This window comes from Pseudomonas bananamidigenes (genome assembly GCF_001679645.1).
GTDB classification, from domain to species: Bacteria; Pseudomonadota; Gammaproteobacteria; order Pseudomonadales; family Pseudomonadaceae; genus Aquipseudomonas; species Aquipseudomonas bananamidigenes.
Genome location: NZ_LRUN01000057.1, coordinates 1 through 96,903, shown reverse-complemented (window position 1 = coordinate 96,903; position 96,903 = coordinate 1). Strand labels below are relative to the sequence as shown.

The 96,903-nt window shown below is 60.2% G+C and carries 79 protein-coding genes and 2 pseudogenes; 26 read left to right on the top strand and 55 right to left on the bottom strand.

Annotated elements, in window-relative coordinates; genetic code table 11:
* Positions 1-172: 172 nt before the first annotated feature.
* The 6 genes from BBF94_RS20220 to galE all read right to left on the bottom strand — a co-directional run bounded on the left by BBF94_RS20220 (position 173) and on the right by galE (position 6,371).
* A complete protein-coding gene (locus BBF94_RS20220; protein WP_065260743.1) occupies positions 173-2,251 on the bottom strand; it encodes a YjbH domain-containing protein in 2,079 nt (692 codons plus the stop codon).
* Positions 2,248-3,012 (bottom strand): capsule biosynthesis GfcC family protein, encoded by a 765-nt coding sequence (locus BBF94_RS20215; RefSeq protein ID WP_065260742.1) that lies wholly within the window; start codon positions 3,010-3,012, stop codon positions 2,248-2,250. Before BBF94_RS20215 ends, BBF94_RS20220 begins: the two co-directional genes overlap by 4 nt.
* Positions 3,009-3,674 carry a YjbF family lipoprotein gene (locus BBF94_RS20210; RefSeq protein WP_065260741.1) on the bottom strand — a complete coding sequence of 222 codons (666 nt, stop codon included), beginning with the start codon at positions 3,672-3,674 and terminating at the stop codon, positions 3,009-3,011. Before BBF94_RS20210 ends, BBF94_RS20215 begins: the two co-directional genes overlap by 4 nt.
* A 9-nt stretch (positions 3,675-3,683) precedes the next feature.
* Positions 3,684-4,799 carry a polysaccharide export protein gene (locus tag BBF94_RS20205; protein WP_141676608.1) on the bottom strand — a complete coding sequence of 372 codons (1,116 nt, stop codon included), beginning with the start codon at positions 4,797-4,799 and terminating at the stop codon, positions 3,684-3,686.
* Between the two features lie 90 nt (positions 4,800-4,889).
* Positions 4,890-5,126 carry a hypothetical protein gene (locus BBF94_RS27320; RefSeq protein WP_003226528.1) on the bottom strand — a complete coding sequence of 79 codons (237 nt, stop codon included), beginning with the start codon at positions 5,124-5,126 and terminating at the stop codon, positions 4,890-4,892.
* 228 nt (positions 5,127-5,354) lie between these two features.
* Entirely contained in the window at positions 5,355-6,371 is a 1,017-nt protein-coding gene (gene galE, locus BBF94_RS20200) for a UDP-glucose 4-epimerase GalE (protein ID WP_065260739.1), read from the bottom strand.
* Between the two features lie 382 nt (positions 6,372-6,753).
* Between galE and galU the strand changes: the two genes are divergently transcribed.
* Together galU and BBF94_RS20190 are read left to right on the top strand one after the other, a co-directional pair.
* Complete coding sequence (gene galU, locus BBF94_RS20195) at positions 6,754-7,587, top strand: UTP--glucose-1-phosphate uridylyltransferase GalU (RefSeq protein WP_065260738.1); 834 nt, start codon at positions 6,754-6,756, stop codon at positions 7,585-7,587.
* Between the two features lie 31 nt (positions 7,588-7,618).
* The gene (locus BBF94_RS20190; RefSeq protein ID WP_065260737.1) at positions 7,619-8,029 is read left to right on the top strand and encodes a mannose-1-phosphate guanylyltransferase; all 411 of its coding nucleotides are present in this window, start codon (positions 7,619-7,621) and stop codon (positions 8,027-8,029) included.
* Between the two features lie 4 nt (positions 8,030-8,033).
* On the opposite strand, the gene BBF94_RS20185 is transcribed toward BBF94_RS20190, so the two are convergent.
* Genes BBF94_RS20185 through BBF94_RS20150 form a run of 8 tightly spaced genes read right to left on the bottom strand, consistent with a single transcriptional unit; the run spans position 8,034 to position 17,516 of the window.
* Complete coding sequence (locus BBF94_RS20185; RefSeq protein WP_065260736.1) at positions 8,034-9,170, bottom strand: SGNH/GDSL hydrolase family protein; 1,137 nt, start codon at positions 9,168-9,170, stop codon at positions 8,034-8,036.
* On the bottom strand, positions 9,170-10,222 hold the full coding sequence (locus BBF94_RS20180; RefSeq protein WP_065260735.1) for an acyltransferase family protein: 1,053 nt from the start codon (positions 10,220-10,222) through the stop codon (positions 9,170-9,172). The genes BBF94_RS20185 and BBF94_RS20180 overlap by 1 nt, the downstream gene beginning before the upstream one ends.
* A gap of 12 nt (positions 10,223-10,234) precedes the next feature.
* On the bottom strand, positions 10,235-11,338 hold the full coding sequence (locus BBF94_RS20175; protein ID WP_065260734.1) for a hypothetical protein: 1,104 nt from the start codon (positions 11,336-11,338) through the stop codon (positions 10,235-10,237).
* Positions 11,329-12,561, bottom strand: coding sequence for an MATE family efflux transporter (locus tag BBF94_RS20170; protein ID WP_065260733.1), 1,233 nt, complete (start codon positions 12,559-12,561; stop codon positions 11,329-11,331). Before BBF94_RS20170 ends, BBF94_RS20175 begins: the two co-directional genes overlap by 10 nt.
* Entirely contained in the window at positions 12,558-13,670 is a 1,113-nt protein-coding gene (locus BBF94_RS20165) for a polysaccharide pyruvyl transferase family protein (protein ID WP_065260732.1), read from the bottom strand. The genes BBF94_RS20170 and BBF94_RS20165 overlap by 4 nt, the downstream gene beginning before the upstream one ends.
* A 14-nt stretch (positions 13,671-13,684) precedes the next feature.
* Positions 13,685-14,767: a glycosyltransferase gene (locus BBF94_RS20160; RefSeq protein ID WP_065260731.1), complete on the bottom strand. Its 1,083-nt coding sequence runs from the start codon at positions 14,765-14,767 to the stop codon at positions 13,685-13,687.
* Between the two features lie 41 nt (positions 14,768-14,808).
* Complete coding sequence (locus BBF94_RS20155) at positions 14,809-17,037, bottom strand: polysaccharide biosynthesis tyrosine autokinase (RefSeq protein WP_065260730.1); 2,229 nt, start codon at positions 17,035-17,037, stop codon at positions 14,809-14,811.
* Positions 17,038-17,075: 38 nt separating this feature from the next.
* Entirely contained in the window at positions 17,076-17,516 is a 441-nt protein-coding gene (locus BBF94_RS20150) for a low molecular weight protein-tyrosine-phosphatase (RefSeq protein ID WP_065260729.1), read from the bottom strand.
* A gap of 303 nt (positions 17,517-17,819) precedes the next feature.
* Between BBF94_RS20150 and BBF94_RS20145 the strand changes: the two genes are divergently transcribed.
* A complete protein-coding gene (locus BBF94_RS20145; RefSeq protein WP_065260728.1) occupies positions 17,820-18,764 on the top strand; it encodes a glycosyl hydrolase family 5 in 945 nt (314 codons plus the stop codon).
* Between the two features lie 192 nt (positions 18,765-18,956).
* Positions 18,957-19,883, top strand: a complete 927-nt coding sequence (tal, locus tag BBF94_RS20140) for a transaldolase (protein WP_065260727.1) — start codon at positions 18,957-18,959, stop codon at positions 19,881-19,883.
* 72 nt (positions 19,884-19,955) lie between these two features.
* Here the strand turns inward: tal and rssC are convergent, their stop codons facing one another.
* The 3 genes from rssC to BBF94_RS20125 all read right to left on the bottom strand — a co-directional run bounded on the left by rssC (position 19,956) and on the right by BBF94_RS20125 (position 22,583).
* The gene (rssC, locus tag BBF94_RS20135; RefSeq protein ID WP_065260726.1) at positions 19,956-20,438 is read right to left on the bottom strand and encodes an anti-sigma factor antagonist RssC; all 483 of its coding nucleotides are present in this window, start codon (positions 20,436-20,438) and stop codon (positions 19,956-19,958) included.
* On the bottom strand, positions 20,438-21,619 hold the full coding sequence (gene rssB, locus BBF94_RS20130; RefSeq protein ID WP_065260725.1) for a two-component system response regulator RssB: 1,182 nt from the start codon (positions 21,617-21,619) through the stop codon (positions 20,438-20,440). The genes rssC and rssB overlap by 1 nt, the downstream gene beginning before the upstream one ends.
* A gap of 322 nt (positions 21,620-21,941) precedes the next feature.
* Positions 21,942-22,583: an MlaA family lipoprotein gene (locus BBF94_RS20125; protein WP_404820964.1), complete on the bottom strand. Its 642-nt coding sequence runs from the start codon at positions 22,581-22,583 to the stop codon at positions 21,942-21,944.
* Between the two features lie 234 nt (positions 22,584-22,817).
* On the opposite strand from BBF94_RS20125, the gene BBF94_RS20120 reads away from it, so the two are divergent.
* Together BBF94_RS20120 and BBF94_RS20115 are read left to right on the top strand one after the other, a co-directional pair.
* Positions 22,818-23,438 carry a phosphatase gene (locus BBF94_RS20120; protein WP_065260723.1) on the top strand — a complete coding sequence of 207 codons (621 nt, stop codon included), beginning with the start codon at positions 22,818-22,820 and terminating at the stop codon, positions 23,436-23,438.
* Positions 23,439-23,546: 108 nt separating this feature from the next.
* The gene (locus tag BBF94_RS20115) at positions 23,547-23,810 is read left to right on the top strand and encodes a DUF4404 family protein (protein WP_065260722.1); all 264 of its coding nucleotides are present in this window, start codon (positions 23,547-23,549) and stop codon (positions 23,808-23,810) included.
* Between the two features lie 170 nt (positions 23,811-23,980).
* Here the strand turns inward: BBF94_RS20115 and queF are convergent.
* A pseudogene (gene queF / locus BBF94_RS20110) lies at positions 23,981-24,810 on the bottom strand (NADPH-dependent 7-cyano-7-deazaguanine reductase QueF).
* 61 nt (positions 24,811-24,871) lie between these two features.
* Positions 24,872-25,405 carry a copper-resistant cuproprotein CopI gene (gene copI / locus BBF94_RS20105; RefSeq protein ID WP_065260721.1) on the bottom strand — a complete coding sequence of 178 codons (534 nt, stop codon included), beginning with the start codon at positions 25,403-25,405 and terminating at the stop codon, positions 24,872-24,874.
* A 155-nt stretch (positions 25,406-25,560) separates the two neighbouring features.
* Between copI and BBF94_RS20100 the strand changes: the two genes are divergently transcribed.
* Together BBF94_RS20100 and BBF94_RS20095 are read left to right on the top strand one after the other, a co-directional pair.
* A complete protein-coding gene (locus BBF94_RS20100; RefSeq protein ID WP_065260720.1) occupies positions 25,561-26,241 on the top strand; it encodes a heavy metal response regulator transcription factor in 681 nt (226 codons plus the stop codon).
* Entirely contained in the window at positions 26,241-27,578 is a 1,338-nt protein-coding gene (locus tag BBF94_RS20095) for a heavy metal sensor histidine kinase (RefSeq protein WP_065260719.1), read from the top strand. The genes BBF94_RS20100 and BBF94_RS20095 overlap by 1 nt, the downstream gene beginning before the upstream one ends.
* Positions 27,579-27,701: 123 nt before the next feature.
* On the opposite strand, the gene BBF94_RS20090 is transcribed toward BBF94_RS20095, so the two are convergent.
* The 3 genes from BBF94_RS20090 to BBF94_RS20080 form a co-directional block, all read right to left on the bottom strand.
* A complete protein-coding gene (locus BBF94_RS20090) occupies positions 27,702-28,946 on the bottom strand; it encodes a lipoprotein-releasing ABC transporter permease subunit (protein ID WP_065260718.1) in 1,245 nt (414 codons plus the stop codon).
* A 63-nt stretch (positions 28,947-29,009) separates the two neighbouring features.
* Complete coding sequence (gene lolD, locus BBF94_RS20085) at positions 29,010-29,693, bottom strand: lipoprotein-releasing ABC transporter ATP-binding protein LolD (protein ID WP_176704481.1); 684 nt, start codon at positions 29,691-29,693, stop codon at positions 29,010-29,012.
* A gap of 7 nt (positions 29,694-29,700) precedes the next feature.
* Entirely contained in the window at positions 29,701-30,951 is a 1,251-nt protein-coding gene (locus BBF94_RS20080; RefSeq protein WP_065260716.1) for a lipoprotein-releasing ABC transporter permease subunit, read from the bottom strand.
* Between the two features lie 94 nt (positions 30,952-31,045).
* Here BBF94_RS20080 and BBF94_RS20075 point away from each other — a divergent pair, with 94 nt between their 5' ends.
* The gene (locus BBF94_RS20075; protein WP_065260715.1) at positions 31,046-31,627 is read left to right on the top strand and encodes a PilZ domain-containing protein; all 582 of its coding nucleotides are present in this window, start codon (positions 31,046-31,048) and stop codon (positions 31,625-31,627) included.
* A gap of 13 nt (positions 31,628-31,640) precedes the next feature.
* Positions 31,641-32,363: a glycerophosphodiester phosphodiesterase gene (locus tag BBF94_RS20070; protein ID WP_065260714.1), complete on the top strand. Its 723-nt coding sequence runs from the start codon at positions 31,641-31,643 to the stop codon at positions 32,361-32,363.
* A 42-nt stretch (positions 32,364-32,405) separates the two neighbouring features.
* Here the strand turns inward: BBF94_RS20070 and sthA are convergent, their stop codons facing one another.
* Positions 32,406-33,800, bottom strand: a complete 1,395-nt coding sequence (sthA, locus tag BBF94_RS20065; RefSeq protein WP_065260713.1) for a Si-specific NAD(P)(+) transhydrogenase — start codon at positions 33,798-33,800, stop codon at positions 32,406-32,408.
* A gap of 201 nt (positions 33,801-34,001) precedes the next feature.
* On the bottom strand, positions 34,002-35,000 hold the full coding sequence (locus BBF94_RS20060; protein ID WP_404820963.1) for an FAD:protein FMN transferase: 999 nt from the start codon (positions 34,998-35,000) through the stop codon (positions 34,002-34,004).
* Between the two features lie 122 nt (positions 35,001-35,122).
* Here BBF94_RS20060 and tcuC point away from each other — a divergent pair, with 122 nt between their 5' ends.
* Positions 35,123-36,415, top strand: coding sequence for an MFS transporter (gene tcuC / locus BBF94_RS20055; protein WP_065260712.1), 1,293 nt, complete (start codon positions 35,123-35,125; stop codon positions 36,413-36,415).
* Between the two features lie 64 nt (positions 36,416-36,479).
* Here tcuC and BBF94_RS20050 read toward each other — a convergent pair whose 3' ends face one another.
* The gene (locus BBF94_RS20050; protein WP_065260711.1) at positions 36,480-37,943 is read right to left on the bottom strand and encodes a glyceraldehyde-3-phosphate dehydrogenase; all 1,464 of its coding nucleotides are present in this window, start codon (positions 37,941-37,943) and stop codon (positions 36,480-36,482) included.
* Positions 37,944-38,297: 354 nt separating this feature from the next.
* Between BBF94_RS20050 and mfd the strand changes: the two genes are divergently transcribed.
* From mfd to BBF94_RS20035, 3 genes are read left to right on the top strand one after another with little or no spacing between them, the layout of a single operon-like run.
* The gene (gene mfd / locus BBF94_RS20045; RefSeq protein WP_065260710.1) at positions 38,298-41,747 is read left to right on the top strand and encodes a transcription-repair coupling factor; all 3,450 of its coding nucleotides are present in this window, start codon (positions 38,298-38,300) and stop codon (positions 41,745-41,747) included.
* A gap of 10 nt (positions 41,748-41,757) precedes the next feature.
* Positions 41,758-42,339 (top strand): CsiV family protein, encoded by a 582-nt coding sequence (locus tag BBF94_RS20040; RefSeq protein ID WP_065260709.1) that lies wholly within the window; start codon positions 41,758-41,760, stop codon positions 42,337-42,339.
* 11 nt (positions 42,340-42,350) lie between these two features.
* Entirely contained in the window at positions 42,351-45,041 is a 2,691-nt protein-coding gene (locus BBF94_RS20035; RefSeq protein ID WP_065260708.1) for a DEAD/DEAH box helicase, read from the top strand.
* A gap of 114 nt (positions 45,042-45,155) precedes the next feature.
* Here the strand turns inward: BBF94_RS20035 and BBF94_RS20030 are convergent, their stop codons facing one another.
* The 3 genes from BBF94_RS20030 to BBF94_RS20020 all read right to left on the bottom strand — a co-directional run bounded on the left by BBF94_RS20030 (position 45,156) and on the right by BBF94_RS20020 (position 47,782).
* Positions 45,156-45,893 carry an S-methyl-5'-thioinosine phosphorylase gene (locus tag BBF94_RS20030; protein ID WP_065260707.1) on the bottom strand — a complete coding sequence of 246 codons (738 nt, stop codon included), beginning with the start codon at positions 45,891-45,893 and terminating at the stop codon, positions 45,156-45,158.
* 12 nt (positions 45,894-45,905) lie between these two features.
* Entirely contained in the window at positions 45,906-46,904 is a 999-nt protein-coding gene (gene nagZ / locus BBF94_RS20025) for a beta-N-acetylhexosaminidase (RefSeq protein ID WP_176704482.1), read from the bottom strand.
* A 170-nt stretch (positions 46,905-47,074) separates the two neighbouring features.
* Positions 47,075-47,782, bottom strand: coding sequence for a TetR/AcrR family transcriptional regulator (locus BBF94_RS20020; RefSeq protein WP_065260705.1), 708 nt, complete (start codon positions 47,780-47,782; stop codon positions 47,075-47,077).
* 230 nt (positions 47,783-48,012) lie between these two features.
* Between BBF94_RS20020 and lexA the strand changes: the two genes are divergently transcribed.
* Together lexA and sulA are read left to right on the top strand one after the other, a co-directional pair.
* Positions 48,013-48,621: a transcriptional repressor LexA gene (gene lexA, locus BBF94_RS20015; RefSeq protein WP_065260704.1), complete on the top strand. Its 609-nt coding sequence runs from the start codon at positions 48,013-48,015 to the stop codon at positions 48,619-48,621.
* A gap of 10 nt (positions 48,622-48,631) precedes the next feature.
* Complete coding sequence (sulA, locus tag BBF94_RS20010; protein ID WP_065260703.1) at positions 48,632-49,105, top strand: SOS-induced cell division inhibitor SulA; 474 nt, start codon at positions 48,632-48,634, stop codon at positions 49,103-49,105.
* A gap of 79 nt (positions 49,106-49,184) precedes the next feature.
* Here the strand turns inward: sulA and BBF94_RS20005 are convergent, their stop codons facing one another.
* The 7 genes and pseudogenes from BBF94_RS20005 to BBF94_RS19975 all read right to left on the bottom strand — a co-directional run bounded on the left by BBF94_RS20005 (position 49,185) and on the right by BBF94_RS19975 (position 57,630).
* Positions 49,185-49,418, bottom strand: coding sequence for a hypothetical protein (locus tag BBF94_RS20005; protein WP_003226592.1), 234 nt, complete (start codon positions 49,416-49,418; stop codon positions 49,185-49,187).
* 106 nt (positions 49,419-49,524) lie between these two features.
* Positions 49,525-50,049, bottom strand: coding sequence for a DUF6586 family protein (locus BBF94_RS20000; RefSeq protein WP_065260702.1), 525 nt, complete (start codon positions 50,047-50,049; stop codon positions 49,525-49,527).
* Between the two features lie 171 nt (positions 50,050-50,220).
* Positions 50,221-52,851, bottom strand: a complete 2,631-nt coding sequence (topA, locus tag BBF94_RS19995) for a type I DNA topoisomerase (RefSeq protein WP_065260701.1) — start codon at positions 52,849-52,851, stop codon at positions 50,221-50,223.
* Positions 52,852-52,965: 114 nt separating this feature from the next.
* Positions 52,966-53,202: a DUF1653 domain-containing protein gene (locus tag BBF94_RS19990; protein ID WP_065260700.1), complete on the bottom strand. Its 237-nt coding sequence runs from the start codon at positions 53,200-53,202 to the stop codon at positions 52,966-52,968.
* A gap of 99 nt (positions 53,203-53,301) precedes the next feature.
* The gene (fadA, locus tag BBF94_RS19985) at positions 53,302-54,477 is read right to left on the bottom strand and encodes an acetyl-CoA C-acyltransferase FadA (protein WP_065260699.1); all 1,176 of its coding nucleotides are present in this window, start codon (positions 54,475-54,477) and stop codon (positions 53,302-53,304) included.
* A gap of 29 nt (positions 54,478-54,506) precedes the next feature.
* Positions 54,507-56,653, bottom strand: a pseudogene (gene fadB / locus BBF94_RS19980) (fatty acid oxidation complex subunit alpha FadB).
* Positions 56,654-57,192: 539 nt separating this feature from the next.
* Entirely contained in the window at positions 57,193-57,630 is a 438-nt protein-coding gene (locus BBF94_RS19975; protein ID WP_065260698.1) for a hypothetical protein, read from the bottom strand.
* Positions 57,631-57,733: 103 nt separating this feature from the next.
* Between BBF94_RS19975 and BBF94_RS19970 the strand changes: the two genes are divergently transcribed.
* A complete protein-coding gene (locus tag BBF94_RS19970; protein WP_065260697.1) occupies positions 57,734-58,171 on the top strand; it encodes a universal stress protein in 438 nt (145 codons plus the stop codon).
* A 67-nt stretch (positions 58,172-58,238) separates the two neighbouring features.
* Here BBF94_RS19970 and BBF94_RS19965 read toward each other — a convergent pair whose 3' ends face one another.
* Entirely contained in the window at positions 58,239-60,161 is a 1,923-nt protein-coding gene (locus BBF94_RS19965) for an ATP-binding cassette domain-containing protein (protein WP_065260696.1), read from the bottom strand.
* 213 nt (positions 60,162-60,374) lie between these two features.
* Between BBF94_RS19965 and BBF94_RS19960 the strand changes: the two genes are divergently transcribed.
* Positions 60,375-62,303 carry a transglycosylase SLT domain-containing protein gene (locus BBF94_RS19960; RefSeq protein ID WP_065260695.1) on the top strand — a complete coding sequence of 643 codons (1,929 nt, stop codon included), beginning with the start codon at positions 60,375-60,377 and terminating at the stop codon, positions 62,301-62,303.
* 93 nt (positions 62,304-62,396) lie between these two features.
* On the opposite strand, the gene BBF94_RS19955 is transcribed toward BBF94_RS19960, so the two are convergent.
* Positions 62,397-64,190 (bottom strand): ABC transporter transmembrane domain-containing protein, encoded by a 1,794-nt coding sequence (locus BBF94_RS19955; protein ID WP_176704480.1) that lies wholly within the window; start codon positions 64,188-64,190, stop codon positions 62,397-62,399.
* Positions 64,191-64,448: 258 nt separating this feature from the next.
* On the opposite strand from BBF94_RS19955, the gene BBF94_RS19950 reads away from it, so the two are divergent.
* Positions 64,449-64,628, top strand: coding sequence for a PA1571 family protein (locus BBF94_RS19950; RefSeq protein ID WP_065260694.1), 180 nt, complete (start codon positions 64,449-64,451; stop codon positions 64,626-64,628).
* A gap of 59 nt (positions 64,629-64,687) precedes the next feature.
* Here the strand turns inward: BBF94_RS19950 and pdxB are convergent, their stop codons facing one another.
* Positions 64,688-65,830 carry a 4-phosphoerythronate dehydrogenase PdxB gene (gene pdxB / locus BBF94_RS19945; RefSeq protein WP_065260693.1) on the bottom strand — a complete coding sequence of 381 codons (1,143 nt, stop codon included), beginning with the start codon at positions 65,828-65,830 and terminating at the stop codon, positions 64,688-64,690.
* Between the two features lie 160 nt (positions 65,831-65,990).
* Between pdxB and BBF94_RS19940 the strand changes: the two genes are divergently transcribed.
* Positions 65,991-67,400, top strand: coding sequence for an MATE family efflux transporter (locus tag BBF94_RS19940; protein WP_065260692.1), 1,410 nt, complete (start codon positions 65,991-65,993; stop codon positions 67,398-67,400).
* 48 nt (positions 67,401-67,448) lie between these two features.
* Here the strand turns inward: BBF94_RS19940 and tusA are convergent, their stop codons facing one another.
* Together tusA and rlmM are read right to left on the bottom strand one after the other, a co-directional pair.
* Positions 67,449-67,700, bottom strand: a complete 252-nt coding sequence (gene tusA / locus BBF94_RS19935; protein ID WP_065260691.1) for a sulfurtransferase TusA — start codon at positions 67,698-67,700, stop codon at positions 67,449-67,451.
* A 65-nt stretch (positions 67,701-67,765) separates the two neighbouring features.
* On the bottom strand, positions 67,766-68,839 hold the full coding sequence (gene rlmM, locus BBF94_RS19930; protein ID WP_065260690.1) for a 23S rRNA (cytidine(2498)-2'-O)-methyltransferase RlmM: 1,074 nt from the start codon (positions 68,837-68,839) through the stop codon (positions 67,766-67,768).
* A gap of 221 nt (positions 68,840-69,060) precedes the next feature.
* On the opposite strand from rlmM, the gene acnA reads away from it, so the two are divergent.
* Positions 69,061-71,802, top strand: coding sequence for an aconitate hydratase AcnA (gene acnA / locus BBF94_RS19925; protein ID WP_065260689.1), 2,742 nt, complete (start codon positions 69,061-69,063; stop codon positions 71,800-71,802).
* Positions 71,803-72,082: 280 nt separating this feature from the next.
* Here the strand turns inward: acnA and BBF94_RS19920 are convergent, their stop codons facing one another.
* Together BBF94_RS19920 and BBF94_RS19915 are read right to left on the bottom strand one after the other, a co-directional pair.
* Complete coding sequence (locus tag BBF94_RS19920) at positions 72,083-72,913, bottom strand: aminoglycoside phosphotransferase family protein (protein ID WP_404820962.1); 831 nt, start codon at positions 72,911-72,913, stop codon at positions 72,083-72,085.
* Positions 72,900-73,388, bottom strand: coding sequence for an SRPBCC family protein (locus BBF94_RS19915; RefSeq protein ID WP_065260688.1), 489 nt, complete (start codon positions 73,386-73,388; stop codon positions 72,900-72,902). The genes BBF94_RS19920 and BBF94_RS19915 overlap by 14 nt, the downstream gene beginning before the upstream one ends.
* A gap of 196 nt (positions 73,389-73,584) precedes the next feature.
* Between BBF94_RS19915 and BBF94_RS19910 the strand changes: the two genes are divergently transcribed.
* Positions 73,585-74,502, top strand: coding sequence for an ADP-ribosylglycohydrolase family protein (locus tag BBF94_RS19910; protein WP_065260687.1), 918 nt, complete (start codon positions 73,585-73,587; stop codon positions 74,500-74,502).
* A gap of 55 nt (positions 74,503-74,557) precedes the next feature.
* On the top strand, positions 74,558-74,962 hold the full coding sequence (locus BBF94_RS19905; RefSeq protein ID WP_065260686.1) for a lysozyme inhibitor LprI family protein: 405 nt from the start codon (positions 74,558-74,560) through the stop codon (positions 74,960-74,962).
* A gap of 103 nt (positions 74,963-75,065) precedes the next feature.
* On the opposite strand, the gene peaD is transcribed toward BBF94_RS19905, so the two are convergent.
* From peaD to peaA, 4 genes are all read right to left on the bottom strand, one after another.
* Entirely contained in the window at positions 75,066-76,187 is a 1,122-nt protein-coding gene (gene peaD, locus BBF94_RS19900) for a quinohemoprotein amine dehydrogenase subunit beta (protein WP_065260685.1), read from the bottom strand.
* A gap of 29 nt (positions 76,188-76,216) precedes the next feature.
* Positions 76,217-76,540, bottom strand: a complete 324-nt coding sequence (gene qhpC, locus BBF94_RS19895; protein WP_008016081.1) for a quinohemoprotein amine dehydrogenase subunit gamma — start codon at positions 76,538-76,540, stop codon at positions 76,217-76,219.
* Between the two features lies 1 nt (position 76,541).
* A complete protein-coding gene (gene peaB / locus BBF94_RS19890) occupies positions 76,542-77,972 on the bottom strand; it encodes a quinohemoprotein amine dehydrogenase maturation protein (protein WP_065260684.1) in 1,431 nt (476 codons plus the stop codon).
* Between the two features lie 95 nt (positions 77,973-78,067).
* On the bottom strand, positions 78,068-79,648 hold the full coding sequence (gene peaA / locus BBF94_RS19885; RefSeq protein WP_065260683.1) for a quinohemoprotein amine dehydrogenase subunit alpha: 1,581 nt from the start codon (positions 79,646-79,648) through the stop codon (positions 78,068-78,070).
* Between the two features lie 370 nt (positions 79,649-80,018).
* Between peaA and BBF94_RS19880 the strand changes: the two genes are divergently transcribed.
* Entirely contained in the window at positions 80,019-81,959 is a 1,941-nt protein-coding gene (locus tag BBF94_RS19880) for an amidohydrolase (protein WP_065260682.1), read from the top strand.
* A 266-nt stretch (positions 81,960-82,225) separates the two neighbouring features.
* Here the strand turns inward: BBF94_RS19880 and BBF94_RS19875 are convergent, their stop codons facing one another.
* Entirely contained in the window at positions 82,226-82,423 is a 198-nt protein-coding gene (locus tag BBF94_RS19875; protein WP_065260744.1) for a hypothetical protein, read from the bottom strand.
* Between the two features lie 356 nt (positions 82,424-82,779).
* Here BBF94_RS19875 and BBF94_RS19870 point away from each other — a divergent pair, with 356 nt between their 5' ends.
* On the top strand, positions 82,780-84,270 hold the full coding sequence (locus BBF94_RS19870; protein WP_065260681.1) for an aldehyde dehydrogenase family protein: 1,491 nt from the start codon (positions 82,780-82,782) through the stop codon (positions 84,268-84,270).
* A 16-nt stretch (positions 84,271-84,286) separates the two neighbouring features.
* On the opposite strand, the gene qhpG is transcribed toward BBF94_RS19870, so the two are convergent.
* The 7 genes from qhpG to BBF94_RS19835 form a co-directional block, all read right to left on the bottom strand.
* Positions 84,287-85,582 (bottom strand): flavin-dependent monooxygenase QhpG, encoded by a 1,296-nt coding sequence (qhpG, locus tag BBF94_RS19865; RefSeq protein ID WP_065260680.1) that lies wholly within the window; start codon positions 85,580-85,582, stop codon positions 84,287-84,289.
* Positions 85,579-86,256 carry a subtilisin-like serine protease QhpE gene (gene qhpE / locus BBF94_RS19860; protein ID WP_065260679.1) on the bottom strand — a complete coding sequence of 226 codons (678 nt, stop codon included), beginning with the start codon at positions 86,254-86,256 and terminating at the stop codon, positions 85,579-85,581. Before qhpE ends, qhpG begins: the two co-directional genes overlap by 4 nt.
* Positions 86,246-87,964 carry an ABC transporter ATP-binding protein gene (locus BBF94_RS19855; protein WP_065260678.1) on the bottom strand — a complete coding sequence of 573 codons (1,719 nt, stop codon included), beginning with the start codon at positions 87,962-87,964 and terminating at the stop codon, positions 86,246-86,248. Before BBF94_RS19855 ends, qhpE begins: the two co-directional genes overlap by 11 nt.
* Positions 87,964-89,868: a sigma-54-dependent Fis family transcriptional regulator gene (locus BBF94_RS19850; protein ID WP_065260677.1), complete on the bottom strand. Its 1,905-nt coding sequence runs from the start codon at positions 89,866-89,868 to the stop codon at positions 87,964-87,966. The genes BBF94_RS19855 and BBF94_RS19850 overlap by 1 nt, the downstream gene beginning before the upstream one ends.
* Before the next feature lie 117 nt (positions 89,869-89,985).
* On the bottom strand, positions 89,986-91,011 hold the full coding sequence (locus BBF94_RS19845; RefSeq protein ID WP_065260676.1) for a histone deacetylase family protein: 1,026 nt from the start codon (positions 91,009-91,011) through the stop codon (positions 89,986-89,988).
* 3 nt (positions 91,012-91,014) lie between these two features.
* Positions 91,015-92,253: a Zn-dependent hydrolase gene (locus BBF94_RS19840; protein WP_065260675.1), complete on the bottom strand. Its 1,239-nt coding sequence runs from the start codon at positions 92,251-92,253 to the stop codon at positions 91,015-91,017.
* A gap of 22 nt (positions 92,254-92,275) precedes the next feature.
* Entirely contained in the window at positions 92,276-93,586 is a 1,311-nt protein-coding gene (locus BBF94_RS19835; RefSeq protein ID WP_065260674.1) for an MFS transporter, read from the bottom strand.
* 162 nt (positions 93,587-93,748) lie between these two features.
* Here BBF94_RS19835 and BBF94_RS19830 point away from each other — a divergent pair, with 162 nt between their 5' ends.
* Entirely contained in the window at positions 93,749-94,684 is a 936-nt protein-coding gene (locus tag BBF94_RS19830) for a LysR family transcriptional regulator (protein WP_065260673.1), read from the top strand.
* Between the two features lie 143 nt (positions 94,685-94,827).
* On the opposite strand, the gene mrdA is transcribed toward BBF94_RS19830, so the two are convergent.
* The gene (mrdA, locus tag BBF94_RS19825; protein WP_065260672.1) at positions 94,828-96,720 is read right to left on the bottom strand and encodes a penicillin-binding protein 2; all 1,893 of its coding nucleotides are present in this window, start codon (positions 96,718-96,720) and stop codon (positions 94,828-94,830) included.
* Between the last annotated feature and the right edge of the window lie 183 nt (positions 96,721-96,903).

The following is a 96,903-nucleotide window of genomic DNA, read 5'->3' as shown; positions in this document are numbered from 1 at the left end:
GGGCTTGCCCGCGAAAGCGTCGGGTCGTTCAGCAACGGGCTCGGACTTGCCAATCTCCTCACCCGGAACACGTCCATTCCGTCGGTAGTGCTGGATGGATCAAGACGGCCATCCACCACAAACCAGAACGGGAGCCGAGGGGCTCCCGTTCTGGCTTCCCGGTCTCCCGGGCTTACTCGGTAATCTTCCCGAAGTTCCGATAGAACATGTCGTCTTCGCGGCTGTCGGTCATGGAGTGCAACTGGAAGCTGCGGTTGAGTCTCGCACCACCGTCACGGGTCAGTGGCGCCCAGACCAGGTTGGCCCGGCGCATGGTCGACATGCTCATCATTTCGTCGAACGGAATCGACAGATAGATGCCCTTGTCGAAACTACCTTCGCCGTATTCCGCACTGCCCGCCGTGGTGATGGTCGCCCAGGCCCCGAAACGCACGCCGTTGGAAAACTCTCGCGAGATATCCAGCGTGCCGCCAAAGTCGCCCGCCAGATAACGCCCGACGCTGACTGCCGCAAGCGTTTCGTAAGGCAGGTCGGTGTAGCCGGTGATATGGCCGGTCAGCACCGAATAGTCGCGCAAGCCGAAGCCTTGATCGAATTCGCGCTGACGCACGTAGTTCAGGTCCGCGCCGATCGCCCAGCGCTCGCCGGTCGGACGGAACAGCACCTCGCCTCCGACCCCGGCAAACATCGACTCCAGATAACCGCCGTAGACCATGCCGTACAGATCCTTGTCCAATTGTTCGGCGTGGCTGACCTGAAATAACGGCATGGTGGTGTCGGAGGTGGTCAGGTACTGGCGCAAGTCCGTACGCACACGCGGCAAGCCGCTGGGTGCATCGTATTTGAACTTGTCGAAGTTGTTCGCCAGGTTCTGGCTGAGCATGCCGCTCCACCAGGTGTTGCGGTTGAAGCGGAATTCGGCGTCGAGGTCGGCGCTGAATTGATAGAGCAAGCCGTCCGGGCCGCCGACGTTCTGTTTGAAGCCCAGGCCGGCGCCGTAGCTGAAGTGCTGCAACGGCTGGGTGTAGAGCGTCTTCTCGTTGTGCGGCATCGCCGGGTTGACCTCGGTGGTGCGGTGCAACGCCTGCAGCGGCTCCTCGTTGTTGATCACTTCGCGGAAGGTCTGGCGCGGCACGCTGGTTTCTTCCAGCGGCAGGTCGTAGCGCTTGTTCACCAGGGTGAACCAGTCGATATCGTCGTTGACGCTGTTGTCCAGCACCCGGCTCGCACGGCCCACCGCCTTGGAGGAATGGAAGTAGCGCTGCTGCTCGCCGTACACGATCAATTCGGAATCACGCTGGGCGATGCGCTCGACCCGGTAACCGGCATTCTGTTGCAGGCGCTGCGAAACGTTGGCCCAATCGACCTGATCTATCGACGTGGTCGGTGCCTTGGCCGGCAGTGGTTCCGGTGGCGGATCGAAAGTCTTGGCCGGTGCCTTGCGGCTGACGAAGTTGGTGTGGAACGTGACGCCGAACATCGCGGTGTTGCCCCGCTCCCATGCCGCGCTGACGTCGAGGGCGTCCGTCACCTTGAACACTGCGCCGAAGTTGATCGGTGAGTCCTGCTTGATCACGTTGTCCTTCGGTTCGTGCTTGTAGTCGTTGCCTTCGTATTCGAGCTTCAGGCTCAGGCGATCCCAAGGCGTCTGGTAACTCACGCCGCCGAAGAACGAGGGCTGGCCGCGAAAGTACGAACCGGCGTTGACGTCACCGGTGCCCTCAAGGGCCGGTCGGGACTTGAAGCGGTCGTCGAGATAACCGAACGGGTTGTCGATGTCGCCGCGATTGCCGATGTAACCCCAGGCAATACCGGCGCTGAAATCCAGGTTGTCGAAGCGCTTGTTGGCCACCAGGAATTCACTGGCGAACAAACCCGTACCACCCACGTCCCGGAAGCCCAAAGAAACGTCGGGGGCCCAATGGGTTTCCTCCCAGAGCCGGACTTTGACGTCGACCGCCTTGTCCTTGTAGCTCTGGTTGCCGCTCATCGACTCCGGGCCGTACGGGCGGTTGGTGATGGCGGTGTAGCGAAACGAACCTTCGAGCCAGTCCAGCGGCTGCAACGAAACGCTGTAGCGGCTGTAAGGCTCGGTGCGGTTGGCGTTGACGCTCAACTCGCCGGCCGGGGCCATGCGTGCGGTGGGCGTCTGCAACAGACCGGTGCCACCGAAGTCACCCTGGGTAATACGCGGCTCGGCATGGGCCAGGCCGCACGGCAATAACAACACAGCTGCAAAACGCAAATTCAACGAACCACCTCAGCCAACTGCGTGGCAATCAATTCGGCCAACTGCTGATTCAGTTCAGGGATGGGCGGATCCAGATCATCGTTTTTCAACGGCACCAGAATCTTGCTGCCGGCAACGGGAAACTGCCCGCTCTCACGGTTCCAGTGGGCAATGCCGACGCGCCGTGAAACGCCGTTGGGCTGGATCAGCCACAGGTAATCGGCGTCGGCATCGTCTTCCAACACATGGCAATCGCTCAGGTATTCACGCGCTTCGAGCAACGACTGATAAGGCAAACGGCACGGTTCGGCGACGGCCCCCAGCACTTCGACTTCATTGATGCGCGGCGGGTAGATCAGGCGATCACCATCGTCCAGACGAATGTTGCGGGCGAAGCCGACTTCCAGCGCCACCGGATCCAGATCGGCGATCTGGCGCCCGGTGACCGGCATCTTCTGTACGTCCTGCGCCACGCGCACGGCGAGTGCTTTGCGGCTGGGTCGATCGAACAGATCGGCCATGCGCTGCAAGATATCCAGGTCGAACAGCACGCCGACCTTGAGCCGGGTCTGCTCTTCCAGCAGCGACTGACGCAGCAATACACCCGCCAGCCAGTACCCCTCGGCATTCGGCACCGCAACGCTGATCACATCGGTCAGGCGACCACCCGGCGGCAAGTCCACCGGCCCGGGATTGGCGACATCACCGGTGACAGTGACCGCTGCCTGACTTGCACCGGCGAGCACCATCAAGCACACAGAAAGAACCCTCAGACGCTTCATGGCGCATGCCTGCGTTCAGGGGTCAGCTGCACGATCTTCACCCGTAATTGCGAGGTCAGTTGCTGCTCGCTCTGCACAATGAAACCGTCCACCGGATCGACCCAGTAACGGTTGGTCGTCCGCAGGCCGATGGCCGGGACGTCGATACGCTCATCGACACGCAGCACGGCATATTCCTTGTTGAGAATCTTCAGGGTTTCCATGGATTTGCGGGTGAAGCGGCTGTTGACGATCAGCCCGACTTCCTGGCCCTTGTAGAGATCGATCCAGCGCTGGCTGGTGTGGCCATCGGCAACGTTCTGCAGACCGTGCCTGAACGGTGAGGCATCGGACAGCCGAGTGCCGTCCAGATCACCCTCCACGCCCAGGCCGACGCTGCGCACCGCAAGACCGTCGCGCAACAAAAGCACTTGCTTGCCCGACGCGACCCAGAACTGCAGGTCCTCGCGCTCCCGCACCAGCGCCAGCACCCCGGAACCGGACGGCGTGGTCAGTTTGATCTGGGGATAATTGACCTCGGCCACCTGAGCCGGCGTCACGTCGATATCATCCGGGCCGACCACCGCCGACTTGAGGTTGGTCACCGAAGCGACCATCAGCGGATTACAGCCACACAGCAACAAGGCCGCCATCAGGCAGACGCCAACTTTCAGGATGTTCACAGGCGGGCCTTATTTGCTGTTGTTGGTGAATTCGCTCCAGTTCTTCGCAGCGGAAGCGCCCGTGCCGACAATCGATGCCGACGGCACCAACTGGCTGATCAGACGGTTCCAGCGAGTCACGTTGGCAGGCCCTACATAAACGACGTCCTGGGGGCGCACTTCGAAGTGCGTCGCGAGGACCATGGCGGTCGGCGATTCGGCCTCCAGTTGATAGATTTTCGCCGGCTCCACATCGAGGTTTTCCACCCCGCGAATGACGTACACGGCGTTGCCGTTGGCGGTGGTCTGGCTCAGGCCGCCGACCGAGCCGAGCACGTCGGACAGGTTCATCGTCGCCGTCTTGAAGCTCAGGGCGCGCGGCTGATTGACCTCGCCCATCACGTAGATGCGCTTGTTGTCGTTGTACGGCAGGTACAGTTTGTCGCCACCCTGGAGGTAGACGTTCTGCAACTCGGAATCCTGTTGATTGAGGGTATCCAGATTCAGCGGATAAACCCGCCCGTTGCGCGTCAGCAACAGCCCGGACAAGTCGGCATTGTTGGTGTCGATGCCCGCCGAACCGAGGGCTTCGACCACGCTCAGCGGGTTGGTGGAAATCGCTTGCGGACCAGCCTTGGCGACCGCGCCAGTGACCACGACTTTCTGGCTGGCAAAACGCAGCACGGCGACGTCCACTTGCGGCTCGGCGATAAAGGCCGACAGCCGTCGTTCGATATCGTCGCGCAGTTGCTGGATGGTCCGGCCTGCGGCCTGGACTTCCTTGATATACGGGTAATACAGCGTGCCATCGGAGCGCACCAGACGGCCGTTGGCGTCGATCTGTTGCTGCGCACCCGACGGAGCGGTCAGCTCGGGGTGATCCCACACGGTGATGTAGAGCACGTCGTTATTGCCGATGCGGTATTCGGCCGGCGTCGCCAGCAGCTCCTGCGGCACCGACTCACGCTTCTGGGTGGCCCGGTTCATGGAGATCAGCTTGGGCGTGATCGGAATCAGCTCGACCCGGCTGCTTTCGCTGGCGCCCTGGCGGGTGATGTCAAAGGTACTCAGGTGCTGACCGGGGGAAAACATGCAACCTTGCAAAGCGAGACTTGCCAACATTAAAAGAGAAAACCTACGAGTCATAATGGCACTACGCTATTCAAGGGCGAATCCAAAAACAAAGTCACCCGACTTTCGTCGGGCGACCCTGTACTGCTCCAACAGATACTTCAGTTAGTTGTGCGTGCCGGTTGTACCCGTGGTACCGGTAGTACCCGTTGTACCGCCGTTGGCACTTCCACCACTGTTGGACGCCGCTACGGCACTGGCAACCATTGCAGTACTGGCAGCAGGCGCTGTAGAAGCCGCGACACTGCCCGATACATTGGTTACCGCTGTAAGCGGCGCTTCAGCTGCGGATGCCCAGTTGCTCAACATCGTCAACAAGGCAATCGCCATCACTTTTTTCATATCGACTCCTTTCTAACATTGCACCGGTACTGCGGGTGTTCCGTTAGAGGTGGTTGAGTTCAAGTCGCCAATAGCGCGAACAAGAGCCGTCGTTCTTTCACAGTCATACGCAACTGATAAAAGTCGTACGGCAGGTTTATATCTACGGACTTGCAAAAGGCATTGCCAGTGTAATTTCCCGACGATATCTAACAACCTGACCGAAAATAACATTGGACTAAAAGGCCATCATTCCAGATAGCCTTTGGGGTGATTCGATTGCCAGCGCCAGCTGTCGGTGACCATGTCCTGCAAGTTGCGGGTGGCTTTCCAGCCCAGTTCCTTTTGCGCTTTGGAAGCGTCCGCCCAACTTTCGGCGATGTCGCCCGAACGCCGTGGCATCACCCGATAAGGCACGGGTTTTCCGCACGCCTGTTCGAAGGCTCGCAGCACCTGCATCACGCTGTAGCCGTCACCGGTGCCGAGGTTCCAGGTATGAATGCCGGTGCGCCCGGCGATGGCCTGCAACGCCTTCAGGTGCCCGTCCGCCAGGTCCACGACGTGGATGTAGTCGCGTACGCCCGTGCCGTCGACCGTGGGGTAATCGTCGCCGAAGATCGACAACTCCTCCAGGCTGCCGACCGCCACCTGGCTGATGTAAGGCACCAGATTATTGGGGATGCCGTTCGGGTCTTCGCCCATGTGGCCGCTGTCATGGGCGCCGATCGGGTTGAAGTAGCGCAGCAGCGCGATGCTCCAGCGCGGCTCGGCCCGGGCCAGGTCACGCAGCACGTTTTCGACGATCAGCTTGGACTGGCCGTAGGGATTGGTCGGGATGCCGGTGGGGAAATCCTCGCGGATCGGCATCTGTTCAGGTTCGCCGTACACCGTGGCCGAAGAGCTGAACACCAGACGGAAAACCCCTGCCGCCGCCATTGCCTGACACAGCGTGATGCTGCCGCTGACATTGGTTTCATAATATTCGAGCGGCTTGCGCACGCTTTCGCCCACGGCCTTGAGCCCGGCAAAATGCAACACGGCGTCAATGGCATGTTGCTGGAATATCCGGTCCAGCAATGCCCGGTCGCACACATCGCCGCGAATCATCAACGCACTTTTGCCGCAAATGGCCTCTATCGCATGCAAGGCCTTGTCGCTGCTGTTGCAAAGATTATCCAGAACGACAACTTCATGACCTGCTTCAAGCAATGCGAGTGTGGTGTGCGAGCCGATATATCCGGCGCCACCGGTTACCAGAATCTTCATAGCGCGGTCCGTAGTGGGAAAAAATGCCAACAGCGTGTCAAGCCTTGTTTATTTGATATGTGTCTTGCTTCACACAAACAAGGCGACAACAATCCAGAACAAAAACAGTTCCATCACCGGCCAACAATATTTTTAAAGGCCAAACTGTATTGCCCGGTATTTATTAGCACTCCCGCTGTTTCACCACTATCGACAGATACCGACTAAAAATAACTGTTATTTACCAGATCGACATCTAATAACATTACCCCGTTATAAATCATACAGGCATTGTCACTCACAACCTGACTCAGGTATTAAAGTACAGCTTCAACAACTTGCAACTTTAACTTATTGCAATGTCACCGTTGGCTGTAAGCCATGAATGTTCAGGAAACTTTCTATGATTCGTAAATGCTTGTTCCCCGCTGCCGGCTATGGCACGCGTTTCTTGCCGGCGACCAAAGCCATGCCCAAGGAGATGCTGCCGATCGTCAACAAACCGTTGATCGAGTATGCCGTTGAAGAGGCACGGGATGCCGGTCTGCAGCACATGGCGATCGTCACCGGCCGGGGCAAGCGTGCGCTGGAAGACCACTTCGACATCAGCTACGAACTCGAACATCAGATTCGCGGCACCGAAAAAGAGAAATTCCTCGCCGGCACCCGCGAGCTGATCGACACGTGCACCTTCTCGTACACCCGTCAGGTGGAAATGAAAGGCCTGGGCCACGCGATTCTCAGCGGGCGCCCGCTGATCGGCGACGAACCCTTCGCCGTGGTCCTGGCCGACGACCTGTGCCTGAACCTGGAAGGTGACGGCGTGCTCAGCCAGATGATCCAGCTCTACAAGAAATTCCGCTGTTCGATCGTGGCCATCCAGGAAGTCCCCCGCGACCAGACCCACAAGTACGGCGTGATCGCCGGCGAGGCGATTTCCGACGGCATCTACCGGGTCAACCACATGGTAGAAAAACCGGCACCGCAGGACGCTCCGTCCAACCTGGCGATCATCGGTCGCTACATCCTGACACCCGATATCTTCGACCTGATCGCCGACACCGAGCCTGGCAAGGGCGGGGAAATCCAGATCACCGACGCGCTGATGAAACAGGCGCAGAACGGTTGCGTGCTGGCCTACAAATTCAAGGGTCTGCGCTTTGACTGCGGTGACGCCGAGGGTTACCTGCAGGCCACCAACTTCTGCTACGACAACGTCTACCTCAAGGGCCGCTGAAAGGCGCCCGCTTATCTGCGACGAGGCAACCATGAACATTGCACAACATTCGACAGGCATTGAACGGGAGGTGGACAACCTCGGGGTGATGAGCTGGTTGTCTCGTCATCAGCCGTTGCCCAGCGCCAACGAGTCCTGGATAGGAACCATCCTGCTGGTGGAGCGGATCGGCATGTTTCCATCGTCCGGGGACATTCGCCGGCCGCTGCGAGATCCCTATCCCTTGCTCGCTCATCTGAAACGGATCTATGGCGAGCAGGCGCTGGAGGTCGACGACCGCGATGGCCTGAAGGTGATTCTCAGCGACTGGCGATTCCGTGTGCGCATCTGCTGCAACGAACCGGCGATCATCATCAATGTGGAAACCCGTTGCGTGACGCAATTGATGCCGCAAAAGACTGCGGAGCTTTTGAGTCACGTCGACGGCTTCGACAAGGACTGAGCCCCTATTCAGAGGCGGCACCGCAGGAAGTCCCGTCATTGCCGCCCGTGATCATCCGATAGAAGTAATCGGCAATCACCTTCCCTCCCGTGGCCGGTACCGGATGAATCTTGTCCGGACCGATCATCGCCGCCGCATAGCGTTTGACGTCCGTACCGAATGCGCACTGCAGATTGGCGTATCCCAGATGCTGCTCACGGGCCCAGGGCTCCAGCACCTGCGCATACGCCGACATCGGCCAGGTGCTGGAGCGCGTGGTGTCCTGGCGCATGATCAGGTTGACGCTCGCGGCCGGCTGAATCTCGCGGATCATCCCGACCAGCCCCTGGACGTTCTTCAGGTACTGCTCGGGCTTCACGCCAAACCCCTGATCGTTGCCGCCGAGCATGATCAGGTAGATGTCCGCCGGAATCTTCGACACCACCGCTTTCCATTGGGCCTGCCACTGACCATCGGCATGATAGAAGTCGCCGGACGCCGCGCCCGACGCCGCCAGTTTCGACACCCGCAAACCGGCCTGCTCGTTGCTCATCCACAGGCCGAACAGGGTTGGCACACCCTTTACCACTTCCAGCCGGAAGGACCAGTCCGTCGCGGCGGATGTACCTGACAACGGGACTTCCCGGACTCCCGCGCCGGAAAGGTTCAGCGGCTGCCAGTCCGACGAAGGCGACCAGCGATAGCGCAGTTCGCTGGATTCGCCGTTACCGAGGTACAGCAGCTTTGCCTGGGTGACGGCGGTGTTTATCGCTTCGCTCGGATGCGCATCGATCTGCAGCCATGCACCGGGCCGTCCCGTCACCGTTCGACTGTCGGGACTGGCCTGACCGAGGCCGGACACCTGCCAGTCGCCGCCGAAGTACTTTTCGCTGCTGCGGGTGTATTTGAAATGACTGCCGCCCAGGGCCGCGCCGTGGTTGAAACCGACGTATCCGGGGCCGGCGAAACCGACCTCGTCGACCAATCGTTGCACCAGTTTGTTGAGGTAATAATCCTGCCCGGCGCTGTAGCTGTCGCCGATCACCGAGACCGACAGCACCTTCCCGGCCTTGCCTTCGCGCCACTGGGCAAACCGCTGGCGAGCATCGCCGACTTCGACCACCGACGCCGCGACCGGCGCTGCGTCATCCACTGTAACCATCAAGCGCTTCCTTTAGCCGGGACCTGTGCCGCAGAGAGCTCCGTCGCCGGTTTTTTCGCCGCTGCGCGTTCACCCAGAAACAATACCGACGTGAAGTTGAAGCGGCTGAAGATCGCCGACAGCAACACCGGCCCGAGCAACCCGCACGCCACACCGCAGAACACCAGCACGCTTTCGTCCTTGATGCCCAGGCGCCCGAGCACCGAACGCGAGGTGGCGGCGAACAACACATGGAACAGGAAAATCGCGTAGGAGTAACCCCCGAGCCAGGTCAGCGCCTTCGAGCGCATGTCACTCGACAGCAGCGCGAAGCAGGACACACAGCCGACCGTCAGGCCGATCAGGCTGCGGCGATCGATGATCAGCTCGCGATCCAGTGCCGCGATGTACAACAGCGTCAGCGAAATCAGCACGAACACCACAGGGCCGACGACTTTGAACCGTTGCTTCAACGCGCTGACGTTCTCCTGACCGATCATCCCCGCCACGAAGAACGGCAACAGATAGGTCGCACCGTTGATGCCGAAAGCATCGAACTTGAACGGTGGCAGTAAAAACACCAGCGCCGAGAACCCGAACAGCAGGTACAAGCGTGTCGCCGAGCGCAGCAGACCGCGCCACTCCAGCAGGCCGACAAACATGAAAATGATGAACACCGCCTGCAGGAACCAGAAGTGGTTCACCGGCACGTAGAACGACAACAACGCATCGATCACCCCGACCTCTTTGTTCACGCCGGGTCCCACTGCCTGCAACACCGAGAACGGCACGCCGACGCAAAACAGCGGCACAATGAGCCGCCGTACCTTGCCGGTGAAGAACGCGGAAAAGTCGTTGCCGCGAATCTTGTAGATGGAATAGATGTAGCCCGAGATAAAGGTGAACAGCGGCATGCGCACGTACACCATGGAATCGGCGATCACCCGGAACGGCGAGCCGACATCGATCTTCAAACCGCCGCCCAGCGGGCCGATTACGTGGTAGAGCACCAGCAGCAGGCACGCGAGGCCGCGCAGGGTTTCGATCTCCAGGGACTTTTTCTTGCTCGACATAAAGCACCCGCCTCAATTCAGAATTCTTGATTCGACCCGCGCCGGTTTGTTCGCCCGCAGCATCAAGCCCAGACCCACGAACAACACCGGCACCACCATCGAGAAATGCCGGGCGAACGAACCGAAGTCCGGCTCGAACAAGCCCTGAACCAGCAGAAACGCCAGGGGAATCGCGATCAGTTCCTTGGGTTTGGTCTGGATCGGCGCCCCTTTGTAGTCGGTCGAGGTGATGACTTTGAACAACAGCACCGCGGTCATGATCATCAACGCCACGAAAATCACCTGACCCGGCCCGGACAGCAGGATCAACTCCACCGGAAACGACAGGCGGAAAAAGATGATCATCGAGTCCAGTGCCTGGGAGACGAAATCACTGCCACTGAGCCACGAAACGATCAGCGACTTGGAACCCTCCTCGCCCGCCGTGCGCAGTTCGTTGTTGCTGGCGCGAATCGACGACACCGGAAAACCCAGCGCCAGCTGGATCGCCATGGCCACCGCCAGGTAGAACAGGAACAACATCAGGAAGAAGGTCATGCGCGACACGTATTTCTTCATCATGCAGACACCGACCCAGGACAGCGAAAACAGGATCCAGTAGGGCCGGATCAGCACGCCGTAGATCGCCGCCGACAGGAAAAATCCGCCGCGATACTTGCGCGTCAGCGAGCTGAACAGAATGCTCAGCACCGCCACCGACACGATGATTTCCTTGGTCAGGTTCTCCAGGAAGAACGAACGCACCACGCCCCACAGACACAGGGTGCCGAAGATCGCCAGCGGCATGCGCCGGAACACCACGACCGGAATCGCCGTGAGGAAGAAATTGCAGAACATCCCGTAGGCCCAGGCGTTGGTCAGGTTGATCCCGGTGGGCCGCAGCAGGAACGCCGAACACTCGTAGGATGAGCGATCCGGCGAGAACGGGTTCCAGAAATTGCAGTTGTCGGCCCGGGCATAGGACGACCACAGGGTCATCGCATCCGGGCCGGGATCGCGCGGCACCAGCAGCGGCATGGCCACCGACAGAAACAGCCCGGTGAACAGAATCAGGAACGACAGCGAGGAATCGAGTCTCTTGCCGCGAAACTCGATGCACGGCAGTTTCAGGCCCATGACACGACAGCCTTTTTCATCCGTGTTGCGCGGGTCAGCAGCGCAATCACGCCGAGCTGCACAATGATCCCGAACACGTTGCCCCAGGCGGCGCCATAGATCGAATAATGCTTGATCAGCAGATAGCTGACCGGCACCGAAATCAGCAGACAGACCGCCGAACTGGCGAGGGAAACACGGCTGTTTTTCGACGCGATCAACCCGCCCCAGACGATGTCGCCAATGGCGCGCAGGGCGAAGGAAAAGATCAGTACGGCGAGGATTCCGTTGTCCGGACGAGGCACCGGCGCGCCGACCAGATCGAGCACGACGTTGAAGAACAGATAGATCAATACCGCCACGCCGGCCGACACCACCAATGAACGCGCAACCCATTTGTTCACGAACAATTGCCTGACCGTGAACGGCTGCTGATCGGCCTGATAACGCTTGGCGAGCAGCGGAATGCCGACCACCGCCACCACCGCGTAGGACAACGCCTGCAAGGTGTTGGCCGCCGACCAGGCGTACACGTAATTGCCAAGGCTGGCGTAGGGTTCCAGATCGATGATCAGAAAGCGTTCGGCGTACTGACTCAGGGCGATCAGGCCGGTGCCCAGATAGAACGGCAAGCCGGCTTTCCACACGGTCGCCGTCGCCAGCGTGCCCTCTTCCCGCCCGCGATGAACCTTCACCACAATCAGGTAACCGGCGACGATCACCAGCAGGTTGGCGATGACCCACAACCACAGCACGCTGGCGATCTCAGCGACCTGCCCGAGCATCATCCCGCCCACGGCCAGCAGCGCCCACAGTCCGGTCTTGATGAAGAACAGCAGCGCACCCGCCGTGGCTTTCTGCGCGGAGAACACGAACGAGTTGATCTCGAACGACAGGTGTTCGGTCAGCAGCACCAGGGTCACACAGGCGATCAATGCCGCCGTCGCTTCGACTTGCTGGAACAGCGAATAGATCAGCACCGTCAACCCTGACAACACCAGGCCGACCGTCAGATACAGCAGCAGAACCCGGTCGACCACACGTCTCGAACTGCCACCGACGCTGATCAGGCGATTGATCTCGGAGCTGAAACCGACGCTGTAGAACTTCGAGGCGATCAACGATGCGGCGACCACCACGCCGTAGAAACCCAGCGCCTCGTATCCCAGGTAACGAGTGATGGCGAGCACCAGCAGGAACTTGGCGCCCAGCGCTCCGCCCCGCAGCAACAGGCGAAATATCATCGAATGACGCCCTTGATGATCTCGTCCATGGCCACGGTTTTCGCTTCGATTTCACGACAGGTAGCGGTCAGGCGTTTTCCGAAATCCGAAAGCGCGTCCGGTGCATAGACCGTGTCGATGATGGTGTCGACATTGATGTCGCCGCCGTTGATCACCCAGTCCTCGACGCCCATGTCCTGATAGGCGCCGAAGCCTTTGCGCTCATAGCTGATGTGGTAAGCCGGCACGCCGGAAAGCAACGATTCGATCGCCCCGTGCAGGCGCACGGAAATCACCAGGTCCGGCTGATATCGGGCAATCGTGGCCTTCAATGAAAGCAGGTCTTCGGTGATGCCCAGTTCGCGGTAAAACGCGCCGTCATCGTTACCGCGCACCGCGCTTTGCACCGCACACACGACGTTGCTTTTTTCCTTCAGGCGTTGCAGCAGCACTTTCAGGTTGGCCACATAGGCGAGCTGCTTTTCCTTGCTCCATGCCGGCGGCTTGCGCAGCACCACGCACACAGTGGCCGGCGTCGAGGCGCATTGGGTGAACTTGGGCTGTTGCAGGATCTTGCCGGCCAGCGCCTGCACCGCGAGGTCCGGGGCGCGGTAGACGTTTTCACAGGCATCGAACAGCTTCGAGGAGCGGTTGTCACGCACGAACACCGCGTCGGCGCTGGCGTAATGCTCGACGATCCTGTCGCTGTCGCCATGGAACGGACCGATGCTTTGCGGCAGGTATACCGACGGAATCTTGCTGAGGATCGCCGTTTCCAGTTGCTTGGCATGGCCCAGTTTCAGCTTGATATGTTCGAAGGCGCTCTTGGAGCGCATGTAGCCGCCGCCGACGCCGACGATCAGGTCGGTTTTCTTCAGCAGATCCGCCAGCCCGGCGTAGGAGCGGTTGAGAAACATCGCCTGCTTGACCCGCCCCAGCCCCTTCGCGGCCATGACCGGCGCCTCGAAACGCGGGTGCGGCAAGTAGCTGAAGGAATCCGGATCGGAGGCCACGACATTGATCGAGGTGTCCTCGCCAAAGTTGCGCTGCACCAGCGCGATGGCCAGATCCACCAGCAGACCATCACCGGAATTGGAAGCACTGTAGCCATGCAAAATCGTTACGTTCATGAGCGGCGTTCTACTTAATAAGAGGGAGCGGAATACAGGTCGTAGGTCTGGCGGATCATCAACGCGGCGCTGAAACGCTCGCGGACGATACGCCGGCCTTCGATGCCGAGGGCCGACAGCGCCGGCTTCTGGATCTGCTTCAAGCGATCGGCCAGCGCATGGTGGTCACCGCTGGGGAACACGTAGCCGGACACGCCGTGGGTCACCACTTCCGGCAGCGACGTGCAGTCGCTGGCAATCACCGGCAAGCCCAGCGCCATGCCTTCAAGCGGCACCATGGCAAAGCCTTCCCAGCGACTCGGGACGATCAGCGCATCGGCCTGTCGGTAGAGCGCGTTGACCTCGGTGGGCGTGACCCAGGGCAGGTATTCCACACCCTCCATCGGCGGACACTCGACTGTCGCCTCGTTGACCGCACTGCCCACCACCGTCAGCTTCAAGTCGTTGCGCTGCACCTTGGCATACGCTTTGAGCAACACGTCGAAGCCTTTCTGATAATCGAGCCGACCGACAAAGAGCAGGTGAATCGGTTTCGGGTCATTGGCCTTGCGCTCGTCATCCTTTGGATGAATGCCGTTGTAGATCAGCCGCATGCGCTTGCGCTCGATGCCGAACGCTGCGGCCTTGTCCAGTTCGTACTGGCTGACGCAGATGATCACATCGGTGACTTTCTGCAGCACACGCTCGATCCACGCGTAGGCTTTCTGCTTGATCGGCGAGCTTTCCATCAGGAACGAAAAGGCGTGCGGGCAGTAGACGATTTTCGGCCGGCGCCAGGGTCGCAGAAGCACACACACGCAACGACCGATCACTCCGGAAAACGTGCTGTGCAGGTGCACGACATCGGGTTTTTCGTTGAGCATGACCTGTATCAGGCGCCAGGCAAAACGCAGCAGCGACGGCACATTTCGCCCGGTTCGGGCGAACGTGCGGATCTGCTCTGGCGCGATGCCGTGCAGTTCCTTCTCCTGATCCTGCGGCACCAGATACACCAGCTCGTAGTTTGCCTGCGCATCGTCCGGGGACGCGGAAATCGTGCGGATCACCGTCGCGACCCCACCTTTGATCGTTTCAGCCACGTGCAGAATTTTTTTCACAACCCACCCACTTTGTTGCCGATAAGGACAGTCGCTGACATTCAGGATTTGTCGGACGCGTATTCGTAGTTGTAATAGCCGTAGCTACCGTTGCCGTAGTAACTGGCCGCACGCTTCTCGACGCCGTTGAACACTGCGCCCTTCAACTCGATACCGTTCTGGGCGAAGCGGCGAATGGTCAGTTCGATCTCTTTGGCCGGGTTCACCCCGAAGCGCGCAACGATCAGGCTGATGCCCGCCTCCCGGCCGACAATCGCCGCGTCCGTCACCGCCAGCAGCGGCGGCGTGTCGATGATCACCACGTCGTAGCGTTCGCTGAGCTGCGCCAACAGCTCGCGAAAATTGGCGTGCATCAACAGCTCGGACGGATTGGGGGGCACCTGGCCGCGGCTGATGAAATGCAGGTTGTCGACTTCGACTTTGTTGATCGCCTGATCGAGGGTGCAGCGCTTGACCAGCAAGTCCGACAGGCCGTTGCTGATCGGCGTGTTCAGTGTCTTGTGCAGATGCCCCTTGCGCATGTCGGCATCGATCAGCACCACCCGCTGACCGCTCTGGGCCATGACCGCCGCAAGGTTGGAAGACACGAACGTCTTGCCGACCTGCGGGCTCGGGCCGGAAATCATGATGCGGTTGTTGGTCGAGTCCAGCGCCGCGAAATGCAGGCAGGTGCGCAGGCTGCGGATCGACTCGATGGACAGGTCCGTCGGATTGCGCAGGGCCAGCAGGTACGCCGGGGTGTCCGCCGTGACTTTGGCGCGGACTTTCCTGGTGTCTTCTTCCTGTTGCAGGGCGCTGTAGGGGATCGATGCGTAGACCGGCAAGCCGAGCTGCTCGATGGCTTCCGGCCCTTCCAGGCCTTTGCTCAGCGACCTGCGCAGCAACACCAGAGCAACACCGACGAAAGCGCCGAGGAAGGTCGCGATCAGCACGATCAGGGCTTTTTTCGGTTTGACCGGACTGGTCAGGTCAACGTCCGCCGCATCCACCAGACGCACGTTGCCCACGGCGCCGGCGCGGATGATGTCCAGCTCCTGGGACTTGTTCAGCAACTGGGTGTAGATCTGCGAAGCGACTTCGACGTCGCGGGTCAGGTTGAGCAGTTCCTGCTGCGTGGCCGGCAGGTCCCCGACCTTGCCTTCCAGCGACCGCTGTTGCTGGGTCAACTCACCGATCTGGGTCAGCAGGGCACGATAGGCCGGATGCTGTCTGGTGAACTTGCGGTCCATCTCCGCCTGCTGCATTTTCAGCTCGGAAATCCGTGTTTCGAGGGCGACGGACTGGCCGAGCACCGACTGGGTTTCCAGGGAGATGTTCACGGTCTTGCCGCGCGTCTGGTAGGCATTGAGCGCATCGCTGGCCTTGGCCAGATCGCGTTTGACCTGCGGCAACTGGCTTTGCAGGAAGGCCAGGCTCTGTGCGGCTTCGGCCGAAGTGCGTCGCACATTCTGATCCACGTACAGCGAGGCAATCTTGTTGAGAATCCTCACCGCTTCAGCGGCATCGCTGCTGGCCAGGGCCAGGCGGATGATCCCCGACTCCTTGCCCTGTTCGGATATATCCAGCGCGTCCTGATAGCCTTGAATCGTCACGATCCGGGGGTAGCGCACCACCTCGAAAAGGGTGCCCGGGTTGGCCTGCAAATGCGTGATCTGCCCTTCTACGCCATCCTGCGCGAAGGGTTCGCCGGCCACGCCTTCGATCAACAGGTTGTCGTTGTCGTCGAACAACTGGAAGTGCCGTTGTTCGCCGGTGATCAGGCTGAGTTTCTTGCCCAGCAGTTCCTTGGGCAGATCGAGCCGGGCGAACTCCAGACGTTCGCCGCCCCACGCGTAGCTGCTAAGACCGAAACGTGGCGGCGCGACGCTGGATTCGGACTCACCACGATAACGGCGAGCAAGAAAGCCACCAATCAGCGGAAAAGTGTTGGGGGTCACGTCGATGTCCAGACGCAGGTCGTCGACGGTCTTGCCGATCACTGCGCGGGATTTGATGATGCCGATTTCGGTGACCGACGGCGACTGGCCGCCCAGCATGCTGTTGAGATCGGAAAAGCCGAGCATGTCGTTCTTTTTCGGCTCGACCTGCACCAGCGCATTGGCCAGATACACCGGCGTGGCCAAAATCGCATAGGCAACGCCGGTCATCATGAATGCGCCGGTGAATGCACCGATCAACCACTTCTGATCGATCAGGCTGCCGAATATGCCGAGAAGATCAATACTGTCTTGATCGTTTTCCCGGGTGCCGATTACTGACGGTAACTGCATAAGTCTTTCTTACCATTCACTGATCTGAAGAATATTCATCAACGCGCCAAGCGTTGCGCCCATGAGCTGACAGCATCTTCAATCAATGCGTGGGCATGAATAAAAGCGGCCTGCCCCTGACGATACGGATCTTCTATTTCTCGTTCGCTCTGCCACTTGCCAAGAAGAAACACTTTTCCCCTGGCGTGGGAGGCAATCTTCAGCACTTGATTCACATGTTGTTTTTCCATGACCAGAATCAGGTCCGATTCATTGACGATGTCCGAAGTAAGCTGTCGCGCCTTGAACCCATCGGCACTGTGCCCACGCTCTTCGATCACCCGGCGGGCCGTGGCTTCCATGGACTCACCGACCCGTGCCGCCAGGCCTGCGGAGCTCACCGTGATCGATGAAGGCGTCAGCGCTTTACGCAGCAACAGTTCTGCTGTCGGACTTCGGCAAATATTGCCGACGCAGACGACAAGGATCTTTTTGAACAAGGTTTACTTTCCCGTGTAATGTCAATCGGCCAACATTTCCCGTGAAATCAAAATGAATTCACCGGACTTTCCTGCACGCGGAAACAGTTTCGCCTGTTAGTACCGGTGCATTAAGTACCACGGGCCCCAAAGTCACCCAACCAGAATTACCGGACTAAAAATAACTGTGATTTTCGGCGCCTCCTTCATGAAAAGTTTTCCGACAAAAAATAACATTCATGCACTTACCAATGCCCTCGGCGTCGGAACAAGGGTAACGAGATAACCATTGGCTAGATGTCATTTCTCATCAGGAGAGCAGACATGAAATCAGCACATCTCAAACGTCTCGGCGCCCTTTCCCTTGTGTTAATCAGTGCAGCCGCTCAGGTAGAAGCCAGCGATCTGTTCCCCGCTCTACCCCACCGAACGGTCGGCATTCAGGTCAAGGTGCAGAATTTCTCCGCATCCGATGCCGCGCAGATCAAGGCAGCAGGCTTCAGCTTTGTGCGCCTGGGCGCGTGGAGCGACAGCCTCGGCGACAAGAGCTATCAGAAACAGCTTGCCGATGCGTTCGCCGCCGCTGGCTCCGCCGGATTGCCGGTGTTGATGACGGTGCGCGCCATCAAACCGCTGTCGACCGACCCCGCCACCGCCGGCACGGCGTTTGCCAACGCGGTCACCAGCCTGGAACAGACCTACGGGTCTCAACTGGTCGCGATTGAAATCTGGAATGAACCGGATCTGAACACCTACTGGCCGACGGGCAATTTCAGCACCACGTTTGCCCCGTTCATGGGCGCGATGTGCAAGGCGCTGCAAGCCAATCCGACCAGCACACCCGTGATCGGCTTCGGCTTCGCCCGGCCGCCGAGCGCCGGTTCGGCGTCGACCGTGGCGCTGAACAACATTCTCGGCGCCTATCCCAAATGCCTGAATGCCATTTCCTACCACCCCTATGGCATGACGGCGACCCAGATAGCCAATGCGCAAACCTTCATCCAACAGAACTTCCACCTGCCGGGCGTCATCAGTGAATGGGGCGTCTCGGCACTTGCTTCCAACGGCGGCCCCGACGGACAGGCCACCAAAATCGCGGCGTTCATCGCCGATGTGAAACGGCTGCAGATTCCGCTGACGTCGATCTACGAGTGGAAAAACAATGATTCGGGCAGCGATGACCGGGAGAAGAATTTCGGCTTGCAGACCGCCAGCGGGCAGCCGAAACCGGCACAAGCGGCGGCCAGGACGCAACTGGAATCCGAGTAGATTTCTCACTCGCCAGTCAGTTGCTTTGAACCTGTGCCCGGATTTGGCATCGTATCTATCGATAACAGGCCCCGCCCATTCAAACAGCCGTTTTCAGGTTGTTGCCTGCGGGGCTATCGATACACCCACATGCCCTTGAGTGGCTGTCAGCGCTCGGGTAATGTCGTCAGACCCATAGGACAGAGCACGCTCATGACTTCCAAGCTGGAACAACTCAAACAGTTCACCACCGTGGTTGCCGACACCGGCGACTTCGAAGCGATCGCCCGGGTCAAGCCGGTCGATGCCACCACCAACCCTTCCCTGCTCCTCAAAGCCGCCGCCATCCCGGCTTATGCCGAACTGCTGAACGCCAGCGTTGGCGACTGCAAGGGCGATGTCGGCCTGGCCAGCGACCGTTTCGGCATCGCGGTGGGCAAGGAAATCCTCAAGGTGATCCCGGGCCGCATTTCCACCGAAGTGGATGCGCGCCTGTCGTTCGACAAGGACGCGATGCTCAAGCGTGCGCACCGTCTGATCGAGCTGTACGACAAGGCCGGCGTCGGTCGCGATCGCGTACTGATCAAGATCGCGTCCACCTGGGAGGGCATCCGTGCCGCTGAAGTGCTGGAGAAGGAAGGCATCCAGACCAACCTGACCCTGCTGTTCTCCTTCGCCCAGGCCGCCGCCTGCGCCGATGCCGGCGTGTTCCTGATTTCGCCGTTCGTGGGCCGCATCTACGATTGGTACAAGAAGGCCAACGGCAACGATTACACCGGTGCCGACGATCCGGGCGTGCAATCGGTGACGCGCATCTACAACTACTACAAGGCCAATGACTACAAGACCGTGGTCATGGGCGCGAGCTTCCGCAACCTGAGCCAGATCGAACAACTGGCCGGCTGCGACCGCCTGACCATCAGCCCGGACCTGATCGACAAACTGGCGGCAGATACCGGCAAGCTGGAACGCAAACTCGCTCCGGGCCATGCCGGCGAAGCACGCCTGAGCCTCAACGAGGCGCAGTTCCGCTGGCTGTCCAACGAAGACGCCATGGCCACCGAGAAACTGGCCGAAGGCATCCGTCAGTTTGCCCGTGACCAGGAAAAACTCGAGGCGTTGCTGCAAGCCAAGCTGTAATGGGCTGACAGCAAACGCAAAAAGGGCGAACCTTTGCAGGTTCGCCCTTTTTTGTGCCTGATGGCTGGGGAATCAATGCCGTTCGAGGGCGTTCACCAGATCATGGAAGGCTTCACGGTTGGAGTCGTTCAGGCCCATGAGGATCTTGTGCGCTTCCAGCACCTTGACCCGCACCACCTCCTCCGACTGATCCTGATCCGGCAGGTCATCGAGACACTCCGGGCACGGCACGGGATGGTTGACGATATTGAACACCTGCTCGAAGCCCATCGATTGCAACAGACGAGTGATGTCATCGTGTGTCGTGACCACGGTCGGCAGCAGGCCGACCTTTTGCCGCGACAGGATCGACAGCTTGGCCAGCAGCCCCAGCGTGGTGCTGTCGATGCTGCGGGTTTCGGTCAGATCGATCACGATCGCGTTGAAATTCAGCGCGGTGAAGATCTTTTCAATAGTCGCATCCAACGCCGAACACAGGGTCAGGCGAACTTCACCGACGAACTTCAGGACGAAGGTGCCATCCTGCTCGGCGAACTGGATTCTACCGGTACTCATTAAAGATTCCTGCTCAACACCAACAGGGCGATATCATCCGGCATCTCCCCTAGCGTGGCCAATCCAAAAACCTGCCGCAGTCCATCCAGGCTGCCGCCCGCCGACTTGACCCGCTGGGGCAAGGCAGCTTCTTTCTCTTTGAGTGTGGGTTCTGGCAAAAGATCCAGAATGCCATCAGACATCAGCGTCAGGCTGAATGCGGGTGGCAGCTCGAGCACATGGTCTTCGTAGGTGGCTTCATTGAACAGCCCCACGGGCAGACCGCGCCCCTCGAGATAGCGAACACTGTCAGGCGTGTACAACACAGGCAACGGCAGATGGCCGCCGATGCTATAGGTCAACAAACCGGTCTCCTCGTCGATGACTCCACCGACCATTGTGACGTGCTTGCCCAGCTTACAACTGATCAGCCCCCGGTTGATATGACCAAGGACTTCCGAAGGTTTGAATTCCGGCAGGGTGCCGTTGCGCTTGGACTCGAACAGCAAGCGCGTGGTCATGAACTTCAGCAGGACGGTGACGAACGCCGAAGAGGCGCCATGGCCTGAAACGTCCGCCAGATAGAACGCGACACGGCGTTCGTCCACCCGGAAGTAGTCGACAAAATCACCCGACAGGTACAGCGACGGGATGATCTGGTGGGCGAACTTGAATTCGTCGATGGTCCACGGGCTTTCCGGCAGCATGTTCATCTGCACCTGGCGACCGGCGTTCTGGTCTTCCTGGAGCAGATTCAGACTGGCTTCGAGCTCGCGGTTGGCCTTCTCCAGCTTCTCGCGGTAACGCTGGTTTTCCAGCAGCAGACGCGCACGATCCAGGGCCCGGCGCACGGAGTGCTCGAGCACGGCCAGATCTTCGAGAGGCTTGATCAGGTAATCCGCCGCGCCCAGGCGCAGGGCCTCGACCGCGTCATTCATCACGCCGGCACCGGAGACCACGATCACCGGTGTCTGCGGGGATCGCTCGGTAACCTGACGGATGAGTTCGAGACCGCCCATCTGCGGCATGCGCAGATCGCAGATGACGAGATCGGGCTGGTCTTGCTCGAATACCTGAAGACCCTGCTGACCGTTACTGGCCTGCAAGACGCTGAAACCACTGTCTTCCAAATAGGCCGCGAGGCTCGCGCGCACTACTTCGTCATCATCGATTATCAGCAGCGTGGCACTGGTTTTTGGCATGTGGGCAAACGGCGCCAGAATTAGGTTGGCGTAGCAGGCGGGGCAACGGCCCGGCGCAGACTACTGGATTCGCTTTCTAGCCTCTCTGCTGCACCGCTTCGGAGCGTTGGCCCCGCACACGGCTGCACCAGAGGTGCCCTTCTAAGGCGCAGACGGTACTCCCATCCTTCGAGCGTTTCAAGCATGCGCGATTCGTCGCCTGACGACTTTGTTTGTCAAATCACAGAGAGTTATAAGAACGTTCGAAACCGTAACTCAATGGAAGGATGCAGTGACAAAAAAGGCGACCTTTCGGTCGCCTTCCGGGGGTTCACAGGTCGAATCAGAAATCGTCTTCGACGTGACCGTCCTTGACCTTGAACTCGCGGTTCTGCAGGTAGGCATTGCGGATGAAGGTGTATTTGTCGCCGCTGATCAGCTTCTCGCTGGACAACAGGCTGGCACGGGTATCGACGATGTTCAGGCCGTAAATCGTGTTACGTGCCGGAATGTCGTTCATATAGCGGTACGGCGCAGTGTAGGTATCAACGTATTTCGACGGCGCATCACGCAGGGTGCTCGGGCCCAGCAACGGCAGCATCACGTACGGACCGCTGCTCACTCCCCAGTAACCGAGGGTCTGGCCGAAGTCTTCGTCGCTGCGTTGCAGGCCCATCTTGGTGCCCACGTCGAAGAAGCCCAGCAGGCCGAAGGTAGTGTTGAAGATCAGACGCGCGGTGTCGACACCGGCAGCAGCCGGTTTGGCCTGGAGAATGTTGTTGGCCAGGTTGGTGATGTCGCCGACGTTGCGGAACATGTTGTGGATGCCATCTTCCAGAAATTGCGGCGTTACATACTCATAGCCCTGCGCCAGAGGCTTCAGTGCGTAGGTATCGACGAAGTCGTTGAACTGAAAGATCGGACGGTTGACGCTTTCCCAAGGGTCTTCTTCCGTTGCCGCCTGGGCAACGAACGGAACCAGCATCACGCCGGCACATACACAAAGCTGAGCGAGAGGATTGCTCCAGCGCATAGAAAAACTCCTTGGATTGAACATACGCGGCATGCGGACCACGGTCATAAGGTGCTCAGTATAAGACGGAAACACTTGTTTAGGCATTTCCAACATCATCAGCGCTGCAGGACTCGTCGTAACGCCGTTGTCATCCAACTGTCACCGGTCTTGCTTAGCCTGACGTGTATTTCAAGGACGTTTTTCATGTCACAGGCCGAAGCAATGCCCCATGCAGCACCCAACCTGACGGCCGTGCTGTTCGGGCTCAGCGGCTGCCTGGTGGACTTCGGCGCCCGCGCCCGCCATCCTGCCGGCGCCACTGCGGACCACGCCGAGACCACTCCCGGGGCTCTGGACAGCCTGCGCAGCCTGCAACGGCAACAGATTCCGTGCGCCTGGCTGGACGAACTCCCATCTCCCCTCACCCGGGCGCTTTCAGTCACGCTGCCGGACTGGGTCAAATCTTCGCAACATCCCGCAACAATCAACCCATGGCCGGCGCCTGATGCCTGCTGGCAGGCGTTGATGGCATTGCAGGTCGCGCGCCTCGACGGTTGTGTGCTGGTCAGCGGAGAACCGCGCCTGCTGCAATCCGGCCTGAATGCCGGACTGTGGACGATCGGCCTGGCGTCCTGCGGTTCACTCTGCGGTCTATCGCCACAAGAGTGGCAAGCGCTGAGCCAGAAGGAACGCGAGCAGCTACGTGGCAAGGCGACGGTGCAACTGTTTGGCCTGGGCGTGCATTCGGTGATCGATCATCTGGGCGAGCTCGACACTTGTCTCGCCGACATCAGCCAGCGCCGTCTCAAAGGCGAAAAGCCCTGACCGGGATCATGCAGGTTGCGGCAGAGTGGATTAGGCTTAAGGAGAGCCATAGACCTTTGGCGCACGGCTGCGGTCTATGCCAGTGCCTCTCGATAAAAGGAAACAACCATGCCCGCTCAAGAACTGCAGAAACAGCTCAATGCCCTGCGCGAGCAACTGGATCAGAATCCGCCGCTGTCGGAAGCCGAGCGCGCAGACCTGCACGCACTGATGCAACAGATCGAACTGGAACTTGAACTGGAAACCAAAACCCAGGATTCCAATCTCGCCGACGGTGTGAACCTGGCCGTCGAACGCTTCGAACTCGAACACCCCACCATCGCCGGCACGCTGCGCAACATTGTGAACTCCCTGGTCAGCATGGGGATCTGAGACCTGCGAATACGAAAAAGCCCTGCCAGTGATGGCAGGGCTTTTTCATATCTGGAACTTGGAACACAACCTTTGTGGGAGCGAGCTTGCTCGCGATTGCGGTGTATCAGCCAACATTAACGTCACTGACAAATTGCGATCGCGAGCAAGCTCGCTCCCACATTGATTTTTTACTGACGAACCAGACGCCGGTTCGGCAGTTGCACGCTTTCAGTGCTGCGGTACGGGTTGATATCCAGTCCGCCACGGCGCACATAACGTGCAAATACTGTGAGTTTCTCCGGTTTCAGCAGACGCTGCAGGTCAAGGAAAATCCGCTCCACGCACTGCTCATGGAAGTCCGAGTGCTGGCGGAAGCTGACGATGTATTCCAGCAGACTGGCGTGATCCAGCGCCGCGCCACGGTATTCCACCACCACGCTGCCCCAGTCCGGCTGGCTGGTCACCGGGCAGTTGGATTTAAGCAGGTGACTGTGCACGCTCTCCTCCACCACCCGCGAATCGTCACAGCGCAGCAGTTCGGGACGTGGGTGTTCGTAATTGCTGACGCTGATATCCAGCTCGTCGATGCACACGCCCGGTAGCGCGCGACGCCTTCGGCTTCAACCTCTTTCAGGCTGCGAACCCGCACGCCCACCGGTTTGCCGGCAGCGGCGGACAAGTCCTTGACCAGCGTCGCTTCCAGGCTCGCTGTATCGGCGAACGAGGTCTGGTTCAGGGAATTCAGGTACAGCTTGAACGACTTGGATTCGATGATGTTCGGCGAGTCCGCCGGAATGCTGAATTCGCCGATCGCCACCACCGGTTTACCCGACGGCAGCAACCACGACAGTTCGAAGCAGTTCCAGAAATCCACACCTTTATACGGCAGGGTCTCGGCGGTCAGGCCCAGCTCTGCCCACTTCGCGGTGCGCGGAATCGGGAACAGCAGGGACGGTGTGTAAGTGGCGATGTATTCGCTGGACTTGCCCAGCGGCGAATGTTCGGCTGCGGGATGCATGGCGGAAACCTGACTGAAGAATCAGCGGATTCTATCAGCCTTTGCTTGCGCCTTTGAGTGCTTACTGACTGACAGTCAATTTGCCGACCATTCCGGCCTGGTAATGCCCGGGAATGTTGCAGGCAAACTCCAGGCTGGTCGCCTTGCTGAAGGTCCAGGTCAACTCGGCGGTCTTGCCCGGTTCGACCAGCACGCTGTTGGGGTCGTCGTGTTTCATGCCGTGTCCCATCGCCCCATGATCCATGCCCGCCATATCGTGGGACATTTCCTTCATGCCGGTCGGCGTCAACATGCCGCTTTGCTGCATTTGCAGCATTTCCTGCTGGTGTCTGGCATGCATCGCGGCATCGCCGAGGTTGAATTCGTGCAGCAACCGGCCCTTGTTTACCAAAACAAAACGAATGGTCTCACCGGCCTTGATGTCGATGGCCTTCGGATCGAACGACATGTCGCCCATCACCACTTCAATACTACGGGAGGCCTTGGCAGCAGGTGCCGGTTGGCCGAAGTCATACGTGCGCGCAGGATCGGCCCATACGGATGAGCTCAACGCCAGCAAACAGGCGGCGACGGTCAGAGGGTTGCGCAAAAACATGGTCATACTCCAACAAGATAAGATTCAGCCTGTGGGAAACTTTAGTCGGCCCGGGCTGGCAGCGACCTGACAGGCAGATTACAACTTTGTCAGGTTGGCGCTCGTAACCAACTCCCACGGTATAACGCTCTCGTTCCTACAAACCCGAGTCGCCCATGAAACTGCTGATCGTCGAAGACCAACCGAAAACCGGCCACTACCTGCGCCAGGGCCTGACCGAGGCCGGCTTCAACACCGAGCTGGTGGCCGACGGCAACACCGGACAACAGTTGGCGTTGAGCGGCGACTACGCGCTGTTGATCCTTGACGTCATGCTGCCCGGGCGCAGTGGCTGGCAGATTCTGCAAGCGGTGCGCAGCGCCGGGCTGGAAACACCGATCCTGTTTCTGACCGCCAAAGACACCGTGGAAGACCGGGTTCACGGCCTCGAACTGGGCGCCGACGACTACCTGGTCAAGCCATTCGCGTTTTCCGAACTGCTGGCCCGGGTACGCAGCCTGTTGCGGCGCGGCAGCACCACGCCACAGGAAACCTGCCTGCAACTGGCCGACCTGCGCCTTGATCTGATCCGCCGCCGGGTCGAACGCAGTGGCCAGCGCATCGACCTTACGGCGAAAGAGTTTGCCCTGCTGGAAATGCTCCTGCGCCGCCAGGGCGAAGTGCTGCCCAAATCCCTGATCGCCTCGCAAGTCTGGGACATGAACTTCGACAGCGATACCAATGTGATCGAAGTGGCGATCCGCCGCCTGCGTCTGAAGATCGATGACGACTTTCCTGAAAAACTCATCCATACCGTGCGCGGCATGGGTTACGTACTTGAAGAGCGTCCCGACTGATGCGCCGTCTGTCACTCGGCAGTCGGCTGGCGTTGCTGTTCGCTGCCTGCACCGCAACGGTTTCACTGGTAGCCGGCGTCGTTTTCAACCGCGCCAGCGAGGCGCACTTCATCGAACTCGATCAGCAATTGCTCGAAAGCAGGCTGATCAATGTGCGTCAGGCGCTGATGGGGAATGGTGACGCCGCACATGTCACCGATGAATTGAACCAACAAGGCGATGTCGCGCTGCGCATCAGCAGCCCCGAAGGGCAGCGCTGGTTTGGCCGATCCCTGCAAATGTCGGCGAACCTGCCGCAACAGCCCGGTCTGGCTACCATCAATGACAACGGCACGGACTATCGCCTGCTCAATGCCCCGCTCTTCCCGGAACGACCCGACTCACCACAATTGACCTTGCTGCTGGACATCACCCACCACCAACACTTCCTGCAACGCATGCAACATCTGATCTGGCTGACCGTAGGCCTTTCGGCACTGGCCACCGCGCTGTTGGGCGCCTGGGCGGCACGCAGCGGCCTGCGTCCATTACGGCGCATGAGCGCCGTGGCGCGGGGGATTTCCGCGCAATCGCTGAATGCCCGACTGCCGGAAGCGCAGATGCCTGCGGAACTCACGGAACTGGCCCACAGCTTCAACGCCATGCTCGGACGTCTCGATGACTCTTTTCAGCGACTTTCGGCGTTCTCTGCCGACATCGCCCATGAACTGCGCACTCCGCTGTCGAACCTGCTGACCCACACACAAGTCACCCTCACACGCCCTCGCCCACTCGAAGATTATCGCGAGGCCTTGCACAGCAACCTCGAAGAGCTGCAATGGATGGCGCAACTGGTCAACGACATGCTTTATCTGGCCAAGGCCGACCACGGATTGCTGGCGCCCAAGCGTGAACCGCTGGACCTGGCGGAAGAAGCCGATGTATTGCTGGAGTTTTTCGCGCCACTGGCCGAAGAGGCTCAAGTCAGCCTGAGCCGCGACGGCGAGGGCCGGTTTGAAGGTGACCGCGCGATGCTGCGCCGGGCGCTGTCGAATCTGCTGGACAATGCACTGCGCTTTACCCCGGCCGCAGGCGATGTGCGTGTGCAGATAGCTGAGCAGGCGAAATCCTTGAGGGTGACCGTCGAGAACAGTGGCGAGGGGATTTCTTCGGAGTTGCTGCCGCGTTTGTTCGACCGCTTTTACCGGGCTGATCCGGCACGCCAGGAAGGCACCAGCGAACATGCCGGGTTGGGGCTGGCGATCACTCAGTCGATCATCAGAGCCCATGGCGGGCAGATTCATTGCGAATCGGATCGGGGATGGACGCGGTTTGTGATTGAGTTGCCCAAAGACTGAGGCCAGCAGTGCTGGCCCCTTCGCGAGCAAGCTCGCTCCCACAAGTTTCGAGTCGCGCCACACTTCTGTGAACACCCCGTAACACTGTGGGAGCGAGCTTGCTCGCGATGGCGGTCTTGAAGCTTACGAATAACGCAACGCGTGCGCCGGCTCGATCTTCGCCGCTCGCCAGGCCGGGTAAACAGTGGCCAGGAAACTGAGGATGAAGCCTGCCGAGCAGATCAGCAGCACGTCGCCACCCTGCAACTCCGAGGGCAGGTTGCTGACGAAATACACGTCGGAACTGAAGATGTGCTGCCCGGTCACTCGCTCGACCCAGCCCACCATCTCACTGACGTTCAGCGCGGCAATCACGCCCAACACGCCACCAATGATGGTGCCGACGATGCCGATCACCGTGCCCTGAACCATGAAGATCGCCATGATCTGCCGTGGCGTGGCGCCGATGGTGCGCAGGATCGCGATGTCCGCACCCTTGTCGTTCACCACCATGATCAGGGTGGCGATGATATTGAACGCCGCCACCGCGACGATCATCAGCAACAACAGGCCGATCATGGTCTTTTCCATTTTCATCGCACTGAACAGGCTGCCCTGGGTGTGGGTCCAGTCGTCTGCCTTGAAGTCAGTGCCAAGGCCGGTGGCGATGTCGGACGAGACCTTCGGTGCAGCGTACAGATCTTTCACTGCCAGACGCACGCTCTGCACCTGATTCGGCTCCCAGTGCTGCATGGTCGCGGCGTCGGAGACGTGGATCAGGCCCATGGAACCGTCCAGTTCGGCGCCGACCTTGAAGATGCCGACCACATTCAGACGCTGCATGCGCGGGGTGATGCCGCCCGGTGCGGTACTGACTTCCGGCACGATCAGGGTGATCTTGTCGCCGACGTTCAGACGGAAGCGTCGGGCCGTGATCTCGCCCAGCACCACACCGAACTCGCCCGGTTTCAAGGCATCGAGACGCCCCTGAACAATATGCTGCGCAACGATCGACACCTTGCCTTCCTGGGCCGGATCGACGCCGCTGATCTGGATCGGCTGCATCATGCCCTTGTAGGACAGCATACCTTCCATCTCGGTGAACGGCACGGCGGCGGTCACTTCAGGGTTTTTCAAAGCGGCAGCGGCCACCGGTTGCCAGTCATCGATCGGCTTGACGCCGACGATGGTCGCGTGAGGCACCATGCCGAGGATGCGCGAGCTCATTTCGCGCTGGAAACCGTTCATCACCGACAACACCACGATCATCGCCAGCACGCCGAGGGCGAGGCCGATCATCGAGGTCATCGAAATGAACGAAACAAAGCGATTGCGGCGCTTGGCGCGGGTATAGCGCGTGCCGATAAAGATCGATAACGGTCTGAACATTCGCTGGGGCACCGTATAAAAATAAAAGACCCGACGCCTTTTCAGGCATCGGGTTTCAAGCCGTCAGATGGGGGTCAGACAACCATCCTGCAACTGCAGGACGCGGTCCATCTGGCGAGCCAGGTTCAAATCGTGAGTCACCACAAGGAACGCCGTGCGCATCGAAGTGCTGAGTTCCAGCATCAGATCCTGAATGCCCTCGGCGGTGTGGGAGTCGAGGTTGCCGGTCGGCTCGTCGAGCATCACCAGGCCTGGCTTGTTCACCAGGGCCCGGGCAATCGCCACGCGCTGGCGCTCGCCACCGGACAGCTCGGCCGGCTTATGTTCCAGGCGATGGCCCAGACCGACCCGCTCCAGCAACGCCGTGGCCCGCTGACGCGCCTCGGGGATTGCGGTCTTGCCGATCAGCAGCGGCATGCAGACGTTTTCCAGCGCGGTGAATTCCGGCAGCAGGTGGTGGAACTGATACACAAAACCGAGGGCACGGTTGCGCAACAGGCCACGCTTCTTCTCGCTCAGTGCCGAGAGCTCTTCCCCGTCGAGCCAGACGCTGCCCTTGGTCGGGGTGTCGAGACCGCCCAGCAGGTTGAGCAAGGTACTTTTGCCCGAACCGGACTTGCCGACGATCGCCACCCGCTCACCCGGGTGCAACTCCAGTTGCAGACCGGCCAGCACTTGCACCGACTCCGGGCCTTCCTCATAGGACTTGCCCAGGTTGCGGCAGCTCAGGATTGCTTTATCACTCATGCCCGACTCACTCATAACGTAGCGCCTCCGCCGGCTGGGTGCGCGCGGCACGCCAGGCTGGATACAGGGTGGCGAGGAAACTCAGGACCAACGCAGCGGCGCAGACCATGACCACGTCCTGGCTCTGCACCTGCGATGGCAGGTAATCGATGAAATACACGTCGGCGTTGAGGAATTTATGCCCGATCACGCCTTCGAGTGCCGAAATCGCAGCGCTGACGTTGAGCGCCGCCAGGATCCCGACCACGGCACCGATGGCCGTACCGACCACACCGATCACCGTGCCCTGCACCATGAACGTGCGCATGATCGTGCCCGGCGTGGCGCCCAGCGTGCGCAGGATGGCGATATCGCCCTTCTTGTCGTTCACCACCATCACCAGCGTGGAAATGATGTTGAACGCAGCAACCGCGACGATCAGCAGCAACAGCAGGCCGATCATGGCTTTTTCCATGCGGATCGCCTGATACAGGTTGCCGTGGGTGCGGGTCCAGTCGCGGGCGTAGTAATGGTCTTCGCCAAGCCGCTGGGCGATGTTCCACGCTTCACGCGGCGCCTGGAACAAGTCATCGAACTTCAGGCGCAGACCCTGCACCTGATCAGGCTTCCAGCGGTGCAGCTTCGCCAGGTCTTGCAGATTGGTGACGCCCAGATAACCATCCAGCTCACCGGCGCCGACATGGAAGATGCCGACCACGGTGAAGCGCTTCATGCGCGGGAACATCCCGGCCGGGGTCACACTGACCTCCGGGGCGACGAAGGTGATCTTGTCACCGACGCCCACGCCCAGCTTGGTCGCGGCCTTGTCACCGATCACGATGCCGAAGCTGCCCGGCGTCAGATCGTCGAGCCTGCCTTGCTTCATGAAGTTGTCGATGATCGAGACGTTGCGCTCCAGCGCCGGATCGATGGCGTTGAGCAACACCTTCGACACCTGACCGTTGTTGGTCAACAGGCCCTGCATCTGGGTGAACGGCGCGACGGCCGCCACCTGCGGGTTCTGCTTGACCCTGGCGGCCAGGCTCGGCCAGTCGCTGATGGCTTCACCGGACTCGATGGTTGCGTGGGGCACCATGCCCAGCACGCGGGTGCGCATTTCATGATCGAAGCCGTTCATCACCGACAGCACCACGATCATCACGACCACGCCAAGGGCGAGCCCGATCATCGAAGTCAGGGAAATGAATGACACAAAATGATTGCGACGCTTTGCACGGGTGTAACGCGTGCCGATAAATACGAAGAGAGGTCTGAACATGTCGGGGCTTGTTCGGAGGGAAAAGGAACGTCCTTGTGGCGGGGGTCGATAACCAGCTTTACACTCAGACCACCGCCGCTACCATGGGTTCGCCATGTCGACATTAGATGAAGAAGATCGCCGCGAATACTACCGTATCGAGGACACGATCGCACTGGAAATTCGGCCCCTGTCCGCTGCAGAAGCCGCAGGCCAGGAAGTGTTGCAGGATGCTTCCCCGTTATTCAACGTGCTCAGTGAACTGCACCTGAGCGAATTCGAGTCGCAGCACCTGTTGCGCCAGATCAACGAGCGCGACCGTGCCATCGCGGCATTCCTGAAATCCCAGAACAAGCGCATCGATCTGCTCAGTCAGGTCATTGCGCTGACCGCGCTCGGGCAAATCGGCGAGCCGCAACCGGTGATCATCTCGGAGGGCGGTGTGGATTTTCAGAATCCGACGCCGATCCCTGCCGGCTCACGCCTGTCGGTCAAAATGGTGCTGATGCCTCAGGCCCACGGCCTGCTGCTGCGCGCCCGGGTCACCCATTGCGACCGCAAGGGCGACGGCTACGACATCGGCACCGAATTCGAACACCTGACCGATGCCCAGCGCCAGTTGCTCGCCCGTTATATCTTGCAAAAGCAGGCCCAGGAACGACGCCTGGCCCGCGAACAGAACGAATCAGGCATTTAATTAAGGAAGAACCGTGACCCTTATCTACGGCCACCGCGGCGCCAAGGGCGAAGCACCGGAAAACACCCTGAGCAGCTTTCAGGAATGTCTCAAACACGGCGTACGCCGTTGCGAACTGGATCTGCACCTGTCCAAGGACGGCGAACTGATGGTCATCCACGACCCGACCCTCAAGCGCACCACCGAGCGTCGCGGCAAGGTGGTCGAACACACCGCTGCCGAGCTGGTGACTTACGACGCCCGCAAGGGTGGCCCCGGCTGGATCAAGCCCTGCCCGATTCCGACCCTGGAAGAACTGTTTGAAAAGTGTGATTTCGATCACTGGCAGCTCGAAGTCAAAAGTGCTTCGCGCACCCGCGCCGCAACGACCGTTCTGGCCATTCGTGAAATGGCGGTCAGGCACGGACTGCTCGACAAGGTGACGATCACCTCGAGTTCAAGGGAAGTGTTGAAGGCGGCGCTGGATCTGGTGCCGGACGTGTCGCGCGGACTGGTGGCCGAATACGCCTGGCTCGACCCGCTGAAGGTCGCGGCAAGTTATGGCTGCGAGATTCTGGCCTTGAACTGGACGCTGTGTACGCCGGAACGCCTGCAGAAGGCGCAGCGTCAGGGGCTGCATGTGTCGGTATGGACCGTCAACGAGCCTGCGCTGATGCGCAGACTCGCCGACTTCGGCGTTGACAGCCTGATTACAGACTTTCCCGGTTTGGCCACTGCCACCCTCGGGAATGGCTGAAATCGGTCTCCCCGGCCGGCTCAGGCCACCGGCCGGAGCCGCTCAAAAAAGCCGGTTGAGGCCGTCGTACGCGGCTACCCGATAGGCTTCGGCCATGGTCGGGTAGTTGAAGGTGGTATTGACGAAGTACTTCAGGGTATTGAGCTCACCCGGCTGGTTCATGATCGCCTGACCGATGTGCACGATCTCCGACGCCTGATAACCGAAGCAGTGAACGCCCAGCACCTGCAGGGTTTCGCGGTGGAACAGGATCTTCAGCATCCCTTGCGGTTCACCGGCGATCTGCGCACGCGCCATGCTCTTGAAGAACGCCTTGCCCACTTCGTACGGCACCTTGGCCTGGGTCAGCTCCTGCTCGTTCTTGCCGATCGAGCTGATCTCCGGAATGGTGTAGATGCCGGTCGGCACGTCATTCACGAAACGCCAGCTGCCGTTGTCGACAATGCTGCCGGCCGCCGAACGGCCCTGGTCGTGGGCGGCACTGGCCAGGCTTGGCCAGCCGATCACGTCACCGGCGCCGTAGATGTTCTGCACGCAGGTGCGATAGTTCTCGTCGACTTCGATCTGGCCACGGCTGTTGACCTTGACGCCGATGTTTTCCAGCCCCAACTGATCGGTGTTGCCGGTGCGGCCGTTGCACCAGAGCAAGGCGTCGGCCTTGATCTTCTTGCCGGACTTCAGGTGCAGGATCACGCCGTTGTCCACGCCTTCGACGCGGTCATACTCTTCGTTATGACGCACGGTGATGTTGTTGTTGCTGAAGTGGTAGCTCAACGCCTGGGAGATTTCCGAGTCGAGGAAGCTCAGCAACTGGCCGCGGTTGTCCACCAGCTCGACCAGTACACCCAGACCGCTGAAGATCGAGGCGTATTCGCAACCGATCACGCCGGCGCCGTAAACGATCAGTTTACGCGGGGTGTGGCCGAGGCTGAGGATGGTGTCGCTATCGTAGATGCGCGGGTGGTGGAAATCGATGTCCGCCGGGCGATAAGGACGCGAACCGGTGGCGATGATGATGTGTTTGGCCACCAGTTTTTCGACCACGCCGTTGGCGCAGACCACTTCGATGGTCTGCTCGTCGGCGAAGCTGCCGGTGCCGAAGAACACGTCGACGCGGTTACGGGCGTAGTAGCCGGTACGCGAAGCGACTTGTTTGGAGATGACTTTCTCGGCGCTTTTCAACACGTCCGGGAAGGAGAACCAGCGCGGTTCACCGATGGCCCGGAACATCGGATTGGTGTTGAACTGCATGATCTGCCGCACCGAGTGACGCAGGGCCTTGGACGGGATGGTGCCCAGGTGGGTGCAGTTACCGCCGACCTGGCGACGGCTGTCGACCATCGCCACCTTGCGCCCTGCTTTGGCGGCGTTCATTGCCGCGCCTTCTCCCGCCGGGCCGGAACCCAGCACCACCACGTCGTAGTTGTAGACAGCCATGCGTACTCCTCAGAACAGGCCGCGGTGCCAGCAGCACCGGCGGCTAAATCACGCCGGACGACGGCGCGAAGGAACAATTGGGGGCCAGTTGAAAACCCGGACACAGTCTATAGAAGCGTCAACGCCGCGCACATTAACCCTTGGTCGCGTCGTAGGCTACTTTTGCCTGCACTACAACGCCAGTTTTCGCATTGCTGCCGGTCAATTTTTTGCGCCTGCAAGCCTTTCGAACGCCCGACTGGTGCGAGTCACGAAACCTTTATCGGCACGAATCACGAAGAATGCACCAATGTCGTGTTTTTCGGCATAGTCCCAAGCCCTTTCAGGCCCGAGAATCAGCAACAGTGTCGATAGTCCGTCGGCCATCAAGGCTGAAGGATGCATGACCGTGACTGACGCCAGATCGTGTACGACGGGCGCTCCGGTGCGGGCATCGAAGGTGTGGGAATATCGCTTTCCATCCTGTTGAAAATAGTTGCGGTAGTCGCCGGACGTGGAAAGCCCGTAGCCATCGACATTAATGACGCGCTCCGCTACTTGCTGATCGTCACGTGGCTCCTCCAGGGCAATGCGCCAGGGCGAGCCGTCGAGCTTTCTGCCGGACGCCTTGAGCTCGCCCGTGGCTTCGGCCAGATAATCATGAATACCCATGGCATCGAGTCGCGCGGCAATGGTGTCGACCGCGTAACCGGCGGCGATGCTGTTGAAATCGACCTCGACCGCCGCGTCCTTGCACAACTGGTCACCATCGATACGCAAATGCCGGTAACCCACCCGCTTCTGCACCTCGGCCAGCGCCGCAGCGCTCGGGACTTTCTCCTCACGCCCTTGCGGACCGAAGCCCCAGAGGTTGAGCAACGGTTCTACCGTCAGGTCGTAGGAACCTTCGCTCTGTTGCGACAGCTGTTCGCCCACCCGGACCAACTCAAGAATCGGTGCCGGCATGATCTGACAGCGATCGGCGGGCAATGCGTTGAAGCGCGAGATATCCGAGTCCGCACGGTAGGTGGACATCTGCCGGTCGACGTCGGCGAGGATCTTTTCCACTTCGACCCGGACGTCCTGGGGAGCGGGCAAGTTGATTCGTCGCACGTACTTGATCGAATACGTGCTGCCCATGGTCGGACCGCCGAAGCTTTCCATGGAGTCGCCATTGCCGCATCCGGACAGGACACCGAGAACACTCACGAAAACCAGCATCCGTCCAGTTAACAATTCTTCATCTCCGAGCAAAATCGCGACGGCCATTATGGCCACAGAGCCCGCTCGCTCCCAAACGGATACAACGCCTTCACACAAAATCAACAAGTGAGTACCTGAACATGTCCTCCTCCACGGGCAAAGGCAAAGCGATTTTTCGCGTTGTCAGCGGCAACTTTCTCGAGATGTTCGACTTCATGGTCTACGGCTTTTACGCCACGGCCATTGCCAAGACCTTCTTCCCTACCGACAGCGCGTTCGCGTCCCTGATGCTCTCCCTTGCCACCTTCGGCGCAGGCTTCCTGATGCGCCCGCTGGGGGCGATTTTCCTCGGTGCCTACATTGACCGTCACGGTCGTCGCCAGGGCTTGATCATCACCCTCGCCCTGATGGCGGCCGGTACCGTGCTGATTGCCTGCGTCCCGGGTTACGCCACCCTTGGCGTCGCCGCGCCGCTGATCGTATTGTTCGGCCGTTTGCTGCAAGGCTTTTCGGCTGGCGTGGAACTGGGCGGCGTGTCGGTGTATCTGGCAGAAATTTCTACGCCGGGGCGCAAGGGCTTCTTCGTCAGCTGGCAGTCCGCCAGCCAACAAGCCGCCGTGGTATTCGCCGGCCTGCTCGGTGTTGGCCTCAACCACTGGCTGAGCCCGGACCAAATGGGCGAATGGGGCTGGCGCGTGCCTTTCCTGATTGGCTGCATGATTGTTCCGGTAATTTTCGTGATTCGCCGCTCCCTGGAGGAAACGCCGGAATTCCAGGCCCGCAAACACCGTCCTACCCTGCAGGAAATCGTCCGCTCGATCGGTCAGAACTTTGGCATCGTCCTCGCCGGCATGGCGCTGGTGGTGATGACTACCGTGTCGTTCTATCTGATCACCGCCTACACCCCGACTTTTGGCAAGGCAGAGTTGCACTTGTCAGACTTCGATGCATTGCTGGTAACCGTGTGCATCGGTCTGTCGAACTTCTTCTGGCTGCCGGTGATGGGCGCCGTATCTGACAAGATCGGCCGCAAACCTCTGCTGCTGGCGGCGACGAGCCTGGCGATCCTGACTGCCTACCCGGCGCTGTCGTGGCTGGTGGCGAATCCGAGCTTCAGCCATCTGTTGATCGTCGAGTTGTGGCTGTCGTTCCTGTACGGCTCGTACAACGGTGCGATGGTGGTGGCCCTGACCGAAATCATGCCGGTAGAAGTGCGTACGACGGGTTTCTCGCTGGCCTACAGTCTGGCCACCGCAACGTTTGGTGGTTTCACGCCAGCCGCCTGCACTTACCTGATCCATGTGCTGGACAACAAGGCTGCGCCGGGAATCTGGCTCAGCGGCGCAGCGGTGCTGGGCCTGATCGCGACCCTGGTGCTGTTCCGTGGCAACAGGCATGCATTGCGTACGGCACAAACCGTCATCCCCCACTGACCAGAATCGCGCACAAACAAAAACGCCCCGACAATGTCGGGGCGTTTTCATTTGCGGCTAAGGCTTAGCGCGGGAACGCTGGCGGGTTTACACCGGCCATGTCTTCCATCACGCGAACCACCTGGCAGCTGTAACCGAACTCGTTGTCGTACCAGACGTACAGAACGACGCGGTTATCCTGGGTGATGGTTGCCTCGGCATCCACGACACCGGCATGACGCGAGCCCACGAAGTCAGTGGAAACCACTTCCTGCGAGCTGACGTAATCGATCTGCTTGTGCAGTTCCGAGTGCATGGCCATCTGACGCAGGTACTCGTTGATTTCGTCGCGAGTGGTGGCCTTTTCCAGATTCAGGTTCAGGATGGCCATCGACACGTTCGGCGTAGGTACGCGAATCGCGTTGCCGGTCAGCTTGCCCTTGAGCACTGGCAGTGCCTTGGCAGCGGCAGTGGCGGCACCGGTCTCGGTGATCACCATGTTCAGCGGCGCGGCGCGGCCACGACGGCTGCCCTTGTGGAAGTTGTCGATCAGGTTCTGGTCGTTGGTGAACGAGTGAACGGTTTCGACGTGGCCGTTGACGATGCCGTACTGGTCGTTGACGGCCTTGAGCACCGGCACGATGGCGTTGGTGGTGCAGGACGCCGCCGAGATGATCTTGTCGTCAGGCGTGATGTCGCCGTGGTTGATGCCGTGAACGATGTTCTTCAGCGCGCCTTTGCCCGGCGCGGTCAGAATCACGCGGGCAGCGCCCGGGCAGGCCAGGTGCTGGCCCAGGCCGTCGGCATCACGCCATACACCGGTGTTGTCGACGATCAGCGCATTCTCGATGCCGTACTGGGTGTAGTCGACTTCGGACGGGCTCTTGGCGTAGATCACCTGAATCAGGTTGCCGTTGGCGGTGATGGTGTTGTTTTCTTCATCGATGGTGATAGTGCCATCGAACGGGCCATGTACCGAGTCACGACGCAGCAGGCTGGCACGCTTGACCAGATCGTTTTCAGAACCCTTGCGAACAACGATGGCACGCAGACGCAAGCCGTCGCCACCACCGGTTTTTTCGATCAGGATGCGCGCCAGCAGACGGCCGATACGACCGAAGCCGTACAGCACGACATCGGTGCCTTTACGCGCGGAGGCGTTTTGCTGGCCCACGACATCGGCCAACTCTTCGCGAACGAATTGTTCGGCCGTGCGGCCATTGCCTTCAGCGCGGAACTTGAACGCCAACTTGCCCAGATCCACCGAAGCCGCGCCGAGCTTGAGCTCGCTCATGGCCTTCAGCAGAGGGAATGTTTCGTGGACGGAGAGTTCGCTATCGTCGGAAGAACGATGGCGAGCAAAGCGATGAGCCTTGAGAATCGCGATGACAGACTGGTTGATCAGGCTGCGGCCATAGATCGAGCTCACCACGTTGTTATTGCGGTAGAGCTGACCGATAAGCGGAATCATCGCTTCTGCGAGTGCTTCACGGTCGATCCATTCACCAAGACACTGGTCGGGCTTCTGAGTCACGGGAACCTTCCACATGTAGGGGCAGAAAAAAGGGGCTACATTATGCCGCCGAGAACCTCTCGTAGCAATGCGCGCTTGTCGTGCAACCGGTAACAAAACGCCGTCCAAAAAAATAACGCCTCGCGCAAGCCCAGTAAAACCGGGGCCTGCAGCGCAGTCAGTTTTTCGACGGCTGTTAGACGATGTCTGTAACCCTCCGTAACACCACTCGATTTCGGCACTACATAATCGTCAAAAAAGTGTCTGTTTTTATGGTTACCACTACATTTTCCGGAAACAGCGCAGATAGACGCAGTCTGCAACTGACAGGCGGCACCGGACGCCGCTACAATTACCGACTTTGTCGCAACGCCTGGAGCTCAACCTTCCGTGCCTGTTCTGCGTCTACCGCTTCTCCCTGCTGCGGCAGGTAAACAGCACTGGGGCAATCTGCCCGGTGCTGCACTGAGCCTGGCCATTGCCGAGGCTGCCAGCGCTGCCAAGCGCTTCACGTTGCTGCTGACCGCCGACAGCCAGAGTGCCGAACGGCTGGAGCAGGAACTGAGCTTCTTCGCCCCGGATTTACCGGTGCTGCATTTCCCCGATTGGGAAACCCTGCCCTACGACCTGTTTTCGCCGCATCAGGACATCATCTCCCAGCGCATCGCCAGCCTTTACAGACTGCCGGAACTGGAACATGGCGTGCTGGTGGTGCCGATCACTACGGCCCTGCATCGTCTGGCGCCGACCAGGTTCCTGCTCGGCAGCAGCCTGGTGCTGGATGTCGGTCAGAAACTCGACGTCGAACAGATGCGCACACGGCTCGAAGCCAGCGGCTATCGGTACGTCGATACGGTGTACGAACACGGCGAGTTCACGGTACGCGGCGCACTGATCGACCTGTTTCCGATGGGCAGCAAACTGCCTTATCGGATCGATCTGTTCGACGACGAAATCGAAACCCTGCGCACCTTCGACCCGGAAACCCAGCGCTCCATCGACAAGGTCGATTCGGTCAAACTGCTGCCGGCCAAGGAATTTCCGCTGCAGAAAGAAGCGGTCACCCGTTTCAAGGCGCGTTTTCGCGAGCGCTTCGACGTCGATTTCCGCCGCTGCCCGATCTTTCAGGATCTGAGCAGCGGCATCACCCCGGCCGGCATCGAGTACTACTTGCCGCTGTTCTTCGAGGAAACCTCGACCCTGTTCGATTACCTGCCCCAGGACACCCAGGTGTTCTCGCTGCCAGGAATCGAGCAAGCGGCAGAAAACTTCTGGAACGACGTGCGCAATCGTTATGAAGAACGCCGTGTCGATCCGTCACGTCCTTTATTGCCACCCGCCGAGCTGTTTCTGCCGGTAGAGGATTGCTTCGCCCGCCTGAAGAACTGGCCGCGCGTGGTGGCCAGCCAGCAGGATGTGGAAACCGGTGTCGGCCGCGAGCGCTTTCCCGCGCAGGCACTGCCGGATCTGGCGATCGAAGCCAAGGCCACGCAGCCGTTGGCCGCACTTTCCACCTTTCTCGACCAGTTCCCGGGACGCGTGCTGTTCACTGCCGAGTCCGCAGGTCGTCGCGAAGTGCTGCTGGAGTTGCTGGATCGACTGAAGCTGCGACCGAAAACCGTCGATAGCTGGCCGGACTTCGTCGCGGGCAAGGATCGCCTGGCGATCACCATTGCACCGCTCGACGAAGGCCTGATGCTCGATGACCCGGCACTGGCACTGGCCGCGGAAAGCCCGCTGTTCGGCCAGCGCGTGATGCAGCGTCGTCGCCGCGAGAAACGCGCCGACGCCAACAACGATGCGGTGATCAAGAACCTCACCGAATTGCGCGAGGGCGCGCCGGTGGTCCATATCGACCACGGTGTCGGCCGCTATCTCGGCCTGACGATTCTGGAAATCGACAACCAGGCTGCCGAATTCCTCACCCTCGAATACGCCGAGAACGCCAAGCTCTATGTGCCGGTGGCCAACCTGCATCTCATTGCCCGCTACACCGGCAGCGACGATGCCCTGGCCCCGCTGCACCGACTCGGCTCGGAGACCTGGCAGAAAGCCAAACGCAAGGCTGCCGAACAGGTCCGCGACGTGGCCGCCGAACTGCTCGACATCTACGCCCGTCGCGCCGCTCGCGAAGGTTACGCATTCGCCGATCCGAAAGCCGATTATGCGACGTTCAGCGCCGGCTTCCCGTTCGAGGAAACTCCGGACCAGCAAGCCACCATCGAAGCCGTGCGCGAGGACATGCTTGCGCCGAAGCCGATGGACCGGCTGGTCTGCGGTGACGTGGGCTTCGGCAAGACCGAAGTGGCCATGCGTGCCGCATTCATTGCCGTGCACGGCGGCAAGCAAGTGGCAATCCTGGTGCCGACCACCCTGCTCGCCCAGCAGCACTACAACAGCTTCCGCGACCGCTTCGCCGACTGGCCGGTGACCGTGGAAGTGATGAGCCGCTTCAAGTCGGCAAAAGAAGTGAACGCGGCGGTGGCCGAACTGGCCGAAGGCAATATCGACATCGTCATCGGCACCCACAAGCTGCTGCAGGACGACGTCAAGATCAAGAACCTGGGTCTGGTGATCATCGACGAAGAACACCGCTTCGGTGTCCGTCAGAAAGAACAGCTCAAGGCCCTGCGCAGCGAAGTCGACATTCTGACCCTGACAGCCACCCCGATTCCGCGCACGCTGAACATGGCGGTGTCGGGCATGCGCGACCTGTCGATCATCGCCACGCCGCCGGCGCGACGTCTGTCGGTGCGCACCTTCGTCATGGAGCAGAACAAGAGCACGGTGAAGGAAGCCTTGCTGCGCGAACTGCTGCGCGGCGGTCAGGTTTACTACCTGCACAACGACGTGAAGACCATCGAGAAATGCGCCGCCGAACTGGCCGAACTGGTGCCGGAGGCGCGCATCGGCATCGGGCACGGACAGATGCGCGAGCGCGAACTCGAACAGGTAATGAGCGACTTCTACCACAAGCGCTTCAACGTACTGATCGCCTCGACCATCATCGAGACCGGCATCGACGTGCCGAGCGCCAACACCATCATCATCGAGCGCGCCGACAAGTTCGGTCTGGCGCAGTTGCACCAGTTGCGCGGTCGCGTCGGTCGCAGCCACCACCAGGCCTACGCCTACCTGCTGACCCCGCCACGCCAACAGATCTCCGGCGATGCGGAAAAACGTCTGGAGGCGATTGCCAATACGCAAGACCTCGGCGCGGGCTTCGTGCTGGCCACCAACGACCTGGAAATCCGTGGCGCCGGCGAACTGCTGGGCGATGGCCAGAGCGGGCAGATTCAAGCCGTCGGCTTCACGCTGTACATGGAAATGCTCGAGCGCGCGGTGAAATCGATCCGCAAGGGCGAACAGCCAAACCTCGATCAACCGCTCGGTGGCGGCCCGGAAGTCAACCTGCGGGTGCCGGCGCTGATTCCGGAGGATTACCTGCCGGATGTGCATGCACGGTTGATCCTCTACAAACGCATCGCGTCGGCCACCGACGAGGAGGGCCTAAAAGACCTGCAAGTGGAGATGATCGACCGCTTCGGCCTGCTGCCGGAACCGACCAAGAATCTGGTGCGCATCACTGCATTGAAATTGCAGGCCGAACAGCTGGGCATCAAGAAGGTCGATGGCGGCCCGCAGGGCGGTCGAATCGAGTTCGCCGCACAGACCCCGGTCGATCCGATGACCCTGATCAAGCTGATTCAGAGTCAACCGAAACGCTACAAATTCGAAGGCGCCACGATGTTCAAATTCCAGGTGCCGATGGAGCGCCCGGAAGAGCGCTTTAATACTGTGGAGGCGCTGTTCGAGCGCCTCCTCCCGAAAACTGCTTGAAGGACGCCGCATGCGCCTGTTTCGCTCACTGACTTTGCTGCTGACCCCGCTCTTGATGACGCTGGCGGCACCCTCGGCGTTTGCCGATGACCTGTATCAGGTTGAAATGATTCTGATACGCCAGAACGCCGTCCCCGCCATCATCAGCCGCGCCGCACCGGAAGACTGGGCCGCCGGCGCCAGACGCCTTGACGATGCCAGCCTGCGTACTCCCGCATTGGGTGAAGTCGCCAGCAAACTCGCTGCCAGCGGCGAATACACTGTGCTGATGCACAAGGCCTGGCAGCAGCCTCTGGGCGAGTCGCCGACCAAAATCGCGATCAGCGACGGCAAGGAACAGTTCGGCCAGTTTCCCATCGAGGGCACGCTCGAAATGAAACTCGGGCGTTTCACCGACGTCAACGCCGATTTCTGGGTCAACCAGATCGACGCCAACGGCATGGTCACCGCCAGCGAACGCCTGAAACAGGACAGCCACACCAAAAATGGCCAGCTCAACTACCTGGACAACGGCCACCTAGCCATGCTGATCAAGATCACTTCGCTGACGGCGCCAGCGCCTCGGGAAGCACCTGAATCCATTCCGGACTGATCGAAGTCCTCATGCCTCCACCTCTGAGCAAACCGCTGGCCCCTTCCTGGGTCAGCCGGTTCAAGGAACAAAGCCTGGAGCGTGGCCGCCGCTACGCTCTGGAAAACCGGGTGCGGATCGTGCAGGTCGGCGACGCGACAATTACCGCCAGTTGCGAAGGCTCTGGCGGCAACCTCTATCGCCAGACGATCCATTTGCGCGAATCGGCCAAAGGCACACTGCTGATGGTCGACGCCACCTGCACCTGCCCGGTTCACAGCAACTGCAAACACTGTGCAGCGGTATTGCTGCACGTGCAGGAAACCCTCGAATACCCTGCCGCCACCAAAGACGCCGAACTGCTGGAAAAACTCCAGGCCGTCCTGGAAAACCGCAGTCCCAAGGCGCCGCCACAAGTACTGGTCGACAACGTACAGCCGGTGCCGCGCCTGTGGCTGGCCAGCGTCGAGTTCAGCGCCTTCGAACCACGCAATGGCAAGATGCAGCGCTATATCCAGCACCGTGCGGCACTGTCGTTCAGTTATCTCGACGAATACGTCAGCGGGCAGAAAAACAGCGACATTCTGATACGCCAGGAAGCTCAGACACTGCGGGTCAAACGCCACCCGGAGGTTGAACAAAGCTACCGCGAACAACTGCGGATTCTCGGCTTTCGCATAGCCACAAGGCAAAGCAAGGCTCTACCGGAAAGCGCCGGCGAACTCTATGAAATGGTCAATGACAGCGCCTGGCTGACGTTTACGCTGAACGACCTGCCGAAGCTGCGCACCCAAGGCTGGGAACTGCTGGTCGACGATGAATTCGGCTTCGACCTGACTGCCGTCGACGACTGGTACGCCACCGTCGAGCAGACGCCAGAGCGCGACTGGTTTGATCTGGAGCTGGGTATCATCGTCAATGGCGAACGCCTGAGCCTTTTGCCGATCCTGCTCAACCTGATGCGCTCGCACACAGAAATCCTCAACCCCGAACGCCTCGCCCGGCGCCGGGACGACGAGCTGATTCTGGTGAACATCCCGCAACGCAACAGTGAGCACGGCCCCCTGCAGGTCGCTCTGCCGCTCGGCCGGTTGAAGCCGGTGCTGGCGACGCTGGGCGAGTTCTATCTGCAAGAGCCGGGCGAAACCTCCCTGCGCCTGAGCAAGGCTGACGCCACCCGCCTCAATTCGCTGGAAGACATCCCCCTTCTGTGGGAGGGCGGAGAACAGATTCGCAGCTTCGCCCAACGCTTGCGTGATATCCGCGACTATAACGCCGAAGCGCCGCAAGGGCTGAACGCGACGCTGCGCCCTTATCAGCTCGAAGGCTTGAGCTGGATGCAGTCGCTGCGGCAACTTGAAGTCGGCGGGATTCTTGCCGATGACATGGGTCTGGGCAAAACCCTACAGACCCTGGCACACATTCTCAGCGAGAAAAACGCCGGGCGACTGGATCGACCCTGCATGGTGGTGATGCCCACCAGCCTGATCCCCAACTGGCTGGATGAAGCGGCGCACTTCACACCACAGCTCAAAGTGCTGGCCCTGTACGGCGCCAGCCGCAAAAAGCATTTCGAGCATCTGGCCGATTACGACCTGATCCTCACGACCTACGCGCTGCTGCCCAAGGATGTCGGGCACCTGACCCGGCAACCGCTGCACGTATTGGTGCTGGACGAGGCGCAGTACATCAAGAATCCGAACAGCAAAGCCGCCCAGGCCGCCCGCGAATTGAACGCTCGCCAGCGCCTGTGCCTGAGCGGAACCCCTCTGGAAAACCACCTGGGCGAGTTGTGGTCGCTGTTTCACTTCCTGCTGCCCGGCTGGCTCGGCGACGTCAAAAGCTTCAACGCCGATTACCGTGTACCAATCGAAAAGCGCGCCAGCGAAGTCAGACTTCAGCACCTCAACGGTCGGATCAAACCCTTCCTGCTGCGCCGCACCAAGGAACAGGTCGCGACCGAGTTGCCGCCGAAAACCGAGATCATCCATTGGGTCGAGCTCAACGAGGCGCAGCGCGACGTGTACGAAACCATGCGCCTGGCCATGGACAAGAAGGTGCGCGACGAGATCACTCGCAAAGGCGTGGCGCGCAGCCAGATCATCATTCTCGAAGCGCTGCTCAAGCTGCGTCAGGTCTGCTGTGATTTGCGCCTGGTCAACGACGCCACCCTGCCCGCTCGCGGCAGCACCTCGGGCAAGCTCGACAGCCTGATGGAAATGCTCGAGGAGTTGTTTGAGGAAGGACGGCGGATTCTGTTGTTCTCGCAGTTCACCTCGATGCTGTCATTGATCGAAGACGAGCTGAAAAAGCGCAATGTCCCCTATGCGTTGCTGACCGGGCAAACCCGGGATCGGCGCACACCGGTGAAGGAATTCCAGAGCGGCAAGCGTCAGATCTTTCTCATCAGCCTGAAGGCTGGCGGTGTGGGCCTGAACCTGACGGAAGCGGACACCGTGATTCACTACGATCCGTGGTGGAACCCCGCGACCGAAAACCAGGCCACCGACCGTGCGTATCGCATTGGCCAGGAGAAGCCAGTGTTCGTCTACAAGATGATTGCCCGGGGCACGGTCGAAGAGAAAATTCAGCATCTGCAGCGGGAAAAATCCGACCTGGCGGCCGGCGTGCTGGATGGGCGCAAGGCCGGGGACTGGAAGTTGCAGAGCGACGATATCGAGGCGCTGTTTGCGCCGTTGCCGGACAAGTTCGACAAGCGCTGAAATCTTTGTCGTTTACCAGATCGATTCGCGGGCAAGCCCGCTCCCACAGAGATAGCGCTTAACCTGTGGGAGCGGGCTTGCCCGCGAATGGCTCGACTCGGTTTTGAGCCGGACTCAGCCCTTCAGCACCCGCGCCAACGTCGATTTCACCTTGCCCATCCCGTCATGCAGCGCCTGCTCGATCTCGGCCATGGTAATCACTGCCGTGGTCTTGCCCGCCGCCGGATTCACCACCAGCGACAGGCAGGCGTAATCCAGATCCAGCTCACGGGCCAGTGCGGCTTCCGGCATGCCGGTCATGCCGACGATGTCGCAGCCGTCACGCTCCAGACGCACGATCTCCGCCACAGTTTCCAGTCGCGGGCCCTGGGTGCAGGCGTAAACACCTTGATCGCTGTATTCGCAACCTTCAGCGGCCAGCGCAGCAATCAGTTGCTGACGCAGTGGTTCGCTGTAGGGAAAGCTGAAGTCGATGTGTGTGACATGCTCCAGATCATCGGCGAAATAGGTGTGTTCGCGCCCGCTGGTGTAGTCGACGATCTGATGCGGCACGCAGAAATGTCCGGTGCCCATTGCCGGATGAATCCCACCCACGGCGTTGACCGCAATGATTGCTTCGGCCCCCGCCTGCTTCAACGCCCACAGGTTGGCGCGATAGTTGACCTTGTGCGGCGGGAAGCGATGCGGATGACCGTGGCGAGCGAGGAACAGCACTTCCTTGCCGGCGTATTCACCGATCTGGATTTCAGCCGATGGCGCACCATAAGGCGTATCCACCGCCAGCGACTGACGAATGCTCAGACCTTCCAGCTGGGTCAGGCCTGTGCCACCGATGATTGCGTAAACCGTCATAGCGAAAAATCCTTAATCGATCAGTTGAGCGTCTTTGAGCGCGCCGACAGCGGTCAGCCAGCGCGGATCCTGACGGTATTCGGTGTTGGCGAACGCCTGACCGCGCATGCGTGAGATGCGCGGCGACGGCTTGACCTTCATGCGTTGCGCGGCGCTCAGGGCCAGCTCGGCGGCCGCTCGGTCGTTGCACACCAGACCCATATCGCAACCGGCGCTGAGTGCCGCTTCGATACGGCTCGCCGCGTCGCCCACCACATGCGCGCCAGCCATGGACAGGTCATCACTGAAGATCACACCGTCGAACTGCAACTCACCGCGCAGGATGTCCTGCAACCAGCGCCGGGAGAACCCTGCGGGTTGTGCGTCGACTTGCGGATAAATGACGTGGGCCGGCATGACGGCGGCCAATTGCTTGCTGAGTCTGGCGAACGGCACGAGGTCGTTGGCGCGGATCTCTTCGAGGCTACGCTCGTCGTTGGGGATGGCGACGTGGGAGTCGGCTTCGGCCCAGCCGTGGCCGGGGAAATGCTTGCCGGTTGCTGCCATGCCGGCACTGTTCATACCTTTGATGAAAGCACCGGCGAGCAGTGCTGCACGCTCCGGATTCCCTTCGAACGAACGGGTACCGACCACGGCGCTTCGCTGGTAATCCAGATCCAGCACCGGCGCGAAGCTCAGGTCGAGCCCGACTGCCAGCACTTCTGTAGCCATGATCCAGCCGCATTGCTCGGCCAAGTACTCGGCATTCGGGTTATCAGCAATAGCCCGCATGGCCGGCAGACGCACGAAGCCCTGACGCAGACGCTGGACGCGACCGCCTTCCTGGTCCACCGCCAGCAACAGATCCGGGCGAATGGCACGGATCGCCGCGCTCAGCTCGCGCACCTGACGCGGGTGCTCGATGTTACGGGCAAAAATGATCAGGCCGCCCACTTCGGGCTGGCGCAACAATTGGCGATCTTCGGCCGTCAGCCAAGTACCGGCGACGTCCACCATCAACGAGCCTTGCAGGCCAGCAGTCATAGAGATTCCTTGAAAACGAAAAACCCGTCGCCCACGAAAACACCACCAGCGGCATTGCCCGGCAGGTCGGTGATTTCAATGAGTAACGGGTTCAGAACGAGAGTCGGCATGGGCGGCTAGCTTAGCGGATGTCCGCTGCCACGCCCACCCATGGACAGTCAAACCTTGGCAGGCGCCGGTACTGACTTGCTGCGCGGCCGCAACTGCGCCGTAGCCATGGCCGGATCGGTGACACCGGTTTCGGCACGCATGCCGGCCGCCAGGAACGGCACCATCAGGCGCATGACTTGCTCGATGGAGGTATTGACACCGAAATCGGTCTCGGCGATCGCACGCAACGCCTTGATACCCGACATGCTGAACGCCGCCGCACCCAGCATGAAATGCACGCGCCAGAACAGCTCGATAGGAGGAATGCGCGGTGCGGCCTCGTTCACCAGCAACATGTAGCGACGGAACACCTTGCCGTACATATCTTCCAGATAACGGCGCAGGTGCCCCTGGCTCTGGCTGAATGCCAGACCGAGCAAACGCATGAAAATCGACAGATCATTGCCACTGCGAGGCTGTACCACCAGAGCCTGCTCGACAAGGATCTCCAGCAGCTCTTCCAGTGAAGGCTTGTTCTCTGGCTTGGCCTGACGCCGCTCCAGCTCTTTATCGAGACTGATGCAGAAAGGGCCGAGAAAGCGCGAGAAAACCGCCTGGATCAGCGCCTTTTTCGAGCCAAAATGATAATTCACCGCTGCCAGGTTGACCCCTGCCTTGCTGGTGATCAGACGCAATGAGGTTTCAGCGAAACCTTTTTCCGCGAACAGCTGTTCTGCAGCATCAAGAATGCGTTCAACGGTTTCCGACTGGGCCATGGCTACTCCGCCTGACAAACACTTGTTTGAAACATACGTTTCAGCCTATGCCTTGTCAAGCCTGCCGGTTCGTTTTGGGAATGGTCGGTCAGATATTTAACCACAACAAGGACGCTGCATTAATCGACGCCGTCACTGACCGTCCGGCGCCCTGGCAAAAAACGAGCATTGCCAAGATCGCTTCACTGTATATAATCCCAGTCACTGTATAAAAAGACAGAGCGATCATTATGCTTAAGCTGACGCCACGCCAAGCCGAGATTCTGGCTTTCATCAAACGTTGCCTCGAAGACAATGGCTATCCGCCAACCCGCGCGGAAATCGCTCAGGAACTGGGCTTCAAATCACCCAACGCGGCCGAAGAGCATCTCAAGGCGCTCGCCCGCAAAGGCGCGATCGAAATGACACCCGGCGCCTCTCGCGGCATTCGCATCCCCGGTCTCGAAGCCAAGGTCGACGAATCCACCCTGCCGATCATCGGCCGCGTGGCTGCCGGCGCACCGATTCTTGCCGAGCAACATATCGAAGAGTCCTGCAATATCAATCCGGCCTTCTTCCACCCTCGCGCTGATTATCTGCTGCGCGTTCACGGGATGAGCATGAAGGACATCGGCATTTTCGACGGCGACCTGCTGGCCGTTCACACGACCCGGGAAGCACGCAACGGTCAGATCGTCGTTGCCCGGATCGGCGACGAAGTGACGGTCAAGCGCTTCAAGCGCGATGGCAGCAAAGTCTGGTTGATCGCCGAAAATCCCGAGTTCGCTCCCATCGAAGTCAACCTGAAAGACCAGGAACTGGTGATCGAAGGCTTGAGTGTCGGCGTAATCCGCCGCTAAAGGAGGCTTTATGCAGTTCCCACACGCACCTCAGCAAACACAACTGCCGTTGTTCGAAGCGTTTCTGGCACAACCACTGGCCCCGATACTCAAGGATGCAGCGGAGCGCACATGGAATGTCGAACCTGAAGCGTACAGCGAACTTTCGCTGCGCGGTGCGACCGGGAACTGCCTGAACCTGCTTGCACCGATTCTTCGTGAATTGAGCGACGATCAGGACGCGCGTTGGCTTACCCTGATTGCACCACCCGCGAGCCTGACACAGGCCTGGCTACGAGAGGCAGGGTTGAATCGCGAGCGCATCCTTTTATTGCAACCGCGCGGCACACAGAGCGCCATGCAGTTGGCTTGCGAGGCTCTGCGCCTTGGGCGAAGCCACACTGTAGTGACGTGGCTGAATCCGCTTAACGCAGCCTCACGCCAACAACTGATCAGCGCCGCCCGCATCGGGGACGCTCAAAGCCTGAATATTCGATTGGGCTGACTGCATGCGCGCCATCTGAAGCGCGGGGCTTCTCAAGGGATAGAGAAGCCGAACCGACGTGACAATCGACGGGCGGTGTTCAATGAAGAACTCGCGGCCCCTCTTCCTTATCAAATTCGCCTTCAACCATTCGACCGGCCATCTGCACGCCGACGCTCAGCATTGCTTTGGCAATCTCAACATGCTGCCCCTGCAGAAACGCCTTGGCATCCTCGGAAAAATCCAGCGTCACCAGGGAACCCTCGTCCTCGGCCCTGCGCAGTTCGATTCGGCCGTCTGGTAGCTCGACAATTTCTAGAAAGGACGTTGGCATATAGGTGTGTTCTCCGCGAAAGGCAGGGATTATATAGACATCATTCAAGATTCGCTCAGGATCTTGACCAGCAGCATGCATCTCGTCGCCACCAGCCAAGTCTCCATCAGCATTCGTTCAAGCCTTCACGGAAGCGGACAGCCAACCCCTTCAGGTGTTGTCGCCAGCTCTCCAGCTCTTGCCGGCTCAATTCTTCTGGCGCCTGCTCTTCATCCAGATTTACCGCCTGAATCAACGGCTGGGTCACATCCCCCTTCGGCTTGTGTGGCACCCGTGGTGGCTGAAACAGCGCCGAATGTGCCGCCAGCAATTTCGCCAGCCAGGTTTCCGGATTACCCGCCAACTCGATCATCTCGGCCAGTTCTGGAATTGCAATAGACTCAAGCACTTCGCTGGTCAACAGGGTTTCCGCTCGTGGTGCGTTAGCCTGTGGCAACCGATAGAACCCTGCAATCTCGTGACACAGCCCCAGCAACGCACCGTAGAGATGAAACAGCGCCGATTCGCGCCCGGCCTGTATCAGCGCCAGCGAATTCATTGTCCGCCCCTCTTCGGCCCTGGCGAGCGCCTCCAGCGACAACCCCGCGAAATAGATCTTCTGATTGGTACGGGTATAGAGCTCGTGGGCCATATCGGCACTCTCCGCGGCGAAATAAATGCTTCATACAGGTCGGACAGTGTCATGGATCAACCAATCCGACCGCAAGCATTAAACAAAAAGGCCGCATGAAAACCCGAGGGCTGCCATGCGGCCTTTTGCGTTGATGAAGCCCGATCAGGACATCATCAGCTCAACACCGGCTCAAGCCTTCGCTTTTGCCGGACGCTTGTCTTCAACCGTCCATTTGCCACCGTCGAAGAAAGCCTTCCAGCCCGTTGGCTTGCTGTCGACTTCGGTCTGGACGTACTGCTCCTTGGTCTTGCGGCTGTAGCGGATTACCGCCGGCAAACCGTCCGGATCCTTCTGCGGCGCGTCGCACAGGAAGTGATACTTCGGATCGATCTCGTCCTTGTGTGGCAGAAGCTCGATGACCAGCGGTGCACGTGTCTCGCGGTTCTTGGGGAACTGACTGGCCGCCAGGAACAGACCGGAAGCACCGTCCCGCAGGATGTAGGTGTCGTTGACCTTTTCGCATTTCAGCTCGGGCATCTTCACCGGATCCATCTTCGGCGGCGCTGCATCGCCGCTTTTCAGCAGCTTGCGAGTGTTCTTGCAGGTCGGGTTGGTACAACCGAAAAACTTGCCGAAACGGCCGGTCTTGAGCTGCATCTCACTGCCGCACTTGTCGCACTCCAGGCTCGGACCTTCATAGCCCTTGATGCGGTAGCTGCCTTCTTCGATTTCATAGCCGGCGCAATCCGGGTTGTTACCGCAAATGTGCAGCTTGCGCTTTTCGTCGAGCAGGTAGGCATCCATCGCCGTGCTGCAGATCGGGCAACGGTGCTTGCCGCGCAGTACCAGAGATTCCGACTCCCCCTCATCGTCCGCAGCGATTTCATCACCCGGCACAAGATTGACGGTGGCCTTGCAACGCTCTTTCGGCGGCAGGCTGTAACCCGAGCATCCGAGGAACACACCAGTGGATGCAGTACGAATCTGCATCGGACGACCGCAGGTGGTGCACGGAATATCGGTCATCACCGGCTGATTGGCGCGCATGCCGGCGTCCGGGCTCTCCGCCACTTCAAGCTTTTTCTTGAAGTCGCCGTAGAACTCGTCCAGCACGTTTTTCCAGTCACGTTCACCCTGGGCCACGTCGTCGAGGTTCTCTTCCATGCCGGCGGTAAAGCCATAGTCCATGAGGTTCGAGAAGCTTTCGGACAGACGCTCGGTGACGATATCGCCCATTTTTTCCGAATAGAAACGACGGTTGTGCAACGTCACATAGCCACGGTCCTGAATGGTCGAAATGATCGCCGCATAGGTCGAAGGACGGCCGATACCGCGCTTTTCCATTTCCTTGACGAGGCTGGCTTCCGAATAACGGGCCGGCGGTTTGGTGAAATGCTGGGTCGGATCAAGCTTGATCAGCTTCATCACATCGCCCTGGGCCATGTCCGGCAGGACATCGTCGTCGCCAGGCTTGGTGATTTGCGGCAGAACGCGAGTGTAGCCGTCGAACTTCAGAATTCGGCCCTTGGCACGCAGTTCGAAGTCGCCAGCGGCCACGCTGACAGTGGTCGACAGGTATTGCGCAGGCAGCATCTGGCATGCCAGGAACTGGCGCCAGATCAGCTCATAGAGGCGCTCAGCGTCACGCTCCATGCCCGACAGCTTGCTAGGCGTGGTATTGGCGTCGGAAGGACGAATCGCTTCGTGAGCCTCCTGTGCGCCTTCCTTGCTGCTGTAGACGTTCGGCGTTTCCGGCAGGTACTTTTTGCCGAATTCGTCTTCGATATAGGTACGCGCCATCGCTACGGCATCCGCCGAGAGGTTGGTCGAGTCGGTACGCATATAAGTGATGTAGCCGGCTTCGTACAGACGCTGGGCCATCATCATGGTTTTCTTCACGCCAAAGCCCAGGCGATTGCTCGCGGCCTGTTGCAGCGTGGACGTGATGAACGGTGCCGACGGCTTGCTGCTGGTCGGTTTGTCTTCGCGCTTGACGATGCTGTAGCTGGAGGACTTCAGCTTCTCCAGCGCCGCCATGGCCTGGGCCTCGTTGAGCGGCTTGAAAACCTCGCCTTTCTCACGCGCGACTTCGAAGCGCACGGTCGAGCCTTTTGCGGTGCCGAGGTCAGCGTGCACTTCCCAGTATTCTTCCGGGATGAAGGCGCGAATTTCACGCTCGCGCTCGACCACCAGCTTCACGGCCACCGATTGCACCCGACCGGCAGACAGACCGCGAGCAATCTTGGCCCATAGCAGCGGCGAAACCATGTAACCCACGACACGATCGAGGAAACGGCGAGCCTGTTGGGCGTTCACTCGATCGATATCGAGCTCACCAGGCTCCGAGAACGCTTCCTGAATCGCCTTCTTGGTGATCTCGTTGAACACCACGCGCTTGTAGCGGCTGTCATCACCACCAATGGCTTCGCGCAGGTGCCAGGCAATGGCTTCCCCCTCGCGATCCAAGTCGGTTGCGAGATAGATGGTGTCAGCATCCTTGGCGAGCCGGCGCAGCTCTTCGATGACCTTTTCCTTGCCCGGAAGGATCTCGTACTTGGCTTTCCAGCCGTGATCCGGATCGACTCCCATGCGCGAGACCAGCTGCTTGCGCGCCTTCTCTTTCGGCGACAGTGCTGGCGCCTCACCAGCAGCTGCCTTGCCGCGCTTGGCGGCCGGCTCTTTGCCGGCGCTAGCCGAACCGCTGGTGGGCAGGTCTCGGATATGGCCGATACTCGACTTCACCACGTATTGGTTGCCCAGATACTTGTTGATGGTCTTGGCCTTAGCCGGGGATTCCACAATGACCAGCGATTTGCCCATGGATCGGAAAATTCCTGAATTCTAGAAGTGAAAGGCGGTTGGCGCCTGACGCGGCACCGCTATATATAGTGGCTACAAGGTGAGGTCAAGCGCAGGGTTTTGCGCGCCCTCGCCTCACGGCTTCGAAAAAAGGCTTGGTTCGGCTTGCACCAAAGCAAAGCGTGGGACCCGCTCGCCGTCAACTTCGACGGACTCCAGGAACATGCTCAAGGGACGCACCCAGAAGCCATAATCACCATACAGGGCTTGGTAAAAGACCACTTCCTCTTCGGTCTCGGAATGCCGCGCAACACTGAATACGCGGTACTGCGGACCTTTGTAATGTTGGTAGAGCCCAGGTTGTATCGGCATGCTTCGGCCCTCACTCAAATTTTTTCAAAATAAATACAAAAATAAATCCGCAAAAACAAAAACCGGGGCACTTGGCCCCGGCTTCCATCGACGAGACGCTTAAACGCGTTCGAAAACGGTGGTGATGCCCTGGCCGAGGCCAACGCACATGGTAGCCACCCCGAAGGTACCGCCATTCTGCTTCATCACGTTCAGCAAGGTGCCGGAAATACGGGCACCGGAGCAACCGAACGGATGACCCAGGGCGATCGCGCCGCCGTGCAGGTTAACCTTCTCATTCATCTTGTCGAGCACTTTCAGGTCCTTCAGCACTGGCAGAGCCTGTGCCGCGAACGCTTCGTTGAGCTCGAAGAAGTCGATGTCGTTGATGGTCAGACCGGCACGCTTGAGCGCTTTCTGGGTCGACGGCACTGGACCGTAACCCATGATTGCCGGATCCACACCCGCCACCGCCATCGAACGAATGACGGCCATTGGCTGGATACCCAGATCCTGCGCACGCTGTGCCGACATCACGATCATGCACGAAGCACCATCGGTGATCTGCGACGAGGTACCGGCAGTCACGGTACCACCCTTTGGATTGAATGCCGGCTTCAGAGCCGCCAGGCTTTCCAGGGTGGTTTCCGGACGAATGGTTTCGTCGTAGTCGAAGGTTTTCAGGAAACCGTTCTCGTCGTAGCCCTGCATCGGGATGATTTCATCCTTGAACTTGCCTTCCACGGTTGCCTTGTGGGCCAACTGATGGGAACGCACGCCAAAGGCGTCCTGCTGTTCGCGAGTGATGCCGTGCATTTTGCCGAGCATTTCAGCGGTCAGGCCCATCATGCCCGAGGCTTTCGCCGCGTACAGGGACATGTGCGGGTTCGGATCGACACCGTGCATCATGCTCACGTGGCCCATATGCTCGACGCCACCCACCACGAAAACGTCACCGTTGCCGGTCATGATCGCTTGCGCAGCGGTGTGCAGTGCGCTCATCGACGAACCGCACAGACGGCTGACGGTCTGGCCGGCCGACGTGTGCGGAATCTGGGTCATCAGCGACGCCATGCGCGCGATGTTCCAGCCTTGCTCCAGGGTCTGGTTCACACAGCCCCAGATCACGTCCTCGACTTCTGCTGGATCGACCTTGGTGTTGCGTTCCAGCAGTTTGCTGATCAGGTGCGCCGACATGTCTTCGGCGCGGGTGTTGCGGTGCATGCCGCCCTTGGAGCGGCCCATCGGAGTACGACCGAAATCGACAATCACGACGTCTCTAGGATTCAAGCTCATAAGTTCACTCTCACTCTGGTTGGGGGCGCTTAACCGAAGAAGCTCTGGCCGTTCTTGGCCATTTCGCGCAGCTTCGCGGTCGGGTGGTACAGCGCGCCCAAATCAGCGTACTGGTCGGCCAGGGCAACGAACTCGGCAACACCGATCGAGTCGATGTAACGCAGCGCACCGCCACGGAACGGAGGGAAACCAATGCCGTAGACCAGACCCATGTCGGCTTCGGCAGCGGTTTCGACGATACCGTCTTCCAGGCAGCGCACGGTTTCCAGGCACAGCGGGATCATCATCCAGTTGATGATGTCCTCGTCAGTGACTTCGCGTTGCTCGTAGACGATCGGCTTGAGCACTTCCAGTACCGACGGATCGGCGACTTTCTTCTGCTTGCCTTTCTTGTCGGCCTCGTAGGCATAGAAGCCCTTGCCGTTCTTCTGACCCAGACGCTTGGCTTCGTAAAGCACGTCAACGGCAGAACGGCGGTCGTCCTTCATGCGATCCGGGAAGCCTTCAGCCATCACGTCACGACCATGGTGGCCGGTGTCGATGCCGACCACGTCCATCAGGTATGCCGGGCCCATCGGCCAGCCGAATTTTTCCATGACCTTGTCGATACGGACGAAGTCCACACCGGCACTGACCAGCTTGGCGAAACCGCCGAAATACGGGAACAGTACGCGGTTGACCAGGAAGCCCGGGCAGTCGTTGACGACGATCGGGTTCTTGCCCATTTTCTTGGCGTAGGCAACGGTGGTGGCGATGGCCAGCTCGCTGGACTTCTCGCCACGGATCACTTCCACCAGCGGCATCATGTGCACAGGGTTGAAAAAGTGCATGCCGACGAAGTTTTCCGGACGCTTGAGGGCCTTGGCCAGCAGGCTGATGGAAATGGTCGAGGTATTGGACGCAAGGATGGTGTCCTCTTTGACCTGATCTTCGACTTCCGCCAGAACGGCTTGCTTGACCTTCGGATTCTCGACCACGGCTTCAACGACCAGATCGACATGACCGAAATCGCCATAGGACAGCGTCGGACGAATGCCATTGAGCACTTCAGCCATTTTCGCCGCGGTCATGCGGCCTTTATCAACCCGACCGACCAGCAGTTTGGCGGCTTCAGCCAGACCTTGCTCGATACCGTGCTCGTTGATGTCCTTCATCAGGATCGGCGTACCTTTGGAGGCCGACTGATAGGCGATACCGCCACCCATGATGCCGGCGCCCAGTACGGCAGCCTGTTTCACATCCTTGGCGATCTCGTCATAGGCCTTGGCCTTTTTCTTCAGTTCCTGATCGTTCAGGAACAGACCGATCAAGCTCTGCGCGGCAGAGGTCTTGGCCAGTTTCACGAAACCTGCAGCTTCGACTTCCAGCGCCTTGTCACGACCGAAGTTCGCGGCTTTCTGGATGGTCTTGATCGCTTCGACCGGGGCCGGGTAGTTCGGACCCGCCTGGCCGGCCACGAAACCCTTGGCGGTTTCGAAAGCCATCATTTGTTCGATGGCGTTCAGCTTGAGTTTTTCCAGCTTCGGCTGACGCTTGGCCTTGTAGTCGAACTCGCCGGAAATGGCACGCTTGATCAGCTCGACGGAAGCCTCCAGCAGCTTCTCGGGAGCCACCACGGCATCCACGGCTCCGACCTTCAGCGCGTCTTCAGGACGGTTTTCCTTGCCGGCGGCAATCCACTCGATGGCGTTGTCGGCACCGATCAGACGCGGCAGACGCACCGTACCGCCGAAGCCCGGGTAGATGCCCAGCTTGACTTCCGGCAGACCGATCTTGGCCTTCGTCGACATGACGCGGTAGTCCGCTGCCAGGCACATTTCCAGACCGCCACCCAGGGCGATACCGTTGATCGCGGCCACGGTCGGAACGTCGAGGTCTTCGAAATCGCTGAAGATCTTGTTGGCTTCGAGATTGCCTGCAACCAGCTCGGCATCCGGCAGCTTGAAGTTGTCGACAAATTCAGTGATGTCGCGCCGACGATGAACACGTCCTTGCCACTGCTGACGATCACGCCCTTGATCGAAGCATCTGCCTTGATGGTGTCTACGGCCTGACGCAGTTCGTTCAGGGTAAGACGGTTGAACTTGTTGACGGACTCACCCTTGAGGTCGAATTTCAATTCGACGATGCCACTTTCAAGAGCTTTAACCGTGATGGCTTTACCTTCGTAAATCATCAACTGATCTCCACGATATGGAAGCTGAACAGTACACGTCGGACGCAGGCAAATGGCTCGGCAGGACGTTTTTTCGTCAATGCTGACACCCATCCGCCCGGCACACCCGCCAACGCGATAGTCGGGATTCTGTAGGAGCAGTCTGCAATACAAACGCTCAATTCATACGCCCGTTTGATTTGGGTACGCCACCTTCACGGAATTTCCGACAATTGTCAATCGCCCTAAATGCGGGTTCAAAAGCGACTTTGCGGTCATTTCTGTAGGACGCAGCCCGGCCACACACGCTTGCATGTCAAGGCATTCATAAGATTAATAGTTAGAAAAGTCGCCCTAATTCGCTGCAAGCCTTGTTTAACAGGCTACGCTGGCGGGACCACGAAAGAAAACGGCTGCATGACTGCTGACCGGCTCGCCCGGTTCAACGTCAAAAAGAATTTCCGGCCTGCCTGGCCAATTCCGCCCGACGAATCATGTCGGGCTTTTTATTGCTCGTCTGCCAGACGTTTCACACCCTTGCAGCGCGAAACGTCTACGGTTCATGCCAGTGCTTTCAGCGTGGCGTCGATTTCAAGCAGAACCGAAGCGTCACCCTTCTCGCCCCAATAAAGCGCAATCATCTGCTGGTCGGCCTCGACCTTGAAAACATTGCCTGGCAATTTTTCGAAATGACTTTGAAGAAGCGGATCCTCACAGACTTCCTGCCACTGATTGACCCAGATCCCGGGGCTTTTCTGCCAGTAAGTCCAGCACGACGGCTGTTTGCCGCGCCGTGGCCGATGATATTGCGCACAGGGGTTTGGAGGTTCCTGGCTCAGCCAGTGCGGCCATTCCTGAGGGGCAAGCTGCATGGCCAACCCGATGCGCCGGGCCTCGGCGCGCAAGGCTATTCGGTCACTCTGCGCACGGGACGGGCGTAACCATGCCAGCGGACTCAACACCACCAGCAGGATTGACACCACCAGCCAGACCGTCATATCTCTACTCCCGAATCTTGATGAGCCCGTTGTGTCACTTTGGAACCAATGCGCTCGAAACCAGCCATACTTAACAATATTGATCCCTCACGAGGAGCACCTCATGCCCTACCACCATATTCTGGTCGCCGTAGATCTGACCGAAGAGTGCGACCCTGTGATCCACCGCGCCCGAGAGCTGTCGGTGAGCAATGGCGCCAAGTTGTCGCTGGTGCATATCGTCGAACCGATGGCCATGGCTTTCGGCGGTGACGTACCCATGGATCTGTCACAACTGCAACAACAGCAATTCGATCAGGCCAAGGAACGCCTCGAGCGCCTGAAGCACAAATACTCCGAACTGGAAGGCTCCAATTGCCATCTGACCTACGGCCAGCCACGTCAGGAAATCCATCATTTCGCCAAGGAACAGGGATGCGACCTGATTGTGGTCGGCAGCCATGGCCGACATGGTCTGGCCCTGTTGCTGGGTTCGACTGCCAACGATGTCCTGCACGGCGCGCCTTGCGACGTGCTGGCGGTGCACCTGGTCAAACGCTGATTACAGGCAAAAGCTGAAAAGCCCGGCGTCCATGACTGGAGCCGGGCTTTTTCATGTCTGGAAACCATCAGGCATCCAGTTCGGCCCAACGTTCCACCAGTGCATCCAGTTCGGCCTGCATCTGCTCCAGCGAAGCAATGACCCTGGCCGTCTCGGCCGGCGGACGCTGATAGAAACCGGCTTCGGCCATTTCAGCCTCCACGGCAGCGATCTGCTGCTCCTTGGCGTCGATCTCGCCCGGCAACGCCTCCAGTTCGCGCTGAAGCTTGTAGCTCAGCTTCTTCTTCGCAGCCGGGGCCGCAGCAACCGGTGCGACAACCGGAGCCGGTTCGGCGGTGACCACTGCCGAGTTCAAATCGGCCTTGCCGGATTTGCTTTCAGTGACGCCCAGAAGGCGCGGTGAACCGCCCTGACGGATCCAGTCCTGATAGCCGCCAACGTATTCGCGAACCTTGCCCTCACCTTCGAAGACCAGCGTGCTGGTGACCACGTTGTCGAGGAACGCCCGGTCGTGGCTGACCATCAGTACGGTGCCATTGAAGGTCAGCAACACCTCTTCGAGCAGTTCGAGGGTTTCCACATCGAGGTCGTTGGTCGGTTCATCGAGCACCAGCAGGTTGGCAGGCTTGCTGAACAGTTTGGCCAGCAGCAGGCGCGCTCGCTCGCCACCGGACAAGGCCTTCACCGGCGTGCGGGCACGCTGCGGGCTGAACAGGAAGTCGCCGAGGTAACTCAGCACGTGGCGGCTCTGACCATTGATTTCGATGAAATCGCGACCTTCGGCGACGTTGTCGACCACGGTCTTTTCCAGATCCAGCTGATGGCGCAACTGGTCGAAGTAGGCCACGTCGATCTTCGTGCCCTCTTCCACTTTGCCGCTGGTCGGTTGCAGACCGCTGAGCATCAGTTTCAGCAGGGTGGTCTTGCCGGTACCGTTGGCGCCGAGCAGGCCGATACGGTCGCCGCGCTGCAGCACCATGGAGAAATCGCGGATCAGGAACGGGCCACCCGGATGGGCGAAGCTCACGTTATCCAGCACCATCACCTGCTTGCCGGATTTCTCGGCCGATTCCAGCTGGATATTGGCCTTGCCGGTGCGTTCACGACGTTCACTGCGCTCGACACGCAGGGCCTTCAGCGCACGCACGCGGCCTTCGTTACGGGTGCGACGGGCCTTGATGCCCTGACGAATCCACACTTCTTCCTGAGCCAGGCGCTTGTCGAACAGTGCGTTGGCGGTCTCTTCGGCCGCCAGCTCGGCTTCTTTGTGGACCAGGAAACTGGCGTAGTCGCCGTTCCAGTCGATCAGACCGCCGCGATCCAGTTCGAGGATGCGGGTGGCGAGATTTTGCAGGAAAGAACGGTCGTGCGTGATGAACAGCACGGCGCCCTGGAAGTCTTTCAGCGCTTCTTCGAGCCAGGCAATCGCACCGATGTCCAGGTGGTTGGTCGGTTCGTCGAGCAGCAGCAGATCAGGCTCCGACACCAGCGCCTGCGCCAGCAGCACGCGACGACGCCAGCCGCCGGACAATTCGGCGAGGGTCTTGTCGGCCGGCAGTTGCAGGCGGCTCAGGGTGCTGTCGACCAGGGTCTGCAAGCGCCAGCCGTCACGGGCTTCGAGATCGTGCTGGACGTGCATCAGCTTTTCCAGATCGGCGTCGGTGACGATGTTCTGGCTCAGGTGATGATATTCGGCAAGCAACGCGCCCACGCCGTCGAGGCCCTCGGCTACCACATCGAATACAGTCCGCTCGTCGGCCAGCGGCAATTCCTGCGGCAATTCACCGATCTTCAGACCGGGGGCGCGCCACACGGCGCCGTCATCAGGCTTCTGGTCGCCCTTGACCAGTTTCATCATGCTGGACTTGCCGGTGCCGTTGCGGCCGATGATGCACACCCGCTCACCACGGGCGATCTGCCAGGACACCTTGTCCAACAACGGCATCGCGCCGAATGCAAGGGACACATCGCTGAATTTGAGCAGGGTCATGAGCTTCTCCAAAAACCGGGCGCGCATTCTACCTGAATCGAGGGCCGAACAGGCCGGCAATTTCGCCGCTGACGTACTCTGCACAACATTTGTTGCGAACTTGTGCCACAAGGCCGGCAAAGCTTTCGCCGTCTGCTGGCAAAAGGCTAAGCTACAGACAATTCAGTGCCGCCCACGCTGGCACTTGTCATGATTTCTCTGCCCGGATGTCTCATGCGCAGTCGCCTTCTCAGTGTTTTATCCTGTTTGCTACTCACCGCCGCTGCTGCTCAATCCGCCCAGGCGGTGGACCTGTCCACCCAGCGCCAGTATTACGATGAGGCCAAGCGCGCCCTGGCCAAGGGCGACACCGGTCCGTATTTTCGTTACAGCCAGGCCCTCGCCGATTATCCGCTGGAACCGTATCTGGCCTACGACGAGCTGACCGCTCGCCTGAAGACCGCCAGCAACGCGGAAATCGAAAAATTCCTCGCCGAACACGGTGACCTGCCCCAGGCCAACTGGATGAAGCTGCGCTGGTTGCGCTGGCTCGCCGACCGTGGTGACTGGGCGACCTTCGTCAAGTATTACGACCCTAAACTCAATTTCACCGAGCTGGACTGCCTGAACGCGCAGTACCAGATCAGCAGCGGTCACAAGGCCGAAGGTTACGCCAACGCCGACAAACTGTGGCTGACCGGCAAATCGCAACCCGCCGCGTGCGATGCGTTGTTCGGCATCTGGGCCGCCGACGGCCAGTTGACCGAACAGAAACGCTGGGAGCGCACCAAACTCGCCGCCCAGGCGCGCAACTACCCGCTGGCCAACAGCCTGGTCAATGGCCTGACCACACTCGCCCCGCGTGGACGTCTGCTGGTGGATGTCGCGCAAAAACCTGAACTGCTCAACCAGCCATCGCGCTTCACCCCGGCCGATGAGCCAATGTCCGATATCGTGAGCCTCGGCCTGCGTCGTCTGGCCCGTCAGGATCCGGACAAGGCCATGGACCTGCTCGATGGCTACGCCAGCAGCATGCATTTCTCCCGGGATGAAAAAGTCGCGATCGCCCGGGAAATCGGTCTGACCCTGGCCCGTCGCTTTGACAGCCGTGCGCTGGACGTGATGACCAAATATGACCCGGAACTGCGCGACAACACGGTGTCCGAATGGCGCCTGCGCCTGTTGCTGCGTCTGGCGCGCTGGGACGATGCCTATCAGTTGACCCGCCGCCTGCCACAGGATCTGGCCACTACCAACCGCTGGCGCTACTGGCAGGCCCGCAGCCTGGAACTGGCTCAACCGCAAAACCCGGAAGCACAGACGCTGTACAGGAACCTCGCACGGGAGCGGGACTTCTACGGATTCCTCGCCGCCGACCGCTCCCAGCAACCCTATTCGCTGATGAACAAACCGCTGGTGCTCAGGCAGGCCATCATCAACAAGGTGCGCAACACGCCCGGTGTTCGCCGCGCGCTGGAATTTCACGCCCGCGGGCAGATCGTCGACGGACGTCGCGAGTGGTATCACGTCAGCCGTCATTTCAACCGCGACGAAATGGTGGCCCAGGCCAAACTGGCTTACGACCTGAAATGGTATTTCCCGGCAATCCGCACCATCAGTCAGGCGCAGTACTGGGATGACCTGGACATTCGCTTCCCGATGGCCCACCGCGACACGCTGGTGCGTGAAGCCAAGGTCCGAGGCCTGCACTCGAGCTGGGTGTTCGCCATCACCCGTCAGGAAAGCGCTTTCATGGACGACGCCCGTTCCGGCGTCGGCGCCAGCGGCCTGATGCAACTGATGCCCGGTACCGCCAAGGAAACCGCACGCAAATTCAGCATTCCGCTGGCCTCGCCGCAGCAAGTGCTCGATCCGGACAAGAACATCCAGCTCGGCGCGGCCTACCTGAGTCAGGTGCACAGCCAGTTCAACGGCAACCGCGTGCTCGCCTCCGCCGCCTACAACGCCGGCCCCGGCCGCGTACGCCAGTGGCTGCGCGGTGCCGATCACCTGAGCTTCGACGTGTGGGTGGAAAGCATTCCGTTCGACGAAACCCGCCAGTACGTGCAGAACGTTTTGTCCTACTCGGTAATCTACGGCCAGAAACTCAACTCGCCGCAACCGCTGGTGGACTGGCATGAGCGGTATTTTGACGATCAGTGATCGTGTAAAGATCGAGGTAAGCAAAAATGCCCGCATCGAGAGATGCGGGCATTTTTTATGGCGCTCTACTGGGTCGGTTACTAGGTCGCTTACTTAGTCGGTTACTGGGTCGGTCGGAGCCAGATGCCCATCACTGAACTGCAACGCCGCCAACCGCGCATACAGTGGATTGCTGGCGATCAGCTCCTGATGCGTGCCGATCGCCACCAGTTTGCCTTGGTCCATCACTGCAATCCGGTCGGCGTTTTTCACCGTGGCCAGGCGGTGGGCGATCACCAGGGTGGTGCGGTTTTGCATCAGGCTCGGCAAAGCTTGCTGGATCAAGTGCTCGCTCTGGGCATCCAGGGCGCTGGTGGCTTCGTCGAGCAGCAGGATCGGTGCGTCGACCAGCAGCGCCCGGGCGATGGCCAGGCGCTGGCGTTGCCCGCCCGACAGGCCAAGCCCGCCGTCGCCCAGGTGAGTCTGGTAACCATCGGGCATTTGTTCGATGAAATCGTGGGCATGGGCGATTTTCGCAGCTTCCCGCACCTGCTCCGGCGTAGCGCTCGGGCAACCGTAGCGAATGTTTTCTTCGACGCTGCCGAAGAACAGCGCCGGCGTCTGCGAAACCAGGGCAAAGCAGCGGCGCAAATCCAGCGGATCAAGGCTCGTCAGCGGTACACCGTCAATGAGGATCCGGCCCTCCCGTGGATCGTAGAAACGCAGCAACAAGTCATACACCGTGGACTTGCCCGCACCGGACGGCCCGACCAACGCCAGGGTTTCGCCCGCGTTGACCGTCAGACTCAAGCCGTCAACGGCAAAGCTTTCGGGCCGTGATGGGTAGGAAAAACGCACGTCCTGCAAAGCCAGCTCGCCTTTGACCCGCGTCGGCAAGGTCACCAGTCCGTCTTTCGGCGGCTGAATGATGTTCTCGGAGCGCAGCAGTTCGGCGATGCGTTCGGCGGCGCCCGCCGCCCGCTGCAATTCCCCGATCACTTCGCTCAACGTGCCGAAAGCGCTCCCGACGATCAGGCTGTAGAACACGAACGCCGCCAGCTCACCCGCGGAAATTCGCCCGGCAATCACGTCCATTCCGCCGACCCACAACATCACCGCGACGGCACCGAGCACCAGCACGATCACCAGCGTAATCAGCCAGGCCCGCTGAAAAATCCGTTTGCGCGCGGTTTCGAACGCCCGCTCGACGGTCGAGGCGAAACGCTGTTCGTCCTGCACCTGATGGTTGTAGGCCTGTACGGTCTTGATCTGGCCGAGGGTTTCCGAAACATAGCTGCCAATGTCGGCGATACGGTCCTGGCTCAATCTCGAGAGATTGCGTACCCGCCGCCCGAAAATCAGGATTGGCGCAATGACCAGCGGCAGCGCGATCACCACGATGCTGGTGAGCTTGGCGTTGGTGATGAACAGCAGCACGACGCCACCGATGACCATCAGCAAATTGCGCAGGAACAGCGAAAGCGAGGAGCCGATCACCGATTGCAGCAAGGTCGTGTCAGCCGTCAGTCGCGACTGGATTTCCGAACTGCGGTTGTCTTCGTAGAACCCGGGATGCAGGTACACCAGATGGTTGAACACCTGCCGCCGGATGTCTGCCACCACCCGTTCGCCGATCCATGACACCAGATAAAACCTGGCAAAAGTACCCACCGCCAGACCAAGCACCAACAACATGAACAGACCGATGGACTGGTTGAGCAGGTGCGGCGACTGGGTCATGAAGCCCTGATCGACCAGCAGTTTGATGCCCTGCCCCATCGACAGCGTGATGCCGGCCGTGACGATCAGCGCGAGCAGTGCACCGAACGCCTGCCAGCGATACGGCACGAGAAAATGACAGGTCAGGCGCAGGGCCCGGCGGTGACGCGAAGAAAGCATCGGAATCATTGGGGTTCACATCGTGTGCTGATTAATGGGGCCAGCCTGGACAGTCAATGGGGTGGAACTCTGCAAATCACAATGAGTCAGGTTAATTATGACCGGCCAGACTACCCCCTAGATGCTATCGGTCTAATGTCCGGGTTGAGACGAACGGTCATTTCTGCTTGAGTTGAAATACCGTTCCGGAAAGATCGAAGGGGGTTGTCACAGCCTGGTCACCTGACGGTTTTATTGTGCTTACACAACCTGATGAGGAGACAGGCCATGTCCTTGCAACACAGCAGCGACGACAAGATTCAAGTGATCCGCACCAAGCCCGGCCAACCTCTGGGTTGCTCGATTATCGATAAGGATGGGCGCGAAGTTCCAATCACTGAAGACATGATCCAGAACGCCTGCCGCGAACTGGAGAAGCGATTGGTCAAGCCTGCCGAACAAAAGTGATATAGCCAGCGTCTTCCTGACCCGGCCCCTGTGGAGGCCGGGTTTTTTCTGTCCGTTTCTTAAACGGCCACAGCGCCCAGCGCCGACACGATCTGCCGCAAGGCCGGCGAATCACCTTCAATTCTTACTTTCAACCCTTCGATTTCGCGACGCACCGGATACTGTTTGCGCAACGCATCGAACGCTGCACGCTGCTCGCCGACGCTGCCCAGCAAGGTGCTGCGAAAATCCGCATCGTCCCGGCGCGGGTCGTACACCCCGCGGCACAGCATCGCCAATGCCCAGGCCGGATCGCTGTCGGCATGCAGGGAAACTTCCGACAGCCACGGCGCCGGCAACAGATCGGCCAGCTGAATGCTGGCCGGCTGCCCGATGAAATCGCAGTAAGCCTGATAGATCTGCGCCGTGCCGCGTTGCTTGCCGTCGAGGCTGTAACCTGCAATGTGCGGTGTAGCCAGCACACAGAGTTCGGCCAGCGCCACATCGACTTCCGGCTCGGCTTCCCAGACGTCCAGTACCGCTTGCAGGTCTTCTCGTTCCAGCAGCACTTTGCGCAGCGCGACATTGTCCACGACCGGGCCCCGGGCGGCGTTGATCAGCCAGGTACCGGGTTTGAGTCTTTGCAGGCGTGGCTCGTCGAACATGTGCCAGGTCGCCCCTTCACCAGTGCGGGTCAGTGGCGTGTGCAGGCTGATCACGTCGCACTGCTCGATGATCTGTTCCAGGCTGACATAGTCACCGCCCTCGGCAATCTGACGCGGCGGATCGCACACTTTCACGTTCCAGCCGAGCCCCTTGAGCACCTTGATCAGGCGACCACCGACTTCACCGGCGCCGATCACGCCATAGGTGCGCCGGGTCAGGTCGACACCTTCGATTTCAGCCAGGGTCATCAGGCTGCCGAGCACGTAATCCACCACGCCTCGGGCGTTGCAACCAGGCGCACTGGACCAGGTGATGCCCGCTTCATTGAAATAGTCGAGGTCCAGATGATCGGTGCCGATGGTGCAGGTGCCGACAAACCTCACCTTGCTGCCTTCGAGCAACGCACGGTTGACGTTGGTCACCGAGCGCACCAGTAACACATCGGCCTGTTCGACCGTGGCCCGGTCAATGGAACGGCCCGGCACCCGGCGGATTTCGCCGAAACCGGCAAAAAAGGCATCGAGCAGTGGAATATTTTCGTCGGCAACAATCAACATGGCGGGGGCTCCTTGGGCGGATCGGCAGTGTAGGCGCTGGGACTGCGATGAGCCAGCAGCCTGTTGATTACAAATCCGCAACAGAGGATTTTTCCTGACCATTGTGTCAGCGGCGTAGAATGCCGGGCCTTGCGCATCAACCCCTGTGGACGCTTTGCCTGTGAACTCCGTAACCGAACGCCCTGCCGCCGTGTCTCTCAACCGCCCTGCCCGGGTTCGCCTGGAGCTGAAGAATCTGCTCGGTCTGGCCCTGCCGATCATGATCGCGCAACTGGCGACCACCGCCATGGGCTTCGTCGATGCGGTGATGGCCGGCCGTGTCGGACCGAGGGATCTGGCGGCGGTCGCGTTGGGCAACTCGATCTGGGTCCCGGTGTTTCTGCTGATGACCGGCACCCTGCTGGCCACCACACCGAAAGTCGCCCAGCGTTTCGGCGCCGGCACTCACAGCGAAATCGGCCCGATCGTGCGTCAGGCCTTGTGGCTGGCTCTGGTGGTCGGACTGATGGCAACCACCCTGCTGCTCTGCGCCGAACCGGTTCTGCACCTGATGAAAGTCGATCCAGAACTGATCGGCCCGTGCATGCAGTACCTGCACGGCATCGCCAGCGGTCTGCCGGCCGTGGCCTTCTACCATGTGCTGCGCTGCACCAGTGACGGCCTGGGCCGCACCCGCCCGGCGATGGTCCTGGGCCTGTGCGGTCTGGCGCTGAACATCCCGCTGAACTACGTGTTCATTTACGGCCACTTCGGCGTGCCGGCCATGGGCGGCGTCGGTTGCGGCTGGGCCACGGCGATCGTGATGTGGGTAATGGCGCTGGGGCTGGCCGGATATGAACGCTGGGCGCCGGCCTACAAGTCGAGCGAACTGTTCAGCCGTTTCGACTGGCCGCAATGGGCGGTAATCAAACGCTTGCTGGCCATCGGTCTGCCGATTGGTATTGCGGTGTTTGCCGAGTCGAGCATCTTCGCCGTGATCGCGCTGCTGATCGGCAGCCTGGGCGCCACCGTGGTGGCCGGGCACCAGATCGCGCTCAACGTCAGCTCGCTGGTGTTCATGATTCCGTATTCGCTGGGCATGGCCGTGACCGTACGGGTCGGCCAGGCCCTGGGCCGTGAAGAACCTCGCGAAGCCCGTTTTGCGGCGGGTGTCGGCATGGGTACCGCCCTGGCCTACGCCTGCCTGTCGGCGAGCATGATGCTGCTGATGCGCGAACACATCGCAGCGATCTACACCGCGGATCCGATGGTGATTCACATCGCGGCGATGCTGATTGTGTACTCGGCGCTGTTCCAGTTCTCCGACGCAATCCAGGTGACCGCCGCCGGCGCCCTGCGCGGTTATCAGGACACGCGGGTGACGATGATCCTGACCCTGTTCGCCTATTGGGGCATTGGTCTGCCGGTGGGTTACGCCCTCGGCCTGACCGACTGGTTCGGCGAGCCACGCGGCCCGAGCGGTTTGTGGGAAGGCCTGATCGTCGGCCTGAGTTGCGCGGCGCTGATGCTCTCGATCCGCCTGACGCGCAGTGCGCGCAAACGCATTCGCATCAGTCATTCAGCAGGCTGATCAGTCAAAAAAAAGACCTGCAACTGCAGGTCTTTTTTTGCCTTGCGATCAACCGGACTTCTTGCGGATCCAGTACAGATAGGTCCCGGCCTCTTCGTGCTGCCCCACCAGTTCATGGTCGAGAAACACGCAGAACTTGGGGATGTCGCGGCGGGTCGACGGATCGGTGGCGATCACCTTCAGCAGGCCGCCGGGCGCCAGGTCACGGATGTGCTGGTGCAGCATCATCACCGGCTCCGGGCAGTTGAGGCCCGTGGCGTCGAGGGTGCCGTCGACCGGCGCATTGATCATTTCACTCATGATTCACTCCTGAAACTGGCCGGCATTGTCGCCCAATGCCGGGGGGTCGGTCACCTGTCGCGCGCTCAGCGGGCCTTGGCTTTCTTCACGTCATGGCGGCGCAAATGGCAGGTCACTTCCTCGCGGTCGTGGTACAGCTGCTTGCAGCCGATGTCGACCTTGATCCCGCGTGCCTTGAAACCATCGGCGATGCGTTCGAGCAGACGCTTCACTTCGGCGTAACGCTGCTTCATCGGCAATTTCAGGTTGACCACCGCTTCCCGGCAATGCCCCTCGCCGATCCACTCTTCGAGCATCGCCGCATTGCGTGCCGGCTTCTCGACGATGTCGCAGACCATCCAGTCCACCGGTTGCCTGGGTTTGAAGGTGAAACCGTCGGCCATCAAATGCTGGACCAGGCCGGTGTCCATCAGGCTTTCGGCCATCGGGCCGTTATCGATGGCAGTCACCAGCATGCCGCGATTGACCAGTTGCCAGGTCCAGCCGCCCGGCGCAGCGCCGAGGTCGACCCCGGTCATGTCGCTGTGCAGGCGTTCGTCCCATTGCTCCCGGGGGATGAAATGGTGCCAGGCTTCTTCGAGCTTCAACGTGGAACGACTGGGCGCCTCGCGCGGAAACTTCAGACGCGGAATGCCCATCGGCCACATCGCCGAGTTTCCGGCGTCGGCCAGACCGAGGAAGACTTCGCGGCCGCTCTTGAAGGTCAGCAGCAGACGCGGTTTGTTGGCGTCGTCCACCAGTTTGCCGGCAGCCGTCAGCGCCTTGCGCAGCGGGCCTTCGAACTTCTTGCAGAAGTTCGACAGTTCCTTGCCTTCGTTGGTGTCCACGACCTCCAGCCACAGGCTGCCGCACACCGGGAATTCGGCCATGTGCGCGAGGATCACGCTGATGCGGTCGGTTTCCGGCAGATCGATGAAAAATCCACGGGCCCACTGGCGCGGGAAGATCAGCTCGGCGAAACGCTGGCCACGCATCAGACGCTCGGCGCCGCCTTCTTCGGTGCAGACGAACTCGGCGCAAGCGGTCGCCGGTTTGGCCTTGGCGTAGCCGGCCACGTTCAGTCGGGCGGCGAGGTCGGAAATCTCCGAGCAGACTTCGCCTTCGAAGCCCGGCCGGCAATGCATGAATAGGGTGTTCATTCTTACTCCTGGGCAGAGGGCGATCATTCATCCCCTGCGCGATGTCCAGGCTTGCGTCAAAGCAAAGCCTGTCACGAAAACCGGCGCATGATAGCCGATGTCGGAACCTTGGTTCCTGTCATAGAGTCCAGTTATTAGCCAGCTACTGAAAACAGGGCTACGTTGATAGCTCTGCCCGTCCACTCAATCCGTAGCCGTGCGGATTCAAAGGAGTGATCGTAATGCCGTCCCTTGATAGCCTGAACACCCTTAAAACCCTGAAGATAGACGACAAGACCTACCACTACTTCAGCTTGCCGGATGCTGCCAAAAGCCTGGGCAATATCGACAAGCTGCCGATGTCGCTGAAAGTCCTGCTGGAAAACCTGCTGCGCTGGGAAGATGAAAAAACCGTCACCGGCGCCGACCTCAAGGCGCTGGCCACGTGGCTCAAGGAACGTCGCTCCGACCGGGAAATCCAGTACCGCCCTGCCCGGGTGCTGATGCAGGACTTTACCGGCGTACCGGCCGTGGTCGATCTGGCCGCCATGCGCGCCGCCATGGCCAAGGCCGGCGGCGATCCACAACGTATCAACCCGCTGTCGCCGGTGGATCTGGTGATCGACCACTCGGTGATGGTCGACAAGTTCGCCAGCGCCAGCGCGTTCGAACAGAACGTCGACATCGAAATGCAGCGCAACGGCGAACGCTATGCCTTCCTGCGCTGGGGCCAGAACGCCTTCGACAACTTCAGCGTGGTACCGCCGGGCACCGGGATCTGCCACCAGGTCAACCTTGAGTACCTCGGGCGCACGGTGTGGACCAAGGATGAAGACGGCCGCACTTACGCCTTTCCCGACACACTGGTCGGCACCGACTCCCACACCACCATGATCAATGGCCTCGGCGTACTTGGCTGGGGCGTCGGCGGTATCGAAGCGGAAGCGGCAATGCTCGGGCAACCGGTGTCGATGCTGATTCCCGAGGTGATCGGCTTCAAACTCACCGGCAAGCTCAAGGAAGGCATCACTGCCACCGACCTGGTGCTGACCGTGACCCAGATGCTGCGCAAGAAAGGCGTGGTCGGCAAATTCGTCGAATTCTACGGCGATGGCCTTGCCGACCTGCCACTGGCGGATCGCGCCACCATCGCCAACATGGCCCCGGAGTATGGCGCGACCTGTGGTTTCTTCCCGGTGGATGACGTGACGCTGGAGTACCTGCGCCTGTCCGGTCGCCCGACTGCAGCGGTGAAACTGGTCGAGGCTTACACCAAGGCCCAGGGATTGTGGCGCCTGCCTGGTCAGGAGCCGGTATTCACCGACAGCCTGGAGCTGGACATGGGCAGCGTCGAAGCCAGCCTCGCCGGGCCGAAACGCCCGCAGGACCGGGTTGCCCTAACGAATGTCGGCCAGGCATTCAGCGACTTCATGGACCTGCAATTCAAACCCACCAGCAAGGAAGAAGGACGCCTGGAAAGCGAGGGCGGCGGCGGTGTCGCCGTGGGCAATGCCGATCTGGTCGGAGAAACCGATTACGAGTATGACGGCCACACCTATCGCCTGAAAAACGGCGCCGTGGTGATTGCCGCGATCACGTCCTGCACCAACACCTCCAACCCGAGTGTGATGATGGCCGCCGGTCTTCTGGCAAAAAAAGCCGTGGAAAAAGGCCTGACCCGCAAACCCTGGGTGAAAAGCTCACTGGCACCGGGCTCCAAAGTCGTCACTGATTATTACAAGGCTGCCGGACTGACTCAGTACCTCGATCAACTCGGTTTTTCATTGGTGGGCTACGGCTGCACAACTTGCATCGGCAACTCCGGCCCGTTGCCGGAACCCATCGAGAAAGCCATCCAGAAAGCCGACCTGACCGTGGCGTCGGTACTGTCCGGCAACCGCAACTTCGAAGGCCGGGTGCATCCGCTGGTAAAAACCAACTGGCTGGCGTCGCCACCTCTGGTCGTTGCCTACGCCCTGGCTGGCACCGTGCGCACGGACATCAGCAGCGAACCGCTGGGTGAGGACAAGCAAGGCAATCCGGTCTTCCTGCGGGATATCTGGCCGAGCAGCAAGGAAATCGCCGACGCAGTAAATCAGGTCAACACGGCGATGTTCCATAAGGAATATGCCGAGGTGTTTGCCGGCGACGAACAGTGGCAGGCCATCGAAGTGCCGCAAGCCGCCACCTATGTCTGGCAGGATGACTCGACCTACATCCAGCACCCGCCGTTCTTCGATGACATCGCAGGTCCCCTGCCGGTGATCAGCGACGTGAAAGGTGCACGGGTGCTGGCACTGCTGGGCGATTCGGTGACCACTGACCACATTTCCCCCGCCGGCAACATCAAGGTCGACAGTCCGGCCGGGCGTTATTTGCGCGAGCAAGGTGTCGAGCCACGGGATTTCAACTCCTACGGCTCGCGCCGGGGCAACCACGAAGTGATGATGCGTGGCACCTTCGCCAACATCCGTATCCGTAATGAAATGCTCGGCGGCGAAGAAGGTGGCAACACGATCTACGTTCCAACCGGCGAAAAACTGGCGATCTACGACGCGGCCATGCGCTATCAGGCCTCGGGTACTCCGCTGGTGGTGATTGCCGGGCAGGAATACGGCACCGGCTCCAGCCGCGACTGGGCCGCCAAGGGCACCAATCTGTTGGGTGTGAAAGCGGTGATCGCCGAAAGCTTCGAGCGGATCCACCGCTCCAACCTGGTGGGCATGGGGGTGCTGCCGCTGCAGTTCAAGCTGGATCAGAACCGCAAGAGCCTGAACCTCACCGGCAAGGAAACCCTGGATATTCAAGGGTTGAGCGGAGTCGAACTGACACCACGGATGAACCTGACGCTGGTCATCACCCGGGAAGACGGGCGCCAGGAAAAAATTGAAGTGCTGTGCCGCATCGACACCTTGAACGAGGTGGAGTACTTCAAGTCCGGCGGGATCCTGCATTACGTGTTGCGGCAGTTGATCGCCTCGTAAAACCTGCAGATGCAGAAACACCGCCAGATCGGCGGTGTTTCTGTTTGGGCATGGCACTTTTCTGCGGACGAAAAAAAACCCGCCGAAGCGGGTTTTTCCCAAGACCATTATCGACTCCCTGTCGGCAGCGATCCTTGCATTGGTCGATCATCCATGATCCTGAAACACTCCCTGTGCTTCAGTTGATGTGGCTAGATTACGCTGTGGATCCAATCTGCAATAGTCGAAAAAGCTACCAGCGCGTGTAAGACATTCGCCATAGCGCCCCTTCCGAAAACCCTTAGACATGTCGGGCATGGAGTGCAGAAGCCGCCAGCGCTGCGACTTTCAGCTGTCCGGTGGCGGCTTCCTGCTCGTCATCCTCCATGAACCACGCGGCAGAAAGCCCGGCAAATGCCTGCACCCATTGCAGCAGGCGTTTTTGCTCGATTCCCGCTGCGTCGCAAATCACATCGACCTGCCGAGCAAAGCGCTCGGGATCGGTGACCGTTGGTAATTGCGGGTTGCAGATCAGGTTGGCGTAGTCATATCCACGCTCGCCCCGCACCCGCTTGGGATCGATGGCCAACCAGCCGCGCGCGCCGAAATCGAGAACGTTGTCGTGGTGCATGTCGCCATGCAGCACCACCACGTCCTGCGGATCGGTGAGCAAGGTCCGGGCGGTCCGCAGGCAATTCGAGTACGGGCCGCCGTATCGGGCCGCCGCCGTTCGCAACGAAGCGAACCAGGGTTCCAGTTCCACCAACGACGGAGGCGGCGTCGGTCGTGGGGCATGCAGCCTCGCGAGCGCCCTGCACAGGATCCGCGTGGCTTCATCGTCTTCGCCGTTAAGCGCCATGTGCATCAGCGATCGCGGGCCCATGGCACGCTCCAGCAACAAGCCTTCATCGTGATGAGCCAACACTCTGGCGGCGCCCTTGCCATCCCACCAGGTCATCAGCAGGTTGCCGTACCTTTCCTCGTCGTCCACCGCGATTTTCAGCATGGCCGGTGCAGCGCCCTGACGCACCGGCATCAGGCAGCTGCCCGGAGTCATGATCGGCTCGCCGTCCGGCGTCAGCGCCCAGCGTTCCAGCCACGGCGTGAACAGGTCGTGATCATCCACCTTCATGCTCGCGGGCCCTTTCGGTCTCGGCGAGAAAGTGTTCGAGCCGGCTCAATTGCTCTTCCCAGCCACGGCTGTCCATGTAGTACGCCTCTTTCTGACGCACATCGGGAATGTGCGCGAAACCGGACTCGGAAACCTTCAGCAGTGTGCCGTTCTCGAAGTCCTGCAGTTCGAATTTGACCAGCGTGGTCGGTTCCTGGGAGTAATCGATTTTCGGGTTCACGGCATAGGGATGCCAGCGGAAGGAAAACAGCTGCTGGGGCTCGACCCGTTCCACCAGCACGTTCCAGAGCACATGTTCATAACCGGGGTAGGTGACCTGCCCCTGCGTCCATTCACCCGCAATAAACCGCCGCCCTTCCAGGGCCACGCCAAACCACTGGCCAAACGCCTCGGCATCGACCAGCACGCGCCACACATGGGAACGCGGCGACCGGAGTATGATTTTACGTTCAAAGCTGTTGGGTACTGGTTTCATACGTCACCTCCTGTTTTGAACAGTAGGCTTGTATGACCACATGTCCAATGCGAAGTTGTATCAATCCAGTGCAGCCGCCGGACATGGCGGAAATATCCAGCGGTATTTTACTCGACGGTTCGTCAGAGTCAGGATGAATGATCACCCCGAACCTGATAACACTTGCCTCATTCAGCACGCTCACAAGGACGTCATCATGCAACTCTCCCTCCCCGAACGCTACCAGGGTGCCCTGCTTGGTCTGGCCTGTGGCGACGCAGTGGGAACCACCGTCGAATTTCAGCCCCGCGGCGCCTTCCAGCCTTTGACCGACATGGTCGGGGGCGGCCCCTTTCAACTGAAAGCCGGTCAATGGACCGACGATACCTCGATGGCGTTGTGTCTGGCAGAAAGTCTGCTGAACAGGAACACATTCGATGCCGGCGACCAGATGGGTCGTTACCTGAACTGGTGGAAATGGGGTTATCTGAGTTCGACCGGCGATTGTTTCGATATAGGTACGACCGTGCGTCAGGCGCTGGATCGCTATCAGCACTCAGGGGATCCGTTTGCCGGTTCCACTGATCCCTGCAGTGCCGGTAATGGCTCGTTGATGCGTCTGGCGCCCGTGGTGCTGTTTTATTTTCCCGATGCCCGGCGTATCAGGCGATTCGCCGCCGACAGTTCCCGCACCACGCACGCCGCGCCCGAGGCGGTCGAATGCTGCCAGCTGTTTGCCGAGCTGCTCGGCAAAGCCCTGGAAGGTGCTTCGAAAGCTGAACTGGGCAGCCTGCCGACAACCTTCAGCCAGCCCAAGGTAGCAGCGATTGCCCGGGGCGATTATCTGAACAAGTCTGAAAGGGAGATTCGCGGTAGCGGCTACAGTGTCGAATCCCTGGAAGCCGCGTTATGGTGCTTCCAGAACACCGACAGTTTTGCCGCAGCCGTCCTGCGAGCGGCGAATCTGGGCGATGACGCGGACACCACTGCCGCCATCGTCGGCCAGTTGGCCGGCGCCCATTATGGGGTACAGGAAATCCCGTCCGGGTGGTTGGAAAAGCTGCACGACGGGGCAGAAATCGCGGCGATTGCCGAACGGCTGCTGAGTGCTTCAAGGCGTCACGAGCCTTGTTAGCGCCACAAAGCCGCTAAACTGCCCGTCATCTTTATTTAACACAGCGAGATACGCCATGCCCCCACGCCTGCTCCTGGCCCTGACGTCCTTTCTTTTCACTCCCTTTGCCCACGCTGCCGTGGACTGCGCCAATGCCAGCGATCAATCGACGATGAATCAGTGTGCGGGACAGGAGTACAAGGCGGCCGACAAGGAATTGAATGCGGTGTATCAGCAGATCACCACGCGTTTGAAGGGCAACGCCGAAAGCAAGAAGCTGCTGGTCAGCGCGCAACGGGCCTGGATCGGGTTTCGTGATGCCGAGTGCACATTTTCAGCGTCCGGAGTGGCAGGCGGGAGTGTATATCCGCTGATTTACAGCAACTGCCTGACATCAGTGACCAAGGTCCGTACCGAGGCCCTGAAGCAGTATCTGAAGTGTGAGGAAGGTGACTTGAGTTGCCCGGTGCCCGGGGCCTGATTTTTTGCAGAGTTTTCAAGAGTCCCTTCGCGAGCAGGCTCGCTCCCACATTTGAAATGCGGTTCAAACCTGCTCGCGATGGTGTCATCCCTGACGCCACAAGTTACCTAACAAAAACCTGCGCCGTGGTAATCGCCATATCCCCGCCCGGCAACTTGATGCGGCCGGTCTGCTTCATGGTCTCGGCATCGAAGATCGCCACGTCGTTGAAGGTCCCGGCCAGGTAAATCCTGCTGCCATCCTTGTTGAAGGAAATGCAGTAGTAGGAATGATCCAGATTGGCCGCCTGGATCAGTTTCTTCTGTTTGATGTCGTACTTGGCCAGACGATTGAGCACGCCGAACATCAGGTTCGGGTCCTTCGGCGAGCGCATGCCGCTGAAGTAGATCTCGGTCAGCGGGCCGAAGTCCGTGGTTTCGGTCTTGCCGGTTTTCAGGTCGACGCTGAACAAGCCGTACAGGTATTCAGCGCTGGCCGGATCCTGCTTCTTGTCCTTGAACTTCGCGGCCGTGTACAGCAGCGAAAAATCATGACGGTAGGTCTGCTGGTTCCACACGTAAAGCACATCCGGCGCGCTGTAGTTCGGGCGTTTCCAGTGACGGCTTGGGATCAGCACGTCGAACTTGCCGCTTTTCACATCGACTTTGTAGACATCGGCGCCCGCCACATAGAGCGTGCCGTCATCGCCGCTTTGCATGATCGTCAACTGCCGGGGGGCCGGGAAACTGCGCACCGGTCTGGCGTTCATTCCGGCGTCGGTGGCGTAGACGTCCAGACGTGGCTGTTTCACCTCGTAGTGATCGTTGAGCATCAGCGTCGGGTTGGCGATGGTGTACAGCTCCCTGCCGTCATGGCTGACGGTGAAGGCAAACATCGATCGCGCCTTCTCGCCGGGCTGCTGGGTGATGCTGGCGTGGAAGACCCGTTTGCAGCTGTCCAGCTCGACACCATAAACATCGGCGTAATGGTTGTTGAGCACGTATGCGGTCTTGCGATCCGGCGACAACTGCACGGTGCCCGGACCGAAGGCGTCAGGCATCTTGCAGGTCTTGTACAAGCTGTCGGTCGACAGGTCGATCACGTGCAGGTTGTTCGAGTAATTGGTGGTCAACATGTACTCGTGACCGTCTTGCAACGCGGTATTTTCATCGGCCAGAACCGGAAGCGAACAGGTGCTCAGAACCACGAGTGCGGCAAAACCGCAGGCTTTGTTGAGGCTAGGCATGCTGGAATCCTTTTTCTTGTCCGGGAAGGTCACTTGTCTTTCGGGAAGACAGTGCCGAGGTTGCGCCAGTTGTCATTGGACGCCTGGGCATCCTTGTTCCAGTCCGGGTAGGTGCTCATCATGTCGGGCACCTGGGCCGGCCACCAGCAAGGGTCGGAGCAGCCGTACAAGTCAGCCTCCATCGGCTGGCACAGCGATGACACGCCGCCGAACGCATCGATTTCCCAGCCCGGGTCGGTGGTCGAGGCACAGCCGGCGACCGAACTCATCGCCACCACTTCCTCGATGCGGTTTTCATCCGCGGCCTGATCCAGCTTCAACGCTTTGTTATTGATTGCCTTGAGATGTTTCATATCAGTGAGCCTTGCGCGGAGTGATATAGCGGCTGATGAACGCAGGGTTGACGGCCATGATCCGGGTATAGACCTCGATGCCGAAGTCGACCCAGTCACGCATCAGTTCGCAATAGTGGTATGTCGGATGGGCGGGGTCGCCGTAGCGGGCGTAGCTCTCGTGGTAGCAGCCGCCGGAACACAGGTTGCGGATCCGGCAGTCATGACAACCAGTGTCGGTGCGATCCAGGCGTTGGGACAGGAAATCGTTCAGCTCGACCTGTTTTACCCCGCTGTGGACGTTGCCAAAGGTCGGCAGCGAAGAGCCGGTAAAGCGGTGGCACAGGTTCAGTTCACCTTTGTGATCCACCGCCAGCATCTTCAGCCCGGCTCCGCATGGCAGGGCTTTTTTGTGACCTTCGTGGATGTCGGTGATCAATTGGTGCAGGTTGGAGAACCCGATGTTGCGGTGCTCCAGCGCTGCTTCCAGATAACGCCGGCCGAGGCGCTTCATACTGGCGAACACTTCGATCAACTCATCGTTGGTCAGGTTGAAGCTGCTGATATCGCCGGACGTCACCGGGGCAAATCCGACCTCGGCAAACCCCAACTCGTTGAACAGGTGATCCCAGATGGTTTCGACGTCGGTGACACCGGTGGTCAGGGTCACCCGCGCCCCCACCGGGCGGCTGTCGTAACGCGACAGCAGCATCTGGGCCTTGCGCCGTACCACGTCATAGGTCCCCTGCCCGCCGACGGTGATACGGTTGCGGTCGTGCACGGTTTTCGGCCCGTCGATGCTCACTGACAGCCCGAAGCGGTGGGTATTCAGATAGTCCACGGTCTCTTCGGTGAGCAGCGTGGCGTTGGTGGTCATCACGAACTCGACGAACTTGCCGGCCTCGGCAAAACGCTTCTCGCAGTAATCGACCATGTATTCGATCAGCTTGCGATTGCTCAGCGGTTCACCGCCAAAAAACACCACGGTGTAACGCTCTTCATCGGGAGATTCACGCAGCAGCATTTCCACCGACGCGATGGCGGTTTCGACGTCCATCTTCTTGCCGGCGGATGGCTTGTCGAGGTCCTCCTTGTAGCAGTAGGTGCAGCTCAGGTTGCAGCCGGTGTTGACGTTGAGCACCACGGTATTGATCGCGGTGCGCTCGACGCGCTTGACCGAGATGTCCGGGGTCAGCGGCGAGCCGTCGCTGACCAGTTCGAGCGAGATCAGTTCGCTCAGGGTCTCGTTGATTTCCTCGCCGTTGAACCGTGCACCGAGGCGCTGGATCAGTTCTTCCGAGGAACAGCCGGAGCCGCGCAACGCATCGATGATGGTGCCGGTCAGTTCATCGCTGGCGAACAGCGAACTGCTGGGGATATGGAACAGCATGCGGTCGGCATCGACATGCACTTCGTGCAGGTTGCGTTCGACCAGATTCAAGATAGCGCCCATTGCAAACCTCCTGTGCAAGCCCCGCCTGGCGGGACTTGCGGTCATTCCGAAAAGTGTCTGAAACGCTTTGGTTCAGCCCAACTCACGTTTCAACATCAGGGAATGGGTGGATTGTTCCAGCGTTGCACGGTGACGATCAGGTGGCCTTCGCCGGTCAGGGATTTCCCTGCATCGTCGACAGCGGCGATCACCTTGAGGTTGCCGGCATTGTTGGTGGACATCTTGCGGGCCGGATTCGGCCCGGCATCGCCCGGGGTAAATACACCGGCGTCGGCCTGCATGGTGCCGGCGAACCTGACGTCTTCGTCCTCTTTGGCGCGCTCGTCAAAAGCTTCGACCTTCCATTGCGCCGGGAATACACCAATGCGATACGGCTTGCCATCGGCGCCCTTGCCCCAGGCTTCGGCATCGAAACGGCCCTGGACTTTCGGCGTCGAACCGCCGCCTTCACCGATCCGTGCCACCGAGAATTCCGGCACCACTTTGACCGAGGCAATCTTGCTGTATACCGAGAGGCTCGGGCCTTTCAGGCTGCCGACACTGACCGCACGCAGACCCGGTTGGGCATTGGCTGCCGCCTTGACTTTGACCTTGATCCGCTCGGCGTTCTGCTCGACCACTTCGACCACATCCACGCCTTTGCCGAAGTCAGGCTTGCCGCTCAAACCGCTTCCGATCAGGGTCACTTCGGTTTCGCTGCCGGCCTTCACGTAACCCGGCTGCACCGCCAGCAATCGTCGGGAGCCCTGTTTGGCAGCGATAAAGTCAAGACCGCGCTCATCGTGTTCGGCCTCGAACATCCGGCCCTGCATGGCGTTGCCTTGGGCGGCGAACACCTGACGCATGGTCACGCCACCAAAGGTGACGTTGCCGCGCCATTCGTAGCCGCTGTAGAGAATCGCACTGCCATCGCCGTTGAACGGACTGCCATCGGCATACTGACCTTTGACGGCGACCTTGAAGGTGTCGCTGCCATCGGCGGTGACGCTCATGATGCCGGCCAGTTCACCCTTGCCCGGCAGGTGACCGCTGAAGCTCCAGTCGCCGACCAGAGCTTCGGCTTTCGGCGCGGCTTTGACCCAGGCCTGCCACGCCGGGTTGTCCAGCGGATAACGCCTGGCCAGCAGCGGGACCATTTCCTGGCGGGCGATATCGAACCAGTCACGGTCACGGGCCAGCGCCTGGTACTCCAGCGACGGCCATTGGCCGAGGTGGAAGTTCACCAGGCGCTCCCATTCCTGAGCCGGACGCCGTTGCAGGGCGATGCGTGCACCGGAGTGGCAGCGGCCGCACATTTGCGCGGTTTTCTCGTCGAACTGCTCGACGGTGTTCAGCCGTCGCTCCAGCGCATAACGCACGCCATCGGTTTCGCTTGGCGCCAGGCCCTGGGTGTCGGCCAGGTATTTGACCAGCGTGCGGAGGTCTTCATCGCTGATCTGCAAACCGTGCATGGTCTGCATACGGGCGATACTCATCAGCCAGCCTTCCGGGGTCTTGCGCTGGTGGCTGATGCGGCTCAGTTTTTCCCCCGCTTCAGGCGTGTGACAGCCCTGGCAGGTTTCCTTGAGGATGGTCCGGGCCTCACGGGCCGCCAGGCTGTCGGGGGAATGCAGGGCTACGCAAGCGGCTACGGCCAGCAGGCTGGCGCTCATGCCTGATCGGAGTTTTCTTTTCATCAACGTCGAACCTCGCACGGTGCTTTCTTATTTTTGTGGCTTATCGTTTTTATGGTTTCTGCCGTTCGCGGCGATACACGGACGGAGGCAAGCGAAACGTCTGCCGTGAGCAATACACGGAGCGTGCCAGCTTGCCGATAAGCTTTTCTATCAAGCAGTTACGCACTCATCACGGTGTCGCGCCAATCTTTGCGTGACCTCCCGGCGTCCAATTTCGCGACAGCTGTTGCAGTCTGAGACAAGCACAGTGCAGCGCCAAAAGCCCGGTCGCCGACGACTGGCCGTCCGATATCAAAGTGCCTGCTACGCTTGCTGTTCGCACACTCCGTGCGTCACGCCTCTAACCACCGAAAACCTGAGGAATGGAATCATGGGATCACATGGACAGGGTCAAGGCTGCACCCATTGCGGCTGCGAAAACCCGGTATGGAATACGCTCCGGCATACCGTCGACCTCAAAGCCTTCGCAGGCAAGGTCGCCGGCCAGTTACCGGAACCCGGCAGCGAATCATTGATCTTCACCGGCGGCACGATCTATCCGTTGAAAAACGGCAACATGGACGAACAGGTCGAAGCGCTGGGCATCCATGGAGGCGACGTGGTCGCTTCCGGCACTCTGGCCCATGTGCAGGAGCGCATGAAGGCCCGGGGTATCAAATACACCACGCAATCACTGGGCGGCAGAACTCTGTTGCCGGGCCTGATCGAGCCGCATATGCACATCGTGCAATCCTGCGTCATGGATGGCTGGGTGAACCTTGGCCCAATCGACGAACACACGCAGAAGCTGACGCCCCGCTATAACTGGAACACGCTAAAGGGCCTCCTCCAGGCAAGTCAGCCAAAGGACAAGAAGCAGTGGATCCTCGGGCGCATGGTCGATCCGGCGCTGATGCCGTTCACTGTGGTACCGGGCGGCAAGAACACGCTGACCCACTTCTACTGCGACAGCAAGTTCGACCCGAAGGCTGACAACACCGGCAACCTCGACAGCATTGTCAGCGATAACCCGCTGCTGATGATCAGCGCTTCGATGCACACCGTTTATCTGAACACGGCTGCCTGCAACGCTGTGTATTACCACGACAACGCCGCCAGTCAAAAGCTGCGGGACGAATACAAAAGCTTCGACATTTTTCTGGAAAAGACCAAGGGCAATCTTCAGGAAGAGGCTGGCATCACGCCTGCCCTGCTGTCGATACCGCTGGCGCAGGCGCTGGATGTGGTGAATATCTTCAAGTACATGAAAAGGTACTTCGAGACTGCCTCCAGCCGTGGCATCACCTTGCTGTATGACGCCATGGTCGACCCCGTGTCCAAGGCAATACTGGAAGCCTACGGCCTGACCCATCCGCGCAACGTTCGCGTCGGTTACGCGGCAGCCTGCAACGGTGTGGACTTCAGCAAGATCGAACCCTACAAACCCGTGACCAAAGAAGCGGCCCGGCTGTTTTATCAAGGCTCGGTGAAACTGATTTCCGATGGTTCGAACCAGGGGCTGACGGGCTATCAGGTCGATCCGTATTGCTGCGAAACCGATCGTCCCTACGGAAACTTCAACTTCTGTGAGCCGGGTGAGGATCACAAGGATCCGAAGACGCTGCCCGAGACTTATCAGAAGACATTGACCAATGCGGTCGCCACTGGCTGGCCGCTGATGATCCACGCTAACGGTGACCGGGCCATCGAGTTCACGCTACAGGCCTACAAAACCGCATTAAAGGGTCAGAGCGGGCTGGAAAAACGCCACCGCATCGAACACTGCTCGATGCTGAACGACAAGACCCTCGACCAACTGAAAGATCTGGGCATCTCTCCCAGCTTTCTGATCGGTCATGTCGGTTATTGGGGTTACGTGTTCGAACAGGCCATTTTCGAGGAAAAAGCCACCGACATGCTCGACCTGTGCCAGGACGCTCTGGGCAGAGGCCTGCGCATTTCGCTGCACAGCGATTGCACGGTCACCCCGCTCGGCCCGTTGCGCTCCATGGAACAGGCCGTGACCCGCAAAATGGAAGGTGTACGCAATGAGGACGGTACTTTTGTCAAAGAGGCAGTCCGACAACCGGTACTCAACGAAGGCCAGTGCCTGACCCGCCAGCAGGCGCTGAAAGCCATCACCTATGACGCTGCATGGCAGTGCCATGCCGATGCGTTTACCGGCTCGCTGCAGGATGGGCATTTCGCCGACTTCGTGATTCTCGAGAAAAACCCGCTCGACGAAAAAGTCCCGGCCTCCGACATCCGCGACATCAAGGTCTGCGAAACCTGGAAAGGTGGGCACAAGGTGTACACCAACTCTCTATCCTGACCGATAACGCCCGATCACCCGGCTATCTGGCCGGATGGTCGGGCTCGATCAGCCGCAGGGCCCGATCTAGCGAACGGAATTGTCCGGGTGAACCTTGTAACGCCCACAACTCTCGCAAACCATCGAGCATTCACAGTGTCCGCCAGCCTTGGCTGCCAATGCCGCAGAATCACGCTGGGTCGCTTGAATTCGACGATCCCGGTGATACGCATATGCGAGCAGCAAACTGACGCCCATACACCACAGACCAACAATTAAAGCCGCCATCATTTCCCCTCCATCATGGCAACACCGAATGAGGTAACGATTACGAAAAAACTGGTTGAAGCCATCCAGGCGCCTGCCCGAATCGTATCGACATCGGTCAGGTCGCCGATCAACAGAGCCGCAATCCCCGTCACCAGAAATCCAGTCCCCACGCCTATCATGAAATTGGTCAGCCATCGAATGGTTAAGTTGTTCATCGACATCCCTGTGAAAACACTGACCCGCCAAATCCATGGCAGGAACCCCCTATACACAAAGCAACTTAGCTCGTACCTCATGCCTCCACCAGTCGGTAAAAACTGTCAGACGGGCGATTTTTCCTACTGCTGAAACGGCCCGATTTCGCCGAGGTCCCGTCACAGCGGCATTGGCTTTGTAGGACGCGTATCCTGCATCTCAATGAATGTCGCGTTTTGAGACAAATTCACGCCCATTACCACTCGATCGCTTCCTCCGTCTGCCCGTGAAACGGTGCTGTACGCCACCTTCCAGCATTTGGCACAACCATTGCGAAAGACCTCTCGATCCCATCGAACAACAAGAGGTCTTCACCATGCCCCTGCCCTACTTGCTTCCTGCCACCTCGGCATTCATCCAGCGCCCTCCGCGCATGCTGATCGGGAGCGACTGGGTCGAAGCCGCCGACGGCCAGACCATGCCGCTGCACAACCCGGCCACCGGCGAAGTGCTGTGTGTGGTGCCGCGCGCCACGCCGGAAGATGTCGACCGTGCCGTACTCGCCGCCCGTCAGGCTTTCGATGATTCGGCCTGGAGTCGCACCCGCCCGCGTGAACGGCAGAACCTGTTATGGAAGCTCGCCGACCTGATGCAGCGCGACGCCGAACAACTGGCGCAACTCGAATGCCTGAACAACGGCAAGAGTGCCGCCGTGGCGCAAGTGATGGACGTGCAACTGGCCATCGATTTCCTCCGTTACATGGCCGGCTGGGCCACCAAGATCGAGGGTTCCAGCGTCGAGGTGTCGCTGCCGCTGATGCCAGGTGATGAGTTCCACAGTTTCATTCGTCGCGAAGCGGTAGGTGTGGTCGGCGCCATCGTCGCCTGGAACTTTCCGCTGCTGCTGGCGTGCTGGAAACTCGGTCCGGCGCTGGCCACCGGTTGCACCGTGGTGCTCAAGCCCGCCGACGAAACCCCGCTGACCGCACTGAAACTGGCGGAGCTGGTGCTGGAAGCGGGCTACCCCGAAGGCGTGTTCAACGTGGTCACCGGCACCGGCATCACGGCCGGCTCCGCGCTGACTCACAACCCGTTGGTCGACAAGCTGACCTTCACCGGCTCCACCGCTGTCGGCAAACAGATCGGCAAGATCGCCATGGACTCGATGACCCGGGTCACTCTGGAACTGGGTGGCAAATCACCGACGATCGTCATGGCCGACGCCGATCTGAAAACCGCTGCGGCGGGTGCGGCCAGTGCGATTTTCTTCAATCAGGGGCAAGTCTGCTGCGCCGGTTCGCGCCTGTACGTGCAGCGCAAGCATTTCGACAACGTGGTAGCCGACATCAGCAATATCGCCAACGCCATGAAGCTCGGCAATGGTTTCGACCCAAGCGTAGAGATGGGCCCGCTGATTTCCGCGCGCCAGCAGGAGCGGGTCTACAACTACATCGAAATGGGTCGGGAAAGCGGCGCGACCATCGCCTGCGGCGGCGAGCAGTTCGGGCCGGGGTTCTTCGTCAAACCGACGGTGATTGTCGATGTCGATCAACAGCATTCGCTGGTGCAGGAGGAAATCTTCGGCCCGGTGCTGGTGGCGATTCCGTTCGATGACGAAGCCGATGCGCTGCGCATGGCCAATGACAGTCCCTACGGACTGGGCGCCAGCATCTGGTCGAACGACCTGGCGGCTGTACACCGGATGATTCCACGGATCAAATCAGGGTCGGTGTGGGTCAACTGCCACAGCGCGCTGGACCCGGCGCTGCCCTTTGGTGGCTACAAGATGTCCGGCGTCGGGCGCGAGATGGGGTATGCGGCGATCGAGCATTACACCGAATTGAAGTCGGTGTTGATCAAGTTGTAATGGCAGTTCTCACGGCTCAGGGCTTGAACCCCTGAGCCAACAGCCACCCGCGAACCGCCCGTGCCTGCTCAAGCGTCAACTCCGCCAGCACCTGGTCCGCCGGCTCACCGCGCAACCGTCGCACCACCGCCGCCAGCTCCACCCCTTGCACATGCCAGATCCCCAGCGGCTGATCCGCCGTGATCACCACCTCGGTCTCATCGACAAACCCGTCACGCAGCACCGGCATCCGTTCGATGCGCAACGCAGCAAAATCCGCCTGTGCGTGGGCCACTTCAGCGTCCGGCCACTGTCGTCGCGCCTGCCAGAATGGCTGATCGGGCCAGCGCTGTTCCTCGGCATAAAAGTCCCGGCCCATTCGCGCAAATCGCAAAAACAGCTGCTCAACCCGCTGCTGGTGAAAACGTTGGGCCATCGACGCCCGCTCGGGTTTGCGCAGCAGCGTATTGATCACCACCGGTGCCTGCAATGCCGAAGACAGCGACTGAAAGATTCCATTGCCGGACAGCGGATCGACCGCCATCGCCGCGTCGCCGACCCGAATCCAGTTATCGCCACAAACCTGCGGCGCCAGAATCACGGTGCTGCTACGGGCGTACAGTTGCAACTCCAATTCGTGCCCGCCGGCAAAGAACGCTTGAGCAAAATCCGAAGCCTGACGCCGCGCCCGGCAGTGATCGAGCAACTGCGCCTTGCCCGGCAACCCGGCACTGGCTACATCCACCGTCCATTGCCAATAACACTGGCCATCGTCCTGACGAGCCATCCACGCCCAGCCGTCTTCGAGGCTTTCCACGGCGCTGGCGGTGGCACCCGGCGCGCCTTGCCAGCGATTGAGCAGGCTGACCGTTTCCGGCCCGCGCAGGCCCTTGCCGGACGACGGCGCCTGTCGCCCCCGGGCTTCCACCAGGAAATCCGCCGTCAGCCTCTGACCGCCATCAAGTTCGACGCGATGAGCGTCCGCCGAGGACTGAACATTGAGGATTCGTCCCTCCATCACCTCAACCCCGGCCAGCCGCAAGTCCTCCCGCAAACCGCGATCAAAGGCCGGGCGATCCAGCAGAAACTCGATGTTCTGTGCATGCTGCCGGCCATTCCATGAAACCTGTCGCCGGGACGGCAACGTGGCGTCCGTCAATGCATGATTGAACCCGGCCCCGCGCAACGCCTCCAGTACCCGTTGCGACACACCTTCAAGGGCCGCAAAGCGACGCCATTCGCTGACCAGCGTGACGGTGTAACCCAACCGTCGCAGCCCCAGCGCCACCGCTGCACCCGCTGGCCCGGCGCCGAGAATCAGGATCGCGGTCATGGACCGAAACGCCGTTCAGGGCCGCGATAAAGAGCGTGGCGTTTCAGCCAGTCGATGACCTCGGCATTGCTCGCCCGCGGATGCGCCAGCAGATAGCCGGCGATGTGACCGCTCAACGCGGCACATCCCAGACTGGCCCCTGACTGCCCCGGATAAGTGCCGCGGACACACGCGGCAAAATCCGCCTGCGCACTGTCGAGCCACGACCACTGTTCGTCGGTGCAACGGGCATCGCCGGTCACCCGCAGCACCTGCGGATAACTCGCCGGAAACACCGCTGTGCCCTGCGCCGGGCTTGATGCGCACAGCAACACACCACGAGCCACCGCCGCTGCGCAGGTGTTGCGCAAGAGGCTGCGATCCTGGCGCAAGCCAAGGCTCAGGTTGATCAACCGCACGTCCTGCTCCACCAGCCAGTCAATGGCCGCAGAAATCTGCAAGGCGCTGGTGACACCGCGTTGATCGAACACCTGAGCCACACAGATTTGCGCGCCAGGTGCGCGACGGCTGATCGCCTCGATCACCGCGCTGCCATGGCCAAGCGGATCGTCCCGCAGATCCGATTCCGCCAGACCGTCCTCCAGCAACGAGAACCGCCGCCCGGCAATCACCTGCATCCGCTGTGCCGCCGAGTGTCCGCTGTCGACCACACCGATACGCAACTCAGGCTTCATGCAGCACCGTTTTCGAGATGAGCACACCATCAAGCAGTTCGAAACGCAGGTCGGCATCGGCCAGGGTCGACGGTCGGTGGCTGATAAGGATGCGTGTACGCCCGGCAAACAACCGGTCGATGGCCTCGATCACCTCGCGCTCGGTGGTTTCGTCGACGGCCGAGGTGGCTTCGTCGAGCACCAGAATCAATGGGTTTTGCAACAACGCCCGGGCAATCGCGATCCGCTGTTTCTGCCCGCCGGACAATTGCTGACCGCGCTCGCCCAGCGGACTGTCGAGACCTTCGGGCAGCGACGCGATCAGGCTGTCGAGCTGCGCCAGCCGTGCAACCTCGGCGATGGCTTCGCGGCTGGCATCCGGCACCGCGTAAGCCAGGTTGTCGGCGAGGCTGCCGCGAAACAGCACGATGTCCTGGCTGACCACGGCAATGCGCCGACGCAGTTCGAACAGTTCAAGTTCGCGCAGATCCACGTCACCGAGCAGCACTCGTCCGGACTGCGGATCGTGATGCCGTTGCAGCAGATCGATCAGTGTCGATTTGCCGACGCCGGAGCCGCCGCTCAGGGCGACTTTCAAACCACAGGGAATCGTTGCCTCGATGCCGTTCAACGTGCTCGGGCGACCCGGGTGGCTGAAGTGCACCGCGTCGAAACGCAGCTCCCCCGAAAACGGAAACGGTTTCGGTGTAACCGGCGAAAACACCGTGGGCTCTTCGCCGCGCAACTCCATGACCCGTCCCAGGCTGACAGTCATGCGCTGGATCGCCACGTACAACCCCAACAGGCTCTGCACCGGCCCGACCGCCATCCCCAGATAGGTGGAGAACGCGATCAGCGCGCCGAGCTGCCAGGTGCCCTGCACCACCCAATAGCCGCCGATCAGAAATGCGCAGGCACGGGACAGCGAGGTCAACGTGCCGGGCACCGCCTGGGTAAAAAACTCGGTGACCTGCAGGCGCAGCAACTGGTTCATGTAGCCCTGCCCGAGGCTTTCCAGACGCCGGGCTTCACGCTGTTGCTGGCCGGCGGACTGGATGAATTTCATCACCGGCAATGTCTCGACCATGAACGACGACATGTCCGCCGAACGCTCGCGCAGTTGCCGCACATCGCGCTCGACCTTGCGCCTCATCCAGCGCAGCCACAGCACGTCGAGCGGAATCAGCACCAGCGCCAGCAGCGACAGTTTCCACGACAAGGAGAACAACATCGCGATCGCCACCACCAGACCGATCACACTCGATACGGCCGAGAACAACGAGTCCACGGCGAAGCGCTGGATCTCCGCCACATCACCGTCGAGCCGTGACATCAGATCGCCGATCCGCCGCTGGCCGTAGAAGCTCGGTGACAGCTTCTGCAAGTGCCGGTAAAGGTCATCGCGCAGGGCAAACAGAATCCGTCCGGACAGGCGTGTGTGCAAATAGCGGTTGATCCCCGACAACGCGGTGCCGAGCAGCCCGGCGATAATCATCAGCACCGCGATCAGCACCAGCATCGGAAAGTTGCGCGCCAACAAGCCGTCGTCGATCAGCAGCTTGACCAGCCACGGCTGCACCAGCACCAGCAGCGACGCACACACCGACAGACCGAGCAGGCCGACAATCGCCAACCGCTGCGGCCGCACGAAACCGTACAGCCAGCGCAACGCCGCTTGCAGCGCGGCGGGGTTGTGGCTGTCGATCAGCCGCACGAACAGGCGCTGCATCACGAGCGCAACTGTTTGAGTTTGCGATACAGGGTCGCGCGGCTGATGCCGAGGGCTTCTGCCGCAGCCGAGACGTTGCCCTGATGGGCATCGAGGGACTGGCGGATCATCTCCCGTTCGTTCTCGCGAATGCTGCCGGCCAAGGGTTTTTCGCTGGCAGAGAGTTCGTCGAGCATGCTGTCGGGCAGGTGATCGAGGGTCAGCACCGTCTCCCCCGGTTCGCGCATCGCCAGAGCGGTGCGCAAGACCATCTCCAGTTGGCGAATGTTGCCCGGCCAGTGATAACCCGCGAGCAAGCGATTGAGGTCGTGGTGCAGCACAGCATTTGGCGCGTCGAGCTTGCCCAGCAGTCGAGCGACCAGCGCGGCGAAGTCATCGCGCTCGCGCAGGGCCGGGAGCATCACGCTGATGCCGTTGACCCGGTAGAACAGGTCTTCGCGAAATTGCTTGTCTTCGACCTGACGCTTGAGGTCGCGGTGGGTAGCACAGATCAGCGCGACGTCGATGTCCTGCTCCTCCCCGGCACCCAGCGGCGCGACCTTGCGATCCTGCAAAACGCGCAACAAACGCGCCTGCAAGGCCAGCGGCATATCGCCGATTTCATCGAGGAACAACGTGCCGCCGTGGGCCTGTTGCAGGCGCCCGATCATGCCGCCACGGCGCGAACCGGTGAACGCGCCCTCGCGGTAGCCGAACAGTTCCGACTCGATCAGGCCTTCGGGGATCGCCGCGCAGTTCACGGCTACAAAAGGTCTGTCGCTGCGGCTGCCCGCCAGGTGCAGGGCGCGGGCGATCACTTCTTTACCGGTGCCGGTTTCGCCGAGCAGCAACACCGGCAACTCATTGGCGAGACCTTGGCGGGCCATACGCAGGGCTCGGGCATAACGGGCGTTGTTGCCGGCCAGCGCTTCCAGATCAGGTTGCGGCTTGGCGGTTTTCGCCACGCTGCGCGGTGGGCCGCCGAGATTGACCGAGCGCGCCGGGGCTCGCAGGGTTTTGTAGAAAAACTCGCCCTTGGCGGTTTGCACACTGCCGACGCCGCCCTGTTGCAGACGGGTCAGCAATTGCACGCCATCGACCCCGAGGAATTCTTCGCAGCGCTTGCCGACCAGCGCCGAACGCTCGGCCCTCAGCAACTGACAGGCCTGGGCGCTGACCGCCAGAATCTGCCCGCCGAGACTCACCGCCAGCAGGCCTTGCCACGGCGACTCCAGATACTGCCGGCGACTGTGGAAGGCGAGGACGATCTGATCGGGAAAGCTGTTGTTGAAGACCCGGCTCTCGATCTGGCTGACCGCCATGCTCAGCAGCGCGGTGCTGTCGTGGACGCGCCCCAGAGGACCTTCACGGGTGAGGTCGAGGACGCCGAGAATTTCGCCTTGAGGGCAATGGATCGGCACCGAGGTGCAGGAGAAATCGGTGAGGCGGTCGAGGTAGTGTTCGCCACAATCGATCAGGGTGGGCCGCGCTTCGACCAGCGCCGTGCCGAGGGCGTTGGTGCCTCGGGCGGCTTCGCTCCAGCAGGCGCCGAGGGTGATGTCCTGCAGGCCGCTGCCCTTGAGCCGGTCGGCCCGCCCCTCCACTGCGAGGATGGTGGCGTCGGAATTGGCGAGGATGATCAGACCTTCCTTGCCTTGGCGCTCGGCCAGGTAATCGATGGTCGGCATGGCCGCATCGAGCAGCAGGCGATTGCTCGCCAGCAAGACTTCAAGACTTGCGCTCGATTCCAGCGTCAGCTCATGTTTGCCATTGAAATGCACGCCGTGGCTCAGGCTGCGCCGCCACGAAGCATCGATCTCCGCACGCAACACACCATCCGGGACCTGACCTTCGAGATGGAGTTTTTCCCGGGCCAGCCGGGCTTCGTGGTGAGACTTGGGATCGGTTGTTTTTATTAGAGTCATCAAGCGCTCCGCAGCGGTCCGCTTTGCGCTTCTTAACATCAGCGCCCTGACGCCAATGTTTACGTTAACGTCAGGGCGATGGCAAGCACCGCAGGGCGCTTCGTCAGGTGGACCGCCTCAGCGCTGCCACACCTCGACATTCACGAAAAACGCCCGGGCGTTGTCTTCGAGACTTTCCAGGTGATAGCCGCCTTCCTGCACGATCAGGCATGGAAGGCCGAGGCTGCGAATACGCTCACCCAATGCAGCAAAGCCTTCACGGGTCACGGCAACTTTGCTTTGCGGGTCCAGCTCGTAAATGTCGAAACCCAGCGACAGCACCAGCACTTCGGAACCGAATTCGCGCACCGCGTTCAATGCGACGTCCAGTTGCCCGAGGAAATCCGCCTCGCTTGAACCATGGGCCATCGGCAGGTTGAGGTTGAAGCCCTCCCCTGCACCGCTGCCGCGCTCATCGGCGAACCCGGCAACGCCCGGATAGAAGTTGGTCGGATCGCCGTGCACCGAGACATAAAGCACGTCATCGCGGTCGTAGAAAATTTCCTGAATGCCTTGGCCGTGGTGCATGTCGGTGTCGAGCACGGCGACTTTTTCAAATTTTCCACGCAGCATCTGCGCCGCCACCGCCGCGTTGTTCACGTAACAGAAACCACCCGCCGCTTCAGCCCGGGCGTGGTGCCCCGGTGGACGGCACAGGGCATACGCCGCCGGTTCGCCATCGATCAGCGCCTGAGCTCCGGCCACGACGCTTTGCGCCGACCAATAGGCCGAGCGCCAGGTCTGCTCGCCGATCGGGCAACTGCCGTCCGCCAGATACCGTGCAGCCTGGGCGAGGATGCCGCGCAGGGCGTTGGGCTCGCGAACGAAGATGTTCGACATCACCTCGTCGCCCCAGTCTTCGGGGATTTCCTTCCAACGTGCGTGTGCTTCCTGGAGGAACGTCAGATACGGCGCACCATGCACTGCCAGCAACGGTGCAAGGCCGGCATCGGCGGGTTGCTCGACACTGAAACCCAGACCGTGGGCGGCCTGCACCAGACGCTGCGCACGTTCCGGGACTTCCTGCGGCGTGCGCATCTGGCCACGGGAGTAATAGCTGCGTGGATGGTGGAGCAATTGTTCGGGATGGAAAAAGCTGCGCATGCTTCAGACTCCTTGTTCGATTCGACCGGCGCGGGCCAGCACGGCATTGAGCAAAACATCGGTGCCCTGCTTCACGTCTTCGGGCAACACATCTTCGGCTTCGTTATGGCTCAAGCCACCGACGCACGGGATGAACACCATCGCCGTCGGGCAGTAGCGCGCCAGATGAATTGCGTCATGCCCGGCGCCGCTGACAATCGACTGCTGAGCGTAGCCCAGCGCATCCACCGCCTCTTGCACGGCTGCCACGCATTCGGCGTCGAATGGTGTGGCCGGGCTGATCCAGTGCGGGGTGATCGTCAGGTTCAGGCCACGGCCATCGGCAATCGCCTGCAAGCGTGCGCGGAGCTGTTGCTCCATGGCGGCAATGGCATCGTCGCGGTGATGACGCAGGTCGACGGTGAAATTCACCCGCCCCGGAATGGTGTTGCGCGAGGATTTGCTAATGCTGAGTTCGCCCACCGTGGTCAGACCTTCCGGCGCAAAATCCGTGGCCAGACCCTCGATTGCCTGAATCATCCGCGCAACGCCGTACAAGGCGTCTTTGCGCAGTGGCATCGGCGTGGTGCCGGCGTGGGCGGCCATGCCTTCCACGCGCACATCGAGCCAGCGGATCGCCTGACCACCCGTGACAACACCGATGCTTTTGGCGTTGTCTTCAAGGATCGGGCCCTGTTCGATGTGCGCTTCGAAATAGGCATCCACCGCGCCGCCCAATGGGCGATCACCGGCGTACCCGGTGCGTTGCAAGGCCTCGGCAACGCTGATGCCATCGGCATCACGCACAGCCAGCGCGGCGTTCAAATCCATGATTCCGGTGAACACCGCCGAGCCGAACATGGCCGGGGTGAAACGCGCGCCTTCTTCGTTGGTCCACACCGCCACTTCCAGCGGTTTGCGGGTCTGGATATTGAGGTCGTTGAGGCAACGCACCACTTCCAGGCCGGCGAGCACGCCGTAGACGCCATCGAAACGCCCACCTTCGGGTTGGGTGTCGAGGTGGCTGCCCATCATCACCGGCGCAGCGTCCGGATCGGTACCGGCGCGGCGGGCGAACAGGTTGCCGATGGCGTCCACGCTCAGGGTCATGCCCGCTTCACGGCACCAGTGGGCGAACAGTTCGCGACCGGCCTTGTCTTCATCGCTCAATGCCAGGCGGCAACTGCCGCCACGAGCGGTAGCACCGATTTCGGCCATGGCCATCAGGCTCGCCCATAGGCGATCGCCGTTGATCTTCAACATGAGGTTCTCCTGAAATTCCGGGTTAGACGCGGGCCATTTCCGCCCGATGGGCACTGGCATGACGACGGGCAAGGAACAGCAAGCACAGCAGCGAAATGCCGGCGATCAGACTGTAGAACACCGCCATCGGCCACCATTGCCCGGTGAACTTGTGCGCCAGCATCGTGCCGATCAGCGGTGTCAGCCCACCGGCCACCGCACCGCAAATCTGATAGGCCAGCGAGATGGCCGTGTAGCGCACGCGGGTTTCGAACATGCCGCTGACATACCCGGCGATCACCGCATAGAACGACGCCATGCACACCACCGCCAGCGCGATGCCAAGAATGATCAGCGGCGCCTGGGCCGAACTGACCAGCACGAACATCGGGTACGGCGAGGCCATCGCCAGCAGCGACACCAGGCACAGGAAACGCGTCGCGCCGATCTTTTCCGCCATCCACGCCGCCAGCGGCTGAATGCAGAACTGAATGATCGCGACGAAGAACAGGCACTCCAGAATCAACGAACGCGGCAACGCCAGTTGCTGAGTTGTGTAGGCGATCATGAAGGTGTTGGTGAAATACACCCCGGCGATACCCAGCGTGTTGGCGCCGATGCACAGCAACAGCGGGCGCCACGCGGTGCGCAGGACTTCCATGACCGGCGCCTGTTCTTTCTTGATTTGCTTGGTGGCCTGCTCGCGGCTGGCGAGAAATTCCGGCGACTCGTTCACGCCCAGGCGGATCGCCAGCCCCACCAGCAGCAACAGTGCACTGGCGAGGAATGGCAGACGCCAGCCCCAGCTCATCAAGTCTTCCTCCGGCAAACGGGTCACCGCGCTGAAGGCCAGCAGCGACAGGATCAACCCCGCCGGACTGCCCAATTGCGCGAACGAGGCAAAGAAATTGCGCCGGCCCTTCGGCGCATGCTCGCCGGCCATCAACACCGCCCCGCCCCACTCGCCACCGACAGCGATACCCTGAACGATGCGCAGTAGAATCAGCACCACCGGTGCCGCCGCGCCGATCTGTGCATAAGTCGGCAGCAAGCCGATGCACACCGTGACCACGCCCATCATCAGCAGCGTGATGATCAGCGACTTCTTGCGGCCGATACGGTCGCCGATATGACCAAAAATGATCCCGCCCAACGGACGGGCGAAAAAGCCCACGGCAAAGGTGCCGAAGGCGGCCATGGTGCTGAACAGAGGATCGTCGGAGGGAAAGAACAGCGCGCCGAACACCAGCGCGGCGGCGGTGGCGTAGATGTAAAAGTCGTACCACTCGATCATGGTGCCGATAAAGGCTGCGGCTGCCGCACGGCGCGGCTGGTTCGAAGCGTGAGGCTTCATGGGGTCGGGCTCCTTTGATTGTTTTTCTGGCAGGAGTTGAACGGTAAATCCGAGGCGCTCTGACGGCGCCTGTCTGGGGGGATTTATCGTTCCGGGGCTATGATTAGTCAATTTTCTATTTATTATTCCGATTATTACCTAACCTTATAATCGAAAAATGCCATGGCCGAACGCGACGTCCAGCGCCTGCTCAACGACCGCCTCGACTGGAACCTGCTGCGCACCTTCCGAGTGATCGGCCAGGAGCTGAGCATCAGCCGCGCCGCCGCCCGTCTGCACCTGACCCAACCGGCCGTGAGCCAGGCGCTCAAGCGTCTTGAGGAACAGCTGGGCCGCCAGTTGATCGCCCGACGAGGTCCGCGATTCGCACTCACCGAAGTCGGCGAGCAGATCTTTGAACTGGCGGGCGAGATCTACGGGCAGATGTCCCAGGTCAGCAGCCTGCTGGAGCAACCGGCAGACGAAGTGATCGGCAAGGTGCGGCTGCTGATCATCAGCCGGATCTTTTCCGAGCGTTTCGATGACTTCCTTGCTGACTTTCATCGGCGATATCCAAGGGTCGATCTGGAGGTCGATGTGATGCGCAGCTCGGATATCGTCAGCGCGCTTCAGGAGAAAACCGCGACCCTCGGCCTGAGCCTCAATCGCCGCCCACAGCCACGTCTGGAACAGCGTCTGTTCCTGCGCCAGCGTTATGCGTTTTTCTGTGGCAAACATCACACGCTGTTTGGTCGCAGGGACGTCGTCGAGGGTGATTTGCAGCGGGAGAATTTCGTCAGTTTCACCAGCGACCAGATTGGCGGGATGCTCTCGCCACTGACGATCTTTCGCGATCAGCAAGGCTTCAGCGGACGCATCGTCGCGTCATCGCCGAGCCTTGAAGAAGTACGGCGACTGGTGATCGCCGGATTCGGCATCGGCTGCCTGCCGGAACACGTAGTGGCAGCGGACGTCGAGACCGGATTGCTCTGGCGCCTGCCGCCCCACGAGGGGATTGCCGATGTCGACATTCATTTGCTGTGGAACCGCGAGCAGCGAATGAGTCGGGCCGAAACGCTGTTCATCGAGCGTTTGCAGGCCTGTCTGGCGGATCAGTAACCGAGCAGTCGGCGATCTGCTCGGCAATGCAGTCGTGAGCTGCCGCCGAAGACATGCGCGGAGTGAGGGTGGAAACCGTGTTCCTCGACAGCTTCCAGCCCATGCTCAGCCTGCATGAACCTGCGCTGTGAAGCTGTGGCGAATTACACGTGGGGATCGCCCGGTGGCTTGGTCGGCGCAGCGTATTGCGGCTTCAAGTGACCGTCCTGATCGAGCAGCCAGGCGTCCATGATCTGCCGAACCACCGGACCTGCGACCCGACCACCGGCCTCACCGTTCTCGATCATCACCGAAATGGCGATCTTCGGATGCTCGGCCGGGGCAAACCCGACGAACAAGGCATTGTCACGATGGCGTTCAAGGGTTTTCTCACGGTTGTAACGCTCACCCTGCTTGATCGCCACTACCTGCGCCGTGCCACTCTTGCCCGCGATGCGGTACTGAGCACCGGCAGCAGCGGCGCGAGCGATGCCCCGGGCATCGTGCATCACCATTTGCATGCCGTGGTTGACCTGATCCCAGTCACGCGGATCCTTGAGCACGATATTCGGCATCGGGTGTTCGTCCACCGGGGCAACACCGTCGACCGTCTTTGCCAGATGCGGACGGTTCCAGACGCCCTTGTTGGCAATCAACGCGGTAGCCTGTGCCAACTGTAGCGGCGTGACCTGCATGTAACCCTGGCCGATGCCGAGAATCACTGTCTCCCCCGGGAACCAGGCTTGACGCCGGGTAGCACGCTTCCAGGCCTGTGACGGCATCAGGCCTGGAGACTCTTCAAACATGTCCAGCGAGACCTTCTCGCCGAGGCCGAACATCGCCATGTAATCGTGCAGGCGATCGATACCGAGCTTGTGCGCCAGGTCATAGAAGTAAGTGTCGTTGGAGCGCATGATCGCCGCATCCATGTCCACCCAGCCGTCGCCGCTGTGGTTCCAGTTGCGGTACTTGTGATCGAAATCCGGCAGTTGGTAGTAACCCGGGTCGAAGACGCGGGTCTGTGGCGTGACCACTCCGGCGTCGAGCCCGGCGATCGCCACCTCGGGCTTGATCGTCGAACCGGGTGCGTACAAGCCGCGCAGCACGCGGTTGAATAGTGGCCGATCGATGGAGTCACGCAGTGCCGAGTATTCCTTGGAACTGATACCGGTCACGAACAGATTGGGGTCGAAGCTCGGGTTGCTGACCATGGCCAATACTTCACCGGTCGTTGGGTCCAGTGCAACCACTGATCCGCGACGGTCGCCCAATGCAGCTTCGGCGGCTTCCTGGAGTTTGACGTCGAGGCTGAGGACGATGTTTTTGCCGGGCACCGGGTCGGTGTGTTTCAGCACGCGCAGTACGCGGCCCTGAGCGTTGGTTTCCACTTCCTCGTAACCGACGTGGCCGTGCAGTTGTGCTTCGTAGAAGCGCTCTATGCCCGTCTTGCCGATGGATTGCGTCCCTCGGTACTCAACGGAATCGAGCGTCTTCGATTCTTTTTCGTTAATGCGGCCGACGTAACCGATGGAATGTGCGAAATGCGCACCCAGCGGATAATTGCGGATGAACTGCGGTTCGACGTCCAGTCCCGGCAAGCGGAACTCGTTGACAGCCAGTACGGCGATCTGCTCCTCGGTCAGCTCATAGAACAGCGTTACTGGCGTAAACGGATGGCGCGACTGTTTCATCGCCTTGTCGAAGACTGTGCGATCTTCAGCGGGCAAGTGCAGGAGACTGATGACTTCGTCCAGCTCCTGATTGACGTTGGTTGCGCGTTCGCGAGTGATCGTCAAGTTGTAGCTTGGGCGGTTATCGGCCAGCAACACACCGTTGCGGTCGTAGATCAGTCCTCGCGTTGGCGGGATAGGCAAGACATGAACGCGATTGTTTTCGGAAATGGTCGAGTGATAGTCAAATTCCACCACTTGCAGGATGTAGAGACGAACCACCAACGCGCAGCTGATCGCAAAGACGAACAAGGCACAGGCGATCAACCGCTTGTTGACCAGACGCTTCTCTTTCTCGTGATCCTTGATGGGTATGGGTTCAGGCATTTCTGCAGCAACTCTTTGACAAAAATGAGCGCCGATCCTTGGGCGTGACGTCAGTCCGTTAAAAAACGAGCTGCACCATACCAAAAACCGCGAGATCATTTCAGAGGGATTTCCCCAATGGTTGCCATCGCGACAGTCGGCCCTTTTGCGTCGAGCACTTTCCTGCGCGCAAAACAAAACCCC

What these genes read in the sequence shown, in the direction of transcription:
- BBF94_RS20090 (WP_065260718.1), bottom strand. Translation starts at nt 28,946, where the DNA reads ATGTTCAGACCGTTATCGATCTTTATCGGCACGCGCTATACCCGCGCC.
- BBF94_RS20205 (WP_141676608.1), bottom strand. Translation starts at nt 4,799, where the DNA reads ATGACTCGTAGGTTTTCTCTTTTAATGTTGGCAAGTCTCGCTTTGCAA.
- BBF94_RS19855 (WP_065260678.1), bottom strand. Translation starts at nt 87,964, where the DNA reads ATGCAGCGCCTGTTCGTGCGGCTGATCGACAGCCACAACCCCGCCGCG.
- BBF94_RS20075 (WP_065260715.1), top strand. Translation starts at nt 31,046, where the DNA reads ATGTCGACATTAGATGAAGAAGATCGCCGCGAATACTACCGTATCGAG.
- copI (WP_065260721.1), bottom strand. Translation starts at nt 25,405, where the DNA reads ATGTTTTTGCGCAACCCTCTGACCGTCGCCGCCTGTTTGCTGGCGTTG.
- galU (WP_065260738.1), top strand. Translation starts at nt 6,754, where the DNA reads ATGATTCGTAAATGCTTGTTCCCCGCTGCCGGCTATGGCACGCGTTTC.
- galE (WP_065260739.1), bottom strand. Translation starts at nt 6,371, where the DNA reads ATGAAGATTCTGGTAACCGGTGGCGCCGGATATATCGGCTCGCACACC.
- pdxB (WP_065260693.1), bottom strand. Translation starts at nt 65,830, where the DNA reads ATGTTGATTGTTGCCGACGAAAATATTCCACTGCTCGATGCCTTTTTT.
- BBF94_RS19870 (WP_065260681.1), top strand. Translation starts at nt 82,780, where the DNA reads ATGCCCCTGCCCTACTTGCTTCCTGCCACCTCGGCATTCATCCAGCGC.
- BBF94_RS20170 (WP_065260733.1), bottom strand. Translation starts at nt 12,561, where the DNA reads ATGATATTTCGCCTGTTGCTGCGGGGCGGAGCGCTGGGCGCCAAGTTC.
- qhpG (WP_065260680.1), bottom strand. Translation starts at nt 85,582, where the DNA reads ATGACCGCGATCCTGATTCTCGGCGCCGGGCCAGCGGGTGCAGCGGTG.
- peaB (WP_065260684.1), bottom strand. Translation starts at nt 77,972, where the DNA reads ATGGGCGCTATCTTGAATCTGGTCGAACGCAACCTGCACGAAGTGCAT.
- BBF94_RS20020 (WP_065260705.1), bottom strand. Translation starts at nt 47,782, where the DNA reads ATGGCCCAGTCGGAAACCGTTGAACGCATTCTTGATGCTGCAGAACAG.
- BBF94_RS19990 (WP_065260700.1), bottom strand. Translation starts at nt 53,202, where the DNA reads ATGCCGATACAACCTGGGCTCTACCAACATTACAAAGGTCCGCAGTAC.
- BBF94_RS19960 (WP_065260695.1), top strand. Translation starts at nt 60,375, where the DNA reads ATGCGCAGTCGCCTTCTCAGTGTTTTATCCTGTTTGCTACTCACCGCC.
- BBF94_RS20175 (WP_065260734.1), bottom strand. Translation starts at nt 11,338, where the DNA reads ATGGGCCTGAAACTGCCGTGCATCGAGTTTCGCGGCAAGAGACTCGAT.
- BBF94_RS19835 (WP_065260674.1), bottom strand. Translation starts at nt 93,586, where the DNA reads ATGAAGCCTCACGCTTCGAACCAGCCGCGCCGTGCGGCAGCCGCAGCC.
- topA (WP_065260701.1), bottom strand. Translation starts at nt 52,851, where the DNA reads ATGGGCAAATCGCTGGTCATTGTGGAATCCCCGGCTAAGGCCAAGACC.
- tal (WP_065260727.1), top strand. Translation starts at nt 18,957, where the DNA reads ATGACTTCCAAGCTGGAACAACTCAAACAGTTCACCACCGTGGTTGCC.
- BBF94_RS27320 (WP_003226528.1), bottom strand. Translation starts at nt 5,126, where the DNA reads ATGAAAAAAGTGATGGCGATTGCCTTGTTGACGATGTTGAGCAACTGG.
- BBF94_RS20215 (WP_065260742.1), bottom strand. Translation starts at nt 3,012, where the DNA reads ATGAAGCGTCTGAGGGTTCTTTCTGTGTGCTTGATGGTGCTCGCCGGT.
- BBF94_RS19955 (WP_176704480.1), bottom strand. Translation starts at nt 64,190, where the DNA reads ATGATTCCGATGCTTTCTTCGCGTCACCGCCGGGCCCTGCGCCTGACC.
- peaA (WP_065260683.1), bottom strand. Translation starts at nt 79,648, where the DNA reads ATGAAAAGAAAACTCCGATCAGGCATGAGCGCCAGCCTGCTGGCCGTA.
- sulA (WP_065260703.1), top strand. Translation starts at nt 48,632, where the DNA reads ATGCAGTTCCCACACGCACCTCAGCAAACACAACTGCCGTTGTTCGAA.
- BBF94_RS20115 (WP_065260722.1), top strand. Translation starts at nt 23,547, where the DNA reads ATGCCCGCTCAAGAACTGCAGAAACAGCTCAATGCCCTGCGCGAGCAA.
- qhpE (WP_065260679.1), bottom strand. Translation starts at nt 86,256, where the DNA reads ATGAAGCCTGAGTTGCGTATCGGTGTGGTCGACAGCGGACACTCGGCG.
- BBF94_RS20180 (WP_065260735.1), bottom strand. Translation starts at nt 10,222, where the DNA reads ATGTCGAGCAAGAAAAAGTCCCTGGAGATCGAAACCCTGCGCGGCCTC.
- rssB (WP_065260725.1), bottom strand. Translation starts at nt 21,619, where the DNA reads ATGCCAAAAACCAGTGCCACGCTGCTGATAATCGATGATGACGAAGTA.
- mrdA (WP_065260672.1), bottom strand. Translation starts at nt 96,720, where the DNA reads ATGCCTGAACCCATACCCATCAAGGATCACGAGAAAGAGAAGCGTCTG.
- BBF94_RS20145 (WP_065260728.1), top strand. Translation starts at nt 17,820, where the DNA reads ATGAAATCAGCACATCTCAAACGTCTCGGCGCCCTTTCCCTTGTGTTA.
- BBF94_RS20100 (WP_065260720.1), top strand. Translation starts at nt 25,561, where the DNA reads ATGAAACTGCTGATCGTCGAAGACCAACCGAAAACCGGCCACTACCTG.
- BBF94_RS20040 (WP_065260709.1), top strand. Translation starts at nt 41,758, where the DNA reads ATGCGCCTGTTTCGCTCACTGACTTTGCTGCTGACCCCGCTCTTGATG.
- BBF94_RS20050 (WP_065260711.1), bottom strand. Translation starts at nt 37,943, where the DNA reads ATGTGGAAGGTTCCCGTGACTCAGAAGCCCGACCAGTGTCTTGGTGAA.
- qhpC (WP_008016081.1), bottom strand. Translation starts at nt 76,540, where the DNA reads ATGAAACATCTCAAGGCAATCAATAACAAAGCGTTGAAGCTGGATCAG.
- BBF94_RS19920 (WP_404820962.1), bottom strand. Translation starts at nt 72,913, where the DNA reads ATGAAGGTGGATGATCACGACCTGTTCACGCCGTGGCTGGAACGCTGG.
- fadA (WP_065260699.1), bottom strand. Translation starts at nt 54,477, where the DNA reads ATGAGCTTGAATCCTAGAGACGTCGTGATTGTCGATTTCGGTCGTACT.
- BBF94_RS19880 (WP_065260682.1), top strand. Translation starts at nt 80,019, where the DNA reads ATGGGATCACATGGACAGGGTCAAGGCTGCACCCATTGCGGCTGCGAA.
- BBF94_RS19965 (WP_065260696.1), bottom strand. Translation starts at nt 60,161, where the DNA reads ATGACCCTGCTCAAATTCAGCGATGTGTCCCTTGCATTCGGCGCGATG.
- BBF94_RS20190 (WP_065260737.1), top strand. Translation starts at nt 7,619, where the DNA reads ATGAACATTGCACAACATTCGACAGGCATTGAACGGGAGGTGGACAAC.
- peaD (WP_065260685.1), bottom strand. Translation starts at nt 76,187, where the DNA reads ATGCCTAGCCTCAACAAAGCCTGCGGTTTTGCCGCACTCGTGGTTCTG.
- rssC (WP_065260726.1), bottom strand. Translation starts at nt 20,438, where the DNA reads ATGAGTACCGGTAGAATCCAGTTCGCCGAGCAGGATGGCACCTTCGTC.
- BBF94_RS20035 (WP_065260708.1), top strand. Translation starts at nt 42,351, where the DNA reads ATGCCTCCACCTCTGAGCAAACCGCTGGCCCCTTCCTGGGTCAGCCGG.
- BBF94_RS20120 (WP_065260723.1), top strand. Translation starts at nt 22,818, where the DNA reads ATGTCACAGGCCGAAGCAATGCCCCATGCAGCACCCAACCTGACGGCC.
- acnA (WP_065260689.1), top strand. Translation starts at nt 69,061, where the DNA reads ATGCCGTCCCTTGATAGCCTGAACACCCTTAAAACCCTGAAGATAGAC.
- BBF94_RS19840 (WP_065260675.1), bottom strand. Translation starts at nt 92,253, where the DNA reads ATGTTGAAGATCAACGGCGATCGCCTATGGGCGAGCCTGATGGCCATG.
- BBF94_RS20095 (WP_065260719.1), top strand. Translation starts at nt 26,241, where the DNA reads ATGCGCCGTCTGTCACTCGGCAGTCGGCTGGCGTTGCTGTTCGCTGCC.
- BBF94_RS19915 (WP_065260688.1), bottom strand. Translation starts at nt 73,388, where the DNA reads ATGAAACCAGTACCCAACAGCTTTGAACGTAAAATCATACTCCGGTCG.
- rlmM (WP_065260690.1), bottom strand. Translation starts at nt 68,839, where the DNA reads ATGAACACCCTATTCATGCATTGCCGGCCGGGCTTCGAAGGCGAAGTC.
- BBF94_RS20000 (WP_065260702.1), bottom strand. Translation starts at nt 50,049, where the DNA reads ATGGCCCACGAGCTCTATACCCGTACCAATCAGAAGATCTATTTCGCG.
- BBF94_RS19905 (WP_065260686.1), top strand. Translation starts at nt 74,558, where the DNA reads ATGCCCCCACGCCTGCTCCTGGCCCTGACGTCCTTTCTTTTCACTCCC.
- BBF94_RS19910 (WP_065260687.1), top strand. Translation starts at nt 73,585, where the DNA reads ATGCAACTCTCCCTCCCCGAACGCTACCAGGGTGCCCTGCTTGGTCTG.
- BBF94_RS19970 (WP_065260697.1), top strand. Translation starts at nt 57,734, where the DNA reads ATGCCCTACCACCATATTCTGGTCGCCGTAGATCTGACCGAAGAGTGC.
- BBF94_RS19950 (WP_065260694.1), top strand. Translation starts at nt 64,449, where the DNA reads ATGTCCTTGCAACACAGCAGCGACGACAAGATTCAAGTGATCCGCACC.
- tcuC (WP_065260712.1), top strand. Translation starts at nt 35,123, where the DNA reads ATGTCCTCCTCCACGGGCAAAGGCAAAGCGATTTTTCGCGTTGTCAGC.
- tusA (WP_065260691.1), bottom strand. Translation starts at nt 67,700, where the DNA reads ATGAGTGAAATGATCAATGCGCCGGTCGACGGCACCCTCGACGCCACG.
- BBF94_RS20080 (WP_065260716.1), bottom strand. Translation starts at nt 30,951, where the DNA reads ATGTTCAGACCTCTCTTCGTATTTATCGGCACGCGTTACACCCGTGCA.
- BBF94_RS19875 (WP_065260744.1), bottom strand. Translation starts at nt 82,423, where the DNA reads ATGAACAACTTAACCATTCGATGGCTGACCAATTTCATGATAGGCGTG.
- BBF94_RS20030 (WP_065260707.1), bottom strand. Translation starts at nt 45,893, where the DNA reads ATGACGGTTTACGCAATCATCGGTGGCACAGGCCTGACCCAGCTGGAA.
- BBF94_RS20155 (WP_065260730.1), bottom strand. Translation starts at nt 17,037, where the DNA reads ATGCAGTTACCGTCAGTAATCGGCACCCGGGAAAACGATCAAGACAGT.
- BBF94_RS20125 (WP_404820964.1), bottom strand. Translation starts at nt 22,583, where the DNA reads ATGCTGGTTCCGTTCGTTGCCCAGGCGGCAACGGAAGAAGACCCTTGG.
- BBF94_RS20165 (WP_065260732.1), bottom strand. Translation starts at nt 13,670, where the DNA reads ATGAACGTAACGATTTTGCATGGCTACAGTGCTTCCAATTCCGGTGAT.
- BBF94_RS19845 (WP_065260676.1), bottom strand. Translation starts at nt 91,011, where the DNA reads ATGCGCAGCTTTTTCCATCCCGAACAATTGCTCCACCATCCACGCAGC.
- sthA (WP_065260713.1), bottom strand. Translation starts at nt 33,800, where the DNA reads ATGGCTGTCTACAACTACGACGTGGTGGTGCTGGGTTCCGGCCCGGCG.
- BBF94_RS20185 (WP_065260736.1), bottom strand. Translation starts at nt 9,170, where the DNA reads ATGGTTACAGTGGATGACGCAGCGCCGGTCGCGGCGTCGGTGGTCGAA.
- BBF94_RS20060 (WP_404820963.1), bottom strand. Translation starts at nt 35,000, where the DNA reads ATGCTGGTTTTCGTGAGTGTTCTCGGTGTCCTGTCCGGATGCGGCAAT.
- lexA (WP_065260704.1), top strand. Translation starts at nt 48,013, where the DNA reads ATGCTTAAGCTGACGCCACGCCAAGCCGAGATTCTGGCTTTCATCAAA.
- BBF94_RS19850 (WP_065260677.1), bottom strand. Translation starts at nt 89,868, where the DNA reads ATGACTCTAATAAAAACAACCGATCCCAAGTCTCACCACGAAGCCCGG.
- BBF94_RS19830 (WP_065260673.1), top strand. Translation starts at nt 93,749, where the DNA reads ATGGCCGAACGCGACGTCCAGCGCCTGCTCAACGACCGCCTCGACTGG.
- BBF94_RS19975 (WP_065260698.1), bottom strand. Translation starts at nt 57,630, where the DNA reads ATGACGGTCTGGCTGGTGGTGTCAATCCTGCTGGTGGTGTTGAGTCCG.
- BBF94_RS20005 (WP_003226592.1), bottom strand. Translation starts at nt 49,418, where the DNA reads ATGCCAACGTCCTTTCTAGAAATTGTCGAGCTACCAGACGGCCGAATC.
- lolD (WP_176704481.1), bottom strand. Translation starts at nt 29,693, where the DNA reads ATGAGTGATAAAGCAATCCTGAGCTGCCGCAACCTGGGCAAGTCCTAT.